At 64.5% G+C, this 113152-nt stretch carries 108 protein-coding genes and 1 tRNA gene (2 of these 109 running past the window's edge); 58 read left to right on the top strand and 51 right to left on the bottom strand.

What is annotated here, in order from left to right; translation table 11 throughout:
* On the top strand, positions 1–234 hold the final stretch of the coding sequence (locus AC0L3E_RS22015; protein ID WP_127320693.1) for an adenylate/guanylate cyclase domain-containing protein. 1143 nt of this gene lie to the left of the window's left edge; 234 of the gene's 1377 nt are visible here — the last part of the coding sequence; its start codon lies off the left edge, out of view; its stop codon occupies positions 232–234.
* 128 nt (positions 235–362) lie between these two features.
* Here the strand turns inward: AC0L3E_RS22015 and AC0L3E_RS22010 are convergent, their stop codons facing one another.
* From AC0L3E_RS22010 to AC0L3E_RS21995, 4 genes are all read right to left on the bottom strand, one after another.
* Positions 363–518, bottom strand: coding sequence for a hypothetical protein (locus AC0L3E_RS22010; protein WP_164898445.1), 156 nt, complete (start codon positions 516–518; stop codon positions 363–365).
* Positions 519–702: 184 nt separating this feature from the next.
* Entirely contained in the window at positions 703–1221 is a 519-nt protein-coding gene (locus tag AC0L3E_RS22005; RefSeq protein WP_128307096.1) for a hypothetical protein, read from the bottom strand.
* Complete coding sequence (locus AC0L3E_RS22000) at positions 1214–1558, bottom strand: hypothetical protein (RefSeq protein WP_128307095.1); 345 nt, start codon at positions 1556–1558, stop codon at positions 1214–1216. The genes AC0L3E_RS22005 and AC0L3E_RS22000 overlap by 8 nt, the downstream gene beginning before the upstream one ends.
* An 11-nt stretch (positions 1559–1569) precedes the next feature.
* Positions 1570–1713, bottom strand: coding sequence for a hypothetical protein (locus tag AC0L3E_RS21995; protein WP_127331916.1), 144 nt, complete (start codon positions 1711–1713; stop codon positions 1570–1572).
* Between the two features lie 175 nt (positions 1714–1888).
* On the opposite strand from AC0L3E_RS21995, the gene AC0L3E_RS21990 reads away from it, so the two are divergent.
* Entirely contained in the window at positions 1889–2860 is a 972-nt protein-coding gene (locus AC0L3E_RS21990) for a helix-turn-helix transcriptional regulator (RefSeq protein ID WP_128307094.1), read from the top strand.
* Positions 2861–2932: 72 nt separating this feature from the next.
* On the opposite strand, the gene AC0L3E_RS21985 is transcribed toward AC0L3E_RS21990, so the two are convergent.
* The 3 genes from AC0L3E_RS21985 to AC0L3E_RS21975 form a co-directional block, all read right to left on the bottom strand.
* Positions 2933–3739 (bottom strand): C40 family peptidase, encoded by an 807-nt coding sequence (locus AC0L3E_RS21985; RefSeq protein WP_128307093.1) that lies wholly within the window; start codon positions 3737–3739, stop codon positions 2933–2935.
* An 80-nt stretch (positions 3740–3819) separates the two neighbouring features.
* Positions 3820–4752 (bottom strand): CHAD domain-containing protein, encoded by a 933-nt coding sequence (locus AC0L3E_RS21980; RefSeq protein ID WP_127268426.1) that lies wholly within the window; start codon positions 4750–4752, stop codon positions 3820–3822.
* Positions 4749–5222 (bottom strand): CYTH domain-containing protein, encoded by a 474-nt coding sequence (locus AC0L3E_RS21975; protein WP_128307092.1) that lies wholly within the window; start codon positions 5220–5222, stop codon positions 4749–4751. The genes AC0L3E_RS21980 and AC0L3E_RS21975 overlap by 4 nt, the downstream gene beginning before the upstream one ends.
* A 90-nt stretch (positions 5223–5312) precedes the next feature.
* On the opposite strand from AC0L3E_RS21975, the gene AC0L3E_RS21970 reads away from it, so the two are divergent.
* Genes AC0L3E_RS21970 through AC0L3E_RS21955 form a run of 4 tightly spaced genes read left to right on the top strand, consistent with a single transcriptional unit; the run spans position 5313 to position 9016 of the window.
* Positions 5313–5999 (top strand): CerR family C-terminal domain-containing protein, encoded by a 687-nt coding sequence (locus tag AC0L3E_RS21970; protein ID WP_127320690.1) that lies wholly within the window; start codon positions 5313–5315, stop codon positions 5997–5999.
* 13 nt (positions 6000–6012) lie between these two features.
* Positions 6013–6966, top strand: coding sequence for an HlyD family secretion protein (locus AC0L3E_RS21965; RefSeq protein WP_127320689.1), 954 nt, complete (start codon positions 6013–6015; stop codon positions 6964–6966).
* Complete coding sequence (locus AC0L3E_RS21960; protein WP_128307091.1) at positions 6963–7883, top strand: ABC transporter ATP-binding protein; 921 nt, start codon at positions 6963–6965, stop codon at positions 7881–7883. Before AC0L3E_RS21965 ends, AC0L3E_RS21960 begins: the two co-directional genes overlap by 4 nt.
* Positions 7880–9016, top strand: coding sequence for an ABC transporter permease (locus tag AC0L3E_RS21955; RefSeq protein ID WP_128307090.1), 1137 nt, complete (start codon positions 7880–7882; stop codon positions 9014–9016). Before AC0L3E_RS21960 ends, AC0L3E_RS21955 begins: the two co-directional genes overlap by 4 nt.
* Before the next feature lie 83 nt (positions 9017–9099).
* On the opposite strand, the gene AC0L3E_RS21950 is transcribed toward AC0L3E_RS21955, so the two are convergent.
* From AC0L3E_RS21950 to AC0L3E_RS21940, 3 genes are all read right to left on the bottom strand, one after another.
* A complete protein-coding gene (locus AC0L3E_RS21950; protein WP_128307089.1) occupies positions 9100–9699 on the bottom strand; it encodes a DNA-3-methyladenine glycosylase in 600 nt (199 codons plus the stop codon).
* Between the two features lie 97 nt (positions 9700–9796).
* A complete protein-coding gene (locus AC0L3E_RS21945; protein ID WP_473605600.1) occupies positions 9797–10774 on the bottom strand; it encodes a threonine/serine dehydratase in 978 nt (325 codons plus the stop codon).
* Positions 10775–11082: 308 nt separating this feature from the next.
* Complete coding sequence (locus AC0L3E_RS21940) at positions 11083–11406, bottom strand: hypothetical protein (protein WP_023813492.1); 324 nt, start codon at positions 11404–11406, stop codon at positions 11083–11085.
* A gap of 176 nt (positions 11407–11582) precedes the next feature.
* On the opposite strand from AC0L3E_RS21940, the gene mbfA reads away from it, so the two are divergent.
* Complete coding sequence (mbfA, locus tag AC0L3E_RS21935) at positions 11583–12566, top strand: iron exporter MbfA (protein WP_127269751.1); 984 nt, start codon at positions 11583–11585, stop codon at positions 12564–12566.
* Positions 12567–12731: 165 nt separating this feature from the next.
* Here the strand turns inward: mbfA and AC0L3E_RS21930 are convergent, their stop codons facing one another.
* The 3 genes from AC0L3E_RS21930 to AC0L3E_RS21920 form a co-directional block, all read right to left on the bottom strand.
* A complete protein-coding gene (locus AC0L3E_RS21930) occupies positions 12732–13076 on the bottom strand; it encodes an antibiotic biosynthesis monooxygenase family protein (RefSeq protein WP_292457107.1) in 345 nt (114 codons plus the stop codon).
* Positions 13073–13405 carry an NIPSNAP family protein gene (locus tag AC0L3E_RS21925; RefSeq protein WP_013528650.1) on the bottom strand — a complete coding sequence of 111 codons (333 nt, stop codon included), beginning with the start codon at positions 13403–13405 and terminating at the stop codon, positions 13073–13075. Before AC0L3E_RS21925 ends, AC0L3E_RS21930 begins: the two co-directional genes overlap by 4 nt.
* A gap of 63 nt (positions 13406–13468) precedes the next feature.
* Positions 13469–13684 (bottom strand): DUF1127 domain-containing protein, encoded by a 216-nt coding sequence (locus AC0L3E_RS21920; protein ID WP_473605599.1) that lies wholly within the window; start codon positions 13682–13684, stop codon positions 13469–13471.
* Between the two features lie 68 nt (positions 13685–13752).
* Here AC0L3E_RS21920 and AC0L3E_RS21915 point away from each other — a divergent pair, with 68 nt between their 5' ends.
* Entirely contained in the window at positions 13753–14427 is a 675-nt protein-coding gene (locus tag AC0L3E_RS21915) for an ArsR/SmtB family transcription factor (protein ID WP_127331372.1), read from the top strand.
* Between the two features lie 12 nt (positions 14428–14439).
* On the opposite strand, the gene ligD is transcribed toward AC0L3E_RS21915, so the two are convergent.
* Entirely contained in the window at positions 14440–16956 is a 2517-nt protein-coding gene (ligD, locus tag AC0L3E_RS21910) for a DNA ligase D (protein WP_473605598.1), read from the bottom strand.
* Between the two features lie 12 nt (positions 16957–16968).
* Positions 16969–17838 (bottom strand): non-homologous end joining protein Ku, encoded by an 870-nt coding sequence (gene ku, locus AC0L3E_RS21905; protein ID WP_127268915.1) that lies wholly within the window; start codon positions 17836–17838, stop codon positions 16969–16971.
* A 374-nt stretch (positions 17839–18212) separates the two neighbouring features.
* On the opposite strand from ku, the gene AC0L3E_RS21900 reads away from it, so the two are divergent.
* Positions 18213–18353 (top strand): hypothetical protein, encoded by a 141-nt coding sequence (locus AC0L3E_RS21900; protein WP_013528645.1) that lies wholly within the window; start codon positions 18213–18215, stop codon positions 18351–18353.
* Positions 18354–18607: 254 nt separating this feature from the next.
* Positions 18608–18994 (top strand): thiol-disulfide oxidoreductase DCC family protein, encoded by a 387-nt coding sequence (locus tag AC0L3E_RS21895; protein ID WP_281062020.1) that lies wholly within the window; start codon positions 18608–18610, stop codon positions 18992–18994.
* A gap of 49 nt (positions 18995–19043) precedes the next feature.
* Here AC0L3E_RS21895 and AC0L3E_RS21890 read toward each other — a convergent pair whose 3' ends face one another.
* From AC0L3E_RS21890 to AC0L3E_RS21880, 3 genes are all read right to left on the bottom strand, one after another.
* Positions 19044–19427 (bottom strand): DUF1850 domain-containing protein, encoded by a 384-nt coding sequence (locus AC0L3E_RS21890; protein ID WP_128307083.1) that lies wholly within the window; start codon positions 19425–19427, stop codon positions 19044–19046.
* Entirely contained in the window at positions 19424–21529 is a 2106-nt protein-coding gene (locus AC0L3E_RS21885; protein ID WP_473605597.1) for a TRAP transporter permease, read from the bottom strand. Before AC0L3E_RS21885 ends, AC0L3E_RS21890 begins: the two co-directional genes overlap by 4 nt.
* Positions 21530–21615: 86 nt before the next feature.
* The gene (locus tag AC0L3E_RS21880) at positions 21616–22575 is read right to left on the bottom strand and encodes a TAXI family TRAP transporter solute-binding subunit (protein WP_473605596.1); all 960 of its coding nucleotides are present in this window, start codon (positions 22573–22575) and stop codon (positions 21616–21618) included.
* Positions 22576–22849: 274 nt separating this feature from the next.
* Here AC0L3E_RS21880 and AC0L3E_RS21875 point away from each other — a divergent pair, with 274 nt between their 5' ends.
* Together AC0L3E_RS21875 and AC0L3E_RS21870 are read left to right on the top strand one after the other, a co-directional pair.
* Positions 22850–23218, top strand: a complete 369-nt coding sequence (locus AC0L3E_RS21875) for a YciI family protein (protein WP_127267556.1) — start codon at positions 22850–22852, stop codon at positions 23216–23218.
* 7 nt (positions 23219–23225) lie between these two features.
* Positions 23226–24470, top strand: a complete 1245-nt coding sequence (locus tag AC0L3E_RS21870; protein ID WP_127382779.1) for an RNA polymerase sigma factor — start codon at positions 23226–23228, stop codon at positions 24468–24470.
* Positions 24471–24473: 3 nt separating this feature from the next.
* Here AC0L3E_RS21870 and AC0L3E_RS21865 read toward each other — a convergent pair whose 3' ends face one another.
* The 6 genes from AC0L3E_RS21865 to hrcA form a co-directional block, all read right to left on the bottom strand.
* The gene (locus tag AC0L3E_RS21865) at positions 24474–25100 is read right to left on the bottom strand and encodes a glutathione S-transferase family protein (RefSeq protein ID WP_127267554.1); all 627 of its coding nucleotides are present in this window, start codon (positions 25098–25100) and stop codon (positions 24474–24476) included.
* Positions 25101–25230: 130 nt separating this feature from the next.
* Complete coding sequence (gene cysK / locus AC0L3E_RS21860; protein WP_473605595.1) at positions 25231–26211, bottom strand: cysteine synthase A; 981 nt, start codon at positions 26209–26211, stop codon at positions 25231–25233.
* 194 nt (positions 26212–26405) lie between these two features.
* Complete coding sequence (locus tag AC0L3E_RS21855) at positions 26406–27023, bottom strand: LysE family translocator (RefSeq protein ID WP_127331352.1); 618 nt, start codon at positions 27021–27023, stop codon at positions 26406–26408.
* Positions 27024–27297: 274 nt separating this feature from the next.
* Positions 27298–28650: a PQQ-dependent sugar dehydrogenase gene (locus tag AC0L3E_RS21850; RefSeq protein WP_473605594.1), complete on the bottom strand. Its 1353-nt coding sequence runs from the start codon at positions 28648–28650 to the stop codon at positions 27298–27300.
* A 98-nt stretch (positions 28651–28748) separates the two neighbouring features.
* Positions 28749–28946, bottom strand: a complete 198-nt coding sequence (locus AC0L3E_RS21845) for a hypothetical protein (protein WP_023814156.1) — start codon at positions 28944–28946, stop codon at positions 28749–28751.
* A 24-nt stretch (positions 28947–28970) separates the two neighbouring features.
* Positions 28971–30053, bottom strand: a complete 1083-nt coding sequence (gene hrcA, locus AC0L3E_RS21840; RefSeq protein WP_023814157.1) for a heat-inducible transcriptional repressor HrcA — start codon at positions 30051–30053, stop codon at positions 28971–28973.
* Between the two features lie 177 nt (positions 30054–30230).
* Between hrcA and rph the strand changes: the two genes are divergently transcribed.
* The 5 genes from rph (at position 30231) to AC0L3E_RS21815 (ending at position 34185) form a co-directional block, all read left to right on the top strand.
* Positions 30231–30947: a ribonuclease PH gene (rph, locus tag AC0L3E_RS21835; protein WP_056585385.1), complete on the top strand. Its 717-nt coding sequence runs from the start codon at positions 30231–30233 to the stop codon at positions 30945–30947.
* Between the two features lie 183 nt (positions 30948–31130).
* Positions 31131–31541, top strand: a complete 411-nt coding sequence (locus tag AC0L3E_RS21830) for a VOC family protein (protein WP_473605593.1) — start codon at positions 31131–31133, stop codon at positions 31539–31541.
* The gene (gene rdgB, locus AC0L3E_RS21825; RefSeq protein WP_473605592.1) at positions 31541–32188 is read left to right on the top strand and encodes an RdgB/HAM1 family non-canonical purine NTP pyrophosphatase; all 648 of its coding nucleotides are present in this window, start codon (positions 31541–31543) and stop codon (positions 32186–32188) included. The genes AC0L3E_RS21830 and rdgB overlap by 1 nt, the downstream gene beginning before the upstream one ends.
* Positions 32185–33348: a radical SAM family heme chaperone HemW gene (hemW, locus tag AC0L3E_RS21820; protein WP_473605591.1), complete on the top strand. Its 1164-nt coding sequence runs from the start codon at positions 32185–32187 to the stop codon at positions 33346–33348. The genes rdgB and hemW overlap by 4 nt, the downstream gene beginning before the upstream one ends.
* Positions 33349–33747: 399 nt before the next feature.
* Positions 33748–34185, top strand: a complete 438-nt coding sequence (locus AC0L3E_RS21815) for an EamA family transporter (protein WP_127269533.1) — start codon at positions 33748–33750, stop codon at positions 34183–34185.
* A 73-nt stretch (positions 34186–34258) separates the two neighbouring features.
* Here the strand turns inward: AC0L3E_RS21815 and AC0L3E_RS21810 are convergent, their stop codons facing one another.
* The gene (locus AC0L3E_RS21810; protein ID WP_127269534.1) at positions 34259–34447 is read right to left on the bottom strand and encodes a hypothetical protein; all 189 of its coding nucleotides are present in this window, start codon (positions 34445–34447) and stop codon (positions 34259–34261) included.
* A gap of 134 nt (positions 34448–34581) precedes the next feature.
* Here AC0L3E_RS21810 and rsmI point away from each other — a divergent pair, with 134 nt between their 5' ends.
* Together rsmI and AC0L3E_RS21800 are read left to right on the top strand one after the other, a co-directional pair.
* Positions 34582–35511: a 16S rRNA (cytidine(1402)-2'-O)-methyltransferase gene (gene rsmI / locus AC0L3E_RS21805; RefSeq protein ID WP_292457151.1), complete on the top strand. Its 930-nt coding sequence runs from the start codon at positions 34582–34584 to the stop codon at positions 35509–35511.
* Positions 35504–35881 carry a YraN family protein gene (locus tag AC0L3E_RS21800; protein WP_127269758.1) on the top strand — a complete coding sequence of 126 codons (378 nt, stop codon included), beginning with the start codon at positions 35504–35506 and terminating at the stop codon, positions 35879–35881. The genes rsmI and AC0L3E_RS21800 overlap by 8 nt, the downstream gene beginning before the upstream one ends.
* A 173-nt stretch (positions 35882–36054) precedes the next feature.
* On the opposite strand, the gene AC0L3E_RS21795 is transcribed toward AC0L3E_RS21800, so the two are convergent.
* Complete coding sequence (locus AC0L3E_RS21795; protein WP_127269760.1) at positions 36055–36861, bottom strand: undecaprenyl-diphosphate phosphatase; 807 nt, start codon at positions 36859–36861, stop codon at positions 36055–36057.
* Between the two features lie 160 nt (positions 36862–37021).
* On the opposite strand from AC0L3E_RS21795, the gene AC0L3E_RS21790 reads away from it, so the two are divergent.
* The 11 genes from AC0L3E_RS21790 (at position 37022) to AC0L3E_RS21740 (ending at position 47880) form a co-directional block, all read left to right on the top strand.
* Entirely contained in the window at positions 37022–37714 is a 693-nt protein-coding gene (locus AC0L3E_RS21790; RefSeq protein ID WP_013528622.1) for a glutathione S-transferase family protein, read from the top strand.
* Entirely contained in the window at positions 37695–38849 is a 1155-nt protein-coding gene (queG, locus tag AC0L3E_RS21785; RefSeq protein ID WP_473605590.1) for a tRNA epoxyqueuosine(34) reductase QueG, read from the top strand. The genes AC0L3E_RS21790 and queG overlap by 20 nt, the downstream gene beginning before the upstream one ends.
* A complete protein-coding gene (locus AC0L3E_RS21780; RefSeq protein WP_473605589.1) occupies positions 38846–39748 on the top strand; it encodes an SDR family oxidoreductase in 903 nt (300 codons plus the stop codon). The genes queG and AC0L3E_RS21780 overlap by 4 nt, the downstream gene beginning before the upstream one ends.
* Before the next feature lie 65 nt (positions 39749–39813).
* A complete protein-coding gene (gene mepA / locus AC0L3E_RS21775) occupies positions 39814–40902 on the top strand; it encodes a penicillin-insensitive murein endopeptidase (protein WP_473605588.1) in 1089 nt (362 codons plus the stop codon).
* A gap of 192 nt (positions 40903–41094) precedes the next feature.
* Complete coding sequence (locus AC0L3E_RS21770; protein ID WP_127321173.1) at positions 41095–42120, top strand: glucokinase; 1026 nt, start codon at positions 41095–41097, stop codon at positions 42118–42120.
* 137 nt (positions 42121–42257) lie between these two features.
* The gene (locus AC0L3E_RS21765) at positions 42258–44117 is read left to right on the top strand and encodes an ABC transporter ATP-binding protein (protein ID WP_473605587.1); all 1860 of its coding nucleotides are present in this window, start codon (positions 42258–42260) and stop codon (positions 44115–44117) included.
* Positions 44114–44935, top strand: a complete 822-nt coding sequence (dapB, locus tag AC0L3E_RS21760; protein WP_128308459.1) for a 4-hydroxy-tetrahydrodipicolinate reductase — start codon at positions 44114–44116, stop codon at positions 44933–44935. Before AC0L3E_RS21765 ends, dapB begins: the two co-directional genes overlap by 4 nt.
* 32 nt (positions 44936–44967) lie before the next feature.
* Positions 44968–45588: a 2,3-bisphosphoglycerate-dependent phosphoglycerate mutase gene (locus AC0L3E_RS21755; RefSeq protein ID WP_128308460.1), complete on the top strand. Its 621-nt coding sequence runs from the start codon at positions 44968–44970 to the stop codon at positions 45586–45588.
* Positions 45589–45661: 73 nt separating this feature from the next.
* A tRNA-Leu gene (locus tag AC0L3E_RS21750) sits at positions 45662–45746 on the top strand.
* A 149-nt stretch (positions 45747–45895) separates the two neighbouring features.
* Positions 45896–47575, top strand: a complete 1680-nt coding sequence (locus tag AC0L3E_RS21745; RefSeq protein WP_473605585.1) for an FAD-dependent oxidoreductase — start codon at positions 45896–45898, stop codon at positions 47573–47575.
* Positions 47572–47880 (top strand): UBP-type zinc finger domain-containing protein, encoded by a 309-nt coding sequence (locus AC0L3E_RS21740; RefSeq protein WP_027161196.1) that lies wholly within the window; start codon positions 47572–47574, stop codon positions 47878–47880. The genes AC0L3E_RS21745 and AC0L3E_RS21740 overlap by 4 nt, the downstream gene beginning before the upstream one ends.
* Positions 47881–47969: 89 nt before the next feature.
* On the opposite strand, the gene AC0L3E_RS21735 is transcribed toward AC0L3E_RS21740, so the two are convergent.
* From AC0L3E_RS21735 to AC0L3E_RS21725, 3 genes are all read right to left on the bottom strand, one after another.
* Positions 47970–48344 (bottom strand): YkvA family protein, encoded by a 375-nt coding sequence (locus tag AC0L3E_RS21735; protein WP_473605584.1) that lies wholly within the window; start codon positions 48342–48344, stop codon positions 47970–47972.
* A 90-nt stretch (positions 48345–48434) separates the two neighbouring features.
* Positions 48435–48617 (bottom strand): hypothetical protein, encoded by a 183-nt coding sequence (locus tag AC0L3E_RS21730; RefSeq protein WP_013528612.1) that lies wholly within the window; start codon positions 48615–48617, stop codon positions 48435–48437.
* 127 nt (positions 48618–48744) lie between these two features.
* Positions 48745–50739 (bottom strand): transcriptional regulator, encoded by a 1995-nt coding sequence (locus AC0L3E_RS21725; RefSeq protein WP_473605583.1) that lies wholly within the window; start codon positions 50737–50739, stop codon positions 48745–48747.
* A gap of 254 nt (positions 50740–50993) precedes the next feature.
* Between AC0L3E_RS21725 and cysK (AC0L3E_RS21720) the strand changes: the two genes are divergently transcribed.
* The 7 genes from cysK (AC0L3E_RS21720) (at position 50994) to AC0L3E_RS21690 (ending at position 59784) form a co-directional block, all read left to right on the top strand.
* Positions 50994–52082 carry a cysteine synthase A gene (gene cysK / locus AC0L3E_RS21720; RefSeq protein WP_127268753.1) on the top strand — a complete coding sequence of 363 codons (1089 nt, stop codon included), beginning with the start codon at positions 50994–50996 and terminating at the stop codon, positions 52080–52082.
* A 42-nt stretch (positions 52083–52124) separates the two neighbouring features.
* Entirely contained in the window at positions 52125–53582 is a 1458-nt protein-coding gene (locus AC0L3E_RS21715; protein WP_473605582.1) for a pyridoxal phosphate-dependent decarboxylase family protein, read from the top strand.
* 49 nt (positions 53583–53631) lie between these two features.
* The gene (locus AC0L3E_RS21710) at positions 53632–53988 is read left to right on the top strand and encodes a hypothetical protein (RefSeq protein ID WP_127396247.1); all 357 of its coding nucleotides are present in this window, start codon (positions 53632–53634) and stop codon (positions 53986–53988) included.
* A gap of 124 nt (positions 53989–54112) precedes the next feature.
* A complete protein-coding gene (locus AC0L3E_RS21705) occupies positions 54113–54484 on the top strand; it encodes a hypothetical protein (RefSeq protein WP_027040247.1) in 372 nt (123 codons plus the stop codon).
* Between the two features lie 114 nt (positions 54485–54598).
* Positions 54599–55225: a CDGSH iron-sulfur domain-containing protein gene (locus tag AC0L3E_RS21700; protein ID WP_473605581.1), complete on the top strand. Its 627-nt coding sequence runs from the start codon at positions 54599–54601 to the stop codon at positions 55223–55225.
* A gap of 248 nt (positions 55226–55473) precedes the next feature.
* On the top strand, positions 55474–57516 hold the full coding sequence (locus AC0L3E_RS21695; protein WP_473605580.1) for a hydantoinase/oxoprolinase N-terminal domain-containing protein: 2043 nt from the start codon (positions 55474–55476) through the stop codon (positions 57514–57516).
* 99 nt (positions 57517–57615) lie between these two features.
* Positions 57616–59784, top strand: a complete 2169-nt coding sequence (locus AC0L3E_RS21690) for a malate synthase G (protein WP_473605579.1) — start codon at positions 57616–57618, stop codon at positions 59782–59784.
* Positions 59785–59843: 59 nt separating this feature from the next.
* Here AC0L3E_RS21690 and AC0L3E_RS21685 read toward each other — a convergent pair whose 3' ends face one another.
* From AC0L3E_RS21685 to gshB, 3 genes are all read right to left on the bottom strand, one after another.
* Positions 59844–60383 (bottom strand): J domain-containing protein, encoded by a 540-nt coding sequence (locus AC0L3E_RS21685; RefSeq protein ID WP_128307576.1) that lies wholly within the window; start codon positions 60381–60383, stop codon positions 59844–59846.
* A 268-nt stretch (positions 60384–60651) separates the two neighbouring features.
* A complete protein-coding gene (locus AC0L3E_RS21680; RefSeq protein WP_127408270.1) occupies positions 60652–62184 on the bottom strand; it encodes a YifB family Mg chelatase-like AAA ATPase in 1533 nt (510 codons plus the stop codon).
* Between the two features lie 182 nt (positions 62185–62366).
* On the bottom strand, positions 62367–63308 hold the full coding sequence (gshB, locus tag AC0L3E_RS21675; RefSeq protein WP_128307577.1) for a glutathione synthase: 942 nt from the start codon (positions 63306–63308) through the stop codon (positions 62367–62369).
* Between the two features lie 230 nt (positions 63309–63538).
* Here gshB and AC0L3E_RS21670 point away from each other — a divergent pair, with 230 nt between their 5' ends.
* The 6 genes from AC0L3E_RS21670 to AC0L3E_RS21645 all read left to right on the top strand — a co-directional run bounded on the left by AC0L3E_RS21670 (position 63539) and on the right by AC0L3E_RS21645 (position 69590).
* Positions 63539–64888, top strand: coding sequence for a putative bifunctional diguanylate cyclase/phosphodiesterase (locus AC0L3E_RS21670; RefSeq protein WP_127382164.1), 1350 nt, complete (start codon positions 63539–63541; stop codon positions 64886–64888).
* 268 nt (positions 64889–65156) lie between these two features.
* Positions 65157–65924 carry an SDR family NAD(P)-dependent oxidoreductase gene (locus AC0L3E_RS21665; protein WP_473605578.1) on the top strand — a complete coding sequence of 256 codons (768 nt, stop codon included), beginning with the start codon at positions 65157–65159 and terminating at the stop codon, positions 65922–65924.
* The gene (locus tag AC0L3E_RS21660; protein WP_128307579.1) at positions 65921–66874 is read left to right on the top strand and encodes a 2-dehydro-3-deoxygalactonokinase; all 954 of its coding nucleotides are present in this window, start codon (positions 65921–65923) and stop codon (positions 66872–66874) included. Before AC0L3E_RS21665 ends, AC0L3E_RS21660 begins: the two co-directional genes overlap by 4 nt.
* Positions 66871–67509, top strand: a complete 639-nt coding sequence (locus AC0L3E_RS21655; RefSeq protein ID WP_127327996.1) for a 2-dehydro-3-deoxy-6-phosphogalactonate aldolase — start codon at positions 66871–66873, stop codon at positions 67507–67509. The genes AC0L3E_RS21660 and AC0L3E_RS21655 overlap by 4 nt, the downstream gene beginning before the upstream one ends.
* A complete protein-coding gene (locus AC0L3E_RS21650) occupies positions 67509–68390 on the top strand; it encodes an SMP-30/gluconolactonase/LRE family protein (protein WP_127319013.1) in 882 nt (293 codons plus the stop codon). The genes AC0L3E_RS21655 and AC0L3E_RS21650 overlap by 1 nt, the downstream gene beginning before the upstream one ends.
* A 126-nt stretch (positions 68391–68516) precedes the next feature.
* Complete coding sequence (locus AC0L3E_RS21645; RefSeq protein ID WP_473605577.1) at positions 68517–69590, top strand: D-alanine--D-alanine ligase family protein; 1074 nt, start codon at positions 68517–68519, stop codon at positions 69588–69590.
* Positions 69591–69972: 382 nt separating this feature from the next.
* On the opposite strand, the gene AC0L3E_RS21640 is transcribed toward AC0L3E_RS21645, so the two are convergent.
* From AC0L3E_RS21640 to dnaK, 9 genes are all read right to left on the bottom strand, one after another.
* Entirely contained in the window at positions 69973–70389 is a 417-nt protein-coding gene (locus AC0L3E_RS21640) for a GFA family protein (RefSeq protein ID WP_128307581.1), read from the bottom strand.
* Positions 70390–70430: 41 nt separating this feature from the next.
* On the bottom strand, positions 70431–70898 hold the full coding sequence (locus tag AC0L3E_RS21635; protein WP_128307582.1) for an SRPBCC family protein: 468 nt from the start codon (positions 70896–70898) through the stop codon (positions 70431–70433).
* Positions 70895–71215 (bottom strand): ArsR/SmtB family transcription factor, encoded by a 321-nt coding sequence (locus AC0L3E_RS21630; protein WP_056592605.1) that lies wholly within the window; start codon positions 71213–71215, stop codon positions 70895–70897. The genes AC0L3E_RS21635 and AC0L3E_RS21630 overlap by 4 nt, the downstream gene beginning before the upstream one ends.
* Before the next feature lie 259 nt (positions 71216–71474).
* Positions 71475–71762: a DUF1330 domain-containing protein gene (locus tag AC0L3E_RS21625; RefSeq protein ID WP_023762651.1), complete on the bottom strand. Its 288-nt coding sequence runs from the start codon at positions 71760–71762 to the stop codon at positions 71475–71477.
* A gap of 32 nt (positions 71763–71794) precedes the next feature.
* Positions 71795–72502 (bottom strand): orotidine-5'-phosphate decarboxylase, encoded by a 708-nt coding sequence (gene pyrF, locus AC0L3E_RS21620; protein WP_032901517.1) that lies wholly within the window; start codon positions 72500–72502, stop codon positions 71795–71797.
* Between the two features lie 11 nt (positions 72503–72513).
* Complete coding sequence (locus tag AC0L3E_RS21615) at positions 72514–73110, bottom strand: NADPH-dependent FMN reductase (RefSeq protein ID WP_473605576.1); 597 nt, start codon at positions 73108–73110, stop codon at positions 72514–72516.
* A 319-nt stretch (positions 73111–73429) separates the two neighbouring features.
* Positions 73430–74035, bottom strand: a complete 606-nt coding sequence (gene pmtA, locus AC0L3E_RS21610) for a phospholipid N-methyltransferase PmtA (RefSeq protein WP_027040201.1) — start codon at positions 74033–74035, stop codon at positions 73430–73432.
* A gap of 166 nt (positions 74036–74201) precedes the next feature.
* A complete protein-coding gene (dnaJ, locus tag AC0L3E_RS21605) occupies positions 74202–75332 on the bottom strand; it encodes a molecular chaperone DnaJ (RefSeq protein WP_023810873.1) in 1131 nt (376 codons plus the stop codon).
* 212 nt (positions 75333–75544) lie between these two features.
* Entirely contained in the window at positions 75545–77461 is a 1917-nt protein-coding gene (dnaK, locus tag AC0L3E_RS21600) for a molecular chaperone DnaK (RefSeq protein ID WP_023810872.1), read from the bottom strand.
* Between the two features lie 213 nt (positions 77462–77674).
* On the opposite strand from dnaK, the gene AC0L3E_RS21595 reads away from it, so the two are divergent.
* The 5 genes from AC0L3E_RS21595 (at position 77675) to AC0L3E_RS21575 (ending at position 87517) form a co-directional block, all read left to right on the top strand.
* Complete coding sequence (locus AC0L3E_RS21595; RefSeq protein WP_164762606.1) at positions 77675–79930, top strand: NHL repeat-containing protein; 2256 nt, start codon at positions 77675–77677, stop codon at positions 79928–79930.
* 10 nt (positions 79931–79940) lie between these two features.
* Positions 79941–83786 carry a DUF7929 domain-containing protein gene (locus tag AC0L3E_RS21590; protein ID WP_128307062.1) on the top strand — a complete coding sequence of 1282 codons (3846 nt, stop codon included), beginning with the start codon at positions 79941–79943 and terminating at the stop codon, positions 83784–83786.
* A 220-nt stretch (positions 83787–84006) separates the two neighbouring features.
* Positions 84007–84684 (top strand): ribulose-phosphate 3-epimerase, encoded by a 678-nt coding sequence (gene rpe, locus AC0L3E_RS21585; protein ID WP_127271687.1) that lies wholly within the window; start codon positions 84007–84009, stop codon positions 84682–84684.
* A gap of 401 nt (positions 84685–85085) precedes the next feature.
* Positions 85086–85826, top strand: a complete 741-nt coding sequence (locus tag AC0L3E_RS21580; RefSeq protein ID WP_127320269.1) for a GntR family transcriptional regulator — start codon at positions 85086–85088, stop codon at positions 85824–85826.
* A 176-nt stretch (positions 85827–86002) separates the two neighbouring features.
* Positions 86003–87517, top strand: a complete 1515-nt coding sequence (locus tag AC0L3E_RS21575) for a malonate--CoA ligase (RefSeq protein ID WP_128307063.1) — start codon at positions 86003–86005, stop codon at positions 87515–87517.
* A gap of 27 nt (positions 87518–87544) precedes the next feature.
* On the opposite strand, the gene AC0L3E_RS21570 is transcribed toward AC0L3E_RS21575, so the two are convergent.
* From AC0L3E_RS21570 to AC0L3E_RS21550, 5 genes are all read right to left on the bottom strand, one after another.
* Positions 87545–89584: an ABC transporter ATP-binding protein/permease gene (locus AC0L3E_RS21570; RefSeq protein WP_128307064.1), complete on the bottom strand. Its 2040-nt coding sequence runs from the start codon at positions 89582–89584 to the stop codon at positions 87545–87547.
* A gap of 61 nt (positions 89585–89645) precedes the next feature.
* Positions 89646–90824 carry an N-acetylglucosamine-6-phosphate deacetylase gene (gene nagA / locus AC0L3E_RS21565; RefSeq protein WP_128307065.1) on the bottom strand — a complete coding sequence of 393 codons (1179 nt, stop codon included), beginning with the start codon at positions 90822–90824 and terminating at the stop codon, positions 89646–89648.
* Positions 90821–91855 (bottom strand): SIS domain-containing protein, encoded by a 1035-nt coding sequence (locus AC0L3E_RS21560; protein ID WP_164898443.1) that lies wholly within the window; start codon positions 91853–91855, stop codon positions 90821–90823. The genes nagA and AC0L3E_RS21560 overlap by 4 nt, the downstream gene beginning before the upstream one ends.
* A gap of 17 nt (positions 91856–91872) precedes the next feature.
* Positions 91873–92655 (bottom strand): GntR family transcriptional regulator, encoded by a 783-nt coding sequence (locus AC0L3E_RS21555; protein WP_027040192.1) that lies wholly within the window; start codon positions 92653–92655, stop codon positions 91873–91875.
* A complete protein-coding gene (locus AC0L3E_RS21550; protein ID WP_128363219.1) occupies positions 92652–93533 on the bottom strand; it encodes a glucosamine kinase nucleotide-binding domain-containing protein in 882 nt (293 codons plus the stop codon). The genes AC0L3E_RS21555 and AC0L3E_RS21550 overlap by 4 nt, the downstream gene beginning before the upstream one ends.
* A 198-nt stretch (positions 93534–93731) precedes the next feature.
* Here AC0L3E_RS21550 and AC0L3E_RS21545 point away from each other — a divergent pair, with 198 nt between their 5' ends.
* The 6 genes from AC0L3E_RS21545 (at position 93732) to AC0L3E_RS21520 (ending at position 100367) form a co-directional block, all read left to right on the top strand.
* The gene (locus tag AC0L3E_RS21545) at positions 93732–94682 is read left to right on the top strand and encodes an N-acetylmuramic acid 6-phosphate etherase (protein WP_128307067.1); all 951 of its coding nucleotides are present in this window, start codon (positions 93732–93734) and stop codon (positions 94680–94682) included.
* 117 nt (positions 94683–94799) lie between these two features.
* Entirely contained in the window at positions 94800–96059 is a 1260-nt protein-coding gene (locus tag AC0L3E_RS21540; RefSeq protein ID WP_473605575.1) for an ABC transporter substrate-binding protein, read from the top strand.
* 244 nt (positions 96060–96303) lie between these two features.
* Complete coding sequence (locus tag AC0L3E_RS21535; RefSeq protein WP_027040188.1) at positions 96304–97233, top strand: carbohydrate ABC transporter permease; 930 nt, start codon at positions 96304–96306, stop codon at positions 97231–97233.
* Positions 97234–97244: 11 nt separating this feature from the next.
* On the top strand, positions 97245–98084 hold the full coding sequence (locus AC0L3E_RS21530) for a carbohydrate ABC transporter permease (protein WP_127265686.1): 840 nt from the start codon (positions 97245–97247) through the stop codon (positions 98082–98084).
* The gene (locus AC0L3E_RS21525) at positions 98081–99142 is read left to right on the top strand and encodes a Gfo/Idh/MocA family protein (RefSeq protein WP_473605574.1); all 1062 of its coding nucleotides are present in this window, start codon (positions 98081–98083) and stop codon (positions 99140–99142) included. Before AC0L3E_RS21530 ends, AC0L3E_RS21525 begins: the two co-directional genes overlap by 4 nt.
* Before the next feature lie 226 nt (positions 99143–99368).
* Complete coding sequence (locus AC0L3E_RS21520) at positions 99369–100367, top strand: ABC transporter ATP-binding protein (protein ID WP_128307071.1); 999 nt, start codon at positions 99369–99371, stop codon at positions 100365–100367.
* 202 nt (positions 100368–100569) lie between these two features.
* On the opposite strand, the gene AC0L3E_RS21515 is transcribed toward AC0L3E_RS21520, so the two are convergent.
* The 5 genes from AC0L3E_RS21515 to AC0L3E_RS21495 all read right to left on the bottom strand — a co-directional run bounded on the left by AC0L3E_RS21515 (position 100570) and on the right by AC0L3E_RS21495 (position 107017).
* Entirely contained in the window at positions 100570–101415 is an 846-nt protein-coding gene (locus AC0L3E_RS21515; protein ID WP_128307072.1) for a fumarylacetoacetate hydrolase family protein, read from the bottom strand.
* Positions 101416–101624: 209 nt separating this feature from the next.
* Entirely contained in the window at positions 101625–102356 is a 732-nt protein-coding gene (locus AC0L3E_RS21510) for an SDR family oxidoreductase (RefSeq protein WP_292337997.1), read from the bottom strand.
* A 185-nt stretch (positions 102357–102541) separates the two neighbouring features.
* On the bottom strand, positions 102542–104914 hold the full coding sequence (locus tag AC0L3E_RS21505; protein ID WP_473605573.1) for an aldehyde dehydrogenase family protein: 2373 nt from the start codon (positions 104912–104914) through the stop codon (positions 102542–102544).
* Positions 104915–104986: 72 nt separating this feature from the next.
* Positions 104987–106036: a deoxyribose-phosphate aldolase gene (gene deoC / locus AC0L3E_RS21500; RefSeq protein WP_127380899.1), complete on the bottom strand. Its 1050-nt coding sequence runs from the start codon at positions 106034–106036 to the stop codon at positions 104987–104989.
* A 153-nt stretch (positions 106037–106189) separates the two neighbouring features.
* Positions 106190–107017, bottom strand: a complete 828-nt coding sequence (locus AC0L3E_RS21495) for a ferredoxin--NADP reductase (RefSeq protein WP_352730253.1) — start codon at positions 107015–107017, stop codon at positions 106190–106192.
* A 220-nt stretch (positions 107018–107237) separates the two neighbouring features.
* Here AC0L3E_RS21495 and AC0L3E_RS21490 point away from each other — a divergent pair, with 220 nt between their 5' ends.
* The 4 genes from AC0L3E_RS21490 to AC0L3E_RS21475 form a co-directional block, all read left to right on the top strand.
* Positions 107238–109322, top strand: a complete 2085-nt coding sequence (locus AC0L3E_RS21490) for a hydantoinase/oxoprolinase family protein (protein ID WP_127328031.1) — start codon at positions 107238–107240, stop codon at positions 109320–109322.
* A 1-nt stretch (position 109323) separates the two neighbouring features.
* Positions 109324–111081 (top strand): hydantoinase B/oxoprolinase family protein, encoded by a 1758-nt coding sequence (locus AC0L3E_RS21485; protein WP_128306912.1) that lies wholly within the window; start codon positions 109324–109326, stop codon positions 111079–111081.
* A 125-nt stretch (positions 111082–111206) separates the two neighbouring features.
* Entirely contained in the window at positions 111207–111983 is a 777-nt protein-coding gene (locus tag AC0L3E_RS21480) for an ABC transporter substrate-binding protein (RefSeq protein WP_127320873.1), read from the top strand.
* 68 nt (positions 111984–112051) lie between these two features.
* A protein-coding gene (locus AC0L3E_RS21475) for an aminomethyl transferase family protein (protein ID WP_473605572.1) crosses the window boundary here: on the top strand, positions 112052–113152 show its 5' portion. 15 nt of this gene lie beyond the right edge of the window; 1101 of the gene's 1116 nt are visible here — the first part of the coding sequence; the start codon lies at positions 112052–112054; its stop codon lies off the right edge, out of view.

The following is a 113152-nucleotide window of genomic DNA, read 5'->3' as shown; positions in this document are numbered from 1 at the left end:
GTGGTGGGCGACACCGTCAACGTCGCCAGCCGTTTGCAGGCGCTTTGCCGTGAACTTCAGGCAAACATTTGCTTTGGGTCACGACTGATAGAAGCCGCGAAGGCGGAATCGCCCACGACACAGTTGAATGCGCGCGATCATGGGCCGGTGAGCATCCGCGGTCGGGATGAACCGGTCCATGTCTGGGTCGAACACAGAGCCGAAAACCAGGGTGCTGTTGCGGTTTCGGCGTGATATAGCCGCCATGTGAAACGCCTGCATCTGCCGGAAAGTTCACGCCTGAAGGCATCATGCGCTCGCAGGCACTGAGCGAGGCGTCGATGTTCCTCTATCTGCGCGATCTCGAGGAGTGCGAAATCGTCTCAGCATGATTGCATCTGGCGGCTGAGCTTGCCGCGCACGGCCCCGGCGGTGCCGACGGCGCCATTGACCGCGCCCATCATCTTCATCTGCCCGGCGGTCTCGTTCGTGCGCGCCCGGCAATCCTGCATTTTCCTGGTCGCCTCGACTGCAGCCATGGCTTCGCCAAGACCTTCCGGCGAGTCCGTCTGGCTGCAGCTGGAAGCCAGCAGGCAGATAAGCATTGCGATCGGGCTGCCCCGCCTGACACGTGCCGTGGCTGGGAAAATGCCGCGATGTTCGGCCTCGAGGCTCCCGCTCGGAGTTGCTTTTCCCGCCACCCGTTTGCTGTTGCCCAACATCCTATCGCCCCATCGCCGGGCCGAGGATGAGGCTGCGGATTTTTGGCGTCAGCGGCCTGACGACATCGGCGAAGGGGTCGCCCTCGGCCCGCAAAGCCATCAACCCTTCGACCTCTTCGTCGATGGCCGCGATGGTCTCCGTCTTCTGTGCGTCGGTCAGCTCCCTCATGCCGGATATGGCATTCCTGAGCTTGACGAAAATGGCATCGAGTTCCGCGACCGGCATCGTCGCCAGGAACCCGCGAATGGTCTCGCCAAGCGCGACCTTCCAGCTGTCGGCGGTGAAGCCGGCTGTGCCGATCAAGCCCTTGTCCGCGGCATCGCGCTCGTACCAGTCGGCGGCGATCTCCTCGTCATAGGCGAACTGACCGAATTCGGGCTGCAAGGCCTCGATCAGGCCGACGACCGCCGACGCATCCCGCGCTGTCAGCGCCAAGGCATGCGGGCTGTCGAACATCATGCCGGCAAGTGCGAGCGCGCCGGCCAGCCGGCGCATGGCTGCGAAACGCCGCTCAGCCATAACAGTCCTCCACAACGCCGGCCCGGGCACTGCTCGTCGCCTGGGACTGCAGAACCGAGCCGCCGATCGAGGCGGCCTGGCCGGCAATGACCCCACCATTGCCGGCCAGACCGCCAAGACCCCCCGCCATCGACAGGACACCGCCGAGCAGAGCCGCATTGGTCTGCGCCTTCGCCGCCTTCTTGGCGGCCTCGGCGCAGGCGGTTTCCGTCGATGGTTCGTTCCGGGCCTTGTTGCTGCCGGCCGCGCTCGCGATCGATGCCGTGTTGCTGTCGGCCTGGCCCGTTTGGCAGCCCGCCAGGGCAATGGTCAGGGCCACGAAAATGCTTTTTTTCATGGTGCTCCTCATCATCGGGCAGCGCGCGGCGGCAGCTTGACCTCGCGGTGATCGGTCACCGTGTTGCCCAACGCGATCGACAGCAGATAGGCACGCGGATTGAAGCCCGCCGCAGCCAGTGCCGACAGCGTCTTGAACAGTTGCAAATGAAACATCGTGCCCCCTTGGATTGCCGCCAATACGGTTCCGGTTTCGGAATCGCGCCGCAAACTAGGGGCATCAAAGGGGGACAGCTTGGACAGAACGGCACTGAAAGCGGCCAAAACGGCCCGGTATTGACGTTTTGCAGGCCGCGGCGCATATGACCGCGCTCTTGGCATGGGGGTGTCGATGACTGCGACGATGGGGCCGTCAGCTTCGTTCAGGCTGGCGACGGAGATGTTTCCGGAGCAGGATCGCGTCGAGATTACGCGCGAGGTTTACGGCCGCACGGTTCTGAGGGTGGACCTCGATCCGCTTGCGCCGGCGCAGATCGACATGCGGGTGCGCGCGTTGCCGGGCCTCGGCATCGCCACCGGCAGCTCATCGGAATTCCGGGTGCATCGCACATCGTCGCTGATCGACAACGACGACTTCGTTCTTCTGGCGGCCCTCGATGGGGGCAGCGTGATGAAGCACCGCGGCCGCGAGGAGGCGGTCGGCAACGGCCAGGCGCTGATGATGAGCGGTGAAGAGGTTGGCCTCAACCTGATCGGCGCCGGCGGGTTCCGCTTCATCAATCTGAGTTTTTCGCGCAAGCAGCTTTCGCCTCTGATCGGCGATCCGGCAGCGGTCCTTATGCGGCCCTTGCCGACCCAAAGCGGGGCGATGCGGCTGTTGCTCGACTATATCAACTCGATCCAGGAGGTCGGAGACGAGTTGACTGCGGAGGCCTGTCACCTTGCGACGACGCATGTCTTCGACCTTGCCGCACTCGCCATGGGCGCGACCAGGGATGCGGCCCAGATCGCACGCGGCCGTGGCGTCAGCGTTGCCCGCTTGCGCGCCATCAAGGCCGATATCGTCGCGCATGGTGGCCATGTCGACCTGTCGGCGCGGGACGTCGCCGCCCGCCACGGACTGTCGGCCCGCTATGTCCGCAAGCTGTTCGAGAGCGATGGCACATCCTTGATTGATTTCATGATGAACCAGCGGCTGGCGCGTGCCCATCGCATGCTTGGCGATCCGCGCCATGCCGGACGCAGCATCACCGCGATCGCCTACGAGGCCGGCTTCAACGATCTTTCCTATTTCAACCGGGCGTTCCGCCGCCGTTATGATGCCACTCCCTCGGACGTGCGCGCTGCGGCTTGCAAGCACTGACGCCAAAGCGCCGGCTGCCGGGCGGCGCTCCCGTGCCGTGCCGTCCATGCTGTTGGACTCATTTGATCGCGTCTATTCGGCGGCCTTTGCCCCGGGATCGGCAACCTTGTCGTCCCAGACCATCTGCCGGTAGTCGAAACCATATTCCAGCGTCGGTTTGACGATGCGGAAATAGGGCGACAGGTCGAAATCGCGCGGCGTGTAGAGCGAGTGGTGGCGGATGTGCAGGATTTCCTTGCGCGAATAGTTCGACTGCGCGGAGGCTCGGCCGGGCGCACGGGTGATTTCGGGCAGGATCGGATAGCGGATCTGGCCATAGGCCTCGGCGATCAGCGTCGAGCAGATCGCCCGTGTCGGATCGCCGGAGCCGAAGGCCAGCATGCGGCGGCGCCAGCGCACCGGCACCGGCGGTGTGGGCAAGAAAAAACGCAGCATGTCGAAAATGTTCTTGAGGTCGTATTTCAGGCCGAGCCTGCCGATCATGAAGGCGACGACCTTGTCGCGATCCTCCGGCGCCAGCCCGCTCGCCCGGCAGATGCGGGTGTTGTAGGTGCGGTAGCGCGACAATGGCACGGCGACGCAGCCTTCGCCGATCGTGACCTCGATCAGGCGCGGCCGCTCCGAGCCGTCTTCCGGCGCGGGCAAGGCATCGCCGACATAGAAGGCCGCATGCGACCAGGTCGACTGGGTCAGGTACTTGATCGCCGCCGAGATCTTCTGATTGCCCTCGATCAGCAGGATGTCGCCCGGCTCAAGCGTGCGGCGCAGCGTCTCGGCATCGGAAGGAGTGTAGGGCTCGTAGCCGGACGATTCTTCCTGCAGCCGGCCGGCAAGCCAGCGGCCAAGTCGATCCAGAAGCGTGTCGCCGGGCTCGGTCATGCCCCATGCCGATTAGCATGGGCGGGTAATGAGGGCTAGCGCACGCCTTCCTCCCCGTCCGGAGCGCGAGGAAGAGCGCCCTACGATGCCGCGGCCTCTTCCGGCGGCGCAGCCAGATCGTCGCGCGCCTTGCGGGCCAGTTTGCGTGTCGAGCGTTTGGGATTGTCGCCGAACAGCTCGGCCGCTTCGGCCAGGCAGCTCTTCTTCAGCTGCTTCTCCGACCGTTTCAACAGCTTGCCCAGAAGTTTCGTGTCCTCGGGCAGCCCGAGTGGCTGGTCGTCGGCCTCGAGCAGCGCGCGCATCACCAGCACATCGTGCAGATCGCCCAGCCGCTCGCCCAGTTCGTCGACCGCCTTGCGCCGGGCCTTGATCGGTGTCGGCCACAGCCTGCCGAGCAGCGACAGATGCATGCCGTGGGTCTTGGCCGCCTTGCGCAAATCGTGGAAATCATCGGCCGCGCCCCGCGATCTGGCCTTGTCGAGCGCCTTCCTGGCACGGCGCAGCGTGACGCGGGCACCTTCGGCAAGCACGTCGGCCGCCTGTTCCGGCTGGTCGGGCAAGGCCAACGCTTCGACGCGTTTGAGGCCATCCTCGCAAGCGGCGGTCGCCGCGCCGATCGCCGCCTCGAGCCCGCTGCCTTCGTGCAGTTCATGCTGGCGCGCGATCAGCCTGTCGCGCGCAGCAGTAAGCCCATCGTCGGCGCTCTCCTTGGGAAAGCTCGCCGCCAGCCGGTCGATGGTCTCGATCAGCGCAGTCGCCTCGCGCGGACCGGCAAGCAGGCCGGCCACGTTGCGATAGCACTGGTTCTCGGTCTCACAGAACGTTTCGTCACCGGAACGAACAAGCCGCAGCAGGGCGCGGGCGCTCTTCAGTCGCTTGCGGCACTTGTGCAGCGCCTGTTCCGGCCGGCTCCGTGCGGCGTCAAGGTGATGCAGCGCCTTGCCGATTTCCTCGGCAAGGATACGCCTGACCTCGCCGGTCAGCGGCAGGCGCGGATCGATACGAAAGCTCATGCGGCGATCTCCGGTATCCCCCCAAGGGCGAGCGACGCGTTGTAGAATTTTGACTCGCCGGTGACTTCGCGGCCGAGCCAATCAGGCAGCATTTCGTCCGGCACGTCCTCCGGCGTCTCAAGTTCGGCGATCACAAGTCCCGCAAGCGGACCGCCGAAGACATCGATTTCGTAGAGATGGCCACGGTGCCTAACATGGTGACGTGTCTTCTCGATGACACGTCCGATGGCGAAGTCCAGCATCTCCACCGCCTCCGAGAGCGGGATCGAGTATTCGAATTCGTCGCGTTCGCGCGCCTTGCTGCCGAATTTGAGTGTCAGCTTGGCGGAACCGCCATCGCTGATGCGGATGCGCACCGTGCGCCCGGGGCCGGCAGCGAGATAGAACTGGAGAATGCGGATATTGGCCTCGGCCAGTTCCCGCCATGCGGTGCTGGTGACCAGGAATTTTCGTTCGACTTCCTTGCCCATGGCCGGGCACTAAAGCGTTTGCCGCCGTCGATGGCAAGATAATGACGAACAGAAGTTGACTTTAATCAATCGATTGATTAAACTGCGCTCATGGTCAAACTGCCTGAGCCCAAAATTCTTCGCCGCGAGCCCGCCGAGATGACGCGCGCGGCCCTTGTCCAAGCGGCGCTGAAGCTGTTCGGAAGGCAGGGCTTCGATGGCACCTCGACGCGCGAGATCGCCGCCGAGGCGCGAGCCAATATAGGCTCGATCGCCTATCATTTCGGCGGCAAGGAGGGTCTTCGCGCCGCTGCCGCCGACTTTATCGTCGAGACCATCCAGGGTGTAGCCGGCCAGGCGCTCGGCAATGTACAGGCGCCTGCGCCGGGACCAGCCAATCCGGAGGCGGCGCAAGCGCTGCTCTTCGCGGCGCTGGAGCGGATGGTCGGCTTTGTCGTGGCCAGCCCGCAGGCCGGCGAGATCGTGCAGTTCGTGTTGCGTGAGCTTTCGCATCCGACGGCAGCCCTCGACCGCATCTATGACGGCGTCTTCGAGCCGACGCATCGCCGGCTGTGCCAGCTCTGGGAACAGGCGACCGGCGAGCCCGCCGAAAGCGAGGCCACAAGGCTCACCGTGTTCACGCTGATTGGCCAGGTCATCTATTTCCGCATCGGCCGCGAGGCGGTGATGCGCCGCATGGGCTGGAAAGACATCGGCGCCGCCGAGGCGGCCAAGGTGGTGGCGGTCACATCGGGTAATCTCAAGGCCATATTGGCTTCCAAAAAGAGCAAAGCATGAAGGGGCAAAGACCATGAGCTTTCTTTGTTCGCTGCCGCTCGCCGCGCAGCTCTTCTCGGCCTGTGCCCCGGCTGCCCCGCTGGCCGTCGGCTATGTCGAAGGCGACTACGTGCTTCTGGCGCCGATCGAGGTGGCGCAGGTCGAGACCGTGACCGTCAAGCGCGGCGATCGTGTCACGCCCGGCACCACCGTTGTGACGCTGGAAAGCGCCGATGCAAAGATCGCGGTGGCGCAGGCGCAGGCCGGCCTTGCCCAGGCGCAGGCGCAGTTGGCCGATCTGCAGATCGGCAAGCGGCCGGAAGAGATCGCCGTGCTGAAGGCCGAGGTCGACATGGCCAGCGCCCAGGCCGCCGACGCCAAGCGCAAATACGACCGCGCCGCCGATCTGTTCAAGCGCGGCGCCGGCACGCAAGCCGATTTCGACACCGCGTCGGCCACGCTGGAAACGGCCAATGCGCAGGTCGGCCAGGCCAATGCCAATCTCGCCGTCGGCGGCCTGCCTGCACGGGCCGAAACGATCAAGGCCGCCGACAATCAGGTCAAGCAGGCGCAGGCCGCGTTGGAGCAGGCGCAGTGGCGGCTATCGAAGCGGGTGCTGGCAGCGCCTTCGCCGGGCCGCGTCAACGATGTCATCCGCAATCCGGGCGACACATCAGGTCCGACCGCGCCGGTGATTTCGATCCTGCCCGATGGCGCGGTGAAGCTCAGCGTCTACATCCCGGAGAGCGCCTTCTCCTCGGTCAAGGTCGGCACCTTGCTCGGCGTCCATTGCGACGGCTGCGGCCCGGATGTGAAGGCGCGCGTCAGCTACGTGTCGCCCGATCCTGAGTTCACGCCGCCGGTGATCTATTCGTTGGAGAACCGGCAGAAGCTGGTCTACCTGGTCGAGGCGCGGCCGGAGGGCGATGCCGGGCCGCTGCAGCCCGGCCAGATCGTCGATGTTGATCTCGCGGACAGCGCAAGATGAACGCCATCGACGTCCACGGCCTGGTCAAGCGATTTGGCGACAAGACCGTCGTCGACCATGTGACGATGTCGGTCGCCGAGGGCGAGATCGTCGGCTTTCTCGGCCCCAACGGTTCGGGCAAGACCACCACCATCCGGATCATGTGCGGCCTGCTGACGCCGGACGAAGGCGAAGGCACGGTGCTCGGCTTCAACATCCGCACCGACAGCCTGCGCATCAAGCGTGAAGTCGGCTACATGACGCAGAAATTCTCGTTCTACGAGGATCTGACGATCGGCGAGAATCTCGAATTCGTGGCGCGGCTCTACCGGCTGAAGCCGGTTGAAGAGCATGTCGCGAGCACGTTGGAGGACCTCGGCCTGACGTCGCGCCGCAACCAGCTGGCCGGCACCTTGTCGGGCGGCTGGAAGCAGCGGCTGGCGCTGGCCGCCTGCATCATGCACAAGCCGAAATTGCTGCTGCTCGATGAGCCTACGGCCGGTGTCGATCCGAAGGCGCGGCGCGAGTTCTGGGACGAGATCCATCGCCTGGCCAGCGGCGGGCTGACCGTACTGGTCTCCACCCACTACATGGACGAAGCCGAGCGCTGCCACCGCATCAGCTACATCTCCTACGGCAAGATGCTGGCCACCGGCACCGTCGCCGAGGTGGTCAGGAATGCCGGGCTCACCACCTTCGTCCTGCAGGGCCCGCGGCTCGATCAGGTCGCCGAAGCGCTCCAGGGCCGCTCCGGCGTCGACCAGGTGGCGCCTTTCGGCGCGACGCTGCATGTCGTCGGCTCCGACAAAAAGAAGCTCGAAGCCGCACTCGCCGACGTCGAGAAAGAGCACAAGGGCGTGAAAGTTTCGCCCGGCGAAACCAGCCTCGAGGACGTCTTCATCCAGTTCATGTCCGGCTCGAAGGACAACATGGCATGAACAGCGTCTTTTCCTTCGCCCGGCTTGGCGCCCTGCTGGTCAAGGAATTCATCCAGATGCGGCGCGACCGCATCACCTTCGCCATGATGCTCGGCGTGCCGCTGATACAGCTGGTGCTTTTCGGCTACGCCATCAACAACGACCCGAAAAGCCTGCCGGCAGCACTCGTGGCGACGAGCAACGATCCCTACACGCGTGCCATTGTCGCGGCGCTGCAGACCACCGGCTACTATCGTTTCGACCATGTCGCACAAAGTGCCGCCGAGGCCGAGTTCCTGATATCGCGCGGCGACGTCGCCTTCGTCGTCACCATCCCCGCCGATTTCGCCAGGAGGGTGGAGAGCGGCAGCAACCCGCAGATACTCATCGAGGCGGACGCCACCGACCCGGCGGTGGCCAGTGGCGCCATCTCGACGCTCGGCACAGTCGCCAGCCAGGCGCTGCTGAGGGCGCAAGGCACGCAGGAAGCCGCCGCCGAGGCCGCCAAGGGTCGGCTCGATGTCGTCGTACACCGGCGCTACAATCCCGAAGGCATCTCGCAATACAACATCGTGCCCGGCCTGCTCGGCGTCATCCTGCAGATGACCATGGTGATGATGACCTCGATCGCGCTGACCCGCGAGACCGAGCGCGGCACGATGGAGAACCTGCTGGCGATGCCGTCCAGCCCGCTCGAGATCATGATGGGCAAGGTGCTGCCCTATCTGGCGGTCGGCGGCGTGCAGGTGGTGGTGGTGCTGGCGGCGGCGAAGCTGCTGTTCGCAATCCCCTTCACCGGATCGATGTCTCTGCTGTTGACCGCCGTGCTGATCTTCGTGCTGGCGCTGGTGCTGCTCGGCTATACGATTTCGACCATCGCCCGCACGCAAATGCAGGCGCTTCAGCTCACCTTCTTCTTCTTCCTGCCGTCGATCATGCTGTCGGGTTTCATGTTCCCCTATCGCGGCATGCCGGACTGGGCGCAAATCTTCGGCGAGATCTTCCCGCTGACTCATTTCCTGCGCATCACCCGCGCGGTGATGCTGAAGGGCGCGGAACTGCCGGCAGTGTCAACGGAGATCGGCTGGCTGGTGGTGTTCGTGGTCTTGTTTGCCGGCGTGGCACTGGTGCGGTTCAGGCGGACGCTGGATTAGATGCCGCACGACCTCCAGTCTTGGCACCAGCCTTTGCGGAAGGGAGAAATGCTTTCGCCAATCTCCATGGTTTGTAACTGCCACTAACCGTTGAGCGATTTCGGGCCGCTGACGAAGGCGCTCCCCTTGACGTAAAACCGCAGCGGGCGATCGGCATCCTTTGTAATGCCGATCCGGACGCCTTGGGCGATGTCGCCGGCTTGATGCTCGTCGGTTGCCAGCCATAGCGGGCCTTTGCGGCAAAGATCGAGCCCGTCGAGGGAACGATCGATCCGCAACGCTTGGGCCAGCCTTCCCGGTCCTCGCGCCAGGTCGCGCAAGCGGTCGATGCCGCGATTGAGCCGCATGAGCGCAATGCCTTCGAGCGGCTCGAGCGCCCTGATGAGCACGCCGGTTCCGACCCCTGCCATCTCGCCCGAAACGTTGAGCATGTAGGAGATGCCGTAGGCGAGATAGACATAGGCGTGCCCGGGTTCGAGAAACAGCGAACGGTTGCGCGGGGTCATCCCCCGGTAACCGTGTCCGGCGGCGTCACCGGTCACATAGGCCTCGGTCTCGACGATGCGGCCGCTGGCGATGCCTTCAGGCAGCTCGCGCACCACGAGTTTGCCAACGAGGTAGTGGGCAAGGGATGCCGTATCGTCGGGCAGCTCGGAACGCGTGAGCGGGCGGTAGATGACCATGCTCAGCGCGGCGACGATTTGGCGGCGGGCGAGGAGTGATCCAAGGCGGAGCCTGTCGCCAGATACTCCATATCAGATACCCTTGGACATCGCCGTCTCAAGCAGCCGCCATGATCCCGGCATAAGTGCCGAAATCGACATTGCCGCCGGACAGCACCACGGCAATGCATTTGCCGGACAGCTCGATCTCGCCCGATGACAGTGCCGCCAGCGCCACACAGCCGCCGGGCTCGACCACCAGCTTGAGATAGGCCATGGCGTCGCGCATCGCCTGCGCCGCCGCCTGGTCCGAGACGGCGATGCCACCGGTGAGATTCCTGCGGTTGATCTCGAAGGTGATCACGCCAGGCTCGGCGGTCAGCAGCGCGTCGCAGATCGAACTATGGCCGGGCTCGTTCGAAACCCTTGCACCGGCGGCCAGCGACCGGCGGGTGTCGTCGAAATGCTCGGGCTCCACGGCCCAGACCGCGGTGTCAGGCGAGGCATCCTTGACGGCAACGGAGATGCCACTCGACAAGCCGCCGCCGCCGCAGGGGACGATCACCGCGTCGAGGTCGACGCCAAGCGCTTTTGCCTGGCGCATCAATTCGAGGCCGATCGTGCCCTGGCCGGCAATGATGGCCGGATCGTCGAAAGGCGGCACCAGCACCATGCCTCTTTCCATGTAAGGACGGATCACGGTCATGCGGTCGTCGCGAAAGCGGTCGAACGGGACCACCTCCGCGCCCATCTTGCGCACATTGGCAATTTTCATCGCCGGCGCGTCTGAAGGCATGGCGATCACCGCCTTGACGCCGAACATCGCGGCCGAGGCGGCGACGCCCTGCGCATGATTGCCCGATGAGAAAGCGACGACGCCTCGGCTGCGCTCCTCCGCGCTGAGCGACGACAGCTTGTTGTAGGCGCCGCGGAACTTGAACGAGCCGGTACGCTGCAGCGTCTCCGGCTTGAACAGGATGCGGCCCCCGAAGCGTCTGTTCAGCTCCTGCGATTCGATCAAGGGGGTTTCGATGATCAAGCCGGAGAGACGCGCGGCGGCGGCGTGGATGTCGGCGATGCCGGGAAGGGTGGTCATGGTGGGTCCTGTGGGAAGATGTTGCCCTTCATGATGCCCGCAAAGGGAGGTGGCGCACCATGGGAAAAATGTGACCGTTACAAAGTTTAGCGAGTCATGATCGGCGTTTGCGCCGCCCCTCATCTGGCTGCCGCCATCTTCTCCCCGTAAACGGGGAGAAGGACGCTGTCGCCTTTGGTTTCGCCAATCTTCAGCGTTGCAAGGGGGTGCGGCGCTTCCCGCCAGCTTCTTTCTCCCTGTTTACGGGGAGAAATGCCCGGCAGGGCAATGAGGGGCAGCGCCGAGATCGGCAAATTGGCCACCCAATTCTAGCCAAGCAAAGTCCTCTGCCTCTTGCCCCCACCCAGCTTGCGCCAGTTGTTGAAACGGTGGCTGGCGGCGGCAAAGGATATCTTCATCTGCTGGGCGACCGAGTAGCGCGACTTGCCCTCGTCGAACATGCGGTAGCAGCACTCGACGCCCTCCTCCGTCAGTTTGCCGTCCGGCGCCTTGTTGTGCGGGTTGGCGGGGTCGAATTTCTCGACCTGCTGCTCGACCAGGCCCTTCAGGCGCTGCAGGTCGGCCTCGATGCTGGCGATGAGATCGAGAACGGGCTTGGGATCATAGGGGTGCGGAGGCTGTTTTGCCGTCATCTGCCGGTTCCTTGTTCTTGGCTTGAGTCCAGCAATATAGGTGAACATTCACTGATAATGAAGAGTCACCGCGGGCGTGGGGCTTCAACAATTCTTGACCGCGACCCAAGCGCGCAATTGACCGAAGGTGTTCAAAACCCTAGTTTAGAACTATTCTAAACTAGGGTGAATTCCTCATGCTTTCCCGTGTTTTCGGCTTCGGCCGCCGCCCCTTCGAATCGCTCTCCGAACAGGAGATCCTGGCGCTGGCCATTTCCTCCGAGGAGGATGACGGTCGCATTTACCGGGCCTATGCCGACGGGCTGACGGAAAACTTCCCGCAATCGGCAAAAGTGTTCGAGGAGATGGCCGAGGAAGAGGATGGCCATCGCGATGCGTTGATCGAGCTTTTCCGCAAGCGGTTCGGCGAGCGCATACCGCTGATCCGGCGCGAACATGTGAAGGGTTATTACGAGCGCAAGCCCGACTGGCTGGTCCGGCCGCTCGGCATCGAGCACGTGCGCAGCCATGCCGAGGCGATGGAGCGGCAAGCCTACCTTTTCTATGTCGAGGCGGCCAAGCGCACGGCAGATGCTTCGACGCGAAAACTGCTCGACGATCTGGCGGTGGCCGAACTGGGCCATGAGACCCTGGCGCAGCGGCTGGAACAGAAACATGTGCCGGGCGCCGTCAAGGCCGAGGAGGCCAGCGCCGAGCAGCGCCAGTTCATCCTCACCTATGTGCAACCAGGGCTGGCCGGGCTGATGGACGGGTCGGTGTCCACTCTGGCGCCGATCTTTGCCGCTGCCTTTGCCACGCACGACACCTGGCAGACGCTGCTGGTCGGGCTTGCCGCCTCGATCGGCGCCGGCATTTCGATGGGCTTCACCGAAGTCGCTTCCGACGACGGCAAGCTGTCGGGCCGCGGCTCGCCGATCAAGCGCGGTCTGACCGTCGGCATCATGACGACGCTGGGCGGTCTCGGACACGCGCTCCCCTATGTCATTCCGCATTTCTGGACGGCCACCGGGGTTGCCGCGGTGGTGGTGTTCTTCGAATTGTGGGCGATCGCCTTTGTCCAGAACCGCTACATGCAGACGCCTTTCCTGCGTGCCGCCTTCCAGGTGGTGCTGGGTGGCGCCCTGGTGTTCGCGGCCGGCGTGCTGATCGGGAATGCATAGTTTTTTCCCTTCCCCCCTTGTGGGGGAAGGTGGATCGGCGCGCAGCGCCGAGACGGATGAGGGGTGTTCCAGCGGAGTGAGACGTTGGCGTTCCCTGGAACACCCCTCATCCGTCGCCTGCGGCGACACCTTCTCCCACAGGGGGAGAAGGAAGAAACTTGCCACTCACCCATTCACCGCCCGGCTATCCCTAGGCGCCTCGTCCCTCTCCGTCAGCCCATAATCCCTCACCACATGGGCGATGCGCAATCGGTAGCCGGCAAAGATACCGCCACGGCCGGCCTTCTGCGCCTGCCGGTGTTCCTCGGTGTTGCGCCAGGCCTTCACGGCTTCCTCGTCGCGCCAGAATGACAGCGACAGGATGCGGTTCGGATCGGCCAGGCTCTGGAAACGCTCGATGGAAAGAAAGCCGTCGATGCCGTCGAGCAGTGGACGCAGGTCCGCGGCGATGCTCAGATAGGCGTCGCGCCGGCCTTCCGCCGGCTCGACCTCGAAGATCACGGCAATCACGGCAGCACCAGTTTCGCGTGCGGGCCTGAGGCCAGTTTCAGGAACATGCGATCCTCCTTCAGGATGAATCTCTCGCGCTTGGCGAATTCGTAGTTTGCCTTGCCGGCGGGATCGGCGGCAAGCCGGGCGCGATAGGCTTCGTAGGCCGCCAGGCTCTCGATGTTGTAGGCGGCATACGCGGTCGTCGCCGAGCCCTCATGCGGCGCGTAGTAACCGATCAGATCGGCGCCGCAGCGTGGAATGGCCTGGCCCCAATTGCGCGCATACTCCTCAAAGGCCGCCTTGCCGAACGGGTCGATCTCGTAGCGGATGAAGCAGGTGATGGTCATTGTGGTCTCCTTGGGGTGCGTCGATAGTTCGAGCGGCATCGAAACGTTGTGTCGTCTGGTCTGCTAGGGCTGCCAGAAGGACTTCGCGCATTCGCGGCGCACGTCTTGCCGCGTTAGCCCAAAATCGCGCAGCTGATGATCATCGATCTCGGCAAGGTCCAGACGCTGCAAATGGCGGTCATACCAGCGGGCCAGCAGCCGCGAACGCAGCCAGCTGACGAACGGGAAGAATTGACGGCTGGGGAGCGGGGCTGAGGGGAAAGCGGTTCGTTCGGCCATCGTCGTCTCCTTGATCTCACCTGAGAATAGTGATTATCTGACAAGAACGCTTCGATGAGGAACGAACTATGCGTGAAGGACCCGACATCGCCCGCATCGCCAGCCTGGTCGGCGACCCGGCACGGGCAAACATGCTGAATGCCCTGATGGGCGGCACGGCGCTGACGGCGAGCGAACTGGCGCTCGAGGCCGGCGTTTCGCTGCCGACCGCCAGCTCGCACCTGGGCAAACTGATGGAAGGCGGGCTGCTCACGGTGGCGAGCCAGGGCCGGCATCGCTATTACGGCCTCGCCGGACCGCAGGTGGCGGGCATGATCGAAGCCATCACAGGCGTCGCGGAAGCCGTCGGTCCAAAGCGTGTGCGCCCGGGTCCGCGCGATGGCGCCATGCGCGTGGCGCGCGTCTGCTACGATCACCTCGCCGGCGAGCAGGCGGTGGCGATGCTCGATCGGCTCGTCGCCAAGAACGTATTGGTCCGCGACGAACAGGAGATCAGGCTCGGGCCATCGGCGGCTTCGCATTTCGCGGCGATAGGCATCGACGTTTATACCAAGCCGCGCCGGCCGGTGTGCCGCGCCTGCCTCGACTGGAGCGTGCGCCGTTCGCACCTCGCCGGCACGCTGGGCGCCGCCATCCTCGAGAAGATCCTGGCCGAGAAATGGGCGCGCCGCGAGAAGGACAGCCGCGCGGTGATCTTCTCGCCGCCGGGTAGACAGGCGTTTGAGAGGGTGTTTCTGTCTTGAACGGGCGAAGCGTTAACCCCGCCTCAGAGCCTTGCCCTGCTTAAAGAAATCCGACCACGGATCGGCTTTCGCCAGCTGTTTCAGCGTAGTCTTGCCGCCGATCGGGAAAGCGTTCGGCGCCAAGCCGGCCTCGATCTCTGGCCAGGTCACCGGCATCGACACGGTGGCGCCCTTCTTGGCGCGTGACGAATAGGGCGCGACCGTCGTCGAGCCCCTGCCATTGCGCAGATAGTCGACGAAGATCTTTCCCGTGCGTGCTTTTTTCGACAGCGTCGCCGTGTAGCGGTCGGGAGCACCCTGCTCCAGCGCACGGGCAAAATCATGGGCGAAGGTTTTGACCTCCTCCCAATCCGCCGCTGGTCTCAGCGGCACCATGACGTGAAAACCCTTGCCGCCCGAAGTCTTGACGAAATTCGGCAGCGACAGCTCGTCGAGCTTGCCCCTGATATCGAGTGCCGCCTCGCGGACCGCTTTCACGTCGACACCTTCATCGGGATCGAGATCGAAGATGATCTGGTCGGGCTTTTCGATCTCGTCGATCGTGCACCCCCAAATGTGGATCTCGACCACGCCATACTGGACCAGTGCGGCGACACCATCGAAATCCCGGATGTACAAGATCTCCTCGCCGTCAGTCGGATCCTTCATGCGCGCGATCTTGTCGCTCATACCGGCCGAGGCATGTTTCTGGAAGAAACGCTGGCCACCGACACCGTCCGGCGCCCGCACCAGGCTGAGCGGCCGGTTGACGACAAACTGTTCCATGCGCGGCCAAACCTGCGCGTAATGGTCGAGCAGGCCCTGCTTGGATATGTTTTCGTCCGGCCACAGCAGCTTGTCGGGATGCGAGAGTTTTACCGTGGTCGTCATCGATCCGGCGGCTTTGCCACCCGATGCCGGCTTGGCCGTGCTCTTGCCTGTCGATGGCTTGCCTGTCGACGCTTTGGGCTTTTCCTGCACGACTTCCTCCGCCGGCTTGTCCTCGCGCAATCCCTGGAACGAGGCGTGGCGTATTATACGGTCCGAGGTCCAGCTGCGAAACTCCACTTCGGCGACAAGTTCGGGCTTGACCCAGACCAGACCCTTGCCCTTCGGCACCGCGGTGGAGAAGGGCGATGTTTTTGCCGTCAATGCATCGAGTTTTGCCTTCAGCTCATTGGCGCCCTTGCCGGAGAAACCAGTGCCGACGCGCCCGGCATAATGCAGCTTGCCGCCCTCGTGGAAGCCGACCAGGATCGAGCGCAGGCCGCGCCCGGTCTTGTCCGACGGCAGATAGCCGCCGATGACGAATTCCTGCCGCGCCGTGCATTTCGATTTCACCCAGGTCGGGCCGCGGCCGCTGCGATAGGGTGCATCGGCACGCTTGGAGACGACGCCTTCCAGGCCCATACGGCAGGCATGCTCCAGCATGATCTTGCCGGGTTCGGAAAAGTGGTCGCTGAAGCGGACCGCCGGATTGTCGGACTGCTTGCCGAGCAAATCCTGCAAGGCCTGCTTGCGCTCGACCAGCGGCTCGCGCCGCAAATCCCTTCCATCGAGGCGCATCAGATCGAATACGTAATAGATGAAGCGATTCGTCCGCTTCGCCGACAGATCCTGCTGCAACAGCGCGAAAGACGAGACGCCGCTGTCGGCCAGCACGACCACCTCGCCATCGATGATGGCGTCGCTGCACTTCAGCCCGGCCAGCTCCGCGACGATCTCTCCTCCGAATTTCTTCGTCCAGTCGAGGCCGGTGCGGGTCAGCAGCCGCACGTCGGTGCCGGCTATCTGTGCCTGCATGCGATAGCCGTCGAACTTCACCTCATGCAGCCAGTCCTTGCCCGGCGGCGCATCGCGCTCCAGCGTGGCCAGCTGCGGCTCGATGAAGTCGAGTTTCTTGCCCGCGGCCTTCGTCTTGCCGGCGGCCGGCTTGTTGGAATGCCAGACCTTCGGCTTCTCACCCTTCGCGGTCTTGCCCTCGCCGACCTCCTCGATCGTCAGGCCCGACTTCACCGATTCCGGCGCCTCCTTGAGGATGTCCTCGCCAGGACGCGCGGCGGCATCGTCCGACTTGATCAGCAGCCAGTTGTCGCGTTTTTCACCCGCACGCGGCTTCAGTCGCACCAGATGCCATGCCCCATGCAGCTTGTGTCCCCTGAGCTCGAAGCTGATATGGCCCTTCTTCATCGCCTTGGCCGGGTCGATCTCGGGGGTCCAGGTGCCCTCGTCCCAGACGATGACCGAACCGCCGCCATATTCGCCCTTGGGAATGGTGCCCTCGAACGGCGCATAGTCGATCGGGTGATCCTCGACATGCACGGCCAGTCGCTTCTCATGCGGATCAAGGCTCGGGCCGCGCGTCACCGCCCAGCTCCACAGCACGCCGTCATGCTCGAGCCGCAGGTCGTAATGCAGCCGCGTCGCGGCATGCTTGTGGATAACGAAGATGCCGCCCGCGCCGCCCTGCTTGGTCCGGGCGACCTTGCCGGCCGGTTCGGCGGTTTTCTTGAAATCGCGCTTGGAGTGATATTGTTCGAGGCTGGCCATCCGTTGGGTTCCTCAGGCCGATTTGCGTTTGGGCGCGCTGGCTTTCGGCTTGGCGCGTTTGGCCGCCGGCTTGGCTTTCGCCGACGAAGACCTTTTCGATGATCCGGAATCTGACAGGCTCTTCTTCAGCGCGTCGAACAGATTGACGACATTGGAAGGCTTGGGCGCCGCCTTGGCCTTCGGCGCCTTGTGGCCAGCCTTCTTGGCGCGGATCAGCTCCAGCAGCGCGTCCTCGTATTTGTCGTCGAATTTCGAGGGATCGAACTTCGTCTTCTTCTTGTCGATGATCAACTCGGCGAGGTCGGTCATCTCCTGATCGGTCTTCACCGACTCGATGTCGCCGAAGACGGTGTCCTGCTGGCGCACCGTGTTGTCGTAGCGCAGCGTCGTCAGCACCATGCCTTTGCCGAGCGGCTCGATAACCACCGGCCGTTCGCGTCGGTAGAGCACGATACGCGCCAACCCGGCCATCTTCTTGCCCGCCATCGCGTCGCGAATGACGGCGAACGCTTCTTCCGACACCTTGTCGGCCGGGGCGACATAATAGGGCGTATCGAGATAGATCTGCTGGATCGAAGCTTTGTCGACGAAACCGTCGAGCGCCATCGTGTGCGAGGATTCGATCTGCACCGCCTCGATCTCGTCTTCCTCGATATGGATGAAATCGCCATCGTCGAGTTCATAGCCCTTGATCTCGTCATCCTCCCCCAGAGGCTTGCCGGTTTCGGCATCGACATAGAGGCGCTTCACCGTGTTGCCGGTCTTGCGGTTGAGAATCCGAAACGAGACCCGCTCCGTGTGGGTGACGACATTGGTGAGTTCGACGGCACAGGTGACCAGCGAAAGCTTTAAATAGCCTCTCCAGGCCGGACGCGGCGCCATGATATCTCCCTTCCACAACCAGATGAAGGTGAGAACGGACAGACCGCGCTCCAGTTCCGCGCTCACGGACCGATCTGGATGCCAAGGGCGCGCCCGAGGCCTTATGGCCGCCAGCACCTGAATTTCGCGGGCGCGGCAAAAGTTGAAACAGAACCGCGCGCGACATTCAAACGAAACATATGTGATGCAAAAGTCACATTGGCCGGAATGCCGGCCAACTGCACGGAAAGACCCCGAATCAGCCGCAATCCAGCCACGAAGCGAGGCATTTTCGACCAGATATTAACATCACGTTCACCGACTATTCACGCCTCGACGCTATGATGACCGCAATTCGGAAGGGACATCCGAAAATCGGGACAGGGACAAGGGTAATGAACTTCCTCGCGCACCTCATCGGCTATGCCGCCGCCATCCGCGAATTCGTCGCGCCGACCTATCGGCCCGAGCGCTATTACATGCGCGGCCCCGGCCCTGCTTGCGCCCGTCGCGGCAACTCGCTGGGCGCGCACTGATCATGGCTTTCGAAAATCGCCACAACAGCAGGATCTGCAGGCCGGCCGCCTCTACCCGCGCCACCACCTATCGCGCCGAGCGTCCCGCTCTCGCCGACAGGCGCCGTGCGACATCGCCACGGCTTTGATACCGACGCTGGCCGGCTTAGTGTCATAGGACACGAGCAGCCGAGGCCAGCGTGACCGACCATTCCCAACCCAGTCGACCCCAGTCAAATCGTCCCTCCGGAACAACTCTCGACGCACGCCATCGATTGATCGTTTTCGATGGCGTCTGCGTGCTCTGCTCAGGCTTCGTGCGCATGGTGGTCAGGCTCGATCGCCAAGGCCGTTTCCGCTTCGCCACCGCGCAGTCGCCCTTCGGTGAAACGCTGTTTCGGAAGCACGGACTGCGCACGGACTCTTACGAAACCAACCTCGTCCTGATCGACGGCGTCGCCTTCACGCGGCTCGACAGCTTCGTCGCTGTCATGGCGGAACTCGGCTGGCCCTGGCGGGCGGCAAAAACGCTGCTGCTGCTGCCGCGCCCGCTGCGCGACTGGCTCTATGAGCGCGTTGCCAGGAATCGCAACGCGCTGTTCGGCAGGAAGGACAGCTGCGAGGTTCCTTCTCCGGAGCTGCGCGAGCGGTTCCTTGACTGAGGATGTGGCTGCTGGAGAACGAGCCGCCGCTCAGCGCATTGATCGGGCGTTATCGCGGTTGGCTCGAACCGGTGGATTCGCACGGCTTCAGCACGAACGCGTCGCCGGCCCCCTTGCCCAATTCCCGGCAGCCTTGAACCGAGCACAGCGTCCAGCCGTCGCCGGTTGCGCCGGAGGCGGCGAGTATGACGCGCCGCTGTGGGCCGACCGTGGGCGTATAGGCCCACCAGCTATTCTTCAGCACCGCGCCTTCCGGTGGCTCCATGCCGGCGCCCGAGCCCTTGACCCGCGCCTCGACCAACTGCAGGCCGATAGGCGTGACCTTCCAGTCTTCCTCCCAACGCGTCCGTTCCACCGAATGCGTCCAGGACAGCGTAAAGGCGGCGACGGAGAACGTCACCATCTTGCCGGCGGCCAGGATGCAAAGGCTCATGTTTTGACTGAAGCCTGCCGCGCACGAAAGCAGTGCCAGCCGATCCAGGCCAGCGCCAGCGCCCAGCCGGCCTCGTCGGTCAGCGGTACCGCGGCGACCAGAAGCACGCCGGCGGCGAAGGCAAGCAGGCGTTCCCACCCCGCCATGCGGCGGGCGAGAAAGCCGACGGCGGCGGCACCCCACAGCACGATGCCCATGCAGGCCTTGGCGACGATGTAGGCGACCTCGACGGGATAGCCGAACTGGGCGGCGATCGGCCCGGCGTCCTGCAGCATCAGAGCCGGCGTGTAGACCGCCATGAACGGCACGACGAAGCCGGCAATGGCGAGTTTAGTCGCCTGGATGCCGATCTTCAGGCCACTTTCCCTAGCCATGGGTGCCGCGGCAAAGGCGGCCAGCGCCACTGGCGGCGTCAGATCGGCCATGATGCCGAAATAGAAGACGAACATGTGGCTGACCAGCAGCGGCACGCCGAGTTCCAGCAGCGCCGGCCCGGCCAGCGACGAGGTGATGATGTAGTTGGGAATGGTCGGGATGCCCATGCCCAGCACCAGGCAGGTGAGCATGGTCAGCAACAGCGACAGGAACAGATTGTTCTCGCCGATCGAGATGATCCAGCCGATGAAGGTCGAAGCGATGCCGGTCAGCGTCAGCGTGCCGATGACGATGCCGACGATGGCGCAGGCAATGCCGACCGGCAGCGCGTTCTTGGCCCCTTCGGCAAGCGAGTCGACGCAGATTTGCAGCGTCTCGCGGCCGCCCCTGAAGGTGAAGCAGGCGACGACCAGCGCGGCGATGACGGCGCCGAGAAGGTTGACGCCGAACTTCATGAACGAGGCGGCGGCAAGCCCGAGCGCGATCCAGAAGACGATGCGGAAAGCGAGCGGTCCGATCGCTGCTGCCAGCGGCGTGCCGAGGATGAGCACGATGGTCAGCGCCAGGCCCATCGTGCCGGCGAAGATCGGCGTGTAGCCGGCAAACAGCAGATAGATCAGCGCTGCCAGCGGCAGCACCAGCGGCCAGTGTTGCCGCACCGCGTCCCACGGATTGGGCAGATCCGCCTTGGCCATGCCGTGCAGACCGGCCTTGCCGGCTTCCAGATGCACCTGCCAGAAGCAGGCGCCGAAATAGAGCAGCGCCGGGATGATCGCCGCCTTGACCACCTCGGCATAAGGCACGTTCAGCGTCTCGGCCATGATGAAGGCGACCGCGCCCATCACCGGCGGCATGATCTGGCCACCCATCGAGGAGGTCGCCTCGACGGCGCCGGCAAAGGCCGGGCGGAAGCCGAAGCGCTTCATCAGCGGGATGGTGAACTGGCCGCTGGCCACGACATTGGCGACGCCCGAGCCGGAAATCGTGCCCATCAGCGCCGACGACAGCACGCAGACCTGCGCCGGGCCGCCGCGCCACGTGCCGACAAGGCCGAGCGCGAAATCGTTGAACAGCGCGATCATGCCGGCACGTTCGAGGAAGGCGGCAAAGACGACGAAGATGAAGATGTAGGCGGCCGAGACATAGATCGGCGTGCCGTAGATGCCTTCGGTGCCGTAGGCGAAGGTGTCCACCAGCTGGGCGAAATCATAGCCGCGATGGACGAGCGGCGGCGGCAGATGGTTGCCGAAAAAGCAGTAGGCGAGAAAGATGAGGGCGATAACCGCCAGCGGCAGCCCCATCAGCCGCCGCGCCGCCTCGAAGACCAGCACCACCAGCACCGCGCCGACGATGAGATCCGGCGTGGTCAGGAAGCCGGAGCGGCGGATGAGGTCGGTGTAGAACACCCAATTGTACAGGCCGGTGCCGAAGCCGAGCGCGCCGAGCGACCAGAATATGGCCTTGGCCGGCAGGCTCTTGGTACGCAGATTGGCGATCAGGCCGAAGCCGAGCAGCAGCAGGAAGCCGACATGCATCGCCCGCACCACCTGGCTCGGAATGCTGCCATAGGCGGCGACATAGATCTGGAACACGGAAAAGGCGACGGCGATGAGAAAGGCGGCCTTGCCGGCGATGCCGTCGCCGAAGCCCGGCGGCAGGCCTTCGACCTGTTCTTCGACGGCAGGCAGATGGAAGGTGGTGGATTTGCCGTCGGTTATTTCGCTCATCCGACGCACTCCAAAGCAAGCGAATTGTAGCGCCAGGAGCCCCCCTCTGCCCTGCCGGGCATCTCAGATAGCCGAGCCATGTTCCGCTATTTCAACAACCCCTTCTCCTTGTAATAACGTTCAGCGCCGGGGTGCAGCGGCACCGGCATGCCGTCGAGCGCCTTGGCCTGGTCGATCGCCTTGGCGGCGGCATGGGCCGCGGCAAGCTGGTCGAGATGGTCGAATATCAGCTTGGTCATCTGATAGGCGGTCTCGTCGGAGACATCGGCGCGGGTGATGAGGAAATTGCCGACGGCGGCGGTGGCGACATCCTCGCTCTGGCCCTCATAGGTACCCTTGGGAATGACCACCGAAAGATAGGGCGAGCCGATCTTCGCAACATCCTCGGCCGGCACCGCCACGACATTGATCGGCACCGAGGTGGCGAGGTCGCGGATCGAGGCGACGCCGAGTCCGGCCGATTGCAGAGTGGCGTCGAGCTGCCGGTTTTTGATCAGCTCGACCGATTCGGCGAAGGGCAGGTATTCGACCCGGCCGAGATCCTCGTATTTCAGCCCCGCGGCGGCGAAGATCGCGCGCGCATTGAGTTCGGTGCCCGACGCCGGTGCGCCGACCGACAGGCTCTTGCCCTTGAGGTCGGCCAGCGTCTTGATGCCGGACTCCTGGCTGGCGACGATCTGGATGTAATTGGGATAGATGGCGGCGATGCCGCGCAATTTGTCGAGCTTGCCTGGGAAACCGGCCTCGGCATTGCCTTCGGCGGCCATCTTGACGGAATCGCCGAGCGCAAAGGCGATCTCGCCCTTGCCCTGCTGCAGCAGATTGAGGTTTTCAACCGAAGCCTTGGTCGCCTGCACCTGGGCGCGCGCGCCTTCGATGCCCTTGCCGTAGATTTCCGAAAGCGCCACGCCGAGCGGATAATAGACGCCGGATGTGCCGCCGGTCAGCACGTTGATGAATTCCTGGGCCTTGGCTGAGACAGCGCCCAGGCCAAGTGAAAGCGCCACCGCGCCGGCCGCAACGAATTTCGTTCTGAAATGCAACATCTGATCTCCTCCCTGGAATATCGACGACCGCACCGCCTCCCTGGATGCGAACCGGGGCGAGTTTAGACAGCGGGCCGCAAATGCCAACCCGCAATTGTGCTCGTTAGACGAACGGTTGAGGGATCAGGGTGACGGATCCGCAAAGAGATGGCGGCTTGCGCTAAAAGCCATCGGAGGCGAAAGTTTTTTCGAGCGGCCTGTCGAAATCGGATGCTGCCGCGCGACATACGTCCGGCTCGCAACGACGCGGCCTTCGAAACAACGGGAGAAGACCATGCGATACATGATTTTGATTTACGCCGACGAAGCCGCGATGGCGAATGCCCCGGCCGAGGCGACCTACCAGATGAGTGCCGCCTATGGCGCCTATACTGAGGCCCTGAAGAAATCCGGCGCGTGGCTGGCCGGTGACCGGCTGCGCCCGAGTCAGGCGACCACCTCGGTTCGGGTGGCTGGTGGCAAGACCAACGTCCTCGACGGCCCCTATGCTGACACCAAGGAGCAGCTTGCAGGCTTCTACATGATCGAGGCCGCGGATGCCGACGCCGCGATCGCCTGGGCGGCGCGCTGCCCGGCGGCCAGCGCCGGCACTGTCGAGCTGCGGCCGATCTGGGAACTGACCGAGTACCTGTCTGAGAAATGACGATGTGATGGACAGTCGCTCCGAGACCGCCCGGGCGGCCGCCGAGGCTGCCGCCCGGCAGAGCTACGGCAAGCTGGTCGCCTGGCTCGCTGCGCGCACGCGCGACGTGGCCGCCGCCGAGGACGCGCTGGCCGATGCCTTTGCCGCCGCCCTCGAGCGCTGGCCGCGAACCGGCGTGCCGGAAAAGCCGGAAGCCTGGCTGCTGGCGGTGGCGCGGCGGCGCCGTGTCGATGCGGTGCGGCGGCGGCTCACCAGCGAGGCCGGTCGCGAGCATCTCAAGCTGATTGCGCAGGAGGCGGAGGCACGCATGACCGAGGAAGACCTGCCCGACGATCGGCTGCGGCTGATGTTCGCTTGCGCCCATCCGGCGATCGAATCGAGCGTACGTTCGCCGCTCATTCTGCAGACGGTGCTGGGGTTCGACGCCGCGACGATCGCCTCCGCCTTCCTGGTCTCGCCCGCAACCATGGGCCAGCGCCTGGTGCGGGCCAAGAGCCGCATCCGTGAAACCGGCATTCCGTTCCGCGTGCCGGAGCGGGCCGAACTCGGCGAAAGGCTGGACGCGGTGCTGGAGGCGATCTATGCCGCCTTCGCCGAAGGCTGGTCCGATCCGGCCGGCACCGAAACGCGGCGCCGCAACCTGGCGACCGAAGGCATCTGGCTCGGCCGGCTGGTGGCCTCGCTGATGCCGGAGGAACCGGAGGCACTGGGCCTGTTGTCGCTGATGCTGTTTGCCGAGTCTCGCCGCGCCGCACGGCGCAGCGCCGAAGGCGACTTCGTGCCGTTGGCGGAGCAGGATTGCCTTCTATGGGACCGTGCCCTCATCGACGAGGCGGAAGCGCTGCTTTCCCACGCAGCGGCCAAGGGCGTCATCGGCCGCTACCAGCTTGAGGCGGCCGTGCAGTCCGCGCATGCGGCACGAAGGCTCACCGGCCGCACCGACTGGGTGGCGATCCAGGAACTCTACGACGCGCTGCTTTCGATCGCAGGATCGCCGGTGGTGGCGATAAACCGCGCGGTGGCGATCGCCGAGGCCGAGGGCGCAGTGGCCGGATTGGCGGCTCTTTACGTGCTGGGCGACGACAAGCGGCTTGACGAGTACCAGCCCTATTGGGCCGCACGCGCCGGTCTGCTGGCCAGGCTTGGTCAGGTACCGCAAGCCTGCGAAGCCTATGACCGGGCGATCGGCCTCGAGCGCGACCCGGCGGTGCGCCGGTTCCTGCAAGGAAAAAGAGCGGTGCTCAGAAATTGAGCTTCAGCCCGGCCACATCTCGTGCGAGGTGTTGAGCGTCTTCATCAGCGGATGGTCGCGCAACCGCGCCCACAGGCGTTCGATGTTCGGCCATGCCGTCCGCGCGCTGTCGATGTCGGGATACCAGGCCACCAGCATGACCAGATAGATGTCGGCCAGCGACATCCGGTCACCGACCAGCCAGTCACGGCCTTCGAGCGCGGCATCGAGAACGGCAAAGCCGCGGTCCATCTCGGCCACGGCCGCCTGCTTGACCGCCTTGGTGCCTTCGGGATCGGCAGTGTAGCGGTATGCGTAGTAGAAACGCAGCACCGCCGAATAGAGCACAGACGACATAAAGGCCATCCAGCGCAGGAAATCCGCGCGGGCAGGCGCTTCTGCTCCCGGCGCCAAATTGGCGTCGGGGTGGCGCTCGGCAAGCACGATGCAGATCGCCGCCGATTCGGTCATCGAGCTTCCGTCGGGCAAGGTCAGCACCGGCACCTGGTTCAACGGACTGATGTCGAGGAAGGCGGGATCGGGCCGGTCGGTCTTCGGCACGTCGATCTGCTCAAATGGTACATTGGCCAGCGCCAGCGCCGCCTCGACCACGAAGCCGCCGCTGCCGGGACGGGTATAAAGCTTGTACATAAATTCTCCCCCGGCCCGCGCAAAGCAGGCCGGGGGAGATATGAACCGGAAGCGGTGTGGCGCTCAAGCCGCTGATGGCGGCCACGGGCGTTTTTTCAGCGGGCCAGCTTGGTCGCGAAGAAGCGTCGGATTACGATCCCAGCCCCTCGAACAGGATGGTCGACAGATAACGCTCGGCGAAGGACGGGATGACCACCACAAGGTTTTTGCCTTTGTTCTCCGGCCGCGAGCCGACGACGATGGCCGCCTGCAGGGCGGCGCCGGAAGAGATGCCGACCGGCACGCCTTCGAGGCGGGCGACGAGGCGGGCATTGGCCACGGAATCCTCGTTCGACACTTTGACGATCTCGTCATAGATCGTCGTGTCGAGGATTTTGGGCGCAAAGCCGGCGCCGATGCCCTGGATCTTGTGCGGGCCGGGCTGGCCGCCCGACAGAACAGGCGAGGAGTCCGGCTCGACGGCGACGACATGCACGGAGGGCTTGCGCGTCTTCAGCACCTGGCCGACGCCGGTGATGGTGCCGCCGGTGCCGATGCCGGCGACGAAGATGTCGACCTCGCCATGCGTATCGTTCCAGATTTCCTCGGCCGTCGTCGTGCGATGGATTTCTGGATTGGCCGGGTTCTCGAACTGCTGCGGGATGATCGCGTTGGGGATCGTCGCTGCCAGTTCGTCGGCCTTGGCGATGGCGCCCTTCATACCTTTCGGGCCTTCTGTCAGCACCAGCTCGGCGCCCAGCAGCGCCAGCATTTTCCGGCGCTCGATCGACATCGTTTCGGGCATCGTCAGGATCAGCTTGTAGCCCTTGGCGGCAGCGGCGAAGGCAAGCGCAATGCCGGTGTTGCCCGACGTCGGTTCGATCAGCGTGGTCTTGCCGGGAGAGATCTTGCCCGACGCCTCCAGCGCCTCGATCATCGCCACGCCGATGCGGTCCTTGACCGAGGCGATCGGATTGAAGAATTCGAGCTTGGCGATGAGATTGGCGACGATGCCCTTTTCCCGGGCGAACTTGTCGAGCCGCACCAGGGGCGTATCGCCGATCGTGTCGGTGATGGAATCGTAGACGCGGCCGCGGCCGGGCACGCGGGCTGATGTGGCGGGCTTCTTCATTTGTTTCGCTCCCAGAACTTCAGGCGAGTAAGGATTTCAGGCAAGTGGAATTGCAGGCAAGATAGGACCTTCGACCGCGCAAGATAGACTGTCGATTGAAAATATCCGAGTGGGACCTGTGTCTAAAACAGTGCCGTCTCGGAAAAGCATTTCCCGCAAAGGCCTGTTTGCGAAATGCTTTGGCCGAAAGCTCGCTATTGGCGGGCGGCAATCGCTGCAGCGGCACCGACCATGAAACCGGCAGCCGTGCGGTTCAGCGCCTTGAGCGCGCGCGGAGATTTCAGGAACCAGCGCGCCTTGGCGGCCAGCGCAAGATACGGCACCAGCACCACCAACAGCACCACAACGGTCAGCGCGACGAGGATACCATAGTCTGCCAGCGTGATGGTTTTCAGGTCGACGATGGTCGGCGTGATGGCGAGATAGAAGATCATCGTCTTCGGATTGCCGAGCGTGACAGTCAGGCCGGCGGCAAAGCTCGACAGCAATCCCGCCCTGCCCGTTCGGGCCTCGACGGTCTCGGGCGTGATGCCGCTGTTCCAGAAGCGCCAGCCTAGGAAGGCGAGATAGGCGACGCCGAGCCACTTGATGGCCAGGAAAACCATGCCGAAACTCTGTGCGACGAAGGCGAGGCCGAGCACCACGGCGGTCAGATAGGTGATGTCGCCAACCATCAGGCCAAAGGACATCGCCAGCGACGAGCGGAAGCCGGAGCCGAGCGCACGCGCGACCAGAGCGGTGATGCCGGGACCAGGGATCGCGGCTGCGATGCCGAGGGCGGCGCTGTAGGCGAGGAATCCGGTAAGGGTCATGGCATTCGTCTCAGATCAGAATGCCTTGTCGCATGGGACCGGCTAAGATTGAATTCCCTGGGGTCGGATTCTATTGCACCAGATATCGGGGGCCTCGCCTTACGAAGCCCCCTCATCCGGCCGCTTCGCGGCCACCTTCTCCCCGCTGGGGAGAAGAGACGAGCACGGGCCCGCCTACCTCCTCTACCCGCCGGGGAGAGGGCGGATTGTCCCGAATTGCTCTTCGCAATTCGGTTGGCAATCCGGGTGAGGGGGCCTGCGCTACCCGAGCAGATCAGGAGCGACCGTCGCCATGGGTGACACGCCAGATGGTGCCGTTGCCGTCCTCGCTGACGATCAGCGCGCCGTCGTTCGCCACCGCTACGCCGACCGGCCGGCCCCAGACCTCGCCGTTGGAGACGACGAAGCCGGTGATGAAATCCTCATATTCGCCGGTCGGCTTGCCGTCCTTGAACAGCAATCGCACCACCTTGTAGCCGGTCCGGTTGCCGCGGTTCCATGAACCGTGCAGAGCGACGAAAGCATCGCCCTTGTATTCGGCCGGAAAGCTCTTCCCTTCGTAGAAGGCGATGTTGAGCGGAGCCGAATGCGCCTGCATCAGCACATCGGGAACGGTCGTTTTGCCGGCAAGATCGGGGCGCTCACCCTTGTGGCGCGGATCCTCATTGTCGCCGATATAGTACCAGGGCCAGCCATAGAAGGCGCCCTCCTTGACCACGGTTGCGTATTCGGGCGGCACATTGTCGCCAAGCGCATCGCGTTCGTTGACGACGCACCACAGCGCGCCGGTCGCCGGCTGCACGGTCATGCCCGAGCAGTTGCGCAGGCCGGTGGCAAGGATGCGGCCATTCTTGCCATCGGGATCGAAGGCCAGCACGCCGGCGCGGCCGTCCTCGGATCCCCATGTGGCGCCGAGCGGCTGCGACTTCGCCCAGGCGTCGAGGCCGCCCTTCGGTTCCTTGCCCATGCGCTCGGCGACATTCGATCCCGAGCCGACCGACAGATAAAGCGTCTTGCCATCCGGCGAGAAGGTGATGTCGCGGGTCCAGTGATGACTGGCAGGGATGTTGCCGACGATGGTTTCCGGATCGCCGGAGGCCTTCAGGTCGCCATTGCGGTACGCAAAGCGCACGATGCTGTCGCTGTTGGCGACATAGACCCATTGCGGGTCAGCGCCCGGCGGATAGAAGGCAATGCCATAGGGCCGTTTGAGACTGCCGGCAAAGATGCTGTCCTGCACAGGGCTCGCACCGCCTTCGGCGAGGCGATAGATGCGGACCTGGTTGGCTTTGCTGTCGGCGACGAACAGGTCTCCGTTCGGCGCGACGCGCACGACGCGTGGATTGTCGATGCCCGATGCAACCAGCTCGGCCGAGAACCCCGGCGGCAGTTGCAGCTTCGCGTCTGCCGGCATGTCCGCAACGCCGGCGCTGTTAGAGGTCGATCTGTTGGCATAGGGCTTAGGCAGATCATCCGGTTCGATCAGGCGGCGTGTGCCCGGCTTGTCCGCTCGCCAGTCACCGAAGGCGTCCGCGCCTTTCAGCACCGGCTCGTCCGCCTGCTGGGCGAATGAAGCGGTCGAGAGAAACAGTGCGGCGGAAAGTGCGGGGCCGGCAAAACGCATCATTCGGTCCTCCAATGTTTGGGCGTGAAAACAGGAACGACCGGTTTCGTCGATCGTTCCACGGCACATGATGAGGTGGAGGAAGCTCCCGGTTTCCCGGTTCAGGTCCCGGCGGCGTAAAAATCGTCGTCGAGGCGTTTTTCCAACTCGACGAGGTCGGCCGGCAGCGGCAGGCCCATGGCGCGCATTTCCTGCAGTTTTTCGCGCAACTGCTCCTGGATCTCGTGCTGGTCTTCCGGCTGGTTGACCATCTCCTCCAGCAGGAGGCTGATCCGGGCCTTGAATTCTTCGAGCGCCATCATCGTCTCCTCGGTTGGATCAGCTCAGCGCAGCATGCGGGAAATCAGCTGCGCCGTATAGTCGACCATTGGGACGATGCGCGCGTAATTCAGCCGGGTCGGGCCGATGACGCCGAGCGCGCCGACGACGCGGGCATCCTTGTCGCGATAAGGCGCCACCACCAGCGACGAGCCCGACAGCGAAAACAGCTTGTTCTCCGAGCCGATGAAGATGCGCACGCCCGAGCCCTGCTCGGCGAGGTCAAGCAGCTGGATAAGCCCGTCCTGCGTCTCCATGTCCTCGAACAGATGCCGCAGCAGTTCGATGTCGGCCTGGGCGGTGACGTTTTCGAGCAGATTGGCGCGCCCGCGCACGATGAGCCGTGCCGGCAGGCCGCTGTCGGCGCCGGCCCACACCGCCAGCCCCTTCTCGACCAGGTCCTGCGACAGCGTGTCGAGCGCGGCCCTGGTTTCTTCCTTGATGCGGGCGATCTCGATCCGCGCCTCGGCCAGCGTGCGGCCGCGTATATGGGCGTTGAGGAAATTCGAGGCCTCGTGCAGTTGCGAGACGGTGATGCCGGCGGGCAGCTCGACGACGCGGTTTTCGACGTCGCCATTCTGCGACACCAGCACCGCCAGCGCCTTGGTCGGTTCGAGCTGGATGAATTCGATGTGCTTCAGCGCCACCTCGTTCTTCGCGGCCAGCACCAGGCCGGCGCCGCGCGACATGCCCGACAGCATCTGGCTGGCCTCGGTCAGCATGTGTTCCAGCGTCGCGCCCGAGCCGGACGCCCGCACCTGTGCCTCGATGGCGCGGCGCTCCTCGTCGGAAAGGTCGCCAAGCTCCATGAAGGCATCGACGAAGAAACGCAGGCCGGCCTGCGTCGGCAGCCGGCCGGCCGAAATGTGCGGCGCGTAGATCAGGCCGAGATGCTCGAGGTCGCTCATGACGTTGCGGATGGTCGCCGGCGACAGCGAGGACGGCAGGATGCGCGACAGGCTGCGCGAGCCCACGGGTTCGCCGTCTCTTAGATAGGAGTCGACGATACGCCGGAAGATGTCGCGCGAACGCATGTCGAGCGACTGGAGCGCGGGCGACTGCGAAGCGGGATCGACTGCCTTGGTCATACGGCCAAAAACCTCCGGCCCAAGGATACAGACTTACACTGCACCCGCGCAACCCGGTGTCTGTGTGAGATCACCCGGTGTCTGAGTCCGATCGTCAGGCCATTTTCCTTTGCGCCACGGGGCCCATGCGGTTACAAGCCGGCCAAGATTCCGAAAAATGACAAGAAAGCAGCCTGAATGCGCCCTTCCAAACGCCAATTCGACGAAATGCGTGCCATCTCCTTCGAGCGCGGCGTCTCCAAGCATGCCGAAGGCTCATGCCTGGTGAAGTTCGGCGACACGCATGTCCTGTGCACGGCCAGCCTCGAGGAAAAAGTGCCGGGCTGGATGCGCAATTCCGGCAAGGGCTGGGTGACGGCGGAATACGGCATGCTGCCGCGCTCGACCGGCGAGCGCATGCGCCGCGAGGCTTCGGCCGGCAAGCAGGGCGGCCGCACGCTCGAAATCCAGCGGCTGATCGGCCGTTCCCTGCGCGCCGTGGTCGACCTGCAGGCGCTTGGCGAGCAGCAGATCACCGTCGACTGCGACGTCATCCAGGCCGATGGCGGCACCCGCACCGCATCGATCACCGGCGGCTGGGTGGCGCTGTATGACTGCCTGCGCTGGATGGAAGCGCGCCAGATGGCCAGCGTCGCCAAGGTGCTGAAGGACCATGTCGCGGCGATCTCCTGCGGCATCCATGACGGCCAGCCGGTCATCGACCTCGACTATATCGAGGATTCTTCGGCCGGCACCGACGCCAATTTCGTCATGACCGGCAAGGGCGGCATCGTCGAGATCCAGGGCACCGCCGAGGGCGAGCCCTTTTCGGAAGAGCAGTTCGCCGACTTGATGGGTCTGGCCAAGAAGGGCATCCAGAGGTTGGTGAGTTTGCAGCAGATGGCGGTGGCTTAGTTTTTCGATGCCGAATTTGAGCGCCCCCCTCTGGCCTGCCGGCCATCTCCCCCTCAAGTGGGGAGATTGGCGACTTCTGCGTTGTCGCGCAACGTGCAACGCCGGAGATTGGCGAATACCGAAATGGCATCCGATCTCCCCCCTTGAGGGGGAGATGGCCGGCAGGCCAGAGGGGGGCGCCTCGTGACGCCCTCGGCCATCCTTGAATCCGCTCTCTACGTCACCGATCTTCCCGCAGCGGAAACCTTCTACACCGACATCCTCGGCCTCAATCTCCTCGGCAAGGTCGACGGCCGCCACCTCTTCTTCCACTGCGGGCCGGGCGTGCTGCTCGTCTTCAACGCCGAGGCGACGAAAGTGCCGCCGGCGCCTGACGCCAGGCTGCCGGTGCCGCCGCATGGCGCGGTCGGCGAGGGCCATCTGTGCTTTGCTGCGACCGCCGATGAAATCGCCGGCTGGAAAGCCCATCTGGAGGCAAAGAAGATCGCCATCGAGAGCGAATTCGAGTGGCCGCAGGGCGGCCGTTCGATCTATATACGCGACCCCTCGGGCAATTCGATCGAATTCGCCGAGCCACGAATCTGGGGCCTTTGATGCATTCTCTTGATGGCAAGAAGATCGTCGTCGCCAGCCACAATGAAGGCAAGCTGCGCGAATTCGCGGACCTGATGGGGCCGTTCGGCTTCGAAGCGAAGTCGGCCAAGGAGTATGGCCTGCCGGAGCCGGATGAGACCGGCACCACTTTCGAGGAGAACGCCTACATCAAGGCGCTCGCCGCCGCCAAGGCGACCGGCCTGCCGGCGCTGTCGGACGATTCCGGCCTATGCGTCGACGCGCTTGATGGCGCGCCCGGCGTCTACACCGCCAACTGGGCCGAAACCCCGGATGGCAGCAGAGATTTCGGCATGGCCATGCAACGCACCGAAGTGGCGCTGCAGGAAGTCGGAGCGGCCTTGCCGCAACAGCGCAAGGGACGCTTCGTTGCCGTCATCTGTCTGGCGTTTCCCGACGGCGAGGCCGAATATTATCGCGGTGAGGCCGAAGGCACGCTGGTCTGGCCGCCGCGCGGCGAACTCGGCTTCGGTTACGACCCGGTCTTCCTCCCCGACGGCTTCGAAAAGACCTTCGGCGAAATGAGCGCCGAGGAAAAGCACGGCTGGAAGCCCGGCCAGCCGACGGCGCTGTCGCATCGCGCTCGCGCCTTCCAGAAGTTCGCCAAAGCGAGATTGGGCTCGGCATGAGCATGCTGCTCGACCGGACGCCCGGCTTCGGCGTCTATGTCCACTGGCCGTTCTGCGCGGCCAAATGCCCCTATTGCGACTTCAACAGCCATGTCCGCCACCAGCCGGTCGACCAGGAGCGCTTTGCCGCCGCCTTCGAGGCCGAATTGGCGACGATGCGCGAACGCACCGGGCCGCGCGAGGTGACCAGCGTTTTTCTCGGCGGCGGCACCCCCTCGCTGATGAAGCCGGAAACCGTGGCCAGGGTTCTGGACGCCGTGGCGAAGAACTGGACTGTGCCTGACGGCATCGAGGTGACGCTGGAGGCCAATCCGTCCTCGGTCGAGGCCGAACGCTTTCGCGGCTACCGGGCGGCCGGCGTCAATCGCGTGTCGCTAGGCGTTCAGGCGCTGAATGACAAGGATTTGCGCTTCCTCGGCCGGCTGCACAATGTCGATGAGGCCCTGCACGCCATCGGCCTCGCGCGGGAAATATTCCCAAGGCTGTCCTTCGACCTCATCTACGCCCGCCCCGGTCAGACGCCGGAGGCCTGGGCATCGGAGCTGGAACAGGCGATCGGCCATGCCGCCGACCATCTGTCGCTCTACCAGCTGACCATCGAGGAAGGCACACCCTTCCACGCCCTGCACGCGGCAAAGAAATTCATCATTCCCGACAATGACCACGCCGCCGACCTCTATGCGCTGACGCAGGAGATCACCACGGCGCACGGCTTGCCGGCTTACGAGATTTCCAACCACGCAAGGCCGGGCGCCGAGAGCCGGCACAACCTCACCTATTGGCGCTATGGCGAATATGTCGGCGTCGGGCCGGGCGCGCATGGCCGCTTCGTCGAGCATGGCCGCCGCACGGTGACGATCGCCGAGCGGATGCCGGAAACCTGGGCCAATCTGGTCGAGGCCAAGGGCCATGGCGTCACCGGCGGCGAAATCCTGACGCGTTCGGAAGAGGCCGACGAATTCCTGCTGATGGGTCTGCGGCTCGCCGAAGGCATCGACCTCTCCCGCTACGAAGCGTTCTCCGGACGCGGCCTGTCGAGCGTGCGGCTGTCGATGCTGCAGGGCGAGGGGCTGGTGGCGCCGATCGGCAATTCGCGCCTGCGCGCCACGCCGGCCGGCATGATCGTGCTCGACGCGGTGGTCGCCGATCTGGCGCGGTAGGCAGGTAGCTTTGCCTGCGCCAAGCTCCTCCCGCCTCGTCATCCACGGGCGGAGCGACGCGAAGCGGCGCGCAGACCCGAGGATCCATGCCGCGACGGCTGCTGCGGGGCGTCACGGTCCAGAATGGGCATGCCTGCTCTGCCACTTGTCCCGTTCAAACAATAGATTTAGTTGCCGGCGCATCTTCTCCACGCCAGCTTTCCAGATTCTGCACCGTAGCGAAATTCAGAAGTCACGGAATGGATCCTCGGGTCTTCGCGACGTCGCTTCGCTCCTGCTCCGCCCGTGGATGACGAAGGTGGGGAAGCCTCGTCCAATCTCCGAAGCTTAGGATTGCACTTCTGAAGGCACGCGTTTCACGGTATCTCGGTTGAGACCTCATCCGCAAAGGCCACCGGCATGAACCTGACCGTATCCTCCTGGCAATTCTGGGCATTGCTCTCAGCTGCGTTCGCTGCCCTGACGGCGATCTTCGCCAAGGTTGGCATCGAGAACATCAATTCCGATTTCGCCACCTTCATCCGCACGGTCATCATCCTGATCGTGCTCGGTGCGATCCTGCTTGCCAGCGGCCAGTTCCAGTCGCCGGCCACGATCTCGGCAAAGACTTGGGCTTTCCTAGGCCTGTCCGGTCTGGCGACCGGCGCGTCATGGCTCTGCTACTTTCGGGCGCTCAAGATCGGCAATGCGGCGCAGGTGGCGCCGATCGACAAGCTAAGCGTCGTGCTTGTGGCGGTGTTTGGCGCGGCCTTTCTCGGCGAGCGGTTGTCCGGAGCGAATTGGCTTGGCGTCGCCCTTATCGCGGCGGGCGCGGTGCTGGTCGCCTATCGAGGCTAGTTGCGCGCCGTTGCGGGCATTCTTTGTTTCAAGACGGGTGATGAAGATATCGAAGCGATTGGGCATCGTCCGGTCAGTGCTCCGTCGTGCTATCGGGTTTGTTGTCGGAAAGCCTGACGTTGGTCGGCAAAGCGCTCACGGCTCGCTCTTTGGCCAGGCTGTGCTCGGTCTTGGCAGATAGGCGCTTGTCCCTGGGCGCGGCACCGCGCTTGCGGCCGGCATAGTAGGGCTCGAAAGCGTCCTGTATCTTCAGGCTGTCCATCCTGTCCTCCTCCGGAATCAGGGGGCTAATCTGCCAACGCCGGTTTGGTTCCCCACTGTGGCAAAGGAAAGGCGAATTCCTTACATCGGCGTCAGCTTTTGCAAGCCCGCGTCAGCCGTGCCAAACAGGGCTGAATGGAGAAATCATCGGTGACCGCAGAGACGAGCAAGCGCAGCTATGTGGTCGGGCAGACCGAGATCGCGGCACGGCCATTGGAGCCGGCGCTCTATCTGGTGGCGACGCCGATCGGCAATCTCGCCGACATCACGCTGCGCGCGTTGGAGACGCTGGCCGCCGCCGACATCGTTGCTTGCGAAGACACGCGGGTGTCGCGCGTGCTGCTCGACCGCTACGGCATTCGCCGCCGCACCACGGCCTATCATGAACACAATGCCGGCGAGGCCGGGCCGAAGCTGATATCGGCACTTCAGGCCGGGCAGAGCGTGGCGCTGATCTCCGATGCCGGCACGCCGCTGGTATCCGATCCCGGCTACCGGCTGGTCGGCGAGGCGCTCGACCACGGCATTCGCGTCGTGCCTATCCCCGGCCCGTCAGCGCCGCTGGCGGCCCTGACGGCATCCGGCCTGCCCTCCGATGCCTTCCTGTTCGCCGGCTTCCTGCCGGTCAAATCAGGGCAGCGGCTGACACGGCTGGAAGCACTGAAGGCCGTGCCGGCGACATTGATTTTCTTTGAATCGCCGCGCCGGCTGGCTGACTCCCTGGCTGCCATGGTCGAAGCGCTCGGCGGCGAGCGCAAGGCCGCTATCGGCAGGGAATTGACCAAGACCTTCGAAGAGATGCGAACCGGCACGCTGCAGGCGCTGGCCGACCACTATGCCGCGGCCGATACGCCGAAGGGCGAGATCGTCGTCTGCGTCGGTCCGGCCGAGGCCAGGGTCGACGAACCCGCCGACATCGACCGTCTGCTTCTGTCGCTTGCCGCCGAAATGCCGGCCTCCAAGGCGGCCGCGGAAGCCGCGAAGATGACCGGCGGCCAGAAACAGGCCCTCTATCGGCGGCTGCTTGACCTCAGGGAGACTTCTGGAGAAAGCGACAGTGGCTGAGCGCCCAAGCGTCAGCCGCCAAAAGGCCTATCGGCGCGGCCATCGCGGTGAATGGCTGGCGGCGGCAGCCCTGATGATGAAGGGCTACCGGATCCTTGCGCGCCGCCACCGCACACGCTTCGGCGAGATCGACCTGATCGCGCGGCGCGGCGATCTGGTGCTGTTCGTCGAGGTCAAGGCGCGCCGCACGCTGATGGAAGCCATGGAGGCGATCGGTCACGAATCGGAGCGTCGCATAGAAGGCGCGGCTGACATCTGGCTGTCACGCCAAGCGGACTATGGCAGATTGTCGATGCGCTTCGACATGGTCGCCGTGCTGCCTTGGCGCTGGCCGGTGCATGTCGAGAACGCGTTTTACGGGAGGAGTTGAGGGGCCACTTACGGGCGTTGCTCGCCCTTCGCTGGCTCCCTGCCCTTCGGGCGTTCAGTCCCTTCAAAAGGTCCACCGGACCTTTTGATCCGCCCGAAGGCGAACCGGGCCTTCACCGTTCGTCGTTCGGAAAGCCAAGCAATTGGCTTTCCGTCCGCTTCGCGGACCACTCCTCACCCCCAGATCATCAACGCCATCAACCCGACGCCGCCGACCACCAGCCGCCACCAGCCGAACAGCGCGTAGCCTTTGCGCGAGACGTAGTCGAGCAGGAAGCGCACGACGATGAGCGCCGTGACAAAGGCGGCGACGAAGCCGACGGCGATGATCGGCAGGTCGGCACTGCTCAGCACGTTGCGGTTCTTGAACAGGTCGAAGGCGAAGGCGCCGACCATGGTCGGGATCGCAAGGAAGAAGGAAAATTCAGCGGCAGCGCGCTTATCGACGCCCAAAAGCAGGGCGCCGACGATGGTCGAGCCCGAACGCGATGTGCCGGGAATGAGCGACAGGCACTGGAAAAGCCCGATCTGCAGGTAAAGCCGGGTCGGGAAGCGCTCGACATCGCGGTAGACCGGCTTGAGGTTCATGCGGTCCACCGCCAGCAGCACGACGCCGCCGATGATCAGCATGATGCAGATCAGCCTCGGCGATTCGAACAGCACCGTCTTGATGAAATCATGCGCCAGCGCGCCGATGATCGCCGCCGGCAGGAAGGCGATCAGGATGCCGATGGCGAAATGCCGCGTCAGCCGGTCATGCGGCAGTTCGAGCAGCATCTTCCACAGGCGGCGGAAATAGACGCTGAGGATCGCCAGGATGGCGCCGAGCTGGATCAGGATCTCGAAGGCCTTGCCGGTCGAATGGAAGCCGAGGAAATGACCGGCAAGCAGAATATGGCCGGTCGACGACACCGGGATGAACTCGGTCAACCCCTCCAGCAGGCCGAGCAGCAGGGCTTCGACGATGGTCTGGCTTTCCATGGCTACCTCGGCATTGGCGTGACGGCTGACAGAAGGGCTTGCTTGTCATGGCGTTGAAGTCCCCCTATAGGTCGCAACACCCTGACGGCCCGCTAACCGGGCGGCCAAGACTTACCGGTGCGCCCTGCGATTCGCCAGTGCGCTTTATCATCGCGGAACCATGCTGACGCTTTTCCACCATCCCATGTTCGCCACCTGTCGCTTCGTCCGCCTCGCATTCGGCGAGTATGGCGAGGAGCTGGCTTTGATCGAGGAAAAGCCGTGGACCCGGCGCAAGGAGTTCCTGGCGCTGAATCCGGCCGGAACGCTGCCGATCCTGTTGGCCGAAGGCGACGTGCCGATCGTCGGCGCGACGGTGATTTCGGAATATCTCGATGAAACGCGCGGCGTGCTGAAGCGCGACAAGCGGCTGTTCGCCGAGGACCCGATGCAGCGCGCCGAAATCCGCCGGCTCATCGACTGGTATCTCAACAAGGCCGAAAGTGAAGTCACCCGCCATCTGGTGCGCGAGCGCGTGCTCAAGCCGGTCATGCCGGAAACGGCTGGCGGCGGCTCGCCCGATTCGGGCGCGATCCGTGCCGCGCGCGCCAACATCCGCCAGCACATGAAATACACCAACTGGCTGGCCGGCACCCGCCATTGGCTGGCCGGTTCGAGGGTCACCTATGCCGATCTCGCGGCCGCGGCGACGCTGTCGGTGCTCGACTATCTCGGCGAGATCGACTGGCGCGAGCACAGCGCTGCACGCGAATGGTACACGCGGGTCAAGTCGCGGCCCTCCTTCCGGCCGCTTTTGACCGACCGGGTGCGCGGCCTGTCACCGGTGTCGCATTATGCGGACCTCGACTTCTGACGCCGCAAAACTGCGCGCGCTGATCGACGCGGAGGCGCAGCGCGCCGGCTTCGATGCCGTTGCCGTCACCTCCCCCGATGCGATCCCGCTGGCGCCGGCGCGCCTGGCCGAATTCGTCGCCGATGGCTTTCATGGGTCGATGGACTGGATCGCCGAGACGCTCCAACGCCGCAGTGAACCAATGGCCCTCTGGCCGCAGGTGCGCTCGATCATCGTGCTGGCGATGAACTATGGCCCCGACCATGATCCGCGCGGGGTGCTGGCCAAGCGCGACTCCGGCGCGATCTCGGTCTATGCGCAAAACCGCGACTATCACGATGTGATGAAGGGGCGGCTGAAGGAGATCGCCGGCAAGATCGTGGCGCGCGCCGGGGGTGATGTGAAGGTATTCGTCGACACCGCGCCGGTGATGGAAAAGCCGCTGGCCGAGGCCGCCGGGCTCGGCTGGCAAGGCAAGCACACCAATCTGGTCAGCCGTGAACACGGCTCCTGGCTGTTCCTCGGCACCATCTTCACCACCGCCGAACTCGTGCCCGACCGCGCCGAGATCGACCATTGCGGCTCCTGCCGCGCCTGCCTCGACGCGTGCCCGACCGATGCCTTTCCGGCGCCCTACCGGCTCGATGCGCGGCGCTGCATCTCCTATCTCACCATCGAGAACAAGGGGCCGATTCCGCACGAATTCCGCGAAAAGATCGGCAACCGCATCTATGGCTGCGACGATTGTCTTGCCGCCTGCCCGTGGAACAAATTCGCCCGGGCAGCTTCCGAAGCAAAACTCGTCGCGCGCGATGATTTGCGCGAGCCGCCGCTCGCCGACCTTTTGGGTCTCGATGACGCGGCCTTTCGCGCTTTCTTCTCCGGTTCGCCGATAAAACGCATCGGCCGCGACCGGTTCATCCGCAACGTGCTGATCGCCGCCGGCAATTCCGGCGATGCTTCGCTGTCTGGCGCGGTGCGTACGCTTCTCGGCGATCCGTCACCGCTGGTGCGGGGCGCGGCAATTTGGGCGCTGGCGCGGCTGGTGCCCGACGCCGAATATTCAGAACGGGCAGCCATCGGCCTGAAAACCGAGAGCGACGAAGCCGTGCGCGACGAATGGCGTCTGGCGCGACCAACCAGGGCGAATGCATGAGCGAAAAGCAGATATTCATCTTCGGCGCCGGCTATTCCGGCAGGGCTTTTGCTCGGGCTAACAAAGGCGCCGCGACGATCTTCGGCACGACACGCTCGCCGGAAAAATTCGAGACGCTACGGCAGGCCGGTGTCGCGCCGCTTCTGTTCGACGGCGCGATGACCGGCGAAATCGGCGATGCATTGGGAGAAACAACGCATCTGCTGATTTCGGTCGCCCCGGAAGAGGCCGGCGATCCTGTGCTGAATGCCGCCCGCGCGGGAATCCTCACTCAAATGCCGGTGCTTGAATGGATCGGCTATCTCTCCACCGTCGGCGTCTACGGCAATTATGACGGCGCATGGGTCGATGAAACGGCGGAATGCCGGCCGGTGTCGAAGCGCTCGGTGATGCGGGTGGCCGCCGAACGAGACTGGCTGGAGCTGGGCCGCGAGATCGGCCGACCGGGGGCGATCCTGCGCCTGTCCGGCATTTACGGCCCCGGCCGCAACGCGCTGGTCAATCTGGAAAACGGCACTGCAAGGCGGCTGGTCAAGCCGGACCAGGTGTTCAACCGCATCCATTGCGACGACATTGCCGGCGCCCTGTGGCAGCTCATCGAAGGCAATACAGGCGGCATCTTCAACGTCACCGACGACCTGCCGGCGCCGCCGCAGGATGTCGTCGCCTATGCCGCTTCGCTAAAGGGTATCGAACCGCCGCCCGAAATTCCCTTCGACGCCGCCCAACTTTCGCCCATGGCGCGGTCCTTCTATGGCGAGAACAAGCGTGTCGCCAACGCGGCGATCAAGGCGGCGGGTTATTCCCTGCGGTTTCCAGACTACCGCGCCGCCTTCGATCATATGTGGGCAAGCGGCGATTGGCGTGACGGCGAAGCGCGCAGCCCGATGAAGCGCTGACGATCGAAGCCGCGGGTGCGGCGTGCTATGATTCGGCCTTGGGATTGCGGTGGAGAACCGGGTTCATGAAGACAGCGATGAGGCTATCTCTAGGCAAAACGCCCCTGTTGGCCGCTGCGCTCGGCCTGCTTGCCGTGCTTGGGTTAGCCGTTCAGCCGGCGAGCGCCGAGGAGCGGGCAAAAGACCTGTTCGGCGCCAAGAAACTGCCGGCCGCGACCGCGGCGCGGTCGATCGGATTCTATTCCAAGGGCTGTTTTGCCGGCGGCGTCGCCATTCCCTTGGACGGTCCGACCTGGCAGGTGATGCGGCCGTCGCGCAACCGCCGCTGGGGCCATCCGGCGATGATCGCGGTAGTCGAGAAATTGTCGCGCGACGCAGCGGCCGATGGTTGGCCAGGCCTGTTGATCGGCGACATTTCGCAGCCGCGCGGCGGCCCGATGCTGACAGGACATGCCTCGCACCAGATCGGGCTCGACGCCGACATCTGGCTGACGCCGATGCCCCGCCGCCCGCTGTCGATGGCGCAGCGCGAATCGATGAGCGCCACCTTGATGGTCGATGAGAAGACCCATCTGGTGAAGGACGCGCTGTGGACGCCAGCGCACACAAGGCTTCTGAAGCGGGCGGCGAGCTACGGCCAGGTCGAGCGCATCCTGGTCAATCCGGGCATCAAGAAAAAGCTCTGCGACACCGTCAAGGGCGACCGCTTCTGGCTGCGCAAGGTCAGGCCGTTCTGGGGCCACGACTATCATTTCCACATGCGCATCGGCTGCCAGCCGGGCTCGCCCGGTTGCAAGGCGCAGGAAGCGACGCCGGACGATGACGGTTGCGGCAAGCCGCTGGCCTGGTGGTTCACGCAGGAGCCTTGGCGCCCCAACAAGAACCCCGATGCGCCCAAGGCGCGCGACCTGATGACGATGGCGAACCTGCCGAGCGAGTGCCGCGCCGTGCTTGACGCGCCGGGGCCGTCGTCGGCCGATGCGGCGACCTACCATGGCGGCGGCGTGCCGGTCGCGGCTGCCGCGCCCGAACCCGAAGCGCCCTCGTTGCCCGCCACCCCGGCCGCCGCCGGCTTGCCAAGCACGATGAACGCTTTCACGGCGACGCCCGAGATCGGCGTGCCGCTGCCGCGACCGCGGCCGCCTGGAAACTGACGATCACGGCTTATAGCCTATAGGCAGACTCAATCGGTTCAGCGCCTCATTTTGCGAAACCGTGGCGGTTTGGCCGCAGAGCCGGCCTCAGCGCGCCGCCCGGGTCGAAAACCGTTTCCCTTTTCAAACCCATGCGCTAGTCAACGGAAGAACGGCCAGACGCCGTCGGGGGCGCCGGAGACGGACGAGAGCATGCCACGCACAGGCGACGACGATACTTTGTTGCGGTTTCCGATCCTGATCGGCGACATCGGCGGCACCAATGCGCGCTTTTCGATCGTGCTCGACGCCAATTCCGAGGCAGGCGAGCCGACCATTGTCCAGACGGCAAACTACAACACCATCGACGAGGCGATCCAGGCGGCCGTGCTCGACCGCTCGTCGGTGCGCCCCAATTCGGCGGTGCTGGCGGTGGCTGGCCCGGTCGACGGCGACGAGATCGAACTCACCAACTGCCCCTGGATCGTCAAGCCGAGGAAAATGTTCGCCAGCCTCGGCCTGAGCGACATCGTCGTGCTCAACGATTTCGAGGCGCAGGCGCTGGCCGTCGTCGCGCTCGGCGAGGAGCACATGGAAAAGATCGGCGGCGGCACGCCGGAGCCCAATGCCGGGCGCGTCGTGCTCGGTCCAGGAACCGGGCTCGGCGTCGCCGGGCTGGTCCACGCGCTGCATCACTGGATACCGGTCCCCGGCGAGGGCGGCCATATGGACATCGGCCCGCGCACACCGCGCGATTTCGAGGTTTTTCCGCATATCGAGAAGCTCGAAGGCCGCGTTTCGGGCGAGCAGATCCTGTGCGGACGCGGTCTGGTCAATGTCTACAGGGCGGTAGCCAAGGCGGACGGCAAGCCGTCGCCCTTCACCACGCCGGCCGAGATCACTGCCGCGGCACTTGCGAAAACCGATCCGGTTGCAGAGGAAGCGCTGGAGATCTTCGTCACCTGCCTTGGGCGCACCGCAGGCGACCTTGCTCTGGTATTCATGAGCCGCGGCGGCGTGTTCCTCACCGGTGGCATCGCGCAGAAGATCGTGCCGGCGCTGAAAGCCGGCAATTTCCGGGCCGCTTTCGAGGACAAGGCGCCGCACAGCGCGATGATGCGCACCATGCCGGTCTACGTCATCACCCACCCGCTGGCCGCACTTCTGGGCCTTGCCGCCTATGCCCGGAACCCCTTGCTGTTCGGTGTCCAGACGGAGGGCCGGCGCTGGCAGGCCTGAAAGCCGGCGAAGCGCTCGCGCCCCGCGACGAAGTTAATCAGGTGCGGGCATAGGCAATCAGGCCGCAGGGCGTTAAGAGGGGTGCCGAATTTGCAGCCCCGGTCCCACGAGGCGGAAAACCACAAAGCGCTCCCGATTTGACACTTCAAGCTCCAAACAAACAAAAAGCCCTGCCCGGCGAGGTCACAGCGGTGCTCCGCCGCATCCTCGCTGAAAACGGCAACGAGTATCGCTGGACCTATGTCGTCGCCGTCTCTTGCCTGCTGATCGTTTCCGGCACCACTGCCTTCACGGCGTGGATCATGGCCCCGATGATCAACCAGATCTTCTACGAACGACGCGGCGATATGCTCTGGTTGATCTGCGCCGGTTTCATGGGAGCCTCCCTGTTGCGCGGCTTCGCCGGTTACGGCCAAGCAGTCGCGTTGGCCAGTATCGGCAACAATCTGGTCGCGCGCTACCAGAAGCGTAGCTTCGACCATCTGATGAAGCTCGGCGTCAACTTCTTCAACGATACGCGTTCCGGTCGGCTGGCGGCACAGGTCAGCGAGAATGTCGGCGGCGTTCGCGATCTGCTGTCGCTGACACTGACCTCCATCAGCCGCGACGCTGTCACGCTGGTCGCTCTCGTCGGCGTGATGATCTATCAGGATCCGGTGTTGTCGCTCAGCTCGCTGCTGATCGGCCCTCCACTGATCTGGGCCGTCGTCTATATCACCCGCCGACTGCGGCGTATCAACCGGGAATCCGTCCTGATCAATTCGCGGCTGAACGGGTCCGTGCAGGAGGCCACACAAGGCATCGCCATCGTCAAGGCCTTCACCTTGGAGGCCGAGCTGGCGCGCCGCATCGGCATCATGGCGGACACGGCCGAGCAGCGTAACAACAAGATCGCCCGCGTCTCGGAGCGGCTGTCGCCGATTTCCGAGATTCTGGGCGGTCTCGCCATCACCTCCGTACTTGCCTATTCCGGCTACCGGGCGTTGTATCTTGGGCAGCCGCCGGGCGCGGTTTTCTCCTTCATCACCGCGCTGATCATGGCTTACGATCCGGCAAGACGCCTGGCGCGCACACAGGTGGGCATGGAACGTGCCCTGGTCAACGCGCGCATGATCTACGAGTTGCTCGACCTGGAGCCGAAACAGGGCGACGCACCCGATGCCGTCGAGGCGAGGATCACCACCGGCGAGGTGCGTTTCGACAATGTGACGTTCGGCTACAGCGCCGACATGCCGGTGCTTAGGGACCTGAGCTTTACCGCCGCGGCCGGCAAGGTGACGGCGATCGTCGGTGCGTCGGGCGCCGGCAAATCGACGCTGGTGGCGCTCTTGCAGCGCTTCTACGACGTCGATCGGGGCAGCATCGAGGTCGATGGCCAGGACATCTCGAAGGTAACCAAGCATTCGCTGCGGCAGTCGATCGCCTATGTGGCGCAGGCGCCCTATCTGTTCGAGGGCACGATCCGCGACAACATCCGCTACGGCCGTCTGTCGGCCACGGACGCCGAGATCGAGCAGGCGGCGAAACAGGCGGCAGCCGACGAGTTCATCCGCCAGCAGCCGCAAGGTTACGACACGCCTGTCGGCGAAGGCGGCTCGACCCTTTCCGGCGGCCAGCGCCAGCGCGTCTCGATCGCCCGCGCCATCGTGCGCCAGGCACCGATCCTGCTGCTCGACGAGGCGACATCGGCGCTCGACAACGAGGCGGAGGCGCGCGTCCAGGAAGCGCTGACCCAAGTCATGCAAGGCCGCACGACCATCGTCATAGCGCATCGGCTGTCGACGGTGGTCAATGCCGACCACATCATCGTGCTGGAAGAGGGACGGTTGGTCGAGGAAGGCACCCATGCGACGCTTATGGCCGACCCGGACAGCATCTATTCCCGCTTCCACCGCATCCAGGGCAAGAAGGGACTGGGGCTTGTCGAGGACCGCGAGCCGATCCAAACTCCGGTCCGGGCCACGCGTGCGAAGAAGACTGCTGTGAGGAGCACATGAGCGAAGCAGGCGATATGGGCCTTGTGGTGGTGGGCGCTGCCGGCCGCATGGGCCAGACGCTGATCCGTGCCATCCACACCATCCCCGGCGCGCGGGTCATCGGCGCGGTCGAGCGGGCGGGTTCGCCCTATCTGGGCAAGGACGCAGGCGAACTGGCGGGCATCGGCATCATCAATGTGCCGATCGGCGACGACCCGTTGCCGGTCTTCGCCAAGGCAGACGGCGTGCTCGATTTCACCACCCCGGCCTCATCAGTCGAATTCGCTGGCTACGCCGCGCAAGCGCGCATCGTTCACGTCGTCGGCACGACCGGGTGCACGGCCGACGACAATGCGAAAATCGCGGCGGCGGCGCGCCATGCGACCATCGTCAAGTCGGGCAATATGAGCCTCGGCGTCAATCTTCTGGCGGTGCTGGTCGAACAGGCGGCGCGCGCGCTCGATGCCGACGATTTCGACATCGAGATCCTCGAAATGCACCATAAGCACAAGGTCGACGCGCCGTCGGGCACAGCACTTCTGCTCGGCGAAGCTGCCGCCGCCGGGCGCGGTATCCCCCTTTCCGGCAACGACGTGCGGGTCCGCGACGGCCACACCGGCGTGCGCAAGACCGGCTCGATCGGCTTTGCCACGCTGCGCGGCGGCTCTGTCGTCGGCGACCACAGCGTGATGCTGGCCGGCACCGGCGAGCGCATCACGCTTGCCCACCATGCCGAGGACCGCGCCATCTTCGCTCGGGGCGCCGTCAAGGCGGCGCTTTGGGCGCGCGGCAAGAAGCCGGGGCTGTATTCGATGCGGGACGTGCTCGGCCTCAGCTGAGCGGCCAATCTGCCAACCTGAAGGGAGCAAACATGTCGAGAACCCTCGTGCTCGTGCGTCACGGCCAGAGCGAATGGAATTTGAAGAACCTGTTCACCGGCTGGCGCGACGTCGACCTGACCGAGCAGGGCCACGCCGAGGCCAAGTCCGCGGGGCAAAAACTCAAGGCGCGCGGCCTGAAATTCGACATCGCATTCACCTCGGCGCTGATCCGGGCGCAAAAGACCTGCCAGCACATCCTCGACGCGGTCGGCCAGAGCGATCTGAAGACCACCCGCGACCAGGCACTCAACGAGCGCGACTATGGCGACCTCTCCGGCCTCAACAAGGACGACGCCCGCAAGAAATGGGGCGAGGAGCAGGTGCATGTCTGGCGCCGCTCCTACGACGTGCCGCCGCCCGCCGGCGAAAGCCTGAAGGACACCGGCGCCCGAGTCTGGCCCTATTACCTGCACGATCTGCAGCCGCATGTGCTGCGCGGCGGCACCGTGCTGGTCGCCGCCCACGGCAACTCCCTGCGCGCGCTGATCATGGCGCTCGACGGCAAGTCGGGCGAGGAGATCGTCAAGCTGGAACTCGGCACCGGCGTGCCGGTCATCTACCAGCTCAACGCCGATTCCACCGTCGCTTCGAAGGAAGTGCTGGACGACTGAGCCGGCGAACGGAGCACCTGCGAAAAAAGCGCGTTGACAGCAATCGCTTGCCCGCTTACATGAGCCCGCACCAGCCCAGATGGCGGAATTGGTAGACGCGCACGGTTCAGGTCCGTGTTCCGCAAGGAGTGGAGGTTCGAGTCCTCTTCTGGGCACCAAATTCCCGTTTCGAACCATTCGCCGGTTCAGAAACTTAGAGAAAAAGCCCGGCTCGTCCGGGCTTTTTCTTTGCCGCCAACCTCCCCTTCCGGCCAGTCCCCTCACAAACCGCTTCAAACTCCGCGCCCGCTTCGCTACGCTCAAAGCCATGTCTCAATCCACCACCCAGATCTTCGGTGCCCGCCGCGACCAGGCGTTCCCCACGCTGGCCGAGGTGGACATCGACCGCATGCGCCGGTTCGGCGAGGCCAGCTTCTATGCAGCCGGCGAGCACATCATCGAAGCCGGCGATGTGGCGCCCGGTCTGATCGTCGTGCTGTCGGGCAGCGTGGACATCACCCAGGACGGCGGGCTCGGCCGGCGCGAGACGATCGTCACGCATGGTCCGGGCAGCTTTGTCGGCGAGCTGGCGCAGCTTTCGGCCCGTCCCTCGCTGGTCAATGCGCAGGCCGCCGAACCGGTGGAGGCGTTCGTCATCGCCTCGCAGCGGCTGCGCGACCTGATGGTGCAGGAGGCCAATCTCGGCGAGCGCATCATGCGGGCGCTGATCCTGCGCCGCGTCGGGCTTTTGGAGAGCGCTACCAGCGGGCCGATCATCATCGGACCCCAGGACAATGCCGACGTGTTGCGCCTGCAGGGCTTCCTCGCCCGCAGCGGCCAGCCGCATCGCGTGCTCGATTCCGGCAGCGATCCCTGCGCCAAAACCCTGGTAGAACGCTTCGAGGTCGATCCTCACCACCTGCCGATCGTGCTCTGTCCAAACGGCAGGCTGCTGATGAACCCCGGCGAAAAGGACCTCGCCCGCTGCATAGGCCTGCTGCGGCCGATCGATGCCGATACGGTCTATGACGTGGCCATCGTCGGCGCCGGCCCGGCAGGGCTGGCGGCGGCGGTCTATGCGGCCTCCGAGGGGCTATCGACGATCGTGCTCGATTGCCGCGCCTTCGGCGGACAGGCCGGTGCATCCTCGCGCATCGAGAACTATCTTGGTTTCCCCACAGGCATTACCGGCATGGCGCTGATGGCGCGCGCCTACAACCAGGCGCAGAAATTCGGCGTCGAAATGGTCATCCCGGACGAGGCGAAGCTTTTGAGCGCCGCCTCCGACGCGTCAGGCGCCCGCTATCTGCTCGATGTCGGCGATGGCGAGACCGTGCGCACGCGCAGCGTGGTGATCGCCAGCGGCGCGCGCTATCGCCGCCTCGACATCGCCAATCTGGCGCGGTTCGAGGGAACGTGCGTGCATTACTGGGCGTCGCCCATCGAAGGGCGGCTTTGCGCGGACCAGGAAGTGGCGCTGGTCGGCGCCGGCAATTCGGCCGGGCAGGCGGCTGTCTACTTGGCCAGTCATGCGCGCAAAGTGGCGCTGCTGGCGCGCGGTGGCAGCCTCGATGCCAGCATGTCGCGCTACCTGGTCGAACGCATCAAGGCGCAGCCGAACATCGAGGTGCTGACCGGGACCGAAATCGAGGCGCTGGACGGCGAAGAGGGCAATCTTGGCACGGTGCGATGGCGCAACCGCGCCAGCGGCGCGGAAACTACGCGCCCGATCCGCCATCTCTTTCTCTTCATCGGCGCCGACCCGAACACCGATTGGCTGGCGAATTGCGGTGTGGCGCTGGACGCCAGGGGGTTCGTGCGCACCGGATCGGAGCTGGGATCGGCGCAGATGGAGACCAGCCGCAGCGGCGTGTTCGCCATCGGCGACGTCCGCGCCGGTTCGGTCAAACGCGTCGCGGCGGCTGTCGGCGAAGGCGCCCAGGTGGTCGCGGCATTGCATGCATATCTCGCGCGCGCGGACGCACCTCAAACAGCAGGGAGACCATGATGGATGAATGCAGGCATACGCGCGACATCAGGAAGGTGACGCCGAGTGCGCTCGGCTGCGAGGAGTGCCTGAAGAGCGGGTCGCAATGGGTGCATTTGCGGCTCTGCCGCACCTGCGGCCATGTCGGCTGCTGCGACGACTCGCCCAACCGCCACGCCACCAAACATTTTCACGCCACCAAGCATCCGATCATCGAGGGCTACGATCCGCCGGAAGGCTGGGCATGGTGCTATGTCGACGAGGTGTTTGTCGACCTCGGCGACGACGTGACCCCGCAGAACGGCCCGATCCCGCGCTTTGTTTGAGCGGCGCCGCATGGCGACGGAATCCCGGGAAAAGCGCGATCCGTCCGGGCTTCATTGGCGGCGGTTTCCCCTGCTGAACGGCCTGGCAGTCAGTCGGCGAAATACAGATATCCCAGCCACCCGGCCAGCACGATCGAGGCAGTCCAGATACAAACAATGATCACCGCCGCGTAGCGGCTCACCGGCCTGTCGGCGGCCAGCGCGGCGGTCTTTCTGTGTTCCGCCATCACCTCGGGCGGTATCATCCTGACCACGGCAAGGACGCCCAAAGGGACAAGGATGACGTCGTCGAGATAGCCGATCACCGGAATGAAATCGGGGATCAGGTCGATTGGCGACATGGCATAGCTTGCAACACACACGGCAAGCGCCTTGGCGTACCAGGGCGTTCGGGGATCGCGAGCGGCGAGGTAGAGCGCATGCACATCGCGCTTGATCGTTCGGGCCCACTCATTCAGTGCCATCGGATGATTTTAGCGCCAAATGAAAACCGCCGATAGCGCACGCCAGGCGCCCGCCTCCGACAGCATCTCGAAGAGCCGATGACCGCCGGTCTACCGCACGGAGCCGGTGACGGTCGGGTCGATCATGCTGGGAACGGATTTGCGTTCGTTGCCGGCAAGCGCCGCTATGATCAGCAGGCTGGCAACCACCGGGACAAACAGGATGGCAACGCGAGCTTGCACGTAAAAGATGGCGCGCCATTCATTGCGTTTGTCGGGGCTGTTGCTCATCATACTCACTTTGTCGGTCCCCCACGCGGTGACATAGCTGCAAACGGTTAAACAACTCCTTCCGACTTCGTTAACCCAGCGGAATTGAGGCGAAATTCCCAGGCGATCCCAGAGATGGCGATGCCAGGCTTCAGTTCAGCCCGATAAGCCTGGCGCCCTGCCGGAACAGCGCCACGGCGTCCGGCTCGAAGCGGAAGGTGCCGATGAAATCGTCGGCGCAATAGTCCGGCCTTGTCTTGCGGATGGCGGCGGCGAAGCCGCGCGCCTCGTCGAGCCGTCCGGCCAACGCCAGGCAGTGCGCGGCGATCGCCAGTATGATGGCGTGGGCGTTGGGCCGCGCCGCCGCCTTCAGCGCCCATTCGGCCGCTTCCGCGAACTGGCCGAGCCGGACATGCGCCATGGCGCGTGCGCCCAGCATGCCGAACAGCAGCGGGTCGAACGGGCTGAGATGGCGCGAATGATCCGAAGAGCCTATCGCCGCTCGCGGGTCGCCCGACTGCGAATGCACGAAGGACAGCGCGTAGTGGCCAAGCGCGAAGTTGGGGCTGAGATCGACAGCCCGCTCGAGTTCGAGCAGCGAGCCGTCCTGCTCGCCACGCAGCCACAGCGCCCGGCCCATCGCCCAATGCGCGGCCGGATTGTGGTCGTCGACCAGCAGGCTGTGTCCGGCGCTCTCGAAGGCCAGCGCGCTTTCGCGGTCGCGGTCGCCCCAGCGCTGGAAAGCGTTCTGCCAGTGGGTGAAGGACAGGCCGGCATAGGCGCGGGCAAAGGTCGGGTCGAGATGCAAGGCCTGGGCAAAGAAATGCCGCGCCTGCTCGTTTTCCGCCTGGGTGAAGCGGTACATGTGCCAGAGGCCGCGATGGTAGGCTTCCCAGGCGTTGAGCGAGTTGGGCGCCTTCAGCATGGCGCGGTTGCGCTCGACGGTTTCGATCTCGGCCGAGATCGAGGAGACGATACTGTTGCCGATGTCGTCGAGCACGGAAAAGATGTCATCGGGCCTGCGCTCGAAGGTCTCGGCCCAGATGATCCTGGCGCTGCGCACCTCGATTAGTTCGACGCCGACGATGAGGCGGCCAGACGGGCTGCGCACCGTGCCGGTGGCGACATAGTCGACATTCAGCCGGCGGCCGGCATCCTCGGGCGCGATGTTCTGCTCTGCCAGCGCAAACACCGATCCGCGCGCGATGACGAAGAAATCCCTGAGCTTGGCCAGGCGGGTGATGATGTCGTGGGTGAAACCGTCGGCCAATCCGCCGCGCGTGCCGCCGCTCTCCTCGACAAACGGCATCACCGCCAGCGAAGCGTGGCTGGGCTCGACCGGGCCGGGTGCGGCGGGCATGGTGGCCACCAGTGGCGATAGCGTGGACAGGCAGGCCGCCTGTGTCCGTAGCGAGGCCCCGGGCCGTTGTTCACGGATCGCCTGCCAGGCCGCGCGAAGCGGTGCGCAATCGAGCTCCTCCGACCGGAACAATCGCTCCGCCGAAGCCAGGTGCTGCTCTGCCGCGCCGGCCTCGCCGCGCCCTGCCAGATTGGACAGCAACGCCAGATGTCCGCACGTGTCGAACGGCGCCAGTTCCACCCATGTGTCGAGATGGGCGATCGCCTCGTCACTATGCGCCGGCAGGCTCGCGACAAGCCGTTCCAGCACGGCGACGTGGCATGAGTGGAAACGGCGCCGCTGTGCGATCAGCCAGCTGTTGAAATGCGGGCTGCGCTCGAGCTCCAGCCCGTCGAGGAAATCGCCGGCAAACAGTTTGGCCAGCGCCCGCAAGCGCCCGATGTCAAGCGTGCCGATCCCTTGCGTGGCGGCCTGGCTGACCTCCAGCGCATCGACCAGGCAATCGCTGAGATCGAGCGCGATCGTGTCGCCCTGTGTCACGACCCGGTGTCGACCCGGCGCGTCGAGTGCGCCGCGCAGCTTGCTCAGGCACCAGCGCAGCTCGCCCCTTGGATCGTTCGGCACATCCCACAGCAACTCGCACAGACGGCTGCGGCTGACAGGATGCGGCGCCAGCGCCAGATAGGCCAACAGAGCGCGCAGCTTGCGTGACGACGGCAACGTAACCGGCACATCATTGCGGGAGATCGCCAGCGTTCCGAGCAGGCGCACGGAAAGGACCGGCATGCCGCCGTCCGGCCTCGATCGGCTGGATTCCACGTGCGTTTCCACGCCTGCTCCCACGCTGGCCTGTCGGCCTCTCCTGTATCACCAAACACGACACGGCGCATCCGGCAGCGGATTTCAGCGCCGGATGCAGCCATTGCCGCTGTGCGGCATGTCAGTCCTAGCGCGGCAAGGTCACCAAACCTCGTCGCCCAACCCGCCGGTTTGTAACCGGCCCGTGAAGACAAGACGCGATGACAATCAAGGAGACCAAGATGTTGCAGCAGCAGAAGATCAGAACCACGGCCGGGCGCGGCCGCTTGTTCGACAGCATTCTCGACACCGTCGGCGACACGCCGGTGGTGCGCATCAACAATCTCGGACCGGCCCACGCGACGATCTACGTCAAGGCCGAGTACTTCAATCCCGGCGCTTCGGTGAAGGACCGGCTGGCGCTCAACATCATCGAGGAGGGCGAGCGCAGCGGTGCGCTGAAGCCGGGCCAGACGGTTGTCGAGGCGACCAGCGGCAACACCGGCATTGGCCTCGCCATGGTCTGCGCGCAGAAGGGCTATCCGCTGGTCGTCACCATGGCCGACAGTTTTTCGGTCGAGCGCCGCAAGCTGATGCGCATGCTGGGCGCCAAGGTGGTGCTGACGCCGCGCGCCGAAAAAGGTTTCGGCATGTACAAGAAGGCGGTGGAACTGGCCGAGGCCAATGGCTGGTTCCTCGCCCGCCAGTTCGAGACGGCCGCCAATGCCGCCATCCACGAGGCGACGACGGCGCGCGAGATCGTCAATGATTTCGCCGGCTCGCGGCTCGATTGCTTCGTCACCGGCTATGGCACCGGCGGCACGGTGGTGGGCGTGGCGCGCGTGCTGCGCCGCGAGCGCCCGGAAACCCGCATCGTGCTCTCCGAGCCGGCCAACGCGCAGCTCATCGGCAGCGGCAAGGTGCAGCAGCGCGGCGCCGATGGTGCCCCGGCCGCCAGCCATCCAGCCTTCGAGCCGCACCCGATCCAGGGCTGGACGCCGGATTTCATCCCCAACGTGCTGCAGGAAGCGATTGACACCAGCCTCTATGACGAGGTGATGCCGATCGCCGGGCCCGAGGGCATCAAATGGGCCAGGGAACTGGCGCGGAAAGAGGGCATCTTCACCGGCATTTCCGGCGGCGCCACCTTCGCCGTGGCACGGCAGGTCGCGGAGAAGGCGCCGGCCGGGGCGGTGATCCTGTGCATGCTGCCCGACACCGGCGAGCGCTACATGTCGACGCCGCTGTTCGATGGCATCGAGGCCGAGATGGATGCCGAGGAGGCCGCCCTGTCGCGCTCGACGCCCGGCTGCCAGTTCCCGGCGACTTGACGGGAGATCCGGTATGGACGCCATGCAGAAAACCTCGGCCTGATGGCCGAGGAAACGCTCGATCCCCCGGACTGGGCCGATGTACAGGCCCTGTCGCACCGCGTCATCGACGATGCGGTCGATTATCTCCGCGATGTGCGCGACCGCCCGGTCTGGCGGGAGATGCCAGCCGATGTGAGAGAGGCCTTCGCGGCGCCGCTGCCGCGCTCGCCGGCACCGCTTGCCGCCGTCTATGGCGAGGTCTCGCGCACGGTGATGTCCTATCCGATGGGCAACACCCATCCGCGCTTCTGGTCCTGGTACATGGGGTCGAGCAACTTCACCGGCGCGCTCGGCGATTTCCTGGCGGCCATCCAGGGCTCCAACCTCGGCGGCGGCAACCACGCCGCCGGGCTGATGGACAGCCAGGTGGTGAACTGGTGCAAGGAGATGCTGGGCTTTCCGGCTTCTGCCGGCGGCACGCTGGTCAGCGGCGGCTCGATGGCCAACATCATAGGGCTGACCGTGGCGCGCAACGTCAAGGCCGGCATCGACGTGCGCGAGCATGGCGTTGCTGCCATCGAGAAGCCGCTGCGCTTCTACGGCTCGGAGCAGATACACTCGTGCCACCGCAAGGCGATGGAGGCACTCGGCCTCGGCAACCGGGCACTGCGCCGCATCCCGACCGATGCCGGGCTGCGCATCGATATCGCTGCCTTGCGTGCGGCGATCACTGAGGACCGCGCGGCAGGGTTCAAGCCGGCCTGCGTCATCGGTACGGCCGGCACCGTCAACACCGGGGCGATCGACGATTTGCAGGCGCTTGCGAAGCTGGCACATGAGGAAGGCCTCTGGTTCCATGTCGACGGCTGCATCGGCGCGCTGATTGCGATTGCGCCTGAAAACGCGCATCGCGTCGCCGGCATCGAACGGGCGGATTCGGTCGCGCTCGATCCCCACAAATGGCTGCACGCCCCATTTGAGGTCGGCTGCGCCCTGGTCAGGGATGCCGCGGCGCATCGCCGGACCTTCGCGGTGACGCCGGAATATCTCGAATCGACGCCGCGCGGCCTTGCTTCCGGCGAATGGCTGCATGATTACGGCCTGCAGACGTCGCGCGGTTTTCGCGCGCTGAAGGTGTGGATGGCGCTGAAGGAGCACGGCGTCGAGAAATTCGGCCGCCTGATCGACCAGAACATTGCCCAAGCTGTCTATCTTGCCGGCTTGATCGAGGCCGCGCCACAATTGCAGCTGGCGGCATCGCCGACCGTCAACATCGTCTGCTTCCGCTATCAGCCCGGTCTGACAGGCGAGGCTCTGAAGACGCTCAACACGGAGGTCATGCTGCGGTTGCAGGAACAGGGCATTGCGGCCCTTTCGGACACCACGGTGCATGGCGAGCACTGGTTGCGCGTGGCGATCACCAATCATCGCACACGGCGCGAGGATCTCGACCTTCTGGTGCATGAAACGGTGCGGCTGGGGCATGACATCGCAACGCAGGGTTCCGCGCCTTCCTAGTTACGGGCAGGCATGCGATTCTGCCGCGATGATTCGGGAGATCCAGGCCGTGACGCTGTTTCGTATGGTTGCACTGACGGCGCTGGTCTTCACCGCCTCGGCGCAGGCCGCCGACATGGCTTTCTTCGTGAAGAACCTGCGCAAGGAATCTGTCGCGGTCGAGCTGTTCAGCCGCGACCGTGAGACGGTCTGGCCGGGCAATGACAAGGTGTTCCTGATCGAACCCGAGTCGCAGAAATCCGTGCCGCTGTCCTGCAATCAGGGCGAACAAATCTGCTATGGCGCCTGGGCCGACGGCAACGACAGCCTCTCGGCCGGCGTGGGGCCGGACAACGACCAGCCCTGCGACACCTGCTGCTTCATCTGCGTGGAGCACTCGACCGAGACGATCGATCTGGTGCCGTAGAGCGCGGAAGTGTCGTTGGACCCAAATTAAGTCAGGGATCGCTTCGTCCGGTCCACTTCCGCGATTCAGCGCTGCATGCAATGGTCGCCCCGCGGCCGGGTGGGCCGCTTATTCGGGGGGTATCATGTTTCATGCCTATGCGCGCCGCATGCTGGCCGCGCTGTCCTTCGTCATGCTGGTTGCGTCGGCGGCGCAAGCCGACGATGTCACCTTCGCCATCAAGAACAGCCACCCGAACGCCATGCGCGTCGAGCTCTACAGCCAGGATCGCGACTATGTCTGGCCGGGCGAGGACAAGGACTATTTCCTCGACGACGGCGAGACCAAGCAGCTGCCGATATCCTGCAACGCGGGCGAATCGATCTGCTACGGCGCCTGGGTCGATGGCGACGAGGGCACCTATTGGGGCGTCGGTCCCGGCAACACGGAAAAATGCGAGGATTGCTGCTACACCTGTAGCGGCGGCGAGACCGAGGAGATCGAACTGGTCCCCTGACCGGTTTGCCAGCTTGACGGTCTTCGGGCCGGAGCCATAGCCTGTGCAAATACCCAGCGCGCGCCGCCTCGAACTGTTCAGACGCGACGTGCTTCAGGCAAAAGGAGCCCAGCTATGGCCGGCATGGTCGAAAGCGACAAGATCGACGTCGGGTTTTCCGGCAAGCGCTGCATCCATTCGCGCAACTGCGTGCTCGGCGATCCGCATGTCTTCGTGCCCAACGCGCCGGGCCAATGGATCCATCCCGAGGCGGCCAGCGTCGAGAAGATCGTCGCCATCGCCGAGAGCTGCCCTTCGGGCGCCATCACCTATGTCAGGAAGGATGGCCGGCCGCAGGAGCAATCACCGGTGGTCAACACGGTGCGGCTGCGGGAAAACGGCCCGCTGGCGGTACACGCCGAGATCGTGCTCGACGGCGAGACTTCTTATCGTGCCACGCTCTGCCGCTGCGGCGCTTCGGAAAGCAAGCCGTTTTGCGACGGCAGCCACAACAAGTCCGGTTTTGCCGCCACCGGCGAGCCGCCGCTGAAGGACACGCCGGCGCTCGAAACGAGGAACGGTCCGCTGAAAGTGACGCCGACCACCAATGGCCCGCTCAAGCTTGAGGGCAATCTCGAGATCGTCACCGGAACCGGCCATACGGTCGACCGTACGCAACGCGCCTTCCTCTGCCGCTGCGGCCATTCCGCCAACAAACCGTTCTGCGATGGGACGCACAAGAAGGTGGGGTTTGTGGGGTAGCTGCGATCTCCCTCCTTGAGGGGGAGATGGCCGGCAGGCCAGAGGGGGTCGTCTCGCGTAGAGCGCTGGCTTCCTCTTTCGCCTCGTATGAAGTCGCATCCAGTCGTGCCGACCCCTCTGTCGCCTTTGGCGACATCTCCCCCTCGAGGGGGGAGATTACCCGTGGCCCAGCGCTCGCGGCTTTATCGCCCGCTCCGTATCGGCTAAGGGCAGGGACAAATAAATTGCCACCCGGACCGCCGCCAAAAATGACCGCCAAGACCAAGCCAAAGCCGCTGTTCCTCGGGATCGACACCGGCGGCACCTATACCGATGCCGTGTTGTGGTCTGAAACGGAAGGCCCGCAAGAAGGGCCGAACAAGGGCAAGGTGCTGGCCAAGGCCAAGGCGCTGACCACAAGGCATGATCTTGCCGTCGGCATTTCCGGCGCCGTCGATGCGGTGCTGCAGAAAGCCGGAACCGATCCGGCCGCCATCAAGCTGGTCTCGATGTCGACGACGCTTGCCACCAACGCGCTGGTCGAGGGCCAGGGCGGTCGTGTCGCGCTGGTGATGATCGGCTTTTCCGAGGGCGACCTCGCTCGCGACGGGCTGAAGGCCGCGCTCGGCACCGATCCGGTGGTTTTTTGTCCGGGCGGTCACGATGTGCACGGCAATGCCGCCAGGCTCGACCTCTCTGGGCTGGAAGCGATGCTGCCGGAACTCGGCGCGTCGGTGTCCGGCTTTGCCGTCTGCGCCTATTTTGCCACCCGCAATCCGGCGCACGAGATCGCCGCCCGCGAGCTGATCCGCGAAAAGACAGGTCTGCCGGTCACATCGAGCCACGAGTTGTCGGCCAAGCTCGGCGGCCCGCGCCGGGCGTTGACCACTTTGCTCAACGCCAGGCTGATCTCGATGATCGACCGGCTGGTGGCGGCAACCGAAGGTTTTCTTGGAGAACGCAACATCGCAGCCCCGCTGATGGTGGTGCGCGGCGACGGTGCGCTGGTTTCGGCCGCGTTTGCCCGCCAGCGGCCGATCGAGACCATCCTGTCCGGCCCGGCCGCCAGCCTGGTCGGCGCCCGCCACATGACCGGGCTCGACAATGCCGTGGTGTCCGACATCGGCGGCACCACCACCGACGTCGCCGTGCTCGACGGCGGCCGTCCCAGGCTCGATCCGGAAGGCGCCACCGTCGGCGGCTTCCGCACCATGGTCGAGGCCGTCGCCATGCGCACCTTCGGCCTCGGCGGCGATTCCGAAGTGGCGCTGGAAGATGGCGCGCTCAACCCGAAGATCCTGCTCGGGCCGCGCCGCCTGGTGCCGTTGGCGCTGGCCGGCATGGCGCACGGTATAGCTGTCACCTCCGAACTCGAACGCCAGCTGCGGGCGCCCAATCCCGGCCGCATGGACGGCCGCTTCGCGGTGCGCACCGGCGTGCCGGACCGGCTCGCCGCCGGCCTGACCGGCGCCGAAGCCAGGCTCTACGAGCTGATCGGTGCCGTGCCGCTCGCCGTCGACAGGCTTTTGAGTTCCAACGCGCAGAACGCGACGCTGAACCGGCTGGTGTCGCGCGGGCTGGTGCATGTCGCCGGCTTCACCCCGTCGGACGCCGCCCATGTGCTGGGCAAGCAGGCGAACTGGGATCCCATCGCCGCGCGCCTCGGCGCCGAATTGTTCGCCCGCAAGCGTGACGGCCGTGGCCAGTACATCGCCGCCTCGCCGGAAGCGATCTCGGAGCGGGTGCTGGTGACGCTGACCCGCTGGTCGGCCGAATACATCCTCGAGACCGCCTTTGCCGAGGATGGGCTCGATGGGGCGTCGACGGTGGCGCACGCCCTGGTGCAGCGCGCGGTCGACGCGCATCCCGGCATCGCCCGCCTGAGCGTTGCGCTCGACCGCCCGGTCATCGGCCTCGGCGCCTCGGCGCCGCTGCATTATGCCGGGCTGCCGCCGCTGATCGGCAATGACTGCGTGGTGCCCAGGGATACCGATGTCGCCAACGCGCTTGGCGCCGTCGTCGGCCAGGTCAGGGTTTCGGCCGAGGCGCGGGTCAGCCAGCCCATAGAAGGGCTGTTTCGTCTCGCCTCGGGCGAGACCGTGCGCGATTTCCTCGACGAGGCGACGGCTATCGCGGCGGCCGAGGCCGATGTCCGCGCCATCGTCGCGGAGCGCGCTATGGAGGCCGGCACCGACAGCGCCGAGATCGACGTTTCGACCGAATTCCGCGTCTCGACCGTCGAAGCCCAGCGCATGTTCATCGAGGCGCATGTCGTGGCCGTGGCCTCGGGAAGGCCAAGGATTGCGGTTTGAGCGGGGCGGCGAAATACGCCCACCTTCACCCTAAGCTGAATTGACCCGGCAAACCTGACATGCCAAAGGCCCGCAAAGCCTTTCATCTGGAGTAGCCTGATGACCGACCGCATCGAGATCGCCGGATTGCGGATTGCCCGCGAGCTGCATGAGTTCGTGGCCAGGGAAGCGCTGCCGGGCACGGGCGTCGAAGCGGACGCCTTCTGGAACGGTTTTTCGGCCATCATCCATGATTTGGCGCCGAAGAACCGGGCGCTGCTGGCAAAGCGTGACGCCATCCAGGAACAGATAGACGGCTGGTATCGCGAGCATGGCGCGCCGGTCGACATGGAGGCCTACAAGGGCTTCCTGAAAGAAATCGGCTATCTCGTTCCCGAAGGCCCGGCCTTCAGCGTATCGACCGACAATGTCGACCCCGAAATTGCTGATGTTGCCGGACCGCAGCTGGTCGTGCCGGTGATGAATGCGCGCTATGCGCTCAACGCCGCCAATGCGCGCTGGGGGTCGCTCTACGATGCGCTCTACGGCACCGATGCCATCCCCGAAACGGATGGCGCCGAAAAGGGCAAAGCCTTCAATCCGGCGCGCGGCACCAAGGTCGTCGCCTGGACGAAGGCCTTTCTCGACGAGGCTGCCCCGCTCACCTCGGGCAAATGGGCCGGGGTCAACGGGCTGTCGCTGGCGCAAGGTGCCTTGCGGCTGAGCGCCGGGGCCGGCTCGACCACGCTGGCCAACCCGAAGCAATTCGTCGGCTACCGTGGCGACGCGGCCAATCCCGATGCGGTGCTGCTGGTGCGCAACGGCCTGCACATCGAGATCGCGATCGACCGCAACAACCAGATCGGCCGCACCGATCCGGCTGGCATCGCCGATGTCATCCTGGAATCGGCGCTGACCACCATCCAGGACTGCGAGGATTCGGTCGCGGCGGTGGATGCTGAGGACAAGGTCGTTGTCTACCGCAACTGGCTCGGCCTGATGAAGGGCGATTTGGCGGAAGAGATCACCAAGGGCGGCAAGAGCTTTGTCCGCAAGCTCAATCCCGACCGCTCCTACAGCGCGCCCGCCGGTGGCACGCTGACCGTGCCCGGCCGCTCGCTGATGCTGGTCAGGAATGTCGGCCACCTCATGACCAACCCGGCGATACTGGATCGCGACGGTAACGAGGTCCCTGAAGGCATCCTCGATGCGGTGCTGACTGCGTTGATCGCGCTGCACGATGTCGGGCCGAACGGCCGCCGCGCCAATTCCCGCGCCGGTTCGATGTATGTCGTGAAACCCAAGATGCATGGGCCCGACGAAGTCGCTTTCGCCGTCGAGATCTTCGACCGCGTCGAGGCCCTGCTCGGCATGACTGAGAATACCATCAAGATGGGCATTATGGATGAGGAGCGGCGCACCACCGTCAACCTCAAGGAGGCGATCCGCGCCGCAAAAGAGCGCGTCGTGTTCATCAACACCGGCTTCCTCGACCGCACCGGCGACGAGATCCACACCTCGATGGAAGCCGGCCCGATGATCCGCAAGGGCGACATGAAGCAGGCCGCCTGGATTTCCGCCTACGAGGCGTGGAATGTCGATATCGGGCTGGAATGCGGTTTGGCCGGCCACGCCCAGATCGGCAAGGGCATGTGGGCGATGCCGGATTTGATGGCGGCGATGCTGGAACAGAAGATCGCCCACCCCAGGGCCGGCGCCAACACCGCCTGGGTGCCGTCGCCGACGGCGGCGACGCTGCATGCCACGCACTATCACAAGGTCGACGTCCACGCCGTGCAGGCGGCACTGAAGAACCGGCCGAAGGCGAAGCTCGACGACATCCTGTCGGTGCCTGTCGCCGTGCGGCCGAACTGGTCGCCCGAGGACATCCAGAAGGAACTCGACAACAACGCGCAGGGCATTCTTGGCTATGTCGTGCGCTGGATCGACCAGGGCGTCGGCTGCTCGAAAGTGCCTGACATCAACGATGTCGGCCTGATGGAAGACCGCGCCACGCTGCGTATTTCCTCACAGCACATCGCCAACTGGCTGCACCACGGCGTGTGCAGCGAGGACCAGGTGATGGCGACGATGAAGCGCATGGCTGACATCGTCGACCGCCAGAACGCGGGAGACCCACTCTACCAGCCGATGGCGGCCGACTTTGACAAGTCGATAGCCTTCCAGGCCGCTTGTGACCTGGTCTTCAAGGGCCGCGTCCAGCCCAATGGCTACACCGAGCCGGTGCTGCACGCGCGGCGGCTGGAACTGAAGGCGCAGCAGAGCTGAAGAGGCCAGTGTCGTGTATGGGCGGCGGGTTTTCGGCCTGCTTTCTCCGGGGTGAGGCGTCAGGGAGCTGTATGGTCCAGGAGCCGGATGGTGGGATCGCGACGGTGTTCGGAGTTGACCCGATCGACGCCTTCCACCGTAATCGCGATCGTCCCGTTTTCCACTCTTGCTATCCAGCCCTTCGCTTTCAGATACCAGAGATGAAACTCGAGATGCTCTCGCGGACAGTCTGACAGGCGTTCGAGCTCCACATCTCCGATCCCGGGATTGCCGACGTCGTGCCGGCGCTTCGCGTAAAGCAGCGACAGCAGCCTGGCCTGGATCACGACGTCACGCTCGATGCCTTTGGTGTTGCTGGCTTCCTCGGTCAATTGACGGCGAAGGCCGGCATGGTCCCTGTACGCGATGTCGTATTGTGCGCGTTTGACCGGATCCTTGAGCGTATTGTGGGCTTCCACGATTTCACTGAAACGGGCTTCATCGCCGGTTTCGCGATTGTCTGGATGATAGCGCATCGCAAAATAGCGAAATATGCGCTCCAGCGTTTCCGAATTGGCGTTCGGGCTGACTTCCAAAACTTCGTAGTAGTCAATGAACATAGCGGGCTCCCCGGCCACACCATATTCGCATTGTCTAAATAAGGAATGTCAATGCGGAGGCCAAGACCTTGGTCCGACGCCGATGACATCCACGCTTTCTGGAAGAGGAAGAAAATGGCCGGCGTCCGGTCGGTGGGGGCCGTTGGGTGGTGAGGACGCCGGCCAAGCGGACAATCAGGTCCGCCACCGTGGAGATGATCGATTCGCGGAGGCCGGGTTATGGCGTGATCGCGGAATGCAATGTGGCGAGGCCGGCTTGTCGGCGGACCTACGCCGCCTGCGCCATCCGCTCCGAGCTCATGCGGTAGGAGATCGCTTCGGCCAGATGGATTCGGCCGACGGTTTCGCTTGCGTCGAGATCAGCGAGCGTTCGCGCCACCTTCAGCACGCGATGATAGGCCCGCGCCGAAAAGGCGAGCTTTTCGCTGGCGTCCTTGAGCAGCGACAGGCCGGCGGCGTCCGGCATGGCGATCTCCTCGATCACCGAGGGTGCGCAATGCGCGTTGGTGGTGGCTCGGGTAGCGCCGAGCCGTTCGAACCGCTCGCGCTGGATGGTGCGGGCGCGTGCCACACGCAGCGCCACATCGGCACTTTTCTCCGCCCGGTCGGGCCGGATCAAGTCGCTGGCCGACACCGCCGGCACCTCGATCCTGAGATCGATGCGGTCGAGTAGCGGGCCCGAAATGCGCGCCTGGTAGTCGGTGCGGCAGCGCTCGCCGCGCAGGCAGCGATAGCCCGGCTCGCCGGCCATGCCGCATCGGCATGGGTTCATCGCCGCGACCAGCTGGATGCGCGCCGGATAGGTGACGCGATGGTTGGCGCGCGCGATCATGCAGTCGCCGGTTTCCAGCGGCTGGCGTAGCGCATCGAGCGTCTGCGGCGTGAACTCGGGAAACTCGTCGAGGAACAGCACGCCGTGATGGGCCAGCGACACCTCGCCCGGCCGCGCGCGGATGCCGCCGCCGACCATCGCCGCCATCGAGGCCGAGTGGTGCGGTGCGCGGAACGGCCGCCGGTCGGTCAATTTGCCTTCGCCGAGCTCTCCCGCCACCGAGGCGATCATCGAGACTTCCAGAAGCTCCTTCGGCGCCAGCGGCGGCAGGATCGACGGCAGCCGCTGCGCCAGCATCGATTTGCCGGATCCCGGGGGTCCGATCATGAGCAGATTATGCCCACCGGCGGCGGCCACTTCCAGCGCCCGCTTGGCGGTCTCCTGGCCCTTGATGTCGGCGAGGTCAGGCAAATCCAGAGCGGCGGCATGGATGCCGGCCTCGGGGCGCGACAGCACCTGCGTGCCGCGGAAATGGTTGGCGATGGCGATCAGGCTGCGCGGCGCCAGAATGTCGAAATCCTTTCCAGCCCAGGCCGCCTCCGGTCCGCAGGCGAACGGACAGATCAGGCCCTTGCCTTCCGCATTGGCGGCGATAGCCGCCGGCAAGGCGCCGGCGACCGCGGCAATCGTGCCGTCGAGCGACAATTCTCCAAGCACGACATAGCCGGCCAGCATGTCGCCCGGAATGGCGCCAAGGGCAGCCATCAGGCCAAGCGCGATCGGCAGGTCGTAATGACTGCCTTCCTTCGGCAGGTCGGCCGGCGCCAGATTGACAGTCACCTTCTTCGACGGCATCGACAGGCCGGAAGCATGCAGTGCGGCCTGCACCCGCTCGCGGCTTTCGGCCACCGCCTTGTCGCCGAGGCCGACGATGTGCATGTTGACCTTGCCGGGCGCGATCATCACCTGCACGTCGACCGGCACGGCCTCGATGCCCTGGAAAGCCACCGTGCGAACCCGCGCCACCATCGTGCAACCCCAATTCAGGCTGGCCCCAGCCCTGCGTTCAGGCCAGGAACGGCCCCTCGGGCAGACAATCACACTTCAACGGTCAAATCAAGAACATTACGGGAACGCATGACCGCTGGGGTTGCAGTGGAAGCGAGCGTGGTTGCAAAAACGGAACATGGTTAAGACAAAATGAAAACGGCTTACGCGCGCTTTCCCTCGACCGCGTCCCAGAACAGGCTTGCAATGTCGGCGCCGCCGAAGCGTTTGACTTCGCGCACGCCGGTCGGCGAGGTCACGTTGATCTCGGTCATATAGTCGCCGATCACGTCGATGCCGACCAGGATGAAGCCGCGCTCCTTCAGCGATGGGCCGATGCGGGCGCAGATTTCGCGCTCGCGCTCCGTCAGTTCGGTCTTTTCGGCGCGGCCGCCAACATGCATGTTGGAGCGGGAATCATGTTCGGCCGGCACCCGGTTGATGGCGCCGACCGGCTCGCCGTCGATCAGGATGATGCGCTTGTCGCCCTTGCGCACGTCCTTGAGATAGCGCTGCACGATATAGGGTTCGCGGAACATCTGGCCGAACATTTCCAGCAGCGAGGCAAGGTTGCGGTCGCCCTCGAGCAGATGGAAGATGCCGGCGCCGCCATTGCCGTAGAGCGGCTTGACGATGATGTCGCCGAACTCCTTGCGGAAGGCGGCAACTTCGAGCGGATCCTTGGTGATCAGCGTGTCCGGCATCAGGTCGGCAAATTCGGTGACGAAGATCTTTTCCGGGCTGTTGCGCACCCAGGCCGGGTCGTTGACCACGAGCGTTTTCGGATGGATGCGCTCCAGGATGTGCGTGGTGGTGATGTAGTTCATGTCGAAGGGCGGATCCTGGCGCAGCAGGACCACATCCATCTCCGACAGGTCGGTACGCACCTTCTCGCCCAGCGAATAGTGGCTGCCCTTCTCGTCGCGCACCTGCATTTCCTCGATGCGGGCAAACACCTTGCCGTCGCGCAACGAGAGCCGATCCGGCGTGTAGTGGAACAGCTCATGGCCGCGCCGCTGCGCTTCCAGCGACAGCGCGAACGAGGTGTCGCCGGCGATCGACACGGTGGAGATGTGGTCCATCTGGACGGCGATTTTCAGCTTCATGGCGGGTCTCCGGCGGCTAGGATGGACGACTGTCTTGCCTGTACAGGCTCACTGCCCGTCTGCCAATCGCGACATTCCTGGGATCGGCATCCGACACCCGAATGCGCTGCTTTCATCGATCCTTCGAAACAGTCGCGGTTGCCCCTGGAAAATCGATTTCGCGATACGTTTCCTAAAGGGTTTGCTGCCAGTCTGAAAATAAATTCCGACGTCACAAAACAGGGACACCGATGCAAACTTCGTTTGGCACCGGTCAGGCAAACAGGGAGAGCACGGATCTGGCATTCACAGATCCGTTGACCGGGCTTGGCAACCATCGCCGCTTCTTCGACAAGGTCGATCGCCTGATCGCCGACCGTGCCGACGATCCCGCGCCCTTTACCGTCGGCATTCTCGACCTCGACGGCTTCAAGCCGATCAACGATCTGTTCGGCCACAAGGCCGGAGACGACATCCTGATCCAGGTGGCGATGCGGCTGCGCGCCTCGATGGACGGCCATTCCACGGTCTGTCGCATCGGCGCCGACGAATTCGCTTTTCTCTATCCCCTGGTGTTCAGCGAGGAGGCGGCGGCCGAAAAGTCGCGCATGCTGATCGAGATCCTGTCGGCGCCCTATGATGTCGGCGAACGCACCGCCAGGCTTTCGGCCTCGGTCGGCTGCTCGCTGTTCTATTCGGGCGACGAGACCACGGAAATCCTCATCAACAAGGCCGAGACGGCGCTCTATCACGCCAAGCGTTCCGGCCGTGGCCGCGTCGTCGTCTACACCCGTGAGATGGAAGAGGCGGCCAAGCGCGTCACCCGCATCGAACAGGCGCTGCGCCGGGCTGTCTCGGCCGGCGAGGTGGAGCCGCATTTCCAGCCCATCGTCGATCTCGCCACGCGCCGCACCATCGGCTTCGAGACGCTGGCGCGCTGGACAGATCGCGACCTGGGCTCGGTGCCGCCGACTGTCTTCATTCCCATCGCCGAGGAGCGTGGCATCATCGGCCCGTTGTCGCAGCTGGTGCTGCGCAAGGCGACCGAGGCCGCCAGAAGCTGGCCGAAGGACCTGTTCCTGTCCTTCAACCTGTCGCCATCGCAGCTCGTCGACCAGAACACCGGCCTGCACATACTGGCGATCCTCGATCGCACCGGGTTCGATCCGCGGCGGCTGGAGATCGAGATCACCGAGACCGGCCTGATGAACGACCCAGCCTCTGCCGCGCAGATCGTCGAGGATCTGCGCCGCGTCGGCATCCGCGTCTCGCTCGACGATTTCGGCACCGGCCAGTCCTCGCTCGGCCGTCTGCGCGAATTCCATTTCGACAAGCTCAAGATCGATCGCGCCTTCGTCTCCTCCATTCTCGACGACCGTCCCTCGGAACACATCATCCGCGCCATTCTCGCAATGTGCGAGGGGCTCGGCATGGACGTCGTCGCCGAAGGCATCGAGCAGGAAGCGCAGGCCGATCGCCTGGTCCAGTTCGGCTGTGCCGGCGGGCAAGGCTATCTGTTCGGCAAGCCGGTCGACGCCGACGCCACGCTCGGCTATCTCCGCGATTCCTTCCGCGGCGCCCTGCGCGCCAAGGCGATCTGACCGGCGATCCCCCGTAGCCCATAATCCCGACGGTGCCGCTTTGCGCATCCGGTGCGGCGCATTGTCGTTTTGTCTGACATAAGCCCAGAAATCCGGCGGTTCGCCCTTGCCCGCGCGCCTTGCGTGGCTAGGATGCGCGCCGATCACGCTACAGCGCCGCGCGTCCTTTTGGACGCGCAAAGGACGCTGTAGCAATTTACATTTTGCGCATGATCCCTTTCCGAAAATCGATCCGATTTTCTGGGTCATGCGCTGGGAGACAGGAACGATGATGCCATCGGCGCATTTTGCCGACCTCGAAGGAGCCTCGGTGCTGATCACCGGCGGCGGCTCCGGAATAGGTGCTGCACTGACCGAGGGCTTTGTGCGCCAGGGCGCCAATGTCGCCTTCATCGACATCGCCGACGGCCCAAGCACGGCTCTTGCCGACCGCATCGAGAAAGCGTTCGGCAAGCGGCCGCTCTATCTCAAGACCGACCTACGCGACGTCGAGGCCCTGCGGGCGTCCGCCGCGAAGGCCGCCGAGGCGCATGGCGATGTCACCGTGCTGGTCAACAATGCGGCCTGGGATGAACGCCACGCCGTCGAGGACGTGACGGTCGAGTTCTGGGACAACAACCAGGCCATTAATCTGCGGCCGCATTTCTTCACCGCGCAAGCGGTGGCGCCGGGCATGAAGCGGGCGGGCGGCGGCTCGATCATCAACTTCACCTCGACATCCTATCTGATCAACCACCCCGACATGCCGTCCTACACGGCCGCCAAGGCCGGTATCCTCGGTCTGACCAAGGGATTGGCCGGCAAGCTCGGTGTCGACGGCATCCGCGTCAACGCCATTGCGCCTGGCTGGGTGATCACCGAGCGGCAGAGGGAGCTCTGGGTGACCGAACAGGGGCTTGCCGCCCATGTCGCCAAGCAGTGCATCAAGCAGGTGATGCAGCCCGACGACATCGTCGGCACCGTGCTGTTCCTGGCCTCGGACGCCTCGCGCATGCTGACAGCGCAGATGCTGGTCGTCGATGGAGGTTTCCTGTGAGCCCAGCCGGCAATGCACCGGCGGTCGCCGCCGTCGACTGGGGCACGACCCGCATGCGGGTCTGGCTGATAGACGGGCAAGGCAAGGTGCTTGCCGAACGCCGTGGCGACGATGGCCTGATCACGGCGCAGCAGAAGGGCTTTTCGACCATCCTCGAAGGGCATCTGGCGGCGATGGGAGCACCAGCGGCGCTGCCCGTCATCATCTGCGGCATGGCCGGATCCCGCCAGGGCTGGCTGGAAGCACCCTATGTCACCGTGCCGGCGCCGCTTAGCGCCATCCTTGCGGGTGCCGCCAGCGTGCCCGGCCAGAGCCGCGACATCCGCATCGTTCCGGGCCTTGCCCAGCGACTGACTGACGCGCCCGACGTCATGCGCGGCGAGGAAACCCAGCTTGCCGGCGCTGGCTTGCCGGCCAAGGGACGCCAGCTGGTCTGTATGCCCGGCACCCATTCGAAATGGGTGCTGGTCGAGGACGGTACTGTCACCGGCTTCGGCACCTGGCCGACCGGCGAGCTGTTTTCGGTGCTTGCCGCGCATTCGATCCTGCGCCATTCGCTCGGCGAACATCCAAAGCCCGTCACATCGGACAATCCGTTCTTCCGCCGCTGGTGCGAAACCGCATTGAGCGATGGCGGCGATGTCACCTCGCGGCTGTTTTCCATCCGCGCCGCCGGCCTGCTGCAGGATTTGAAAGCCGACGATGCCGCAGCCTGCCTGTCCGGCCTTCTGATCGGCGGCGAGATCGCCTCCGCCAGCCGTCGGCACGGCGCCGGTGCGGAACCCGTGGTGCTGGTCGCCTCCGGTGCGCTGGGAACGCTGTACAGCGAGGCGCTCGGCCTTGCCGGACTTGAGGTCCGGGCCGTCGACGCGGACGAGGCGGTGCGTGCAGGTCTCGTCGAGGCGGCGCGCGAGAACGGCATGATCGCAAGAATTGGAGCAGCTCGATGAGCCAGACCGCACCGTTTCCAAAACTCAAGCGCGGCCTGGTTGCCATCCTTCGCGGGCTCAAGCCCACCGAGGCGATGGCCATGGGCAAGGCACTGTTCGACGCCGGCATCGAGGCGATCGAAGTGCCGCTGAACTCACCGCAACCGTTCTCGTCGATCGCCCGCATCGTCCAAGTGCTGCCGAAAACGGCGCTGGTCGGTGCCGGCACGGTGCTGACGCCGGCCGATGTCGATGGCTTGCACCAGGCCGGAGGGCGGCTGCTGGTCAGTCCCAACATCGATGCCGAGGTGATGGCGCGCGCCATGCACTACGGCATGGTGACGATGCCCGGCGTGTTCACGCCGACCGAAGCCTTCCAGGCGATCAAGCTCGGCGCCTCGGCGCTGAAATTCTTCCCGGCGAGCGTGCTGGGTGCCGGCGGCATTTCCGCGATGCGCGCCGTGTTGCCGGCGCAGACATTGGTCGGCGCCGTCGGCGGCGTCTCCGAAAAAGATTTTGCCGGCTACAAGGCGGCCGGCGTGACCGCCTTTGGTCTGGGCTCCAGCCTGTTCAAGCCGGGCATGAGCGTCGACGAGGTGGCGGCGCGTGCACATGCTGCCGTCGTGGCCTGGGATGCGGTGTTCGGAGAAGCATGATGAGCGAAGCCATCGTTTCGGTTTTTTCCGATCACGTCTGCCAACTCGGCGAGGGGCCGAGCTACGATCCCGCCACCGATACGCTCTACTGGTTCGACATCGTCAACGGTCAGCTTCTGCAAAAGCAGCTGTCCGGCGGCGCGGCCACCGTCCATGAGCTCGGCCAAATGGCGAGCGCCATCGCAATCATCGACGACAAGCGCCAGCTTATCGCCGCCGAAACCGGCCTTTATGTCCGTGATGTCGCGACCGGCAAATTGACGCTGCACACGCCTGTCGAGGCCGACAATCCGGTCACGCGCTCCAACGATTCCCGGGTCCACCCCTGCGGCGCCTTGTGGATGGGTACCATGGGCAAGGGCGAGGAAAAGGGTGCGGGTTCGATCTACTGGTTTTTCAGAGGCGAACTGCGCCGCCTGTTTTCGGACATCACCGTCTCCAATTCGATCTGTTTTACCGAGGATGGCGCAATCGCCTACTACACCGACACCTCGACCGGGCTGCTGATGCGGGTCGCCTGCGACCCGGCGACCGGCCTGCCTGCCGGTGAGCCGAAGCTGTTCGTCGATCACCGCTCGGCCAAGGGCTATATCGACGGATCCGTGCTCGACCGCGACGGCATCCTGTGGAACGCCGTCTGGGGCGGCAGCGTCATCGAAGCCTATGGGCCCGACGGCAAGCTCGTCCGCACGGTCGCCATGCCGGTGACGCAGCCATCCTGCCCGGCCTTTGTCGGCGCCAAGGCCGATCGGCTGGCGGTCACCTCCGCCTGGTCGGGCAAGGATGAGAAGCAGCGTCTGCTGGATCTGCAGGGCGGCATGACCTTTCTGCTCGATATTCCCGTCAACGGCCGCTTCGAGCCGCGCGTGCTGATCGCCTGAGCGAACTGGATTCTGCGGTCGGACGGTGCGTTGTCACGCAACCGCCCGCGCCGTGTCGGTTTCGCGAGAGCCAGACGCCTTGACCATGCGATGGTAGGCAATCCTACTGCCGGAATCGTTCATCTCATGTCGAGCCGCAAGCCAAGACTGATCCTCGTCCATGAGCCGGAGAAGGCTTGTTTCGACCGTCTGGTCGCCGACGGTCATGCGCCGCAGCGTGCCGGCGAAATCGCGTCCTATCTGGCGCAGTCGACCGACGTCGCCCCCGAATTCGACATGCTTGGCCGCGCCTGCCAGGCACGCGGCCTGTCGTTTGCGCCAGTGGCGCTGGACGACGCCGCAACGGTGCTCGCCGAGGAGCACCCCAGCACGACGCTGGTCTGGACGCTGACCGACGGCATCGCCTATTTCCGCGGCGGCGCGGCGCCCGCTCTGGCGCGATTGGGCGGTTTCAAGACGGTTGGCGCAGATGATGCGCTGTTCGCGCTCTGTCAGGACAAGTTCCGCTCCGGAGCCGTGCTCGGCGCACTCGGCCTGCCGGTGCCGCAGGCCGGGCTCGCGCGCGACGGCCAATGGCTGGTCGAGCCGCCGGCCTCGCCCGCCGGCTGGTTCGTCAAGCCCAACCGGCTCGGCGCTAAGATCGGCATCTGGCCGGACTCGCGTGTGGCCGACCTCGGCCATGCGCTGGAGCTTAGCCGGCGCGTCTTTTCGGCCTATCGCGACGATGTCGTCGTCCAGCCCTATGTCGCCGGCCGCAACGTGCGCGCCAGTTTCCTCGGCCTGGTGCCAGGCGCCGGGGTCGAAGCGCTTGGCGTGGCCTTTGTCGATTCAGGCGCCGATTTCCAGACCATGGCCGACAGCCTGGCGCTCTACGGCGACACCGGGGAGGCGGCGAAAGCGGCTGGACACTATGCCGAACCGGAACTCGTCGCGGTTGCCGACAGCCAGCCGGCTGCCGACGCAAGGATTCGCGCGATCGCCGAGCGGCTGATCAGCGGGCTCGGCCTGCGCGACGTGTTTTCGATCGATCTCAGGGTCGAGGCCGACGACACCGTCCACCTCATCGAGTTCGAGGTCTGCCCCGGCCTGCCCTGCTTCGATTTTCGCGCCTATTGCCGCCAGCAATGGGGCCTCGAGCTGGCCGACGCCATGGCCGAGACAGCGGCGAGCCGGCTGATCGGCCAGCGCCATGACGGTTAGGTTTGTCGCACCCTTTTTGCCTGGCAGCGTGCGGCCGCAGTCGCGCGCATTGCTGCTGTCTCGGTAGCAGCCTAGCGCTTTGGTGGGCCCCTATAGAGATACCAGAGCGGCCACGCGACAAGGACGAGCAGGGTTATGATCAGTGCAGACCAATAAAGGAACGGGTCTTGGGCCCGATCTACGAGAAAGATCCCCCGGCCATGCTGCAGTGAAATGGTTTTCCCAGTCCAGAGGCCGACTGCCACGCCTGTACCGCCAACAAGCATCTGTGCGATGAAAAGGCCCTTGCCGATCGGTGAATATCGATTACTTCCGGCCATGCAGACGCCCCCTCTGTAAGCGCCTACAGCGTACCCCTGGAGGTCCAATACTTCCAGCGAGTTTACCCCTGAGGCATTCGCTCGACCGCCTGCAAGGACGGATCCATCTTGTCCCAGGCATGCCCGTGGCTCGTGTAGGTCACCATCTGCGGGCTGAACTGTTCCGGATCGTCGAGGCTGGCCGCGTGGACCACTATCAGCTCGGGCATGGCGACGGGTATCAGAAAGACCGGCGTTCCGCAGGTTGGACAGAAGGTGTGGATTTTTTCGTTGCCGCTGGCGCCCGCCACGCGCCAGGTGCTCACCTCCCCGGTGATGGCCATATCGGCACGTTGGCCGAAGGTCAGGTAGGATCCGTGGCCGGTGCCTGAGCGCTTCTGGCAATCGCTGCACTGGCAGTGGTTCTGGAAGATCGGCTCGTCATTGGTTTCGTAACGGATCGCGCCGCATGCGCAGCCGCCGGTATAGCGCTTGGTCATTGTCATTCTCCACGGGCCTGATTCTGCTTGAGGTCGCAGCATCAGGCCGATTTCGGCTTGGCGAAAATGTCGATGCCGCTGCCGGTTTCGAGGAAGGATTTCAGGCTCGACAGCACCGCCGGCCAGCCCTGGCTGACGCCCTTCGCCATGCCGCTGCCGGCCTCGAGTTCGTCATGGCTGACGGTCAGCCGCACCATGGTGTCGTATTCCTCGATGGCGAACGTCACCTGGCTGGTTTTCGACGGATCGTCGGCCTGCGAAGCGTTCGCCCAGGTGATGACGAGCCGGGTCGGCGGCGAAATCTCGACGACCTTGCCGACGAGTTCGACGGTCCGTTCGTCATTGGCGCGGATGTGCTCCCATTTCGAGCCCGGCGTCCATTCCGAGACGTTCTCGTGGCCCCAGTAGCGCTTTGCGACATCGGGCTTGATTATGGCCTCGAACACCTTCTGCGGCGTAGAGCGGATATAGGTCACGTAGACAAAGCTCGTGGTCTCTTTGGTGGTCATTGGTCTTCTCCTTCGAGTTCTTGCTTCAGGTCGTGCAGCAGGCTGAGCCGCTGTCGTTCGAATTTCCGTACCCAGCGCTCGTAGACTTCGTGCAGCGGCACGGGATTGATGAAATGCAGCTTTTCGCGGCCGCGCTTGACTGTGCTCACCAGATTGGCCGCCTCCAGCAGGTCGAGGTGCTGGGTGGCGGATTGCCTGGCCATGTCCAGGTTTTCGCAAAGCTGACCGAGCGTCTGCCCGTTCTGCTCGCACAGAAGGTCAAGCAGCCTTCTGCGTGTCGGATCGCCCAGCGCTTTGAAAACCTTGTCGGCGTCCATCTGCCTCACTCTGTTGTAAGGCATAATATGCAGGTAAATACCTGCATGTCAACCGGCCATCCGACCCGCGTTGAATGACCGCTCGTCGGCACGGCTCCGCACCCGGCAACTGCGCCAGGCAGATCACCGTGAAATCGCGGAGCAAAGATATGTAAAATGAGCCTGCGGGGCTTCAAACGCCGCCAGGCTTTATCCGATTTTGAACGTGATCTCCGGCGAAAACCGGAATGACTTCTTCGGAACTATGCTTGCAAGGACCTCAGGCGCCCTCGACCAGGACGATCTCGCCGTCGGCGACCTTCTGGCGGATGGCGACGGCGCGCTGGTATTCCGGCGAGTGGTAGCAATCATGCGCCGCAGCGAGCGATTCGAACTCGATGATGACATTGCGTGCGCGGCCGGGGCCTTCGGCCTTTTCATGCTCGCCGCCGCGCGCCAGGAACTTCGCACCGAAGCGCTCGAAGGCAGGCTTGGCGGCGGCGACATAGTCCTTGTAGCCTTCCGCGTCGCGCACATCGACACGGGCGATCCAGTATCCCTTGGGCATTTTCTTGGTCTCCGAACTTGTTCTTGGAAATCTCAGGCCGAGCGCATCTCGTCGAGGATGGCTTCGGCCGCTTCCCGTTTGTTGGCCGCAGCCACGATCGGCCGGCCGACGACGAGGTGGCTGGCGCCGTTGCGGATTGCCTGGCCCGGCGTCACCACGCGCTTCTGGTCGCCATGATCGCTGCCCGCCGGCCGGATGCCGGGCGTCACCACCGCCATGTCGGGTCCGACGATCCGGCGCACCGCCTCGGCCTCCGCGGCCGAGCAGACGATGCCGCCCATGCCGGCATGCAGCGCCTGTTCCGAACGCCGCAGCACCAGCGTATGCGGGTCGTACTCATAGCCGACGTCGATCATGTCCTGCTCGTCCATCGACGTCAGCACACTGACGGCAAGCAGGCAAAGCTCGCTGCCTCTGGCCGCCTCTACGGCGGCCTGCATAGCCTTCGGATAGGCGTGGATGGTCAGCATGGTCATGCCCATCTTGGCGATGTTCTCGACGCCCTTGGCCACCGTGTGGTCGATGTCAAGCAGCTTCATATCGAGGAAGACCTTGGTGCCGCCGCTGGCCAGTTCTCTGGCGAAGTCGAGCCCGCCGGCGAAGGCAAGCTGGTAGCCGATCTTGTAGAAGGAGACGATGCCGTCGAGCTCGCGTACCGCCTCCTCGGCATCCCTCACGGTCGGCACGTCGAGGCCGACGATCAGTCTTTCCTGCATGGATTGGGCCTGCATGGTTCGCATCGTGTCGGCGATCACGCCTCGATCCGGGTGGACAGCATGCGCGAGGTTTCGATCAGCGTGCGGCATAGATGCTCCATCGATTTGTGCAGTCTTTCGTCACGGAAATTGCCGTCTTCGTCGAAGGCGTCGCCGCCCTCGGGCACCGAGCATTCCGGCGTCACCACCTCCATCTGGCAACGCACCAGAACGGCGCGCAGATGGTTGATGCAGCGGATGCCGGCAAAGTGGCCGCTGGAGGACGAGCAGAGGCCGGCGACCTTGCCGGCCAGCGGCCTGACCGGCCGGCCGCCATCCCTGCGCACCCGGCTCACCCAGTCGATCGTGTTCTTGAGCAGCGGCGGAATGGAGCCGTTATATTCGGGCGTGGCGATCAGCAGCCCGTCATGGGCGATCACCAGACGCCCGAGTTTCTGGGCGTTTTCTGGAACGCCTTTTTCCTTTTCCAGGTCCTCGTCCATGATCGGCAGGGAGTAGTCGGCAAGCGAGATACGGGTCACCTCGGCGCCTTGCATGGCAAGTTCCTTCTGCGCCACGTCGGCAGTCCTGCCGCTATAGGCGCCGCCGCGCACCGAGCCGGCGAAGACGAGGATTTTCGGGATCACTGCCATTGGCCACCCTTGTTCCCGGACAGGTACAGCCAAGGACCGAGCAAATCAACGCCAACTTCGTCATCCCCGGGCGAAGCAGGAGCGAAGCTCCGTCGCGGAGACCCTGGGATCCATTCCGTGACCTTGACCGTAGAGTGTAGCGGAACAGAATTCTGCACCGTGGCGCGCACTCGGAAGTCGCGGCATGGATCCTCGGGTCTGCGCCGCGTCGCTGCGCTCCTTGCTCCGCCCGTGGATGACGAAGCGATGGATGTTTACGCCAAATGCCAAGGTATGCGGCGACCACTGGCGAGGCGCTGAGCGGTTCTGCGCTGAGAAACTAATGCGCCTCGCGCCGATAGATCCACAGCTGCGTCGGCGGGATGTTGCGGAGGATGAAATCGAAATGCTTGACCGTATAATTGCCACGGCCGGGTGGGATCGGCGACATCGGGCCATAGGTCAGCTGCACGATCGGCCGTCCGGCCGGGATGCGGTCGAGCAGGCTCTCGATATAGGCAATGCGCTGGGCGACCGGGAAGTTGAGCAGCGGCACGCCGGAAACGACGGAATCGAAGATCATCCCGCTCTTGTCGCCAAGCGTGGCGTTGAGGTTGAAGGCGTCGCCCTCGATGACGTTGACGCCGGGATAGAGTCGTCGCAAATGGCGCACGAAATCCGTGGAATATTCGACGGCGTAGAGGTTTTCGGGCCGTACGCCCTGGGCGAGGATGGCGCGGGTGATGACGCCGGTACCGGGACCGACCTCGAGCACCGGCAGGCCGGATTTAGGATCGACGATCGAGGCCATCTTGCGCGCGGTGATTGAACTGGTCGGCACGATCGAGCCAACCGTCTTCGGCTTGTCGATCCAGCCCTTGAAGAATTTGAGTTCGTCGTCGAACTTTTCGACAAGCGCCTTCCGCAGTCCAGGGCCACGTGTCATGCAAGCTCTCCTCAGCGCTCCCCGCAAAGTTACTTAGCACCTGAGCGGTGCTAGGCAAGGCGCGGCCGGACGCATGTCGTGGATAAGATAATTTTCGTCGCGTCTCAAGGGGTGACGCGATTCAAGGATTTACGCGTTGCAATCGGCTTAGGCTGGCCAAAGTGCATCAACGTTCGCCGAAGGACTCGAAAAAATCCTTCATGCGGGCGAAAAAGCCGCTCGATTGAGGCGAATTGTCCTGCGAGGAGAGCTGTTCGAACTCCTCCAGCAGTTCGCGCTGCCGGCGGGTCAGGTTCTGCGGCGTCTCGACTGCGGTCTGGATATAGAGGTCGCCGATATTGGGCTGGCGCAGCACAGGCATGCCCTTGCCCTTGAGGCGGAACTGGCGCCCGTTCTGGGTGCCCTCGGTCACCTTGACCTTGGTCTGCGTGCCGTCCAGCGTCGTCACCTCGAAGGAGCCGCCAAGGGCGGCCGTGGTCATCGAGATCGGCACCTTGCAATACAGATCGGCGCCGTCGCGTTGGAAGAACTCGTGCGGTTTGACCGCCAGGAAAATATAGAGGTCGCCCGAGGGCCCGCCGCGCAGGCCGGCTTCGCCCTCATTGGCAAGGCGGATGCGGGTGCCGTCCTCGATGCCGGCCGGGATGTTGACCGACAGCGAACGCTCCTCGGTGACGCGGCCCTGGCCGGCGCATTTCGGGCACGGATCCTTGATCGTCTGGCCGCGCCCCTGGCATTGCGGGCAGGTCCGTTCGATCGAGAAGAAGCCTTGCGTGGCGCGCACCTTGCCGTGGCCGTTGCACATCGAGCAGGTGACGGGCTGGGTGCCGGGCTTGGCGCCGCTGCCCGAACATTCAGAGCACGATATCGACGCCGGCACGCGGATTTGCGCGGTCTTGCCGGCAAAAGCCTCTTCCAGGGTGATTTCCATGTTGTAGCGCAGGTCGGCGCCGCGTTCGCGGCCGCCCGACGAACGGCGCTGGCGCCCGCCCATCATGTCGCCGAAAATGTCCTCGAAGATATCGGCGAAACCGCCGGCGCCAAAACCTTGCGCGCCGCCATTCATGCCGCCCTGTTCGAAAGCGGCGTGGCCGAAGCGGTCATAGGCCGCGCGCTTCTGCGGGTCTTTCAACGTCTCGTAGGCTTCGTTGATTTCCTTGAACTTGTGCTCGCAGGAATGATCGCCGGGGTTGCGGTCGGGATGGAACTGCATGGCAAGCTTGCGGAAAGCGCTCTTGAGCTCCTTCTCGTCGGCGCCTTTTTGGACGCCCAGCGTCTCGTAGAAATCAGCTTTCATTTTTTCCCGCTGTCCGGATGCTCAACGTCTTGAAGCATTGTTGCGTCTCTTGCCGGCACTGACGCTTCGATTTAGGTGCGATGGAAGGGGGATGCCAGTGTCGACGCGGCTTTGCCTGCATTTTTTCAGCAAGGCCCGCTGTTTTTCTGCAAGGGGTTGCAAAAAAGCCCGGCCTTCGCCGGGCTTTTCGCTTTATCTTGCCGTCAAACGGTTCAGGCCGACTTCTTCTTGTCATCGTCCTCGTCGATTTCCTCGAAATCGGCGTCGACAACGTCACTGTCCTTGGCGGCATCCGCCTTGGCGTCGGCTTCCGCCGCTTCCTTCTGCGAAGCCTCGTACATGGCCTGGCCAAGCTTCATCGAAGCCTCGGCAAGCGCCTGGCTCTTGGCTTCGATGTCGGCCGGGTCGTCGCCTTCGGTCGCGGTCTTCAGCGCCGCGATCGCGTCGGAGATCGCCGTGCGCTCGCCTTCCGAAACCTTGTCGCCATATTCCTTCAGCGACTTCTCCGAGGAATGCAGCAGCGCTTCGGCCTGGTTGCGGGCCTCGACCAGCGCACGCCGCTTTTTGTCGGTCTCGGCGTTGGCCTCGGCGTCCTTGACCATCTTCTCGATGTCGGCGTCCGAAAGACCGCCCGATGCCTGGATGCGGATCTGGTGCTCCTTGCCGGTACCCTTGTCCTTGGCCGAAACGTTGACGATGCCGTTGGCGTCGATGTCGAAGGTGACCTCGATCTGCGGCACGCCGCGCGGCGCCGGCGGGATGCCGACCAGGTCGAACTGGCCGAGCGCCTTGTTGTCGGCGGCCATTTCACGCTCACCCTGGAAGACCCGGATGGTCACGGCCGACTGTGAGTCCTCGGCCGTCGAGAACACCTGGCTCTTCTTGGTCGGGATCGTCGTGTTGCGTTCGATCAGGCGGGTGAACACGCCACCCAGCGTCTCGATGCCGAGCGACAGCGGCGTCACGTCGAGCAACAGCACGTCCTTGACGTCGCCCTGCAGCACGCCGGCCTGGATGGCGGCGCCGAGAGCGACGACTTCATCCGGATTGACGCCCTTGTGCGGCTCCTTGCCGAAGAACTGCTTCACGATCTCCTGGATCTTGGGCATGCGGGTCATGCCGCCGACCAGGACGACTTCGTCGATCTCGCCGGCCTTCAGGCCGGCATCCTTGAGAGCCGCCTTGCAAGGGGCAATCGTGCGCTGGACCAAGTCGTCGACCAGCTGCTCGAACTTGGCGCGCGTCAGCTTCAGCGTCAGGTGCTTCGGCCCGGTCGCGTCGGCGGTGATGAAGGGCAGGTTGATTTCGGTCTGGGTGGTCGACGACAGCTCGATCTTGGCCTTTTCAGCCGCCTCCTTGAGGCGCTGCAGGGCAAGCTTGTCGTTCTTCAGGTCGATGCCCTGTTCCTTCTTGAACTCGGCCGCCAGATATTCGACCAGGCGCATGTCGAAATCCTCGCCGCCGAGGAAGGTGTCGCCATTGGTCGACTTGACCTCGAACACGCCGTCGCCGATTTCGAGCACCGAAATGTCGAACGTGCCGCCGCCAAGGTCATAGACGGCAATGGTCTTGCCTTCCTTCTTGTCGAGGCCATAGGCAAGCGCTGCCGCGGTCGGCTCGTTGATGATGCGCAGCACTTCAAGGCCGGCGATCTTGCCGGCGTCCTTGGTCGCCTGGCGCTGGGCGTCGTTGAAATAGGCTGGAACGGTGATGACCGCCTTCTCGACCTTCTCGCCGAGATAGGCTTCCGCCGTCTCCTTCATCTTCTGCAGGATCATGGCCGAGATCTGCGAGGGCGACTGCTTCCTGCCGCCGGCTTCGACCCAGGCATCGCCATTGTCGCCCTTAACGATCTTGTAGGGGACAAGCTTCTTGTCCTTCTCCGTCACCGGATCGTCATAGCGGCGGCCGATCAGGCGCTTGACCGCGAAGATGGTGTTTTCAGGATTGGTGACCGCCTGGCGCTTGGCCGGCTGGCCGACCAGACGTTCGTCGTCGCCCGAAATGGCGACGATGGAAGGCGTCGTGCGCGCGCCTTCCGCATTCTCGATCACCTTGGGCTCCTTGCCATCCATGATGGCGATACACGAGTTGGTGGTGCCGAGATCGATACCGATTACTTTTGCCATTTTTCTAGTCTCTCCGCTAAGCAGGCTATCAGGACCCGTACAGGCGTTCCGACGAAAGCCCCTGTTCACAAGAAATCCCGTTCCGGCAACCGGCATTCCGGCGCCGAACGGCTTGGCGCGTATATAAGAACAGGCGGCATCGCGCGCAAGCATTCTGCGCAAGGCTTCCATGAACCTTTCCACCTCCGCCTGCGACTGATCTCCAGGTGCCGCATGGTGCGGCCCGGAAAGGAAGCCCCCATGACCAATAACCCAGAGACTCCCAGGTCTCCGGGAACAACAGGAGCTCGGCGCGACCACCGCCTTCGGGACGAGGTCGATGCGCTGGGCTTTCTGTTGATTCCGTTGACCCTGCGTAAGAGCAGGCGTATCGTCATCTTGAGGAAAGCAGACAATTCGATCAGGGAAGAACGAGCCGGACCGCCGCGCCTTGCCCTGATTTGCGCGGCCAGACCCGACGTTCTCCCGTCGACTACGGGGGGTAGTGTCATGTCTCGCATCCGCGGCTCGTTCGTGTCGTCTCTTGCTGGCGGCTTGCGCCGCGCTGCGCATCCAGGCGGGTTGCTGGCACTCGGCCTGTGGCTGGGCGCCGCGCAGGCGCAGGAAACCCGGATCATTTATCCCGGTTCGATGGCGGTGACCGGATTTTCCGGCACCATCATTCCCAATTTCGACCCCCCTGATTCCGAAAAAGAGGGACTGCCGCCCGGCGTCGATCCGGTCGACGAAACCTTCATCGACACCACGCGCGCCACCTTGCGCGTCTTCGACGTCTCGCAACTGGGCGGACCAGCCACCGGCCAGCTCGTCAACACGCCACCGCCCTTCGAGGTGACGGCGGAGCAGGTCGGCCAGGTGTTCGGCGTCACCTACGATGACGGCGTGCGCGACGGCGTTCCGACGGGCATTCCCAATCTCTATGCCGGCGCCACCTCGCTGCACGGCATCCGTATCGTCACCCCGGACGCCGACGATGACGGCCGCCCCGAGCGGCAGCGCCGCGGCGCTGCCGGCGCCATCTTCATGGATGGCCAGTTCGGCACCGAAAACGGCGGCGGGCCGGGCACCGTCTGGAAGATCGACGGCATCACCGGCCAGGTCTCCAAATTCGCCGACATCGACACCAACAGCGGTCCCGGCATCGGCAATCTCACTTTCGACGCCACTCACCGCGAGTTCTTCGCGTCCGATCTCGATACCGGCCTGATCCATCGCATCGATGCCGAAGGCAGGCTGATCGACAGCTTCGATCACGGCGTTGCCGGCCGTCCCGCGCATGGGCTTGCTCCAGTCGCCGACGACGGTTCGGTGATGGACATAAAGGGAGCGACCTTCGACAGCGAAGACCCCGACAGCTGGGGCTACACGCAGGACGAGCGCCGCGTCTGGGGCGTCTCCTACCATGGCGGCCGGCTCTACTACTCGGTCGGCGAAAAGTCGGAAATCTGGTCGGTGGGCATCGCCCGCGACGGCAGTTTTGTCGGCGACCCGCGCTGGGAACTGACGGTCAAGGCCGACAAGGACTACGCCGTCACCGACATCGCCTTCGACAATAGCGGCTTCATGTACCTGGCCCAGCGCGGCCCAGTCGAGAACCGCTACGATTACAGCCAATTCGCCGATTCCGGCAAAGGCGAGGTCATCCGCTACTTCCGAGAGAACCCGGACGATCCGGAGACGGAATCGGTCTGGGTCGAAGTGCCGCAGGAATATGCGGTCGGTTTCCCGCAGGGCAACCGGCAGGCCGCCGGCGGTCTCGACCTGCAATATGGTTATGATTCCGACGGCAATCTCGACACATCGGTCTGCACGCAGACGCTGGTCAAGTCAGGCGACAAGCTGCGCGACAATCCTTCACTCGCCGAACGGCTCGCCGCCGGCGGGCCGCTGGCCGTGCATGGCGTCCAGATCACGCCGAAAGAGCTGGTCAAGCCGGCCAACGTGCCGCCCTTCGGCTCCTGGTTCGTCGACTTCGACGGTTATTTCGAAGATCCGGAGGTCGAGGGCCATGTCGGCGACGTTGCCGTCTGGCATCCTTGCGAGGGCCGCGCCGGCTATTACGAGGAAATCCCGGGCGGCTACCTGCCCCCCTTCTACCCGCCGGATTTCCCACCACCCGGCAACCTGCCTCCGTGCATCGATGTCGAGGATATCAGGTATTACTGTACGCCTCGCGGCCTCCAGGCCGATCTCTATCTCCATGACCATGCCGGCTTCGGCGGCGATTCGATCAAGGCCCAACCTTCCAATGAGACAAAGTCCAGGACGCCAGGCGTCGGGGTGACATCATCCCAGTCGCATGCGCCCGGCAAGCCTTACACGGTCGACATCACCGGCCACTATCCGGGCGACAGAGTGGATGTTGGACTTTGCTTCTACAGGAAGTCCGACAAGGACAAGGGTGGCTACTACCCTTGCTGCAAGATGATCTTGCCGCTCCGAACCCCAGCCGTCAGCTGCGAACGTTGAGGAGGGGAAGATGAAAAATCTCGCACTCTCCCCGCTCACGACGAGCTCGCAATCCACAGTCATGGAGACGATCATGAAACCCCTGTCATACGCCAGGCGCGGCGCGCGCTGGCTGATGGCGGCCGGTATCGCGGTCGCCATGTTCACCCCTGTGGCAAGCCACGCGGAAGACGCCGCCCCGATCACCCCGGAACTGAGGCTCGATCTCGACAATTCGAAGATCGTCAATCCGAGGCCGGAGCGGGCGGTGCCCTTCTTCACCAAGAAAGGCACCCAGCGGAGCTGCGACTATGTCGTCTACTCCCTGAGCTTTGGCCTGCGCGGCGATGCGCAAGCCTTCGCCGACCTGACAGCCTTGCTGAAAACGCTCAAGATCGAGTTCAAGGACCAGCTTCCACACGGCCTTTCGATCGTCAGCGCGAATGTGTCGGGCGACGGCACGGACGCTTCGGGCGGACCATTGCCCGGCGTTTCGATCAGCACCTCGGCCGGTCCGAACGACACGGCAACGGTGTCCGATTTCCGGCTCTCCGCCGCTGATCTCGACGGCGCCGGTGCCGCCAATGAACGCGTCATCAACTTCCAGATCACGGCCAAGATCGACCATGCGGCGTTTCCTTCGCCGACCGTGATCGACAACCAGGGTGTGATCAAGGTCAGCAACGGAGCCGGCCCCGGGACCATTATCCCGTCGCAGGATCCGGGCAAGCCCGACGATGGCGACTACAAGTCCGGGGCCAAGACCTCGATCAAGATCGACCTCACCAACTGTGATAAGCGGCCACCGCCTCCCGACCGGGAATGCTTCAAGGTGGAACGCGGCACGGTGGACTGCGTGCCCGGCGGCGGCGCTTTCATCTACCACATGCCGGTCGGCCCGGAGATGGGCGGCAAGTGGGTGCAGGTGTCGACGACCACATCAGGCGTCACCATCATCCCCGACACCCAGTTGGTGCCGGCGGGCGGCGGTGTGCTCAACTGGAAGATCGTCGGCGCATCGCCCGGCGACGTCATCCACCTCATCGTCACCGGCATCGAAACCTATGCCGGTCCGAAGGAAGGCTGGGGCCTTTGCTGCACGCAGACGATCGACATCGTCATCCCGCGTGACCAGAGGTGCCCGCCCAAGGACAAGGAGCCGGACCTCAAGGTCGAGAAACGCGCCGACGTGACGCGTTGCACGATGGGTGGCGGCTGCGACTTCACCATCAGGGTCACCAATGTCGGCACCGGTGCCTACCACGGCAAGATCGTGCTCGACGAGGTGGCGCTGCCGGCCGGATCGACGCTCGATTCAGGACCCAATCCGCCCTGGGTCTGCGTACCCGGCGCCACCCCGATGATTTGCACCTACCCGGTGACCACGCTCAATCCGGGGGCCTCCGTCAACCTCAAGCTCGGCTTCAAGCCGGCCGGAGGCTGGCAAGGCAGCGTCTTGCGTAACTGCGCCACCTATAATTACGGCGCCAGTGGCAAGCCGCTGTTCGGCAGCCAGTCGAACGATCGCGGCTGCGCCTCGATCCCGATCTGCCGGCGTGGCGATCGTGACCGCGACTGCCGGCCGCCGGTCGAGAAGAAGGTCGACCTGATCCTGAAGAAGCGTGCCCGCGTCCCGGTCTGCACGGCCGACGGCATCTGCCACTTCGTGATCGACATCATCAACAACGGCACATCGACTTATAACGGGCCGCTGACGGTGATCGACAGCTACCCGGCCGGCGCGCCGGCCTCCTCGACCTTCGGCCCAAGCCCGCCATGGACCTGCGTACCGACAGGTCCCGGCCTGTTCCGCTGCGACCATGCGGGGATCTCGCTGCCTCCGGGCGGCTCGACGCCGATCGTCGTCAAGGCGGTCATGCCGGCCGGCTATCAGTCGGACATTGTCGAGAATTGCGCGACGGTGAAGCCCATCCCCGGCGAAAACGACCTCACCAACAACAAGGCCTGCGCCAAGGAACGCTTCCGCCATCCCAATGGCGGCAAGCCGACCCTGCGCATCACCAAGGTCTGCAACGGCTCGCTCGCCGGTGCCGCGCTGATCTCTTGCCGCATCACCGTCATCAGCCTTGGCACCGCTGCCCCCACCGGTCCGGTGCGGGTCAACGATGCCGCCACGCTGGTGGCCGGCGGCGCGCCTGTCCAGATCCAGACCGTCACCCCTGACGGCGCGGAATGGGCGTGCGGACCGGTTCCGGCCAACGCGCTGTCGTGCCAGATTCCCGGTGCCGTCATGACACCTGGAACCAGTCGCCACTTCGACGTGACGGTTTCGGCCAATGGCGCGTTCGAAAACTGCGCGCGCGGCTCCTATGGGCCGGCACCGGGCGACGACGTCGTCTATCCCTTTGGCCAGGCCTGCGCCAAGGGCGGCGGCGCCTCGACCATCCGTGTCGAAAAGACCGGCGACCGCGAATGCAGGCTCGGCCAACCCTGCTCGTTCGAGATCACCGCCACCAATGACGGAGCGACCGCCTTCTCCGGGCCGGTCCGCATTGGCGATGCGATCGGCGTGGAGGGTCTCGGCAGGCTGGAAGGCGTTGAGATCACGTCGATCGATCCGCCCTTCGGCTGCTCGCCGGCACCGGCAACCTTGCCTGCGTCCTGCATTGCCAATTTGTCGCTCGGCGCCGGCGAAAGCCGGGTGCATCATGTCACCGTGGTCATTCCCGACGACGGTCGTCTGGCCAATCTGCAGGGCAATGTCAGCGGCCAGAACTGCGTCGGCGTGCTCTCTCCCGACACACGGGTGCAAGGCGGTGGCGACGTGCTTGGCGGCGATCAGGCCAATGTGCAGGGCGATCGCGGCAAGGCCTATGCCTGCCATCCCTTCACCATCAGCCAGGAGACGAAGAAGGAATGCTCGCAAGGCTTCGTCATGAACGATGCCGGCCGCTGCGTCTGCCCGGAAGGCACCACCTACCGCAACGGCCAGTGCTCGCCGGGCGGCGGTATCGTGCCGAAGCCGGAACAGCCGAAGCGCTGTGTGCTGCTCGAAGGCCAGATCCGCACCGAGGACGGACGTTGCGTCTGCCCACGCGGAACCGGGCTTGAGAACGGCAGATGTGTCAGGACCGACAAGCCCGAGCAGTGCACCGTCCGTGGCCAGGTCCACAATGCCGATGGCGATTGTGTCTGCCCCAGGGGAACCGAGATCCGGGGCAATGCCTGCCGCCCGATCCAGCCAAAGCCTGAGCAGTGCACCATCCGTGGCCAGGTCCACGATGCCGATGGCGATTGTGTCTGCCCGAGAGGGACCGAGGTGCGCAATGGCGCCTGCCGTCCGATGCGGCCAAAGCCCGAGCAGTGCACGATCCGTGGTCAGGTTCACGACGCCGACGGCGATTGTGTCTGCCCAAGGGGTACCGAGGTCAGAAACGGAGCCTGCCGCCCGATTCGGCCGAAGCCTGAGCAATGCACGATCCGTGGCCAGGTCCATGACGCAAAGGGCAATTGTGTCTGCCCGAGGGGTACCGAGGTGCGGGGCAATGCCTGCCGGCGCAAGCAGCCGACGCAGGAGCAATGCGACATACGCGGCCAGGTCCACAACAAGCGTGGCGAGTGTGTCTGTCCGCGTGGGACGCAGGTGATCAACGGCGCATGCCGCAAGCCCAGGCAAGAGGTGGAATGCGCACCGGGCTCGCAGATGATCAACGGCCAGTGCCAGCCGATCATCAGGCGGCGCTGCCCGGAAGGTACGATCGGACGCTATCCGAACTGCCGGCCGCTCCGCGGGCAACCGTCGCTGGAGCTCAACCCCGGCCTGCTGCTGCAGCAGGTACTGCCACGGCGCAGGCCGCAGGTCGAACAGCAGCAGGATCCGGTTCCAGACAGAATCCTGAAACTCCAGCAGCAATAACGATCTGCTCGACGCCAGACCAGAAACCCGCCGGAGCAATCCGGCGGGTTTTCTTATGGCTCCGAGGCAAGCGGAAATTGGCTGCGACAGGATCGCGGACGCCGCAACGCCACCTCCGGCCGTGCAGCCGCCGCGCCCGTGCCCTCGACAAGTCGGCTGGAGCGCATTAGGCAGTCGATAGAGTGGCCGAACGTGAAGGGCACTCGGAAAGGCCGCATCCATGAGCAGAAAGACCCTGATTGCACCGTCGGTGCTGGCGTCGGATTTTTCCAAACTCGGCGATGAGGTCGAAGCGGTGGCGGCGGCCGGCGCCGACTGGATCCATCTCGATGTGATGGACGGGCATTTCGTGCCCAACATCACCTTTGGCCCGCCGGTGATCAAGGCGATCCGCAACCGCACCGAGGCCTTCTTCGACTGCCATCTGATGATTGCCCCGGCCGACCCCTATCTGGCCGCTTTCGCCGAGGCCGGCTGCGATGGTTTGACCGTCCATGCCGAAGCCGGCCCGCATCTTGACCGCTCGCTGCAGACCATCAGGAATCTCGGCAAGAAGGCCGGTGTGTCGCTCAATCCGGCGACGCCGGAAAGCGTGGTCGAATATGTGCTCGACCGGCTCGACCTGATCCTGATCATGACCGTCAATCCGGGCTTCGGCGGCCAGGCCTTCATCCCGGCGATCGTCGACAAGGTGAAGCGGGTCAAGGCCCTCATCGGCGGCCGGCCGATCCGCATCGAGATCGACGGCGGTGTTTCAGCCGAAACCGCGCCGCTGGTCACCGCCGCCGGCGCCGACGTGCTGGTGGCGGGCGCCGCCATCTTCAAAGGCGGCAGCGTCGAGGCTTACCGTCAGAACATCCAGGCGATCAGGACGGCAGCCGACCACGCAGCCGGCTAACCAGCGCTTTTCCCGCGTTCAGCCCGGCATGCCGGCCAAGGTTCTGGTACCGGCCGAGGCTTGTGATGGTCTGATGCGCAACGGTATCGGATCTGGAGCGGCTGCCTGATTCGGCCTCAAGGGTCCCCACAGCAGACAGTTGATCCCGCGCGCATACAAAAGAACAGAAAGAACAGATTCTCCTGCGTGCATACAAAACATGTTAAGTTCCCGCAGGTTGTGAAAATGAGCGGAATTACAGCATTGAGCTCCAGATGCCGCATATTCCTTCGTGCTAAAGTACAATAACGTGATCTTGTGCTTGAGCAGGCGAATGCCCGCACTGTATGGTACAAGTACGAGAAGGCGAATGCTTTCGGACTCGAATCGCCCAGGACAAGTCTTGGGGACAAGGAGTCGCTATGACATACGGAGCTGCCAATCTGAACGACGACGCTGCGGGACCGAAGAGTACGCTTGCCAGTACGGTCTATCAGCAATTGCGGGATGATCTTCTCGGTGGCGTTCTTGAGGCCGAGAGCAAGCTGCGGGTCGAATGGGTGGTCTCCAAATATGGAGCCGGCGCCTCGCCTGTCCGCGAAGCTCTCAATCGCCTCGCCTCGGAAGGACTTCTCGGCCGGCACGATCAGCGCGGCTTCTTCATCATGCCGGTCAGTGCGTCGGAACTCGAGGAGCTGACGCGCACCCGCTGCTGGCTCGAGGAGCGGGCGCTTCGCGAATCCATCGCCCACCGCACCGCCGAATGGGAAGAACAGCTCGTGCTGGCGCTGCATCGCCTGGGACGCGCGTCACGCCTGTCTCCGCAGGATCTCTTTTCGCTCAATCCCGATTGGGAGAGGCTGCATCGTATCTTCCACAGGGTGTTGATTTCGGCCTGCCGGTCGCAATGGCTGGTGGGGTTTTGCGACCAGCTCTCCGATCACGCCTATCGCTACCGGCAAATGGCCAATGATGGCGAGGGCGTCCAGCGCGACGATTTCGGCGAGCATCGCCTGATCGCCGAATGTGCCCTGGACGGCAATGCCGACGGTGCCGTCGAGGCACTGCTCAACCATTACCAGTTGACTGCCGCCATGTGCATGAAGCGCTTCGAGCAGGACGACGAAACGAAGGAGCTCGCCGGCAAACGCGCTCGGCGATAACAGCCGATTCCCGGCGGGCTCTTGCGCTCGTTTCTTGCTAGCAATCCGCGTCGAGCGCGGCTGGCGTGAACCGCTGTCGGCGGGCTTGACGGCGCGGCCAAGAACCGCGAACTCTCGCCGCCGAGGCATGCCGCGACAGGCGCATGCTCAGCGCCGCCGCACCCAGGGAAGTCTTCATGAGCAATCATCTGTTCGATGCGTTCCGGTCCCGGATGCCGGCGCCAGCGCGCTTGCTGATGGAAACCGATGATGGCCGCTCGCTCACCTATGGCGATATGCTGGCCCGCTCGGCGCAGCTTGCGCATGCGCTCCTGCAACTCGATGTCGAACCCGGTGACCGCGTTGCCGTGCAGGTCGAGAAGAGCCCGGAAGCGGTCATGCTCTATCTCGCCTGCCTGCGAGCCGGCGCCGTCTTCCTGCCGCTCAACACCGCCTACACGCTGGCTGAGCTGGAGTATTTCTTCGGCGACGCAGAACCACGCCTGGTCGTCTGCGATCCGGCAAGAGCGGCCGACATCGGCGCGCTGGCGGAAAAGACCGGCGCCGTCACCGTCACGCTCGGCCGCGACGGCCGGGGATCGCTGACCGACCAGGCCTCGCGACTGCCGACGGATTTTCATGACGTGGCGCGTGGGCCGGATGACCTCGCGGCGATCCTCTACACGTCGGGAACCACCGGCCGGTCGAAAGGCGCCATGCTCGGCCACGAGAATCTTGCTTCGAACGCGCGCGTGCTGGTCGAGCACTGGCGTTTCACTGGAGACGACGTGCTGATCCACGCATTGCCGATCTTCCACACGCACGGCCTGTTCGTCGCCACCAATGTCGTCCTGATGGCCGGCGCCTCGATGCTGTTCGAGCAGAAGTTCGATCCGGCCCGCATCGTCTCGCTGCTGCCGCGTGCCACGGCCCTGATGGGCGTGCCGACCTTCTACGTGCGCCTGCTGCAGCAGGATGGGCTGGACCATGAGGCGGCAAAAAACATCCGTGTGTTCATTTCCGGGTCGGCGCCGCTGCTGGCCGAGACGCACAACTCCTGGCGCGAGCGCACCGGCCACGCGATCCTCGAACGCTACGGCATGACCGAGACCAACATGAACACCTCGAACCCCTATGAGGGCGAGCGGCGCGCCGGTACCGTCGGTTTCCCTTTGCCCGGCGTCACGCTTCGCATCGCCGATCCAGACAGCGGCGCAGCGCTTGCGCAGGGCGAGGTCGGCATGATCGAGGTGAAGGGCCCAAACGTCTTCGGCGGCTATTGGCGCATGCCGGAGAAGACCAAGGCGGAATTCCGAGCCGACGGTTTTTTCATCACCGGCGATCTCGGTATGATCGACGCCGACGGCTACGTCCACATTGTCGGCCGCGGCAAGGACCTGATCATATCGGGTGGCTACAACATCTATCCGAAGGAACTCGAAAGCGAGATCGACGCGCTCGACGGGGTTAGCGAAAGCGCCGTCATCGGCGTTGTCCATGCGGATTTCGGCGAAGGTGTCACCGCTGTCGTCGTGCGTGCGCCGTCATCGCGGATCACCGGTGCCGAAATTCTCGGCGCCATCGCCGGGCGGGTGGCGAAATACAAGCACCCGAAGCGGGTGATCTTCGTCGATGAACTGCCGCGAAACACCATGGGCAAAGTACAGAAAAACGTGCTGCGCGATACCTACAAGGACATATACGCACCATAGTTGCGCGGTGCCTGGGGCAGGGGCGCCTTACTCCTTGCGCGGCCTTTCGGCCCGGCTGCCGGAACCCCACAAGGCACGCTTCAGCAGGTTGCGCTTGCGTGGGGCGAGGCTGATGTCGCTGACAAGCTTGGCGCCGCCCTCGCGCCGTTCCAGGGTGATCTTGCGGCTGTGGAAGGCTTCCAGCTCGGCCCGGTGCGCCACGCTGATGATGGTGACATCAGGCAATTCGCGGATCACCGTCGCCATCATGGTGTCCTGGCTCTTCTCGTCGAGCGCCGAGGTTGCTTCATCCAGCACGACGATATCGGGGCGGTGCAGCAGCAGGCGCGCGAAGGCGAGACGCTGCTTTTCGCCGCCCGACAGCGTCTGGTCCCATGGCGCTTCTTCCTTGATCCTTTCGACAAGGTAGGCGAGGCCGACCTTGTCGAGGGCGGCCTTGATCTGTTTGATCGTCCACTTGTCCGCCGCCGCGGGATAGGCGACCGCGCGGCGAAGCGTGCCCGAAGGGATGTAGGGGCGTTGCGGCAGCATGAACAGTCGCCTGTCGGCGTGGAAATTGACGCTGCCGCCGCCCCACGGCCACAGGCCCGCGACGGCCCGCACCAGCGTCGACTTGCCCGAGCCGGATTCGCCGGCCACCAGCACCCGCTCACCGGGTTCGATCGCAACCTCGGTCTCCTTGACCACGGCGGTGCCGTCGTCGAGCGTCACGGAGAGATCGTCGAGGCTGAGCATGGCACCGTCGTCGGTTTCGCCGTGCTGGATGCGTCCAAGCGCATCGCTCTGCTCCGCACGCTCGAGCCCGTCGAGCGACATCATCAGCGAAGCTACGCGCCGCGCGGAGGCGTTCCAGTCGGCAAGACGCGGGTAGTTGTCGACCAGCCACCCGAACGCGCCTTGCACGATGCCAAAGGCGGACGCTGCCTGCATCACCTCGCCAAGCGTCATTGAGCCTTCGAGGAATTTTGGCGCGCACAGCAGGATCGGCACGACCGGCGCAAACAGGCTCGATCCCTGCGACACCGCCGCCGTGCGCATGTGCTGGCCCGTCAGCAGCGCCCATTGCCTCAGCACATGGCCGAAATTCCTGTCGATGCCGCTGCGCTCCTCTTCCTCGCCGCCCAGCAAGGCGATGCTCTCGCCGTTTTCGCGCACGCGCGTCAGCGTGTAGCGCAGTTCGGCCTCCGCCTGGTTCTTCCGCTCGGAGAGCTGGACGAAATTGCGGCCGATGACCACCATCGCGGTCGAGGTGATGGCGGCATAGATCATCGCGGTGATGACCAGGAAGCCGGGGATGGTGATGCTCTCGCCGCCGATCGGCAAAGTGAGCGCGCCGCCGATGGTCCACAGCACGACGATGAAGGTCGAGGCAGACAGGAACGCGTTGAGGACGCCGGCGATGAAATCGACCGGCGACTCGGTGGCGATGCGCAGATCCTCGGTCATGCGGGCCTCGGGGTTCTGGTGGTCGCCGCCGACGAGATTCAGTTGGTAGTAGCGGCCGCCTGCCAGCCAGCGCGCGATGACCGCGGTGGTCAGCCAGGAACGCCAGCGGCGCTGGACCGTCATGCGCAGGTAGACCTGCGCGACGACAAGGCTGCCGCTGCAGATTACCAGCGGCACGAAGACGGCGCTGAGGAAATAGACGCTGCGGGCGTTGCGCTGCTCGAGGGCATCGAACATCGAACGGTTCCAGACATTGATGCCATACTGGAAGCCGATATTGATGCAGATCAGCAGCAGCACCCCGATCGTCAATGGCCAGGCGAGCCGGTCGCCGCGCCGGCTCCAGTAACCGCGCGCGCTGATCCAGAAACGCCGCAGCAGATATTTCTTGCGCTCCTGCTCGGCCCCTTCGGGCGTCAGTTGCGGATCGGGCTCGACAGCATCCGGTGGTGGCCCCGGCTGGCCGTCGACCTCCGGGGCAGCCTCGGCACTCGACAGCTTTTTTTCGCGCGGCTGCTCGTGGCGTGGCCTTTGGTCACGCGGCGCTTTCGGTCGCGGCTTCAAGGCACCGCGCGGTTTGATGCCGTCGGCCTGTTTCAATTTGGGTTTCGCCTCGGACATACGCTCCGACAACGACCTCAAAATCAAAAGGTTTCATGACGTCAGCCGACTTGACCTGATATCAACGCACAGTGTCGGAGCCGGCCGCAAAAACCTTTTCGCCGCCGATCCAGACGCCCTTCGTGTCGAGATCGTCCGACAGCGCGACAATATCCGCAGCCGTGCCGTTGGCGAATCGGCCAAGCCGGTGCGACTGACCGATTGCTTGCGCCGGATAGAGTGAGGCCATGCGCAAAGCTTCGGAAAGCTCGACCCCGACGACGCGGTGGATGAAACGAACGGCCGAGATCATATCGAGATCGGCGCCCGCCAGCGTTCCGTCGGCGAGCCTCAGGCTGCCGTCCCTTCGATAGATGGTGCGGCCGTTGAGCGTGAACGACGTCATGTCGGTGCCGATTGTCGCCATGGCGTCGGTGACCAGCACGATCCTGGCCGGCCCCTGCTTGGCGCGCAGCGCGATCTTGATGGTGGCCGGATCGACATGGATGCCGTCGGCGATGAGGCCGGCCGACAAGGTGCCAATGTCGATGGCGGCGCCGACCAATCCGGGCTCGCGATTGCCGATCTGGCTCATCGCATTGAACAGATGGGTGACCATTGAGGCGCCGGCCGCGGCAAAGGCGCTGGCGGTGGCATAGCCGGTATCGGAGTGGCCAAGGCTGACGATGATGCCGGCCCTGGCGAGTGCCGCGACGCGCGCCGGCTCGACGGATTCAGGGGCAATGGTGGTGAGCAGCACCGGTAGTTTTTGCCGCGCGGCGATCAGCATCGCCTGATCGGCATCCGTCATCGGCCGGATCAGCGCCGGATCATGCGCGCCCTTGCGGGCGACCGACAGATGCGGGCCTTCGAGATGCAGTCCGAGAAACCCAGGCACCTTCTGGCGCGCCGCTGCCTCGCCGGCGGCGACAGCGGCGGCGGTGATTGCAGGCGTGTCGGTGATCAGCGTCGGCAGCAGCGCCGTCGTGCCGAAGGGCGCGTGCGCGCGGCAGATGGTCTCGATTGAAGCGACATCGGGGTGGTCGTTGAGCATGACGCCGCCGCCGCCGTTGACCTGCAGGTCGACGAACCCCGGCGCCAGAAGGCCGCCACCGGTGTCGACGACGCGGATATCCGAGGGGATGGCACCAGTGGGCAGAATGGCCTCGACAAGACCGTCGCGCACGACAAGTGCGTGGCCTTCATGCCAGTCGTCGCCGTCGAAAATCCGGGCGCCAGTCAGGGCAAAGCGATCGCTCATACTGTCTCCGTCACCTTGCGAAGATTGCGCGGCGTGTCCGGATCGAGACCGCGATGGCGGGCAAAGGCCTCGACGAACATGTAGAAGGAGACGATCAGCGTCAGCGGATCGGTCAGCGGGTGCCCGGTGGCGACATGCGGCAGGCGCACGGCGCGTTTGGCAAGCGCGGAGGTGACGAACACCGGCGCGCCCTTGGCCGCCAGGCTGTCGGCGGCCTCGGCGATAGACGGTTCGGAGGCGTCGCGCGCGGCCAGCGCCAGCACCGGAAAGTCGGGGCCGATCAGCGCCAGCGGGCCGTGCATGACTTCGGCGGCGCTGTAGGCCTCGGCATGCATGCCGCAGGTCTCCTTGAATTTCAGCGCCGCTTCATTGGCCATCGCCGCCGACGGTCCGCGGCCGAGGATGAACAGCGACTTCTGCTTCTCGATCGTCTCAGAGAGCACGCTCATCCAGTCGCAGGCGATCGCCTTGCCGAAATGCTCCGGCAGGCGGGCAAGTGCGGCCAACAGCGCATCGTCGCCGGTGGCATGCGCCATCAGAGCGAGGCCGGCGACGGCCGAATTGATGAAGGTCTTGGTGGCCGCGACGCTGCGCTCGGGGCCGGCCAGGATATCTATCGCATAGTCCGAAGCACGCGCCAGCGGCGAATCGGCGGTGTTGGTGATGGCGACGGTCAGCGCGCCCCCCGCCCGCGCGGTTTCGGCCATGGCGACGATATCGGGGCTTTTGCCCGACTGCGAGATCGTCAGGCAGGCCGAGCCGGCGAGCCTGAGCTTGCGGCCATAGATCGAGGCGATCGACGGTCCGACAGACGCCACGGCCAGGCCCGCGGTCAGCTCGACGGCGTATTTCATGAAGGTGGCGGCATGGTCGGACGAGCCGCGCGCCACGGTGACGACGAACTGCGGGTCGCGTTCCCTGATGCCGCGCCCGGCCTCGGTCAGCACCGCGCCGGAGCCGTCGAGCAGGCGGGCGACCGCTTGCGGGACCTCCTCGATCTCGCGCCGCATATGGGTCATTTCTGCCGACATGGTCGGCTCTGTCGTGCTCATGGTCGGCCCTCTTCGCTCGGCCCGGTCAGCCGCAGTTCGGCGACGAAATCATAGGCGTCGCCCCGGTAGATGGAGCGGGTGAATTCGATCACCTTGCCGCTCGCCAGATAGGAAATGCGTTCGATGTGCAGGCCGGCAATACCTGGCGGCACTTCGAGCAGGCGCGCGTCGCTGTCGCCGAGATTGGCGGCGGAAATGCGCTGCACGGCGCGCACTGGCCGGTTGCCGGTCAATTCCAGCGCTGCGTAGAGCGAGGAACCTATATCGGCCGGATCGGGCAACACGCTGGCCGACAGCGAGGCGCGTTCGATCGCCAGCGGCGTGTCGTTGGCGATGCGCAGGCGCGCCACCCGCGCCACCAGTTCGCTCGAGGACAGGCCGAGCACCATCATCTCGTCGGGCGATGGTGCGTAGAGGCCGCGGTCGAGCCATGCCGAACGCACCGCCATGCCGCGCCGCGCCATGTCCTCGGTGAACGAGGTCAGCCGCGACAGCGACTGTTCGACACGCTCCATGCGCGGCGCCACGAAAGTGCCGGAGCCGTGGCGCTGCACCAGGATGCCGCCCTTGACGAGATCCTGCACCGCCTTGCGCACGGTGACCCGCGAAATATCGGCCTTGGTGGCGATGTCGCGCTCGGAAGGCAGCGCGTCGCCCGGCCCGATCAGGCCGCGATTGACCGCGTCCTCGATGCTCTTGCGAAGCTGCAGATAAAGCGGCGCGCCGCTTTGCGCTTGATGTTTCAACGTGGCGAAGATCTGGTCGGCGGCCTCGCTCATCGAGTTGCCTCCGCGTGTCCGGCGAAAAGGCGAACCGCCATCTGCACCGCGCCGCCCAGTGCGTCGTCGAGCGGCGGCTTCAGCAGCGCCCGGTAGCGGGCAGACAGGCGCGGCGCGTAGAGCGGCGCCAGCCCGCCGAGCAGGCACAGCGGCGCGTCGTCAGCAAGGTCGAGCGCGCCGAGCGAGGCTTCGACATCGGCGACCACCCTGTCGAGGATCCAGTTGGCGACGCTGTCGCCCTTCTCGGCATGCTCGAACACCTTGGGTGCGAAGCCGCCGAAATCGCCCGGCTTGGCATTGGTGGTGAATTCGACGACGTCTTCCGGGTTGTTGCGGAAGACGGCCAGCATGCTGTGCGTCAGCGGCGAACCGGCGCGAACGCCGTCATAGGCAAGCAGTGTCTGTTCGAGCAGGTCGCGGCCGATACGGGCGCCGCTGCCCTGGTCGCCGACCTGGAAACCCCAGCCGCCGATGGCGCGCGATTTGCCTTGTCTGCGCGCCATATAGGCGGTGCCGGTGCCGAGGATCGCCATGGCGCCGTCACCCGAGCCGACAGCGCCCTCCAGCGCGATCTCGGCGTCGGTCTCGACGCGGCTGATGCTGAACGGCAGGATCGCTTCGAGCTGCTGCCGATAGGTGCCGACATTGGCGCCGGCCAGCCCGAGAATGGCCGGCGTCTGCGGGATCAGTTCCGCATCCTGCCCGGCGGCGAGAAACGCCTGCCGCGCGGCCTCGACGATGTTCGAGCGGGCGCCGGTCAGGTCGGTGCGGATGTTGGCGGCGCCGCTTTTGGCGCGGCCGATCACCGTGCCGTCCGCCGTTGCCAGGGCGGCCCTGCAGCTGGTGCCGCCGCCATCGATTCCGAGCACGAAATTCACGTGATTTCTCCTCCGGGCGGATAATACCAATAAAATACCAATAGCCAAGGGTTAATTTCCGTTTCAAAAAGGTTAAGCCGTACTTTATTGAGAAATCTACGTATTTTGTCGACTCAACGATTTCCGACCGACGAATTCGTTAATGCGTGTGGACAAGTGGTATTTTTTTGGTATTGTTCTGGTATTGGAGGAACCGGGATGGCCGAAACGCGCACCGAAGCGCTTCACAAAAATGCCGAGGGGCTGGATATCCAGGCCCCGGACACCGTCCTTTCCTATTTGGCCGATGCGCAGATCGAAGCCGCCAAGGTCGTGCGCCATGCCATTCCATCCATCGCCAGGGCTGCCGAGATCATTGCCGTCAGGCTGCAGAGCGGCGGCAAGCTCGCCTACGCCGCTGCCGGCAGCTCAGGCCTGATGGCGCTGGCCGATGCGCTGGAGCTGCCGGGCACCTTCGGCATTCACCGCGACCGCATCGCTATCCTGATCGCCGGCGGCGACGACGCTTTCCGCACGCTGGCCGGAGGGCCGGAAGACGATACCGAGGAGGCTGCGGCAGCGGTCGCCGGGGCCGGCCTCGGCAAGGGCGACTGCCTGATCGCCATTTCCGCCAGCGGCACGACGCCCTATGCCGTGCGGGCCATCGAGGAGGCTGCCCGCCGCGGCGCTGCCACCATCGGCATCGCCAACAACAGGGACTCTGCGCTGCTGCGCCAGGCACAAACCGCCATCCTGCTCGAAACGCCGCCGGAACTGATCGCCGGCTCCACGCGCATGGGCGCCGGCACCGCCCAGAAGATCGCGCTCAACATGCTGTCGACGCTGACCGCCATCCATCTCGGCCATGTGCATGACGGCTACATGGTCAATCTCATGGCCGACAACATCAAGCTGCGCGACCGCGCGGCGCGCATCGTCGCCGCCGTCAGCGGGCGCGGCACGGACGAAGCGGCCCGCCTGCTCGAGAAGAGCGGCGGCGCGGTCAAGACCGCCATTCTGCTCGCCGCTGGCGCCGACAGCACTGACGCGGCGCAGAAGATACTGGAAGAGGCCGGCCAGAAGCTGCGGCCGGCCCTTTCCGCGCTGGGGCATGATCCCGAAAAGTGGAAGCCGCTTTTCGGAAAAGATCATGCTCGAACAGAGAAATAGAGCCTGGTTCATCCCGATTTTCATCGGGGTGAAACAGGCTTGCGAGGGGAGCAAAGGGCGCGCTGCCTCCGTTCTCATCAAAACCGAACCTGAAAAAGGTCAACAGGGAGACTGAGCATGACAACGAAACTACTGACGGCACTGCTTTTGGGCACCAGCATTCTCGGCTCGGCCGGGGTTGCCTATGCCGAAGACGTAACGCTCAACATCGAAAGCTGGCGCGGCGACGACCTTGCCATCTGGAAGGACAAGCTGATCCCGGCTTTCGAAGCCAAGAACCCAGGCATCAAGGTGGTGTTCGCGCCGTCGGCCCCGACCGAATATGATGCAGCGCTCGGCGCCAAGCTCGCCGCCGGCTCGGCGGGCGACCTGATCACCTGCCGCCCGTTCGACAAGTCGCTCGAACTGTTCAAGAAGGGCAACCTCGCCGACCTCTCGGCGCTGCCCGGCATGGAGAACTTCTCACCGGTGGCCAAGTCCGCCTGGCAGACCGACGACGGCAAGGCGAGCTTCTGCGTGCCGATGGCCTCGGTCATCCACGGCTTCATCTACAACAAGGACGCCTTCGACAAGCTCGGCATCAAGGTGCCGGAGACCCGCGACGAGTTCTTCGCTGCGCTCGACAAGATCAAGGCCGACGGCACCTACATCCCGATGGCGATGGGGACCAAGGATCTCTGGGAAGCCGCGACCATGGGCTACCAGAACATCGGCCCCAACTACTGGAAGGGCGAGGACGGCCGCGCAGCACTCATCAAGGGCGAGCAGAAGCTGACCGACAAGGACTGGGTCGCGCCGTATGAGGAACTGGCCAAGTGGAAGCCTTATCTCGGCGACGGCTTCGAGGCGCAGACCTATCCGGACAGCCAGAACCTGTTCACGCTCGGCCGCGCCGCCATCTACCCGGCCGGCTCGTGGGAGATCGGCCTGTTCAACACCCAGGCGCAGTTCAAGATGGGCGCCTTCCCGCCGCCGGTCGAGAAAGCCGGCGACACCTGCTATATATCAGACCATACCGATATCGGCATGGGCCTGAATGCGGCGTCGAAGAACGCCGATGCAGCCAAGACCTTCCTGTCCTGGGTCGCCTCGCCCGACTTCGCCACCATCTACGCCAACGCGCTGCCGGGCTTCTTCAGCCTGAACTCCTCGCCGGTGAAGATGGAAGACCCGCTGGCGCAGGAATTCGTCTCCTGGCGCGGCAAGTGCAAGTCGACCATCCGCTCGACGTATCAGATCCTGTCGCGCGGCACGCCCAACCTCGAGAACGAGACCTGGGTTGAATCGGCCAACGTCATCAACGGCACCGATACGCCGGAAGCCGCGGCCAAGAAGCTGCAGACCGGTCTCGACAGCTGGTACAAGCCGGCCAAGTAGAACTCAGGCTGAGCGCTGCTTATCTCCCCCCTCGAGGGGGAGATGTCGCCGAAGGCGACAGAGGGGGTCGGTGGAGGCAGGCCGCGACTTGATCGTTGCGGGAAAGCGCGGTCAAATGTCGATGGCGCGCTGCCTTGACCGACCCCACCCGCCTCGCTTCGCGAGGTACCCTCCCCTCGAGGGGGAGGGAGGCGCCGCGCCTTTGGCGGCATTTGCCGAGACCTGATCGGCGGGGACCGAACTCATGGCCGCAGATATCAGACCGAAAAGACCGTTCCGCTGGCACATCGGCATCTTCTTGGCGCCGGCCGTGCTCGTCTACACGGCGATCATGATCCTGCCGCTCGCCGGCACGCTGCAGCTGTCGCTGTTCCGCAACATCGAGCAGCACCAGGTCTTCGTCGGGCTGGAAAACTTCCGCACCCTGTTCGGCGACCCCAACTGGTCGGTGGGTTTCTGGAACGCGCTGAGAAACAATGTCTGGTTCTTCATCATCCACATGATCGTGCAGAACCCGATCGGCGTCATGCTGGCGGCGCTGCTGTCCAGCCCGAAACTGAGATTCGCGGCCTTCTACCGCACGGCGATCTTCGTGCCGACCATCCTGTCCTTCGTTATCGTCGGCTTCGCCTGGAAGCTGATCCTGTCGCCGCTGTGGGGCGTGGCGCCGCATCTGATGGACCTCGTCGGCCTGAAAAGCCTGTTCACGCCGTGGCTCGGCAAGGAGCAATATGCACTGACCGCACTCAGCCTGATCTCGGTGTGGCAGTTCGTCGGCATTCCGATGATGCTGATCTATGCCGCCCTGCTGTCGATCCCCGAAGAGGTGATCGAGGCCGCCGAATGCGACGGGATTACCGGCCTTTCGCAGTTCTGGAAGATCAAGCTGCCGCTGATCCTGCCGTCGATCGGCATCATCTCGATCCTCACCTTCGTCGGCAATTTCAACGCCTTCGACCTGATCTACACCGCGCAAGGCGCGCTCGCCGGGCCGAACTATTCGACCGACATTCTCGGCACCTTCCTCTACCGCGCCTTCTTCGGCTTCCAGCTGCAGACCGGCGACCCCAATATGGGCGCGGCGATCGCCACGATGATGTTCCTGATCATCCTCGGCGGCGTCTGCGTCTACCTCTTCCTCGTCCAGACGCGCCTGCGTCGCTATCAGTTCTGAGGGGCCGAGAGATGAGCACCGCCACCCGTTCCGTGCCCCGCACCATCGGCGCCCACGCGATCCTTTTGACCTACACGGTGATCGCGCTGTTTCCGGTGATCCTCGTCATCATGAACTCGTTCAAGTCCCGCGCCGGCATCTTCGGCGCGCCGCTGACGCCGCCGACGCCAAAAACCTTCGACTTGATCGGCTACACGACCGTCATCGGCCAGGGCGACTTCATCCACTATTTCCAGAACAGCCTCGTCGTCACCGTCGCCTCGCTGTTCTTCGTACTCCTGTTCGGCGCCATGGCGGCGTTCGCCCTGTCGGAATACCGCTTCCGCGGCAACTCGCTGATGGGGCTCTACCTGGCGCTCGGCATCATGATCCCGATCCGGCTGGGCACCGTCGCCATCCTGCAACTGATGGTGGCGAGCGGGCTGGTCAACACGCTGACGGCGCTGATCCTGGTCTACACCGCGCAAGGCCTGCCGCTTGCCGTCTTCATCCTGTCGGAGTTCATGAAGCAGGTGTCGGACGATCTGAAGAATGCCGGCCGCATCGACGGCCTGTCCGAATACACCATCTTCTTCCGGCTGGTGCTGCCGCTGGTCAGGCCTTCGATGGCGACCGTCGCCGTCTTCACCATGATCCCGATCTGGAACGATCTGTGGTTCCCGCTGATCCTGGCGCCGTCGGAGGAGACCAAGACGGTGACGCTCGGCGCGCAGCTCTTCCTCGGCCAGTTCGTCACCAACTGGAACGCCATTCTCGCTGCCCTGTCGCTGGCGATCATGCCGGTGCTGATCCTCTACGTCATCTTCTCGCGGCAGCTGATCCGCGGCATCACGTCCGGAGCCGTCAAGTGAACTCTGAAACACCCCTCCGCGTCGTCATTGCCGGCCTCGGCAATATGGGTCGCAGCCATGCGCTGGCCTACCATACCAATCCAGGTTTCCAGATCGCGGCGCTGATCAATCGCTCCGACGTGCCGCTGCCGGACGGGCTGTCGGGTTACGGCATCAGGCGCTCCTTCGATGAGGCATTGCGCGAGGAAAAGCCCGATGTCGCCTGCATCGCCACCTATTCCGACAGCCATGCCGACTATGCGGTGAGGGCGTTCGAGGCCGGTTGCCACGTCTTCGTCGAGAAGCCGCTGGCAACGACGGTGGCCGACGCCAGGCGCGTCGTCGCGGCGGCGAAGGCCAACGGCAGGAAGCTGGTGATCGGCTACATCCTGCGCCATCACCCGTCCTGGATCAGGCTGATCGCCGAAGCCCGCAAGCTAGGCGGCCCCTACGTCTTTCGCATGAACCTCAACCAGCAATCCTCAGGCCACACCTGGGAGACGCACAAGCAGTTGATGCAGACGACGTCGCCGATCGTCGACTGCGGCGTGCACTATCTCGACGTCATGCTGCAGATCACCGATGCGAAGCCGATCGAGGTGCGTGGCATGGGCGTGCGGCTGACAGACGAGGTGGCGCCGTCGATGTACAATTATGGCCATCTGCAGGTGCTGTTCGATGACGGTTCGGTCGGCTGGTATGAAGCCGGCTGGGGGCCGATGATTTCGGAAACGGCCTTCTTCGTTAAGGACGTGATCTCGCCGAATGGCTGCGTGTCGATCGTCATGAAGGAGGGTGTGAAGTCCGACGACATCGACACCCACACCAAGACCTCCACCATCCGCCTGCACAGTGCCGCGACCGGTGCGGACGGCAAGTTCGTCAAAGCCGACGAGATGCTGTCGATGGAGGGCGAACCCGGCCATCAGGACCTCTGCGACCTCGAACAGGCCTTTGTGTTGAAGGCGATCCGCGAGGATCTCGATCTCACCAAACACATGGACGATGCGGTCAAATCGCTCGCCGTCTGCCTTGCCGCCGATGAGAGCGTGCGCAGCGGAAAGGCGGTGCGGTTGTGACGAGGCAATTGTCGTCAGGGGCTGCGCTCTACGGCGCCCCCCTCTGGCCTGCCGGCCATCTCCCCCTCAAGGGGGGAGATCAGCTTTCGGCACGGCCTTCGCCAATCACCAACGTTGAAAAGAGTGTGGCGGCGTCAAAGCTGCCAATCTCCCCCCTTGAGGGGGAGATGGCCGGCAGGCCAGAGGGGGGCGTCTTGGCGCCCGCATTCCAATCCGGAGGAACGAAGTGGGCTCGCTGAACATCGAGAACGTGAAGAAGGCCTTTGGGCCGGTCGAGGTGCTGAAGGGCATCAACCTCGAAGTGAACGACGGCGAGTTCGTTGTCTTCGTCGGGCCGTCCGGCTGCGGCAAGTCGACCTTGCTCAGGGTCATTGCCGGACTGGAGGATTCGACCTCGGGCCGCGTCGTCATCGATGGCGCGGACGTCTCGGCCACGCCGCCGGCCAAGCGCGGCATCGCCATGGTGTTCCAGACCTATGCGCTCTATCCGCATCTGACGGTGAAGAACAATATGGGCCTCGGCCTCAAGCAGGCCGGCACGCCCGCCCCGGAGATCGAGCGCCGCATCGGCATCGCCTCGTCGATGCTGTCGCTGGAGCCCTATCTCGAAAGGCGCCCGGCCGAGCTCTCCGGCGGTCAGCGCCAGCGTGTCGCCATCGGCCGCGCCGTGGTGCGCGAACCCAAGCTCTTTCTCTTCGACGAGCCGCTTTCGAACCTCGATGCAGCACTGCGCGTCAACACGCGGCTGGAGATCGCGCAGCTGCATCGCCGGCTGAAGGCGACGATGATCTACGTCACCCACGACCAGGTCGAGGCGATGACGCTGGCCGACAAGATTGTCGTGCTCAACGCCGGCAAGATCGAGCAGATCGGTGGCCCGATGGAGCTCTACAATTCGCCGGCAAATGAGTTCGTCGCCGGCTTCATCGGCTCACCAAAGATGAATTTCGTCGACGGCGCCAGGCTCGGCGAAACCGCCAAGACCATCGGCGTGCGGCCGGAACATTTGACCGTCGATCCGAAATCCGGCGCCTGGAAGGGTACGGTGGTGCACGCCGAGCATCTCGGCGCCGACACCAACCTCTATCTCGACTGCGAGAAGGCGGGACTGATCACCGTGCGGATTTTTGGTGTTTATGATGCCGAGCCGGGTGCCACGCTGTATGCGACGCCGGATCCGGCGAAGACCTATCGGTTTGGCGCTGATGGGAAGACGATCAAGTAATATTTGACGTCGGCGCTCATTGCCCTGCCGGGCATTTCTCCCCGTATAGTGACGGGGAGAAAGGTACTGGCGCGACGCCGGCGCCTTCTTTGCAGCGTTGGCGATTGGCGAAAGCAGCAGTCACAGCGTCCTTCTCCCCGTTCACGGGGAGAAGATGGCGGCAGCCAGATGAGGGGCGGCGCAGACCTGTCGAGCGACAGGCTTATACGTCCGCCTTGAACGTCTGCTTCTGCTGGCCCAGGCCCTCGATTCCCAGCTCCACCACATCGCCGGCCTTCAAGAACACCGGCGGCTTCATGCCCAGCCCGACGCCGGGCGGCGTGCCGGTGGAGATGATGTCGCCGGGGTGCAGCGACATGAACTGGCTGAGATAGGAAACCAGATACTTGACGCCATAGACCATGGTCTTGGTCGAGCCGTTCTGCATCGTCTTGCCGTTGACCGTCAGCCACATTCTGAGGTTCTGCGGATCGGCCACTTCGTCCTTGGTTACCAGCCATGGGCCGGTCGGGCCGAACGTGTCGCAGCTCTTGCCCTTGGTCCACTGGCCCTGCCGCTCGGCCTGGAAGGCGCGCTCGGAGACGTCGTGGGCAACGCTGTAGCCGGCGACATAGTCGAGCGCATCGGCCTCGCTGACATACTTGGCGGTTTTGCCGATGATTACGGCCAGTTCGACTTCCCAGTCTGTCTTCTCCGAGCCGCGGGGGATCAGCACGTCGTCATCCGGCCCGACAATGGCCGAGCTTGCCTTCATGAAGATGATCGGCTCCGGCGGCACGGTGGCGCCGGTTTCGGCGGCATGGTCGGAATAGTTGAGGCCGATGCAGATGAACTTGCCGGTGCCGGCAACGCAGGCGCCGAGGCGCGGGCTGCCGGAAACGGCTGGCAGCGACTTCGGATCGAGCTTGGCGAGTGCCGCCAGCGATGCGGGGTCGAGCGTCTTGCCGCCGATATCGGTGACGTGAGCGGAGAGATCACGGATCGTTCCATCCGCATCGAGCAGGCCGGGACGTTCGCTTCCCACCTCGCCATAGCGCAGCAGTTTCATCTAAATCCTTCTCCTGATTGCGGCCTCGTGGCCTTTTGCAAACTTTCCGCCAAGGCGATTGCGCCTTCAAGGAACCGGCGGACCGTACCCATCGACCTGACTACGGACAAGCGCGATCGCCATACAAGATAGCCGGCGCGCGGGATTTTCAGACTCTTCGATCCCCTGTCAAACGCCGGGAAAGGGCCGGCTCGGCAAGATTTCCGCAGTCAGATCGACCAGCCGCCATCGATATTGTAGGCCTGCCCTGACGTATAGGTGGCGCCGGCCAGATAGACGGCGAGATCCGCGATCTCCTCCGGCGTGCCGAGCCGGCCCATCGGCTGGCGGGCGATGAAGGCTGCGCGGGCGGCATCGTAGTCGCCTTGCGCGTGCATGCGGTCCTGCAGCGACGGGCTCTCGACCGTGCCGGGGCAGATGGCGTTGCAGCGTATACCCTTGCCGACATAGTCGGCGGCGATCGCCTTGGTCAGGCCGATGACGGCGGCCTTGGTCAGGCCATAGACGAAGCGGTTGGGCACGCCCTTGGTTGAACTGGCCAGCGAGGCCATGTTGATGATCGATCCGTCGCCGCGTTCCAGCATGCCGGGCAGCACGGCCCGGCTGGTGCGGATCATGGCGCGAACATTGAGATTTAGCGCGAAATCGAGATCGGCTTCCTTCATCTCGAGGATCGAGCCGGAATGGACGAAACCGGCGCAATTGAACAGCACGTCCACGACGCCGATCTCGGCAAAGGCGGCGTTGACGGCTTCGTCGTTGAGCACGTCCAGCTTGCGGGTCTTGATCCCCGGCGTCCTGGCGAGTTCCGCCAGCAGTGTCTCGTTGATGTCGGTGGCGTGGACGATGGCGCCAGCTTTTGCGAACGCCAATGCGCTCGCCTTTCCGATGCCTTGCGCCGCTGCCGTGACGACAACGACCTTGCCTGCCAGATTCGCCATGCTGTTCTCCTCGTCCGCTGGGATAGTCCGGGTCTACCTGCGGCTGGCCAAGGCGTCATGTGCCAGTCACGCGCGATCGTGCAGCCTGCGCCGTTGACCGTTCACTGATAAAGATGTTTTTTCTCGTTAAAGAACATCTGTCCGTGCGTCAACCCCGAACACGGTCTCACAGCACCGGCGGGACATCAATCGCCGTAAGGCACCCAGACATTCTTGACCTCGACGGCGCGGCGCAGGAAGGCGTCGCCGGCGGCTTCGTCGGATGCCCAGTCGATGCCGCGGCCATTGCCGCTCCAGACGCGCTTGAGGTTGCCGATGGACTCTGCCTCCGCCTTGGCGCAGGTCTCTGCGTCGGCGAACACCCAGAGCCCGTCGACATCGTCATGCTTGGCCAGCACGCCGGCAAGTTCGGCGCTGCGGCCGGTGACGATGTTGATGGCGCCTGAGGGAATGTCGGAATATTCGATGACCTGGTAGAGATCGGTGGCCAGCAGCGGGTAGCGCTCCGACGGCACCGCAACCACGGTGTTGCCCATGGCCAGCGCCGGTGCGACCAGCGAGATCAGGCCGAGCAGCGGCGAGCTGTCGGGGGCGACGATGCCGACGACGCCGACCGGTTCATGAAGCGCCAGCGTCACGGCACGCGCCGGCGGCTGGTGCACGCGGCCCTCGAACTTGTCGGCCAGACCGGCATAGAGGAACAGCCGTTCGAGGGACTGTTCCACCTCTTCCCGCGCGGCCTTGGGCGTAGCGCCGGTCAATTCGGTGAGACGGGCGGCGAACTCGCCGGCACGGCCGGAAAGATTCTCGGCCAGATAATAGAGCACCTGGGACCTGTTATAGGCGGTCGCCTCCGGCCAGGCCTTGGCACCGCGGGCGGCAGAGACGGCATCGCGGATATCCTTGCGGCTGCCGAGCCCAACCTCGCCGGCAAGCTTGCCCTTGGCGGTGGCGATGGCGAGCGAATAATTGCCATCCGGCCGTACCTGCTTGCCGCCGATGAACAGCTTTGCCGTGCGATCGATCGTGTCGCCGTCCGGCTGCTCGACTGGCTGTGCGGAGGTCGTCGCCGGCTTGATGACCGGGCCGAGCGGCAGCTTTGCCGTGAGATATTCGAACATGCCCTCGCGCCCGCCCTCGCGGCCGAAACCGCTCTCGCGGTAGCCGCCGAAGCCACAGGCGGCGTCGAACATGTTGGTGCCGTTGACCCAGACCACGCCGGCCTTCAATTGCGGCGCGACGTGCAAAGCAAGGTTGACGTTCTCGCTCCACACCGAGGCGGCGAGCCCGTAGCGCGTGTTGTTGGCTAGCTCGATCGCTTCCTCGGTGTTGCGGAAGGTCATGGTCGCCAGAACAGGGCCGAACACCTCTTCTTGTGCCAATATGTTAGCCGGCGAAACACCTGTGGCGAGCGTCGGCAGATGGTAGTAGCCGGAAGACGGCAGCGCCGCATCCGGCTGCCAGCAGACGGCGCCCTGCCTGGCACCTTCGGCAACCAGGCCCTTGACGCGGTCAAGCTGGGTCAAGTCGACCAGCGGGCCGATATCGGTGTTCTTGTCGAGCGGGCTGCCGACGCGCAGCCGGCTCATCCGCGTCTTGACCTTGGCGATCAGGGCGTCGGCTATGCCTTCCTGCACCAGCAGGCGCGAGCCGGCACAGCAGACCTGGCCCTGGTTGAACCAGATACCATCGACCAGGCCTTCGACGGCGCTGTCGAGATCGGCATCCTCGAAGACGATGAAGGCCGACTTGCCGCCAAGTTCCAGCGACAGTTTCTTGCCCGAGCCGGCGGTCGCCTTGCGAATGATTTTGCCGACCTCGGAAGAGCCGGTGAAGGCGATCTTCTGGATGCCGGGATGGTTGACGATGGCGACGCCGGCCTCAGGGCCGCCCTGCACGATGTTGACGACACCTTTCGGCACGCCGGCGCGCTCGCAGATCTCGGCAAACAGGATTGATGTCAGCGGCGTGAACTCGGCCGGCTTCAGCACCACCGTGCAGCCGGCGGCGAGCGCCGGGGCGATCTTCCAGGCCAGCATCAGCAACGGGAAATTCCACGGGATGATCTGGCCGACGACGCCCACACCCTTGTGGCCGGGGAAATCCCTGTCCAGCGCCTGCGCCCAGCCGGCATGGTGGATGAAATGGCGGATCGCCAGCGGTACGTCGATGTCGCGGCTTTCGCGGATCGGCTTGCCGTTGTCGATGGTCTCCAGCACCGCGAGCAGGCGCTGGTGACGCTGCATGGCGCGGCCGATGGCATAAAGCACCTTGGCGCGCTGATAGCCCGAGGCTGCCGACCACTTCGGCAGCGCCTTGGTGGCTGCCGCAACCGCCGCGTCGATGTCGACGGCGTTGGCGTCGGATACGTTGGCCAGCAGCTTGCCGGAAGACGGCTCGCTGGTTTCGAAGGTCTTGCCGCCGGACGCGGCTTTCCAGTCGCCGCCGATGAACAGCGCCCTGCCGAAATCGCGCGCGGCAAGCCAGGCGTCGGCCTCGTTGCGGGCTTCCGGCGCCGGGCCGTATTCCATGGCGTGGTAGCGGTCGAGAATGTTCATTGGGCGCCTCCTTCACCCCTCCCACTTGTGGGAGGGTCGATCGGCTTGCCGATCGGGGTGGGGGTAAATCTCTCAAGCCATCGCGTGGCGATGATTGGCCGAATAGTGTCCCGTCAGATGGTGCTCGAGCTGGCGCTCGATGTCGGTCAAGAGGCTCGACGCGCCGAAGCGGAACAGGTCTGGCTCCAGCCATGGCCGGCCGAGCTCTTCCTTCATCAGCACCAGCCAGTCGAGCGAGGCCTTGGCCGTGGATATGCCGCCGGCCGGCTTGAAGCCGATGAGATAGCCGGTTTCCTCGAAATAGGCCCTGATGGCGCGCACCATGGCGAGGCCGACGGGCAGCGTCGCGTTGACGCTTTCCTTGCCGGTCGAGGTCTTGATGAAATCGGCGCCCGCCATCATCGCCACCATCGAGGCCAGCATGACGTTGCGCAGCGTTGCGAGGTCGCCGGTGCCGAGGATGACCTTCAGATGCGCGTCACCGCAAGCGGCGCGCATCGAGACGATCTCGTTGTAAAGCTCCCGCCACTTGGCCCCGAACACCAGGCCGCGCGGGATGACGACGTCGATCTCGTCGGCGCCGTCGCGGACCGAGGCCTCGATCTCCTGCAGGCGGGTCGACAGCGGCGTAAGGCCATGCGGGAAGGCGGTGGAAACGGCGGCGACATGGATGCCGGTGCCGCGCACCGCATCGACGGCGGTGGCAACGAAGGGATGGTAGACGCAGACGGCGGCCGGGCGGATGGTTTCACCCGATATGCCAAGGCCCTCGACGATGTCGCGGCGGAACGGATTGATCGCCTTGGCGCAGAGCCGGCGCACGCGCTCCTCGGTATCGTTGGAATTCAGCGTCGTCAAATCCATGCAGGCGACGGCGCGCAGCAGCCAGGCCGCCTGGTTGTCGGCCTTTATAGAGCGCCGCTTGGTCAAGCTGGCGACGCGCCGTTCCAGCGCCGAGCGGTTGACGCTGCGCACCGATTCCATGAAGCCGAGATCGAGCTTCATGCCGGGATTGCGCGCAATGCGATGGTCCGGTGGAACGGCTGTGTTGGCGGCGGCACGCGCCGGCAGCGGCGTCACCTTGGACGAGCCAACATCGGCTTCGCGGATTGTGCTGCTCATCTCCTGCCCTTTCATTCAGCGACGTGTGCCGAAGATAGCCCGTGAAGTCGTACTTCACGAGTCCTGCAGACGGTGATATCCGAAAAAGGCGGCGAAAGCAGCAGTTTTTGACCGTGTGGTCAAAAACGCAGACTTCGAGATGTCAGGTGCGGCTCAGCCGACGAAAGCGCGCTCGACCACGAAAGTCGCCGGGTGGCTCAGCGAACCTTCCTCGAAGCCGAGGCTTTCGGCCAGTTCCTTGACGTCCTTCAGCATATGCATCGAGCCGCAGATCATGATGCGGTCGGTTTCCGGGCTGAGCTTGTCGATGCCGAGATCGCTGTAGAACTTGCCGGAGCCGATCAGCGCGGTGATGCGGCCCATGCGCGCTGAGTCCTCGCGGGTCGTTGAATTGTAGAGCGTGACGCGCCCAGTGGTCAGTTCGCCGATCAGCGGGTCGCTTTCCAACGCTGCGACCAGCTCCTGGCCGTAGGTGAGTTCCGCATTGTCGCGGCAGGTATGGGTCAGGATCAGCTGATCGAATTTCTCGTAGGTGTCGGGGTCGCGCAGCAGGCTGGCGAAAGGTGCGATGCCGGTGCCGGTCGAGATCATGAACAGCCGCTTGGCCGGCGTCAGCGCGTCGACCACCAGCGTGCCGGTCGACTTCTGGCGCATGATAACCGTATCGCCGACCTGGATCTTCTGCAGTTCGGAGGTCAGCGGACCGTCCGGCACCTTGATCGAGAAGAATTCCAGCTCCTCGTCCCAGGCCGGGCTCGCCACCGAATAGGCGCGGTACACCGGCTTCTCGGCGTTGGGCAGGCCGATCATGACGAACTCGCCGGAGCGGAAGCGCAGCGACTGCGGACGGGTGATGCGGAACGAGAACAGCCGATCGGTATAGTGCTTCACCGAGACGACGGTTTCGGCATAGACGTTGGCCGGAATCGGGAACTGCAGCGGTCGGGCGCCGACGGTGTTGAGAGCGGATGTGGTGTTCATCAAATCCAACCTTCTGGCCCAACCGTGGACGCGGGCGCCAAACTTTCACCTGCACGCCCGGACCATTCAGATCCCGGCGGGCTGTTCGCACACTGCAAAGCGGCAAGCTCTTGTGTCCGGAATTTATTAGTATACAAACGATATTTGCGTCAAGATGCTCCCTTAAAACAGCTTTCCAAACTGGCGCATATCCGTAGTCCGTGCATTTCGGGTTTCGACGATGGAAGAGAATATTTCGGCGCAAGCGCGCAATTCCCGGGGAAATGTCGTCGCCGGTATCGATGTCGGCGGCACCTTCACCGACCTGCTCCTGATCGACGGAAGCGACGGCGGCCGGGTGTATCTGGCCAAGACGCCGACCACGGTGGACAACCAGGCTTTCGGTGTCGTTTCGGCACTCGGCGCCACCGGATTTCCGATCGGCGGCATCGACCTCATCGTGCATGGCACGACCACCACCACCAATGCGGTGCTCGAACGCCGGCTGGCGAAAACCGGCATGATCACCACGCGCGGTTTTCGCGACGTGATCGAACTGGGCCGGCGCACGCGCCCGCAGGCCTATGGCATGACCGGCAGCTTCGTCCCGATCATTCCTCGCAATCTCAGGCTCGAAGTCTCGGAGCGCGTCGAAGCGTCGGGCGCGGTGCGCACGCCGCTCGACGAGACCGAGATGCGCGACGCCGTGCAGACGCTGATCGCGGCCGGTTGCGAATCCCTCGTCATCCATTTCCTGCATTCCTACGCCAATCCGGCACATGAGCGGCGCGCCGTCGAAATCGCCACCGAACTCTGGCCGAACGGCTACATCACGGCAGGCCACGCGCTGCTGTCGGAAGCGCGCGAATTCGAACGCGGCGTGACCGCTTCGGTCAACGCCTCCGTGCAGCCGATCCTCGAGCGCTACGTCGAGCGGCTGCGCAAGGAATTGGCCGCCAAAGGCTATGCCCGCGACTTCCTGATCATGAACGGCAATGGCGGCATGATCTCGGCCCGCTTCGTCACACGTGAATCGGCCAAGACGGTCATGTCCGGCCCGGCCTCGGGCGTCATCGCCGCCGCCTATACGGGAAAACGCGCCGGCTTCGAAAACCTCGTCACCTATGACATGGGCGGCACCTCGACCGACGTGGCGTTGATCCGCAATGCCGAGCCGGCAGTGTCGAACGAGATCGAGATCGAATATGCGATGCCGATCCATGTGCCGATGGTGGCGGTGCACACGGTCGGCGCCGGCGGCGGCTCGATCGCCCGCGTCGATGCGGCCGGCCTGATCCAGATCGGTCCGGAAAGTGCCGGCGCCAATCCCGGCCCGATCTGCTACGGACGCGGCGGCCTCGAGCCGACCATTACCGACGCCAATCTGGTGCTCGGCCGGCTGGCGCCGAAGAAGCTGCTGGCGGTCCAAAATCCCGTCACATCAGAGCGCGTCACCGGCATTTTCGAAGACAAGATAGGCAAGGCGACCGGCCTGTCCGGCGTCGAGGCGGCGGGCGCGGTGCTGCGGCTCGGCAACATGAAGATGGCGGGCGCCATCCGCATGGTCTCGGTGTCGCGCGGCCATGACCCTCGTGATTTCGCGCTGTTCGCCTTTGGCGGCGCCGGCCCGCTGCACGCAACGGCCCTGGCACGCGAACTCGGCCTGCCCAAGGTGCTGGTGCCGGCGCGTCCGGGCATCACCAACGCACTCGGCTGCGTCGTCGCTGACCTGCGCCATGACTTCGTCAACACCATCAACCAGCCGGTGGCGGTGCTCGACGAAACACAGCTTCACACTGTATTGGAACGCCACCGAAACGAAGGTGAAGAGCTGATAGGTAAGGAAGCGGTGAAGCCGGAGACGATCCGCGTCACGCACTCCGCCGACATGCAGTTCGTCGGCCAGACCCACATCATCAACGTGGCACTGCCGTCTTCCTCGGTGACGCGGGGAACGCTGCAGCAGCTTTTCGAAAAGGCCTATTTCGCCCGCTTCAAGGTAGAGCTTCCGGAAATCCGCGCCAACCTCGTCAACCTCAACACCTCGGTGACCGGCGTGCGTCCGGCGATCGACCTGTCGCGGCTGATCGACCCGGCGGGGCGCGCGACAACGCTCGACGAGGCGCGGCGCGAGATCCGGCCGGTCTGGTACGCCGGCCAATGGCACGACACGCCGGTATACGCGCGCGAAAAACTGCCGCTCGACGCTGAAATCGAAGGGCCGGCGATCCTCGAACAGATGGATGCCACCACCGTGCTCGAGCCCGGCGACCGCGCACGCAGCGACGCCGACGGCAACATCATCATCGACATTGGCGAGGCCTGAGATGCCAAATCTTGATAGGGCAAAGCTCGACGCCATCACCCTTTCGGTCCTGCAGGCGGCACTGCAGCAGGTCTGCGACGAGATGGACCTGACCTTCTCGCGCGCCGCCTTCTCGCCTGTCATCGCCGAGGCCAATGACCGCTCCGACGGCATCTATTCGGCCGTCGATGGTTCGCTGATCGCGCAAGGCAGCCAGGGCCTGCCGGTGTTCGTCGGCGTCATGCAATATTCGACCAGGACGGTGATCGAGATGATCGCCGATGGCCGCTGCTTGGCCCCGGAGCCGGGCGACATCTACATCGTCAACGATCCCTATCTCGGCGGCACGCATCTGATGGATGTGCGCTTTGCCATGCCGGTCTACCGGGACGGCAAGATTTTCTGCTGGCTGTCCAATACCGGCCATTGGCCCGACATTGGCGGCTCGGTGCCGGGCGGATTTTCAGCCTCGGCGACTGCCGTGGAGCAGGAAGGCCTGCGACTGCCGCCCGTAAAACTGTTCAAGAAGGGCGTGCTCGATCCGGAGATCTACGCCATCATCTGCTCCAACATCCGTGTCGCCGACCAGCGCATCGGCGACATCCGCGCCCAGGCTGCGGCACTGCTGATCGGTCAGGACAGGCTCAATGGGATCCTGGATCGTTACGGTGATGAAACGGTTGTCGAGGCGATCGCCGAACTGCGCCGCCGCGCGGCCGAGCAGATGCGCGCCAACATCTCAGCCATTCCCGACGGCACCTACCATTCCAAGGCGTTTGTCGATTCCGACGGGGTGGTCAACGAGCCGCTGACCATCGCGCTTGCCGTCGACAAGCAGGGCGATACGCTGACCTTCGATTTCGCCGGTTCGTCCAAGCCTTGCGCCGGGCCTATGAACAGCGTGCTGGCGACCACCTTGTCCTCGGTCTATCTCGCCATGCGCCACATTTTCCCGGATGTGCCGATCAGTGCTGGCGCTTTCGAGCCGCTGATCGTCAAGCGTCCGGAAGGCACGTTCCTCGACGCCAAATATCCGCGTCCCGTATCGGGCTGCGCGGCTGAGGTGTCGCAGCGCATCGCCGAGGCGGTGTTCGCGGCGATGGTGCAGGCGCTGCCGGACAAGGTGACGGCGGCTCCCGCCGGCTCCAGCGGCAATTTCGCGCTCGGCGGCAATGACCCGGCGCGCGGCCGCGATTACGTCATGTACCAGATCTCCGGCGGCGGCTATGGCGGCAATTCAGGCCATGACGGCCTGACCAATGGCTGTTCGACCATCGGCATTTCCAAATCGCCGCCGGTCGAGATCATGGAACAGGCATTCCCGGTGCTCTACCGCCACTATGCCTTGCGCGAAGGTTCAGGCGGCGCCGGCAAGCATCGCGGCGGTTTCGGCCTCGCCTATGAGGTCGAAATCCTGCGCGGCGACGCCCGTGCTTCTTTCGTCATGGATCACGGCCGTTTCGGCCCCCAAGGCGCACTCGGCGGCAGGGATGGCGCGGTCAACATGGTGACCGTCTTCCGCAACGGCGAGGAACATGTACCGCCGCATTTGTCCAAGGAGCAGGACATCGCGCTCAAGGCCGGCGACCGCGTGCGTGTCGGCACGCCGGGCGGTGGCGGCTACGGCGATCCGCTGCAGCGCGATCCGGATCTGGTGCTGCGCGACGTGGCGTTGGGTTACTATACGGTCGAGGAAGCCAACGAAAAATTTGGCGTTGTCCTCTCGGCAGGCGAACTCGGCATCGACCGGACAGCGACGAACAAGCAGCGCGCCGGCTAACGCACGACCAATCGTGAGGGCTTGGTCCGCTCGCCGCGCCGCGATCGCCGCAGCGCATGTCGTTTCCGTCTCCGCCGGGATCATGAAAGCCCGTAGACTTCCCGCTTTCAACGGGGAACTCGAACATGCGTCTTTTCGGTCGTTTCGTGCTTGCCGCTTCCGTCGCTCTCACCCTTGCCACGGGCGCCGCCTCCGCCCAGGACAAAAAACTCAGGATCGGCACCGAGGGCGCCTATCCGCCCTTCAATTACGCCAGTGCCGACGGCACGCTGGGCGGCTTCGACATCGACTTGGGGAAGGCGCTATGCGCCGAGATGAAGGCCGAGTGCGAGTTCAGCGTGCAGGATTTCGATGGTTCCATACCGGCGCTGCAGGCCGGCAAGTTCGACGCCATCATCAACATCACCATCACGCCCGAGCGGGCCGAGAAGGTCGAGTTCACCCACAAATACTACCAGACGCCGCCGGCCATCGCCGTACCGAAGGATTCGACCATATCAGGCACCTCGCCGGACGACCTGAAAGGCAAGGCGCTCGGCGTGCAGACCGCGACCATCCACCAGAAATTCGCCGACCAGAAATATGCAGGCTCGACGGTCAAGGCCTATCCGACGGGCGACGATGCCCGCACCGACATGGCCAATGGCCGCCTCGACGCGATGATGGACGGCTCGATCATCCTGACCGAGTGGTTGAAGAAGCCAGACGGCGCCTGCTGCAAGCTGCTCGGCACGCTGACGGCCGATCCGGCCATACACGGCCCCGGCGTCGGCATCGCCCTGCAGAAGGGCAACAAGGAGTTGGCCGACAAGCTCAATGCGGCCATCGACGCGCTGCGCGCCAATGGCAAGTACAAGGAAATCAACGACAAATACTTTTCCTTCGACGTCTACGGCAGCTGAGAACGACAACAGATGCCTTCCGGCAGCGCTGCCTGGCGCTGCCGTTTTCTTGAACGATGGAGACTTCCTTGGCTGAGCGGCGTTCCCCTTTCTACAGCAGCATCGTCGGGCTGGGCGCCACCATGGGTCGTGTCGGGGGCGATTTCATCTCGGCCAAAACTTATTCCGGCATTGCCGACGAGCACCTGAACACCCGCAGGAATGTCGGCGTGCAGGATCTCAGCACCATGGGCAAGATGGATATCAAGGGGCCGGACGCCGAGGCGCTGGTCAACCATGTCATCGTCAATCATGCCGCTGCCATGAAACCGGGCCAGGTCCGCTATTCCACGGTCTGCCGCGAGGATGGCGGCATCATGGACGACCTCACCGTGTTTCGGTTGGGCCCGGAGCACTTCATGCTGGTGACCGGCTCGGTCAACCGGCTGAAGATGCTGCCCTGGCTGCAGCATCACGCTCAGGGCCGCAAGGCCTATGTCACCGACATCACGGCGGCCATCGCCTTCCCGACCATCCAGGGTCCGCGCTCGCGCGAACTGCTGAAAGCGTTGATCGCGGATGCCGATCTGGATGGACTGAAGCGCTGGTCATTCACGTCGGGCCATATCAACGGCACGAGAGTACTGATCTCGCGCACCGGCGTCACCGGCGAACTCGGCTTCGAACTGTTCGTGCCGGCCGACGAGGCGGCCTCTCTCTGGGACGCGCTGATGCGCACCGGCCGTGACTTTGGCCTGAAACCCTATGGCGTGCTGGCGATGTTCACGCTGGGCCTGGAAAAGGCCTATCCGGCGCACGGCATCGACATGGACGAGAGCCGCACCCCGTTCCATGTCGGCCTCGACCGCTGGATCAAGTTCGACAAGGGCGATTTCGTCGGCCGCGAGGCGCTTCTCAAGGTCCGCGACACCGGCCTCGACGAGCAATGGGTCGGACTGATCCTCGACGGCGACAAGCCGGCCGCGACCGATGCCAGGGTTCTGGCCGATGGCGAGGACGCCGGCATCATCACCTACAGCGACCACGGCTATTCCCTCGGCAAGGTGCTGGCCACCGCGCATCTGCGGCTGCCCTTCACGGCTGTCGGCACCGAATTGAGCATTGATATTGGTGGTAAGCCGACGCGTGCGGTGGTGGCTCCGATACCGTTCTTCGATCCGGAAGGGGCG

Source organism: Mesorhizobium sp. WSM4822 (assembly GCF_055811155.1).
This window is presented reverse-complemented; position numbering and strand designations above follow the sequence as displayed.

Coding starts and splice junctions, on each gene's coding strand:
- AC0L3E_RS22010 (WP_164898445.1), bottom strand. CDS start 518: ATGGCTGCAGTCGAGGCGACCAGGAAAATGCAGGATTGCCGGGCGCGC.
- AC0L3E_RS22005 (WP_128307096.1), bottom strand. CDS start 1,221: ATGGCTGAGCGGCGTTTCGCAGCCATGCGCCGGCTGGCCGGCGCGCTC.
- AC0L3E_RS22000 (WP_128307095.1), bottom strand. CDS start 1,558: ATGAAAAAAAGCATTTTCGTGGCCCTGACCATTGCCCTGGCGGGCTGC.
- AC0L3E_RS21995 (WP_127331916.1), bottom strand. CDS start 1,713: ATGTTTCATTTGCAACTGTTCAAGACGCTGTCGGCACTGGCTGCGGCG.
- AC0L3E_RS21990 (WP_128307094.1), top strand. CDS start 1,889: ATGACTGCGACGATGGGGCCGTCAGCTTCGTTCAGGCTGGCGACGGAG.
- AC0L3E_RS21985 (WP_128307093.1), bottom strand. CDS start 3,739: ATGACCGAGCCCGGCGACACGCTTCTGGATCGACTTGGCCGCTGGCTT.
- AC0L3E_RS21980 (WP_127268426.1), bottom strand. CDS start 4,752: ATGAGCTTTCGTATCGATCCGCGCCTGCCGCTGACCGGCGAGGTCAGG.
- AC0L3E_RS21975 (WP_128307092.1), bottom strand. CDS start 5,222: ATGGGCAAGGAAGTCGAACGAAAATTCCTGGTCACCAGCACCGCATGG.
- AC0L3E_RS21970 (WP_127320690.1), top strand. CDS start 5,313: ATGGTCAAACTGCCTGAGCCCAAAATTCTTCGCCGCGAGCCCGCCGAG.
- AC0L3E_RS21965 (WP_127320689.1), top strand. CDS start 6,013: ATGAGCTTTCTTTGTTCGCTGCCGCTCGCCGCGCAGCTCTTCTCGGCC.
- AC0L3E_RS21960 (WP_128307091.1), top strand. CDS start 6,963: ATGAACGCCATCGACGTCCACGGCCTGGTCAAGCGATTTGGCGACAAG.
- AC0L3E_RS21955 (WP_128307090.1), top strand. CDS start 7,880: ATGAACAGCGTCTTTTCCTTCGCCCGGCTTGGCGCCCTGCTGGTCAAG.
- AC0L3E_RS21950 (WP_128307089.1), bottom strand. CDS start 9,699: ATGGTCATCTACCGCCCGCTCACGCGTTCCGAGCTGCCCGACGATACG.
- AC0L3E_RS21945 (WP_473605600.1), bottom strand. CDS start 10,774: ATGACCACCCTTCCCGGCATCGCCGACATCCACGCCGCCGCCGCGCGT.
- AC0L3E_RS21940 (WP_023813492.1), bottom strand. CDS start 11,406: ATGACGGCAAAACAGCCTCCGCACCCCTATGATCCCAAGCCCGTTCTC.
- mbfA (WP_127269751.1), top strand. CDS start 11,583: ATGCTTTCCCGTGTTTTCGGCTTCGGCCGCCGCCCCTTCGAATCGCTC.
- AC0L3E_RS21925 (WP_013528650.1), bottom strand. CDS start 13,405: ATGACCATCACCTGCTTCATCCGCTACGAGATCGACCCGTTCGGCAAG.
- AC0L3E_RS21920 (WP_473605599.1), bottom strand. CDS start 13,684: ATGGCCGAACGAACCGCTTTCCCCTCAGCCCCGCTCCCCAGCCGTCAA.
- AC0L3E_RS21915 (WP_127331372.1), top strand. CDS start 13,753: ATGCGTGAAGGACCCGACATCGCCCGCATCGCCAGCCTGGTCGGCGAC.
- ligD (WP_473605598.1), bottom strand. CDS start 16,956: ATGGCCAGCCTCGAACAATATCACTCCAAGCGCGATTTCAAGAAAACC.
- ku (WP_127268915.1), bottom strand. CDS start 17,838: ATGGCGCCGCGTCCGGCCTGGAGAGGCTATTTAAAGCTTTCGCTGGTC.
- AC0L3E_RS21900 (WP_013528645.1), top strand. CDS start 18,213: ATGAACTTCCTCGCGCACCTCATCGGCTATGCCGCCGCCATCCGCGAA.
- AC0L3E_RS21890 (WP_128307083.1), bottom strand. CDS start 19,427: ATGAGCCTTTGCATCCTGGCCGCCGGCAAGATGGTGACGTTCTCCGTC.
- AC0L3E_RS21885 (WP_473605597.1), bottom strand. CDS start 21,529: ATGAGCGAAATAACCGACGGCAAATCCACCACCTTCCATCTGCCTGCC.
- AC0L3E_RS21880 (WP_473605596.1), bottom strand. CDS start 22,575: ATGTTGCATTTCAGAACGAAATTCGTTGCGGCCGGCGCGGTGGCGCTT.
- AC0L3E_RS21875 (WP_127267556.1), top strand. CDS start 22,850: ATGCGATACATGATTTTGATTTACGCCGACGAAGCCGCGATGGCGAAT.
- AC0L3E_RS21870 (WP_127382779.1), top strand. CDS start 23,226: ATGGACAGTCGCTCCGAGACCGCCCGGGCGGCCGCCGAGGCTGCCGCC.
- AC0L3E_RS21865 (WP_127267554.1), bottom strand. CDS start 25,100: ATGTACAAGCTTTATACCCGTCCCGGCAGCGGCGGCTTCGTGGTCGAG.
- cysK (WP_473605595.1), bottom strand. CDS start 26,211: ATGAAGAAGCCCGCCACATCAGCCCGCGTGCCCGGCCGCGGCCGCGTC.
- AC0L3E_RS21855 (WP_127331352.1), bottom strand. CDS start 27,023: ATGACCCTTACCGGATTCCTCGCCTACAGCGCCGCCCTCGGCATCGCA.
- AC0L3E_RS21850 (WP_473605594.1), bottom strand. CDS start 28,650: ATGATGCGTTTTGCCGGCCCCGCACTTTCCGCCGCACTGTTTCTCTCG.
- AC0L3E_RS21845 (WP_023814156.1), bottom strand. CDS start 28,946: ATGGCGCTCGAAGAATTCAAGGCCCGGATCAGCCTCCTGCTGGAGGAG.
- hrcA (WP_023814157.1), bottom strand. CDS start 30,053: ATGACCAAGGCAGTCGATCCCGCTTCGCAGTCGCCCGCGCTCCAGTCG.
- rph (WP_056585385.1), top strand. CDS start 30,231: ATGCGCCCTTCCAAACGCCAATTCGACGAAATGCGTGCCATCTCCTTC.
- rdgB (WP_473605592.1), top strand. CDS start 31,541: ATGCATTCTCTTGATGGCAAGAAGATCGTCGTCGCCAGCCACAATGAA.
- hemW (WP_473605591.1), top strand. CDS start 32,185: ATGAGCATGCTGCTCGACCGGACGCCCGGCTTCGGCGTCTATGTCCAC.
- AC0L3E_RS21815 (WP_127269533.1), top strand. CDS start 33,748: ATGAACCTGACCGTATCCTCCTGGCAATTCTGGGCATTGCTCTCAGCT.
- AC0L3E_RS21810 (WP_127269534.1), bottom strand. CDS start 34,447: ATGGACAGCCTGAAGATACAGGACGCTTTCGAGCCCTACTATGCCGGC.
- rsmI (WP_292457151.1), top strand. CDS start 34,582: ATGGAGAAATCATCGGTGACCGCAGAGACGAGCAAGCGCAGCTATGTG.
- AC0L3E_RS21795 (WP_127269760.1), bottom strand. CDS start 36,861: ATGGAAAGCCAGACCATCGTCGAAGCCCTGCTGCTCGGCCTGCTGGAG.
- AC0L3E_RS21790 (WP_013528622.1), top strand. CDS start 37,022: ATGCTGACGCTTTTCCACCATCCCATGTTCGCCACCTGTCGCTTCGTC.
- queG (WP_473605590.1), top strand. CDS start 37,695: ATGCGGACCTCGACTTCTGACGCCGCAAAACTGCGCGCGCTGATCGAC.
- AC0L3E_RS21780 (WP_473605589.1), top strand. CDS start 38,846: ATGAGCGAAAAGCAGATATTCATCTTCGGCGCCGGCTATTCCGGCAGG.
- mepA (WP_473605588.1), top strand. CDS start 39,814: ATGAAGACAGCGATGAGGCTATCTCTAGGCAAAACGCCCCTGTTGGCC.
- AC0L3E_RS21770 (WP_127321173.1), top strand. CDS start 41,095: ATGCCACGCACAGGCGACGACGATACTTTGTTGCGGTTTCCGATCCTG.
- dapB (WP_128308459.1), top strand. CDS start 44,114: ATGAGCGAAGCAGGCGATATGGGCCTTGTGGTGGTGGGCGCTGCCGGC.
- AC0L3E_RS21755 (WP_128308460.1), top strand. CDS start 44,968: ATGTCGAGAACCCTCGTGCTCGTGCGTCACGGCCAGAGCGAATGGAAT.
- AC0L3E_RS21745 (WP_473605585.1), top strand. CDS start 45,896: ATGTCTCAATCCACCACCCAGATCTTCGGTGCCCGCCGCGACCAGGCG.
- AC0L3E_RS21740 (WP_027161196.1), top strand. CDS start 47,572: ATGATGGATGAATGCAGGCATACGCGCGACATCAGGAAGGTGACGCCG.
- AC0L3E_RS21735 (WP_473605584.1), bottom strand. CDS start 48,344: ATGGCACTGAATGAGTGGGCCCGAACGATCAAGCGCGATGTGCATGCG.
- AC0L3E_RS21730 (WP_013528612.1), bottom strand. CDS start 48,617: ATGATGAGCAACAGCCCCGACAAACGCAATGAATGGCGCGCCATCTTT.
- AC0L3E_RS21725 (WP_473605583.1), bottom strand. CDS start 50,739: ATGCCGGTCCTTTCCGTGCGCCTGCTCGGAACGCTGGCGATCTCCCGC.
- cysK (WP_127268753.1), top strand. CDS start 50,994: ATGTTGCAGCAGCAGAAGATCAGAACCACGGCCGGGCGCGGCCGCTTG.
- AC0L3E_RS21715 (WP_473605582.1), top strand. CDS start 52,125: ATGGCCGAGGAAACGCTCGATCCCCCGGACTGGGCCGATGTACAGGCC.
- AC0L3E_RS21705 (WP_027040247.1), top strand. CDS start 54,113: ATGTTTCATGCCTATGCGCGCCGCATGCTGGCCGCGCTGTCCTTCGTC.
- AC0L3E_RS21700 (WP_473605581.1), top strand. CDS start 54,599: ATGGCCGGCATGGTCGAAAGCGACAAGATCGACGTCGGGTTTTCCGGC.
- AC0L3E_RS21695 (WP_473605580.1), top strand. CDS start 55,474: ATGACCGCCAAGACCAAGCCAAAGCCGCTGTTCCTCGGGATCGACACC.
- AC0L3E_RS21690 (WP_473605579.1), top strand. CDS start 57,616: ATGACCGACCGCATCGAGATCGCCGGATTGCGGATTGCCCGCGAGCTG.
- AC0L3E_RS21685 (WP_128307576.1), bottom strand. CDS start 60,383: ATGTTCATTGACTACTACGAAGTTTTGGAAGTCAGCCCGAACGCCAAT.
- AC0L3E_RS21680 (WP_127408270.1), bottom strand. CDS start 62,184: ATGGTGGCGCGGGTTCGCACGGTGGCTTTCCAGGGCATCGAGGCCGTG.
- gshB (WP_128307577.1), bottom strand. CDS start 63,308: ATGAAGCTGAAAATCGCCGTCCAGATGGACCACATCTCCACCGTGTCG.
- AC0L3E_RS21670 (WP_127382164.1), top strand. CDS start 63,539: ATGCAAACTTCGTTTGGCACCGGTCAGGCAAACAGGGAGAGCACGGAT.
- AC0L3E_RS21665 (WP_473605578.1), top strand. CDS start 65,157: ATGATGCCATCGGCGCATTTTGCCGACCTCGAAGGAGCCTCGGTGCTG.
- AC0L3E_RS21655 (WP_127327996.1), top strand. CDS start 66,871: ATGAGCCAGACCGCACCGTTTCCAAAACTCAAGCGCGGCCTGGTTGCC.
- AC0L3E_RS21650 (WP_127319013.1), top strand. CDS start 67,509: ATGAGCGAAGCCATCGTTTCGGTTTTTTCCGATCACGTCTGCCAACTC.
- AC0L3E_RS21645 (WP_473605577.1), top strand. CDS start 68,517: ATGTCGAGCCGCAAGCCAAGACTGATCCTCGTCCATGAGCCGGAGAAG.
- AC0L3E_RS21640 (WP_128307581.1), bottom strand. CDS start 70,389: ATGACCAAGCGCTATACCGGCGGCTGCGCATGCGGCGCGATCCGTTAC.
- AC0L3E_RS21635 (WP_128307582.1), bottom strand. CDS start 70,898: ATGACCACCAAAGAGACCACGAGCTTTGTCTACGTGACCTATATCCGC.
- AC0L3E_RS21630 (WP_056592605.1), bottom strand. CDS start 71,215: ATGGACGCCGACAAGGTTTTCAAAGCGCTGGGCGATCCGACACGCAGA.
- AC0L3E_RS21625 (WP_023762651.1), bottom strand. CDS start 71,762: ATGCCCAAGGGATACTGGATCGCCCGTGTCGATGTGCGCGACGCGGAA.
- pyrF (WP_032901517.1), bottom strand. CDS start 72,502: ATGCGAACCATGCAGGCCCAATCCATGCAGGAAAGACTGATCGTCGGC.
- AC0L3E_RS21615 (WP_473605576.1), bottom strand. CDS start 73,110: ATGGCAGTGATCCCGAAAATCCTCGTCTTCGCCGGCTCGGTGCGCGGC.
- pmtA (WP_027040201.1), bottom strand. CDS start 74,035: ATGACACGTGGCCCTGGACTGCGGAAGGCGCTTGTCGAAAAGTTCGAC.
- dnaJ (WP_023810873.1), bottom strand. CDS start 75,332: ATGAAAGCTGATTTCTACGAGACGCTGGGCGTCCAAAAAGGCGCCGAC.
- dnaK (WP_023810872.1), bottom strand. CDS start 77,461: ATGGCAAAAGTAATCGGTATCGATCTCGGCACCACCAACTCGTGTATC.
- AC0L3E_RS21595 (WP_164762606.1), top strand. CDS start 77,675: ATGGTGCGGCCCGGAAAGGAAGCCCCCATGACCAATAACCCAGAGACT.
- AC0L3E_RS21590 (WP_128307062.1), top strand. CDS start 79,941: ATGAAAAATCTCGCACTCTCCCCGCTCACGACGAGCTCGCAATCCACA.
- rpe (WP_127271687.1), top strand. CDS start 84,007: ATGAGCAGAAAGACCCTGATTGCACCGTCGGTGCTGGCGTCGGATTTT.
- AC0L3E_RS21580 (WP_127320269.1), top strand. CDS start 85,086: ATGACATACGGAGCTGCCAATCTGAACGACGACGCTGCGGGACCGAAG.
- AC0L3E_RS21575 (WP_128307063.1), top strand. CDS start 86,003: ATGAGCAATCATCTGTTCGATGCGTTCCGGTCCCGGATGCCGGCGCCA.
- AC0L3E_RS21570 (WP_128307064.1), bottom strand. CDS start 89,584: ATGTCCGAGGCGAAACCCAAATTGAAACAGGCCGACGGCATCAAACCG.
- nagA (WP_128307065.1), bottom strand. CDS start 90,824: ATGAGCGATCGCTTTGCCCTGACTGGCGCCCGGATTTTCGACGGCGAC.
- AC0L3E_RS21560 (WP_164898443.1), bottom strand. CDS start 91,855: ATGTCGGCAGAAATGACCCATATGCGGCGCGAGATCGAGGAGGTCCCG.
- AC0L3E_RS21555 (WP_027040192.1), bottom strand. CDS start 92,655: ATGAGCGAGGCCGCCGACCAGATCTTCGCCACGTTGAAACATCAAGCG.
- AC0L3E_RS21545 (WP_128307067.1), top strand. CDS start 93,732: ATGGCCGAAACGCGCACCGAAGCGCTTCACAAAAATGCCGAGGGGCTG.
- AC0L3E_RS21540 (WP_473605575.1), top strand. CDS start 94,800: ATGACAACGAAACTACTGACGGCACTGCTTTTGGGCACCAGCATTCTC.
- AC0L3E_RS21535 (WP_027040188.1), top strand. CDS start 96,304: ATGGCCGCAGATATCAGACCGAAAAGACCGTTCCGCTGGCACATCGGC.
- AC0L3E_RS21530 (WP_127265686.1), top strand. CDS start 97,245: ATGAGCACCGCCACCCGTTCCGTGCCCCGCACCATCGGCGCCCACGCG.
- AC0L3E_RS21515 (WP_128307072.1), bottom strand. CDS start 101,415: ATGAAACTGCTGCGCTATGGCGAGGTGGGAAGCGAACGTCCCGGCCTG.
- AC0L3E_RS21510 (WP_292337997.1), bottom strand. CDS start 102,356: ATGGCGAATCTGGCAGGCAAGGTCGTTGTCGTCACGGCAGCGGCGCAA.
- AC0L3E_RS21505 (WP_473605573.1), bottom strand. CDS start 104,914: ATGAACATTCTCGACCGCTACCACGCCATGGAATACGGCCCGGCGCCG.
- deoC (WP_127380899.1), bottom strand. CDS start 106,036: ATGAGCAGCACAATCCGCGAAGCCGATGTTGGCTCGTCCAAGGTGACG.
- AC0L3E_RS21495 (WP_352730253.1), bottom strand. CDS start 107,017: ATGAACACCACATCCGCTCTCAACACCGTCGGCGCCCGACCGCTGCAG.
- AC0L3E_RS21490 (WP_127328031.1), top strand. CDS start 107,238: ATGGAAGAGAATATTTCGGCGCAAGCGCGCAATTCCCGGGGAAATGTC.
- AC0L3E_RS21485 (WP_128306912.1), top strand. CDS start 109,324: ATGCCAAATCTTGATAGGGCAAAGCTCGACGCCATCACCCTTTCGGTC.
- AC0L3E_RS21480 (WP_127320873.1), top strand. CDS start 111,207: ATGCGTCTTTTCGGTCGTTTCGTGCTTGCCGCTTCCGTCGCTCTCACC.